This is a genomic window from Desulfoluna sp., from assembly GCF_030145185.1.
Lineage (GTDB): Bacteria > Desulfobacterota > Desulfobacteria > Desulfobacterales > Desulfolunaceae > Desulfoluna.
The window spans coordinates 1-81589 of record NZ_JAQYWB010000022.1 but is presented as its reverse complement, the minus strand read 5'-3'; the positions used below and the strand labels follow the sequence as shown (position 1 = coordinate 81589).

Here is an 81589-nt window from a genome sequence, read left to right as displayed (position 1 = left end):
GAGACCTTCCATAACCTGAAAAAAATTCTCAAAGGCAAGGGGCTCTCCACCGGTGTGGGCGATGAGGGGGGCTTTGCGCCCGACCTTGGCTCCAACGAAGAGGCGATCCAGCTGATCATAAAAGCCATTGAGATGGCGGGCTATGTGCCGGGTGAGGACATTGCTCTGGCCCTGGATGCGGCTGCCAGTGAGTTCTTTGAAGACGGAAAATACCTCCTCAAGAGCGAAGGCCGCAGCCTGACCGCCGATGAGATGATTGCGTATTACACCTCTCTGGTCGATTCCTACCCCGTGGTCTCCATCGAAGACGGCCTCGCCGAAGGCGACTGGGACGGCTGGATCCGTATGACCGAGCTCTTGGGTGACCGTGTTCAGCTGGTGGGCGATGACGTGTTTGTCACCAACCCCGCCATTCTGGAGAAAGGGATCATTGATTCCGCGGCCAACTCTATCCTGATTAAGCTCAACCAGATCGGCACCGTCACTGAGACTCTGGACGCCATCGAGATGGCTGCCCAGGCAGGTTTTACAACGGTTATTTCTCACCGCTCCGGTGAGACAGCCGATACCTTCATCGCTGATCTTGCCGTGGCTGTCAACGCCGGGCAGATCAAGACCGGTTCCATCTCTCGAAGTGACCGCGTCGCCAAGTACAACCAGCTGATGCGCATCGAGGAAGAGCTGGGTGCTGCCGCGCGTTATAACGGACGAATCTTCGGGTAGCCGGAAATAAAGGGTTAACAAGGCGATGCCTCCCTCGATATGGGGGGGGGCGATGCCACGGCGGGGTGCCGTTGTGGTTTGTCTTAAGTGGCCTTTTTTTCAGGTATCTGTTTTTTGAGTTGTCTTGTTTCACTTCCACGGCAGGCCTCCTGCCGTGGAAGCGACAGCCTTTCCAATACGAGGCGCTGGCGCCAGCCCTGCCCGTCATCCGGTGAATGCCAACAGACTTCGGCGGCGTAAGCTGAATCGTTACGTTTTTTCTTTTCATCCCCAAACCCCATGAGAGCGTGTGCCGTGATGCAGCCAGTGACACACAGACGAATTCTTCCTTTGATCCTCCTTTTTCTGCTGGTCTCAGCCGGTTCGGCCCAGGCCTACCTTCTTTCTTCTTCCCAGATCACCCGGCAGATGGTGAAAAAGCTGGGGAAGCCTGTCACGGCGACCCTCCAGCTGAAAGAACTATTTTTTCGCAGCGCGATCACCGACGAGGCCGAAGGGGAGAATCTGGTCTTTGATGAGAGGGTGACCCTTGCCGCCCCCGATCGGTTTCATTCGGTGGTGATGGCCGGGGAGAAGCGGGTGGAGCAGCTCTCCACCTTTGATACCTGGTTTCGCGTGGTGGACGGCCAACTGGATAAGGGGCAGGAGCGAGCAGCGGATCGGTATCGGGACCCCCTGCAGTTTCGCCAGAAGCGTTTGATCACCCAGCGTCTTGCCGATGCCGGTGTGGATCTTTCCGTGACCTCCTTGGACCGATATGCCGGTCGCATCGCCTGGGTCATGGGGGCTAAGCCCTCCGACCCTGAGGGACGGCCTCAGTTCTGGGTGGATAAGGAGAGTTTTCTGCCCATGCGCTGGATTCTCTTTGAGAAGGGGAGCCATCAGCGGGTGGAGATCTGGTACCATGACTGGTTTAAGAAGGGGAACGCCTTTTATCCGGAGCGTATTGAATTTTATGCCGAGGGCAGGCTTTTTCGAGAGATTCGTGTGAAGAGGGTTTCAGCGGGCAAGCCTCTGGACCTTAAACGCTTTAACCCGGCCGCCTATGCCCCCAAAAAGCCAGCCACGCCCGACAAGGCCTCCGTCCCTCCAGAGCTGACGGAAAAAGAGCGGCAGATGAATGAAATAGAGCGCATCCTCTCCAACGATCCTCTGGCCTTTTAACGGTACGTGATCCCTCTGCGTCGAGGCGACCCGCTGTTCGGGGTTGGTTTAAACTAAAGTTTGATATACTTTTTCGAGTTGTCCTGAAAATCTGGCGGGAAATCACGGGCTTGGGTTTTCAAGGCTTGCGTTACGAAAAGTGATTGGATAGGATCCGGTCAACGAAAACAAACCGGATGATATCCATGGCGGAACCCTTTTCCCATGTGATAAAAGAGATAAGCAGGTGTCATTCATGAACCCGTGGCTTATCTTTTTTTTTGATGCATCCGGCAAGGTAAGAACGATGTGCTTGGCCCGTCGGTCAGACGGACCGCGTTCCTATTCGTATAATCCATTTCCAACGCATCTCGTGCGACTTTAGAGGTATATTCATGGGCCATAACACCAAGTACATTTTTGTAACCGGAGGGGTGGTATCATCCCTGGGCAAGGGGCTTGCCTCCGCAGTGATCGGTGCCCTTTTAGAAGCCCGTGGCCTGAAGGTCACGATTCAGAAACTGGACCCTTATATCAACGTCGACCCGGGCACCATGAGCCCCTTTCAGCACGGCGAGGTGTTCGTGACCGATGATGGGGCCGAAACCGACCTTGACCTCGGTCATTACGAGCGTTTCACCACGGCCCGTTTGGGGCGGAACAACAACTTCACCACCGGTAAGATCTATAATTCCGTCATTACCAAAGAGAGACGCGGGGAGTACCTGGGCGGCACGGTGCAGGTGATTCCTCACATCACCGACGAGATCAAGCGCTGTATCCTGCTGGTGGGAGATGACGTGGACGTGGCGTTGATTGAGATCGGCGGAACCATCGGCGACATCGAAAGCCTTCCTTTTCTGGAGGCGATTCGCCAGATGCGGGCCGATCTGGGCAAAGAGAATGTCCTTTATGTTCACCTGACGCTGGTGCCTTACATCGCCGCCGCCGGTGAGCTCAAGACCAAGCCCACCCAGCAGAACGTTAAAGAACTCCGCAGCATCGGCATTCAGCCCAACATTCTTATCTGCCGTTCCGACCGCGAAATTCCCCAGGAACTTAAGCAGAAGATCTCCCTTTTCTGCAACGTGGACGAGGACGCCGTTATTACCGCCAGGGACGTGGACTGCATCTATGAGCTGCCCCAGGTCTACCATGAGGAGGGGCTCGACGAGAAAATCGTGAATCTTCTCCAGATCTGGACCCGGGCGCCTCGCCTTGAAAACTGGCAGGCCTTTGTTCACCGTTTCAAGAACCCCAAAAATCGCATCACCATTGCCATCGTGGGCAAGTATGTGGATCTGACCGAGTCTTATAAGAGTCTCAACGAGGCCCTCTATCACGCCGGGGTACCCAATGATTGCGGTGTGGACCTCGATTTTATCGACTCCGAAACCGTCAATGATGCCAACGCGGCCAAGCTCCTCGCCCATGCCGATGGGATTTTGATTCCCGGTGGGTTCGGTTCCCGGGGCACCGAAGGAAAGATCGCCGCGGCACGCTATGCACGGGAGAAAAAGGTGCCGTATTTCGGCATCTGCCTCGGCATGCAGATCGCCGTCATTGAATACGCTCGCCACGTGGCGGGCATGGAAGATGCCAACAGCGCCGAATTTAACGCCGGGACCCAATACCCCGTTATCTATCTGATGACAGAGTGGGTGAACGAGCGTACCGGTGAAATGGAAAAACGGGATACAGGCTCCGAAAAGGGCGGCACCCTGCGCCTCGGCGCCTACCCCTGCATTCTTAATGAAGGGACCCATGCCTGGGATGCCTACGGAAATGAAACCATCTCCGAACGCCATCGTCATCGCTATGAATTCAACAACGAGTTCAAGGAGGCCCTCACCGAAAAAGGCCTTATTCTCTCTGGCAATTCTCCCAACGGCGAGCTGGTCGAGATCGTGGAAGTCCCCGACCACCCCTGGTTCGTGGCCTGCCAGTTCCACCCCGAGTTCAAGTCCCGCCCCATGCAGCCCCATCCTCTCTTTGTGGCCTTTATCCGGGCGTCCCTGAAGAACACCAAAAAGTAAAAAGCGCCTCCCGTCCAGGGGATGATCCCCTGGACCCCAGATTTTGAATGCTCTCACCTTGAGAAACGAGGGGTGAGAGCATTCGAGGGTGTGCTTGCGTACCGTGTCCGCAGCTCCTATTCTATCTAAAATCAACACTTGATTTGGATTCTGCCCACCTACAGCTCATGCATTTTCGACGCACTGTGCGTTTCCTTGCACTTCACGCGAATGCGGACGCGATAAAGTCTGAGTGACGTCACCCGATGCGCATTCGCAAACCCGCTTTCAAGGTGGCGCCACCTTGCCGCCGGAGACCTGTGTTTGTACCGCCCTTCCGCCTTTGAAGGCTGGTTTTTTCTTTCGCCTTGAATTTTTACGGATTCGTCTTATGTTGAAATCATCGAAGACTGACGCGCGCAGCCGCTGTTCAGCCTGTTTTCTGATGATTCATTGCCCATCGAAAGGGAACCCCCATGACCGAACCTGTCGAAACCCGCCTTAAGGATTACAAGCGCCCTGATTTCAGTGTGGAGACCGTTGATCTTCACGTGGATATATTTGAAACCGAGACCTTGGTCTCCACCACCCTGACTGTTCACAAAAGCCCTGCGGCAGTCAAAGGGGCTCCCTTTGTTCTGGACGGCCGGGAGGTGACCCTTCTTTCCATTGAGATCGATGGCCGCGTGCTTTCCGAAGGGGAGTACACCCTTGAAGGGGAGGTGCTGACTGTACTGGCGGCCCCTGGCGCTTTTACGCTTAAGACCCGTGTAAAGATCCACCCCGAAGAAAATACCTCTCTGGAGGGGCTCTATTTTGCCGATGGCACCTTCCTGACCCAGTGCGAAGCCGAAGGATTTCGTCGCCTCACCTTTTTCCCGGATCGTCCCGATGTGATGAGCAGCTATCGCTGCACGGTGGCGGCGGATCGCGATAAATATCCCGTGCTGCTGGCCAACGGCAACCTCGTGGACGAGGGCGAATTGGACGGGGGCCGTCATTTTGCCACCTGGGAAGACCCCCATAAAAAACCGTGTTATCTCTTCGCCATGGTGGCAGGGGACCTGGCCTGCCTGGAAGACCGCTTTACCACCTTTACTGGCCGCGAGGTGGCCCTGAAATTTTACGTGGATCACCAGGATGCCGACAAATGCGATCACGCCATAGCCTCCTTGAAAAAATCCATGAAATGGGATGAAGAGACCTTTGGGCTCTCCTATGACCTCGACACCTACATGGTGGTGGCCACCCACAGCTTTAACGCGGGCGCCATGGAGAACAAGGGGCTGAACGTTTTTAACTCCAAGTACGTGCTGGCAAAACCCGAAACAGCCACGGACATGGATTTCCAGAACATCGAAGGGGTCATCGGCCACGAGTATTTTCACAACTGGACCGGCAACCGGGTCACCCTGTGCAACTGGTTCCAGCTTTCCCTGAAAGAGGGGCTTACGGTGTTTCGGGATCAGGAGTTCTCTTCGGACATGGGCTCTCGGGCCGTGAAGCGCATCTCCGACGTGCGTGTGCTGCGAGCGGCGCAGTTCCCAGAAGACGCTGGCCCCATGGCCCATCCCATTCGCCCTGAATCCTATATCGAGATGAACAACTTCTATACAGCCACCGTCTACAACAAGGGGGCTGAAGTGATCCGCATGATTCATACCTTCCTGGGACCCGAGGGTTTCCGCAAGGGCATGGACCTCTATGTGGCGCGTCATGACGGCAACGCCGTTGCCTGTGAGGATTTTGTGAAGGCCATGGAAGACGCCTCAGGGGTGGATCTTTCCCGGTTCCGTCTCTGGTACAGCCAGGCGGGAACGCCTGATGTGACGGTCGATCGTGCCTTTGACGCCGAGGCAAAACGCTATACCCTGACCTTGACCCAGAAGGTGCCGGACACTCCGGGACAGTCCAGCAAAAAAGCGATGCAGATCCCTGTGAAAATAGGGTTTCTCGGCAAAGATGGGGCACCCATTGCCCTGACCCTTGAGGGCGAAGCTTCCAGTGGGCCCATCGAGCGTGTCTTAAATTTTTCTGCTGATATGGAGAGTTTTACCTTTACCGGTGTGGATGAGGAACCGGTGCCCTCGCTTTTCCGTGGGTTCTCAGCGCCCATTAACAAGGGAGTGAATTACACCGAGGCGGAACTCATTTTTCTCATGGGTAACGATCCCGATCCCTTTAACCGGTGGGACGCCGCCCAACAGCTTTTCGCGGACACGATCCTCGATATGGTGGCCGGCCTGAAAGAGGGAACGCCCCTCACCCTGAGCGAGCCCCTTGTGGATGCCGTTAAAAAGACCCTCACCCATGAGACCCTGGATAAGGCCCTTATCGCCCAGGCCCTGACCCTGCCTTCGGAGACGGAGCTCGGGGATCGCATGGCGGCAATCGATGTGGACGGGATTCACGCCGCCCGTGAGTTTGTGATCCACACCCTGGCAGAGACATTGAAGGAGAGCTGGAAGGCGGTCTATGAGGCCTGCCATGAGGAGGGTGTCTATTGCCTGGATCCCGAATCCATGGCCACGCGCCGTCTGAAAAGCCTTTGCCTGACCTATCTGGCGCGGGTTGAAAGCCCCGCCTTTATTTTTGAGGCGTTTACCGCTGCCACCAACATGACCGACGGGCTGGCGGCCCTCACCGTCCTGGCCGGGATTGATGCGGCCGAGGGTGACCGGGCTGTGGATTCCTTTTACGCGTCATGGAAGGGCGACACCCTGGTGCTGGACAAGTGGTTCACCGCCCAGGCCACCTCCAACCGCCCCGGCGCCCTGGAACGGGTGATGGCCCTCACCGATCATCCCGCCTTTGATGTCAAAAACCCCAACAAGGTGCGTGCCCTCATCGGCGCTTTCTGCCAGGCCAACCCCTGGCACTTTCATCGCATGGACGGCAAAGGGTACGATCTCCTCGCCGACACCGTCATCGCCCTGAATACCATCAACCCCAGTATCGCCGCGCGCATGGCCTCTGGCTTTAATCGCTGGAAGCGCTATGACAAAACGCGCCAGGCCTTGATGAAAGCCCGGCTTGAACGCATAAAAACCACGGAAAATCTCGCCAACGGTGTGTATGAAATTGTCTCCAAGGCGTTGATGTAAAAAGCATGCCTCTGGGGTGCAGGGGATAAATCCCCTGCACCCCAGGTTCGCGAATGCTCTCGACCTTCGCTTGTAACGCCGGAGGCTTTTGCGTAGGCGGATTCCCCCGTCAATCACATTCCCTGGAGCGTCGCACTCCGGTGCGGCATGGGTCACGACGAACTAAAAAGCCGCACCGGAGTGCGGCGCTCCGTTTCGGTTCGTCTTTCTTGGTTTTTTAAAGGTCGCGGCCCAAACGATTACCAAGACCGAGAAGTTGAATAAAAATGGGTTCAACGACGGGAAACACCGCCAGGGTTTTGACAACGGAGTGGAGGCACCACACTTTGCTGGGTGCGCCGTGCTCCGCCGCGGCTTTTTTGGACGGGGCTTGGCCCCGGCCCAAACAACCTTCACAGCCAAAACTTGCCCCGCATCCGTTATCACTTCCCAACGAGCGGTTCTCTCCCACCGGTATCGCGTAAATGCCGCGGCGGAGCGCGGCGCGCCCGAAAAACAGCACCGTTGAAAAGTTGAAGAAAGATGGCCTAACAAACAGAAACACTGCCAGGGTTTTGACATTGGAATGGATTCACTGCGGCCCCCGACTGGGCGCGCCGTGCTCCGTCGCGGCTTTTTTGGACGGGGCTTGGCCCAGCCCGAACCACCTTAACAGCCAAAACCTGCCTCGCATCCGTTCTCACCCCTCTCCCGTCGCGCGAATGCGGACGCAAGGTGCCCAGGGTACCGCCAGCCGTAGAGCATTCGCAAACCTGCTTTCAAGGTGGCACACCTTGCCGCCGGAGGCACGTTTTTGCCCCGAACTTTAACCATAGAAGGCGCGTTTGCGTTTTGCGCGGAGACTCTGGCGCACCTGGCTGCTTGACGCATAAGGTTCAGGCAGCGTACCCTGTTTCTCGAATTTGGTAAGAAGATGTCGGCTTGAACGTTGTTTTGCGAGGGGTTGTCGGGTGATTAAACGAGTTCTTTTATTTGTTCTGTCGGGTGTCGTGACAGTGATGATAGGGTGCGGCGGGCTGGTCCATGACGGGACGGATTTCGGTCGGCTGGATGGCTTTTCTCTGGGGGTCGGGCATTTCAATGATTCTCATGCCTGTCTTGAAGAGAGTTCTGTGACGCTTGTCGTTGAAGGAACAAAAATCTATGCCCCGGTGGGCGGGTACGCACGTCTGGCTGAAAGGGCCCTGGAGATGCGTGCAGACCATGAAAATTTCCTTCTTTTAAATGCCGGGGATGTTTTTACGGGCACGCTTTTTTTTACCCGCTACAAAGGGGCCGCCGACCTGGACCTGATGGAGACGATGCAGGTGGACGCCATGGTTCCCGGGAATCATGAGTTTGATCAAGGTCCTGGCGTGCTGGCGGATTTCATTGATCAAGCCACCTTTCCCCTGATTGCGGCCAACCTGGACGTCTCGGGTGATGACCGCCTCGCCGGGAAGATCGCTCCATATATCATCAAAACCTTTCATGGTGTGCCTGTGGGGCTTTTCGGTCTGGCCTGTGAAGAGACACCCAGGGTCTCCAGTCCCGGAGAGACGGTTGAGTTCAATGCGTCCATCCCCTCCGCCCGCGCGGCGGTGGATGCATTGAAGGCTCAAGGCATCAAGGTGATCATTGCCCTGACCCATCAGGGGGTGGCGGCCGACTTGAAGCTGGCACAATCCGTCAACGATATCGATTTGATTGTCGGCGGGCATTCCCACACCCTCCTTGGCGATTATTCCGCCATTTCTCTCAACGCCTCCGGGCTTCCCTATCCTCTGATCGAACACTCTCCCGACGGCCATGAGGTCCTTATTGTCCAGGCCTGGTCAAAGGCCCGGGTTTTGGGTGAATTGACCCTGATGTTTGATGGCGAGGGTCGGGTGACCCATTACAACGGCACCTCGCAGGTGCTCTTGGGGCGCAGGATACTCCGGAAAAACGCGGAGGGCGAAAAAGTCCCGGTGGATCCATCGACACGTGATGCGATTGTTGACGTGGTGGCCGGGATACCTGGCCTTGTCTTTGTTTCCGAAGAGGGGCCGGTCGCGGCGCGTATCGGTGAACTGAGCCTGCCCATTGACGCGATGAGAGCGGAGGTTCTGGCCCAGGTACCGGAGACGCTCTGGCATACCCGGGTGCCGGGAAGTGTCCATGTCCAGGCGGGGGTTCTGGCCACAGGAAGCCTCATTGCGCCCCATGTGGCCGAGGCGATGCTTTACCAGGCGCAGGAGGCGAACATGGCGGATGTCTGCATCGCCATTCAGAACGCCGGTGGGGTGCGCACGGATCTGCTGAGGGGCGATCTCACCGTGGGGGATGCGTTTTCCCTCCTTCCCTTTGGAAACACGCTGGTGACGCTTTCTCTCACCGGGGACCAGATCCGCCGACTGCTCTTAGAGGCCGCGGGTCTCGCTGTTTCCAGTCCCACACCCGGAGCGTTCCCCTATACCGCGGGGCTTCGGTATGCCTGGGCTTTGAAGGACGAGACATGGGAGATCAATGAGATTGAGGTGTTTGACAAGGAGAGGTGGGTGACGCTGGTCCCGGAGTCTGTGTATCGTGTAATTACCAACTCCTACCTCGCAAAAGGGGGGGATGGCTACCCGGATTTTACCGGGATGGCCGGGTTTTACGACACTGGATTTGTGGATGTTGATGGGTTTATGGCTTACGCGAGGAAGATGGGGACCCTTTCGCCCCTGGACATGGAGAGGAATTAAGTCAGAGAATGCCTTTATTGACGCCTTTACGCCTATGGGCTAAGGTGCCCGTTATATCGTGATTAATATATCTTTCTCTTACTAAGTTTATGTCATGGAGACAATGCCTTGTGAACCCCATTGTGCTGGATCTGTTTTTTTCTTTGATGAAGGACGCCTGTGTGATTATCGTCCTCGCGTATCTCCTGCTTCGCTGCAAGTCATTTTCAGAAGTGATCCACCGAAACATCACCCTTGAAAATCAAATTTTCTTTATTCTTGTCTTTGGTATTTTCTCCATATACGGGACCTTGAACGGGATCCGCGTGATGGGGGCCCCTGCGAATATTCGAGATCTGGGGCCCATGATCGCAGGGCTTTTGGCGGGGCCTGTGGCGGGCATCGGGGCCGGGCTTATCGGCGGGATTCACCGGTACTTTGCAGGCGGCATCACGGCCACCTCCTGCGCTGTCGCTACGGTGCTTGCTGGAATCCTCGGAGGGGGCGTCCATAAACTGCTTAAAGGAAAACTCCCCGGGATTGTGAGCGCAAGCCTTCTCATGGCGGCCATGGAAGCGGTGCACATGGGCATCGTGCTTCTCCTGGCAAAACCGTCTTCCACGGCTTTTTCCATTGTGCAGCAGGTGGGGGTTCCCATGATCATCACCAACGCCGCCGGCATGGGCATTTTTATCTTTATCGTGATCAATCGGATTAACGAACAGACAAATGAGGCTGAGAAACGGGTCATGGAAGGGGAGCTGGCCGCGGCCCATGAAATTCAGATGAGTATTCTGCCCAAGATTTTTCCGGCCTTTCCCGAGCGCAAGGAGTTTGATCTTCACGCCATTCTGGAACCCGCACGGGAGGTGGGGGGAGATCTCTATGACTTTTATCCCCTGGATGAGAACCGTCTCTTTTTTGTCATCGGAGACGTATCCGGAAAAGGGGTGCCGGCGTCCCTGTTTATGGCCATCACCATGACTCTGTTCAAAGTGAACGCCGAAGGATGCGTGTCCCCTGCCGAGGTCATGACTCGGGTGAACAATCAACTCAGCCGGGACAACGAAGCCTCCATGTTTGTGACCACGGTGTGCGGGATCCTCGATGTGCCGACCGGGGAGCTGGCTTTGTCCAACGGCGGTCACAACCCACCGCTGATCCTGGGTGCTGAGGGGCTGCGGGTCATTGCCGGTACACCGTCCATGGTGGTGGGCGCCATGGAAGATATCCCCTATCCTCTGTTGACCGAGACTCTGAAGCCCGGCGAAGTCCTGGTCCTTTTCACCGACGGGGTGACCGAAGCCATGAATGGCGTGGATGAAGCCTACGGTGACGACCGGCTCGCTGACGAACTCCTCAAGGTGGTTCATCAGCCCGCCGCCGATATCACCCAGACCATTTTGGATGATATTCGACGTTTTACAGGCGATACGCCGCAATCCGACGACATCACCCTCCTGGCCCTGCGCTACAGCGGGAGTACCGGAGAGCAGCACTAACCCGGACTTTTCATGAAAAACCGCAACACAAAAGCATCTACAGTTTCATGACAACCTGTCCTCTTGTGAAATGTCCGGGCTAACCCGGACTTTTCATGAGAGCGTTTTGGTGAGCTTCAGGATATTTTCATCGTTTTTCCGGAAATACTCGACGCGATCCATGAACTGCTTCATGAAGAAAATCCCCAGCCCTCCGATGTCTCGATCCTCTAAGTCGGCCGCTGTGTCCGGGTCCCCTTGTGAGAGGGGATCAAAGGGAGGGCCGGAGTCCAGGATCTCGATGACGAAGCCTTTTTTTTTGTCAAGGGAGCAGCGGACCTCCATTTCCCCGGTGCCGTCCGGGCAGGCGTAGCTGACGATATTGACCAGGGCCTCTTCCAGGGCCAGTTCGATGTGGCCCTGGGCTTTGGCATCTGCGCCCTGGTCTTCAGCGCACCGGACCACCGTCTCCATCATGGCGGCCAGGTGAGCGTGGGTTGCCGGTCGCCTGATCCTCGCAAGAAACTGCATCAATCAACCCTCCGCAAGTGCCGCTTCCTCGGTGTCGAAAATCTTGAAAATAGAATAAAATCCGGAAATCTCGAATACCTCTTTCACGGCACCGTCCAACCCCGCAAGCACCAACTCTCCACCGGACGCTTTGAGCTTTTTAGCGATGAGGAGCACCACCCTTAATCCGGCGCTGCTGATATATTTGACGCCTTGAAGGTTCACGATCAGAGACTTGGGGGCCGGATCTACCGTTTTTTTCAGGTACGTTTCCAGCTCGGGGGCCGTGGAGGTGTCGACGCGTCCTTCGACAGAGACAATGAGGGCGCCTTTTTCATTTCGTGAGATAAGTTTCATGGTCGGTTCCTTGGTCTGAGATAAGGTTGTTTGTCGCGTGTTGCGGCAATAAGGGTTCTTCCCTATGCCGGGATGTAAAAGGAGATATATGTGTATCCGGAGATATCGACATGCCTTAACTCCTTGACGGTTCTTTGAAGGATGATGAGGCCGAGTTTTTTGAGGCCCTCCTGGCTGGCATCCAGATTTCGTGCCGGGCGAAGGACCTGGTCGACGTCTTCGAATTTTTCCCCGCTGATCACTTCCACAAACAGCTCGTCCTCTTCACGGATGATTCTGACGATTAGCTCTTCGGCCTCGTCTTTGAGGGAGATCATGTGCAGAAAAGTCTCTTCACAGGCGAGCTGAAGCCTCATGTATTCGGTGTCAGAAAGTTTGAGCTTTTTGACGCTTTTTTCAAGCTTTTTCATCAGCAGGGGGAAATTGTCCTCTTTGGGGGCCAAGGTGAAGATGATGCTGGACTTTGGAAGCAGGTAGATCAGGGTGCTGAGAAAAAAGGCGGTAAAGCCACCAACGGCTACGCCGTTTTGCAGGAGAGGGACCAGGCAGGAGGGAATAATATCGGGAAAAAAAGTGCCGGACTCGGCGAGAATACCGGCACAGAGGGAGAGTCCCAGGACCATCCCTTTTTGAAAGTTTAGCCCCGAGGCGATGACCAGAGAGATGCCGGAATAGAAGAGCATGGCGCTGATGACGACGAGCATGCCCCCTACCACGGGGCTTGGCATATCGAGAATGAATCCCCCGATCTTGGGAACAAAGGCGATGATTCCGAGGAGGCCCGCTCCGCAGATGCCGATGATCCGTGAGGAGACACCGGTCATCTCCATCAGGGGAATATTATCGCAATAGGTGGCATTGGGAGCGGTCCCGGAGAGCCCGGCCAGGATCTTGCCCAACCCGTCGCAGAAGAGCCCGCCTTGAATGCTTTCGTACTTGATTTTGTGAAAGTTCCTTTCCGACACCTGCTGTACAAGCATGATGTTGCCGGTTCCCTCCATGGCACTGACCAGGGAGGCAATGAGAAAGGACGCCGCCAGCGGGGCATGTTCCCATTTCAGGTCTGTGGTAAGCCCCGGCCATTCACCTCGTGGCAGCCCGAAGAGCGCTGCACTGTTGAAATGCGAGAGATCGAGGAGGTCGAAATGCCAGGCGGTAAGATAGCCAGCGGCAAGGCCGATGATGGGCGTCCAGAGCCGGATGCCGTTGTTGCCCAGCAAGAGCAGGAAGGTCAGGGTGAAGATGGTGATGCCCCCGGTGAGACAGGCATCCGTCGATCCATAGGAGGGCAGGGCGGGGTTGCCTCCCATCCATTGCGTGAGGCCGATGGGGACCAGTGCCACCGCCACAAGCATGACCACCACGCCACCGATGGCCGGGGTGACGATGTGCCGGAGATACCGAAGGAAATAGGAGTAGAGCAGGACCACAGGTGCCGAGAGGATTCCCATGGTGGCCATGAGAGGGAGCCCTCCCATATGGACGGCATCCAGAGAGCAGGCGAGAAAGGCACTGTACGAGCCCATAAAGAGCACAAATCCGGCGCCGATCCGTCCCACCCGGATCGTCTGAATCAGGGTGCAGATGGCCGCCACGATGATGGAGGCAAAGGTGGTATATTCGATTTGCTCAGGGGGGAGATTGCTTGTTTTTCCGATCATGTTGGGGATGAAGACGATGGCATCGAGGATCAGGGCCACATGGGTGATTCCCAGCAGGATAGACATCCAGAGTGGGGGTGTTTCGTTGACGTCATAGCGTATCTTGCCTGAATTTGTTGTCTCTTCCACTTACGAACTCCTGGGGCGTTGGAACCCTCATGGATGCGGCAGGACGAGCCCGCCGAGCATGTCTGCGTTGCTGTTTGCTTTTGATCAGCCGTTTATCTGGCCAGCCAATAAGATAAAGTAAAACTAAATTTTTTTATGATATAGGATTCATTTAGATGAATCAAACGATATGTAGCAAAGATTGGGCCACTGGGAAACGGCAGAGGTTATGAGGGATTTACAGCGCAAATTTTAAGTCGTATATCAATGGCTTGTCCGTGCCGATACATGGGTATCTGAAAGGCCCTGTAGAGGCCTCATTCCTTGAACGAAATGAAGTGGGTACCTTGGGCCGGTTACGGATACCCTTTTCCTCTTGATGGCCGTGAAGAGTCGACCGATCTGTGTTGTTTCCTATTGTATTTTTCGGTACGCGGACTCTGTTAAATGTTCCATGAGCAGCTCGGAGTTCTTCAAGGCTTCTTTTTCATTTCCGAAGGCGATGGCCTTCATGATGTCCCGGTGGATCAGGCTTCCCCTCATGTTGTCTTTTTCTATCTTGTTGGCGAACCAGAAACGACGGGAGAGGCTCTGCACCTGTTCAATGGTGTTGTGGAAGTAGGGGTTGCCGGTGGCATCGACAATGATGGTGTGGATGTTCTGAAGGCATTTGAGCATCCCCTCTTCATCGTGATGCTCGGCGCATACCACCATCTCTTCTCCCAGATGAAGCATCTCCTTTTTCTGGCTGGCCGTGCCGCGCATGATGGCATAGCGAAGGCAGATGGGTTCGATCTGTTTGCGAACCTCCAGAAGCTGGACCTGCTGTTCAGGGGTGATGCTTAAGAATTCGATCCCTTTTCTCGGGTGAATCCGAAGCATGTTTTCATGTTCAAGTTTTTGCAGCGCTTCGCGGACCGGGGTACGTCCCAGGTTTAACAGGGCGGCCAGCTTGTTCTCTGAATAGAGGGTGGAGGTATTGATTTCATTGAAGACAAGCATGCGCTCGATTTCAAGGCGCGCTGTTTCCGAAAGCGTTTTTGTCATGATGGTTGTGTGTCCCGGATCATGTTTATTGTTTTGGTTTCGCCTCTGCTGACCGGCTACCGTTCCTTTTCTGAGTTCTGATATCCAAAAATAAAAATCAATCTGTATATCATTTGTCGGCGAGTCCCGGTGCCAGAGGGCTGTATTCCAGGAAGATACCAGCCGCGGGTGGGAGCTCGTCCCGTGTCCGCTTAGTTTGAAGGTGCCCTGATATCGGGCGACACCCCTCTCTTTCCTGGTCCTCCCTCGCGGGCAGGGGGGCTTGCTTTGACGTCATGCTGTATTGATATATCAGAATGCAAGGGTACTTATATCAGCTGTGGGGAATCAGGGCTATTGAATAATCATGAGAGTCTGCAGGTGGATCTGGCTTTTAGACGAAATTCTTGGGTTTTAACAACGTTGCGATTATTTCTTAAGGCTATATTATCAGCTTGTTATATTGGATGCTCGCGGTTGTTCCATTTTTCTCATTTTATCCAGTGGTCTTGTTGTGGGAACTGTTTTTGGTTGTACCCACGGCTGATACATCAAGTTGTCGGGTTTTTCATTTCTTTGGGAAAAAATCGAGCTCAAGTAAGTTTGTATTTCAATTCTTATAACAAGGGGTATTGCATCCCTTGTTTCATCGTGTTGGATATTTATCTCTCTGTATAATAAATACAAAATAGATGTTGGGTGTTGATATATCTTTTAAAGCAAAGGCCTAAATTATAGCGGATTTTGAGGGTGATATTCACAGTGAAAAGATTTTTATTGCCATGCCCATTGCCAGATTGGAATAATTGATATACAAGTTTGAAGAAGATTCGGTGAGATTTTTCAATTAATTACACAAACAATATAAAATAAGCAGGTTATGAAATATACCACTGATAAATCATTTATGGAATTCTGGGAAGAGACGGCCTTAACCGATGAAGAGACGCCTCTTCTCCTGGACGTGGACGTTGTTGTGTGCGGCGGTGGACCTGCCGGTGTGGCCGCGGCAACCGTCTGTGCGAGACAGGGGCTGGATACCTTGCTCGTGGAGAAGAATGGATTTTGCGGGGGCGCTGCGGTGGCGGGGCTCTCCGGCACCATCTGCGGGATGTTCCAGGCACAGGACGAGATCGAGACGAAAGAACCGGAACAGATTGTTTTTGGATTTACCGGTGAATTCAAGGACCGCCTTACGGCCAAAAATGCCGTGACAGAGCCCCAAATCTACGGCAACACCCATGTGGTGACCTTCGATCCTTTTGCCTGGCGGGAAGTGGCCGATGATCTTCTTGAAGAGGCCGGGGTCCGGTGTCTTTACCACACCCTGGTCACCGCGGTGAAAAAAGAGGGAAATCGGTTCACCTCCGTACAGCTGGAGTCCACTGCGGGGCGGACCCATGTGAAGGCCCGGTCATTTATTGACTGCTCCGGTGATGCGGCCCTCATGACCAAGGCCGGGTGTTCCTACACCTTCGGTGATAACGGTGCCATTCAAAACCCTACCATGATGTTTCGTCTCTCCAATGTGTCGGAGCAGGGCTACTACGAAAGCTTTGGCCAAAACACCATCTGCTCTGCCGAGCTGACCCGGAAGCTGACCGAGGCCTTTGAAAAAGGGACCTACAATACCCCGCGCAATCACATCTGGGTTTTTCCGACGCCTCTGCGGTCTGTGTTTTTGATGAACTGCACTCAACTCGCCGGCCAGGGGGGGGAGATGCTCAACGTCATCAATCCCAGCGACCGAACCCACGCCGAAATCTCCGGTCGCCGGGCCGCCCGTGAGTATCACCGTTTCTTCAAGGACCATGTCAGCGGTTTTGAAGACTCCGAGCTTATTGATCTGCCTCCGGAAGTCGGGGTGCGGCAGACCCGCAGCATCAAAGGGGAGGTAACCCTCACCAACGACCATGTGGCCCAGTGCACCAAGGCGAAAGACGGCATTGTCCGTTCGTCATGGCCCATTGAACTGCATGCCGGTGAGGTCTCCAAGCTTCACTGGCTTATTGACGATTACTATGAAGTTCCCTATGGCACCCTGGTGCATCCTGCGCTGGAAAACGTCATTGCCGCCGGTCGCTGTTTAAGCGCTGAGCACGAAGCCCTGGCCTCGGCCCGTGTGACCGCTCAGTGTTTTGAATATGGCCACGCCGCAGCCGTGGCCACAGCAATACGGCATGAACAGGGTGTGGGTTACAAAGACGTGGATACGGACGAACTGCGCCGCCGCATGATTCAAAACGGCAGCGCTCTCTAATACGGTACCCGTAAAAAAACAACGGCGTTTTGACACTTACGGGTTCTTACGAAAGCTGACACCTTGCTGTCATCAGCAAAGAAAAGGAGTGGATGATGAAGAACTGCAGAATCAATCGTGTGGAGTTATACGCAGTCGCAGACCGTGAAGCACCTCCCATCCCCTGGGCGGATAATCAGGAGCCCCTGCTTTACACCAACAACATTGTACGCCTTATCACCGAAGATGGCACCGAAGGTGTCGGCGCCACCATCAGTTACACCGAAAACGATTTTGACCGGTGCATCATTGAGTCCATGCGGACGGTGGTGCCCGGGCTTATCGGCAAGAACCCGCTGATGACCGAGGAGCTTTATTCCTGGTTGATGTCCCGTTGCACCTGGGGTGGCCTGCCTGCCAAGTCTCCCATCGATATCGCCGCCTGGGACATTAAGGGCAAAAAAGCCGGGATGCCGCTTTATATGCTGCTCGGTGGTGCCCGGACAAAAATGCTCTCCTATGCCTCCACACCCATGTTTGACACCGTCGCAGAATACATGCCTTTTATTGACGAGTGCATCGCGCAGGGTTTCACGGCCATCAAGCTGCACTGCTACTGCATCTTCAAAAAAGATTTGGCCCTGGTTGAGGCTGTGCAGGCGCGTTACAAGGACACCGGGATCCGCTTCATGCTGGATACTGCGACGTTCTATTCTCCCGAAGAGGCCATGAAGATGGCCCGGCTCATGTCGAGCTATGACTGGGAGTGGCTGGAGGCCCCGGTCTCCGATTATGACTACAAAACCTACCAGCGACTCGTGGACAAAACCGATCTCGAAATTTCCAGTCACGGGAACTGCCTGCTCACCCTTCAGGAGGTGACCTACGCCCTGGGCAACGGTTTCTGGTCTGACGTGCGTCAGGATGCCACGGTCTGTGGCGGCATCACCCCCTTAAATAAGTGTTTTGCCATTGCTGAAGGCCACTCCAAACGCCTTGAGATCCAGAGCATGGGCTACACCATCACCCAGGCCGCCAACCTTCACGTGGCCCTGGCTCACCACAACTGCCACTACTTTGAACAGTTTTACCCTTACGAGAGCTTTGAGCTGGCGAGTAACACCATCATCCGTACCGATAAGGAGGGCTACGTGCACGCCCCTGACGGCAACGGGCTGGGTGTCGAGATGGACTGGGATGCCGTCAAGGAAGCCTCCATTGCCAGCTATGTGTTTGAATAAGTCCCTGTGTTCGTGAATAAAACCACTGGCAAAAGCGTCTCTCGACATCCTGCCGTGAGTTACCGCTCACAGGAATCGCAGGGTGCCCGAGAGGGCTTGCACGGTTTTTTTGCGATGCGATCAATACCAAGGAGTAGAGATGAAATTCAGTAAGTTTGAAGTAGACCTGAAGCTTACCCTTGTAAGTTTTTCCTGTGTGTTGCTGCTTGGGGTTCTGGCGGTCCTTTACCCGGAGTCCGTCAAGGGTACCATGGGCGCCATGCTCAATTTTACCGTGGTCAACCTGGGAACTGGTTTTCTGTGGTACACTGTTTTTGCGATGGTTGTCCTTTTGTTTCTCGCCCTTTCCAAATACGGCCGCATTCGCCTGGGCGGCGACAAACCGGCGTTTAACAAATTCCAGCTCTTTGCCATGGCGCTCTCCGCCGGCATGGGGGCGAGCACCATGTACTGGGCGTTCATCGAGAGTATCTATTACTATATGGATCCCCAGTTCGGCATCGTCGACAAGGCCATGTCCATGGAGTACGCGGCTGCGTACAACATGTTTCACTGGGGGGCTGCGGGATGGTTCACCTATCTGATTGTGGCCGTCCCCTTCAGTGTCGTCTTCTACATCAAGCGCAGCCAGAGGATGAGCCTCAGCGGGGTGCTGAACAGCATGTTCAACGATGCCCTGCCCGTGTGGTTTCAGAAGCTCGTCGACCTTCTTTTTATCATCACGACGCTGGCGGCCACCGCTTTGACCCTGGGACTTGGGATTCCGATGATCTCCGCCAACTTAAGCCAGCTTACCGGGATTCCCGATAACCTGTTCCTGGGCATCGGCGTCATCCTGGCTCTTTCCGTGGTCTTCTCCCTGAGCTCCTACATCGGCATTGAAAAAGGGATGGCCCGGCTGAGTAACGCCACCATTTATATCTGCGCCGGGCTCGTGTGCCTTGTGTTCATCGTGGGGCCCACCGCCCTGATTATGAACAACACCACCAACGCCATCGGGGTGATGCTCAGCAAATACATTCGGATGAGCACCAACACCGATCCCTTTGGATCCTCCCTCTTTCCCCAGTACTGGACCATTTTTTTCCTGGCGAACTGGATCTCCTACTCACCGGGTATCGGGGTGTTCATCACCAAGATCTCCAAGGGCCACAGGCTCCGTGACGTTATTTTGATTCTCGTCGGTGCGGGCACCCTGGGCACCTGCATCATCTTCGGGGTGTGCGGGACCTTCACCATGAACCTTCAGAACACTGGCGTCATCGACGCGGTGGGGCTGATTAAGTCCGGCCAGCCCACGGAGCTCGTCAAGGCGGCCTTTAGCCAGACACCGGTTCCGGGTTTGATGACCCTGATTTACCTCGTTACCATGGTCCTGTTCACCGTGACCACCCTTGACGGGACCTCCTATTCCCTTGCAGGGATCGCCACCAAACGCCTGGATAAAGACGCCAACGTCTCCCCCATGTTCCGTCTTTTCTGGTGTCTGCTGCTCACCGTGATTCCTATCGTTTTTCTCCTGATCCATGCCAACCTGAACATCCTCAAGTCGTTCCCAGTGTTGATCATTGTCCCCATGATGCCCCTTTTCGTGGTGCTGGCATGCAAAACGCTGGGGTACATCAAGGCGACCTTCGGTGATATGAATGCTGACGAGATCGAAAAACACTCCATTTATCTTTCTACCACCGACGATCTTTAGCCTTATCCCCCTCTAAAGGCTCCAGATCGATCGAAAAAGCCCCGCTGTCGAAAGACGGCGGGGCTTTTTTTTTAAAGAGGAAAGCGACAGCGGGACCTTCTGTCATCTCTCGCTTTCGTGCAGGAGGTACCCGCAGACAATCAGGGTTTGGGCCATGATAAAGCAGGGGTGAACGATGTGGGCCCCAAAAGAGGCCGTGGTCATGTAGGGGTCGGCCGTGTAAAGGCCGTTTTCGGCGATGTAGAAGAGGGTGCCGGTAAACATCAGCCAGGTGCCTCTGGACCGGATCTCTGAGAAAAGCCGGGCGAGGGCCAGGGTGCTGATGAGCCCCACAAGGGTCATGTAGAGAGAGATGGGAATCAGCATCCGATGCAGATCATCTTTCATGACGAGGACAAAAGAAGCGCAGCTCCAGATGACAGGTATTTGAAGAAAAACAAAGAGAACGTTGATCTGCCTTGTTTCCCGCAGGAAGACCCGGACATATCCGAAAAGCCCGACCACGGTGAAGAAAGAGCCAGAGAAAAAAAGCACCCGCGAGGTCTCTCCCCAGATCAGGCAGATGTTTCCCATCCATAATCCACAGAGAGCCCAGGCAATGGCCCCTCCCTTTTTTATATCCTTGACGGTGGCCAGGAAAAAACCGCAGAGCAAAGGCATCAGCAGGACTTTAGTGACGGCATAGGCATGCCCGGGGAGGTTGGTAAGCCCGATATGAATCAAGGCATTGAGGATATACAGCGTGAAAAGAAGCCGTCTCAGATCGATTTTAAATCGTGTGTGCTGAATAAAGGGGATCATAAAGGCTGTCTGCTCCGTTATCTCTCTGGTTTACGGGTCACACAGAATCAAGCGACATGGCTCATGCCTCGTTGCAGTTGGAGCCGTATCCATGACCTGCAGGGCTATGATTCCAGGGGGAGGCGACAAGGGGGCGTGGGGTGTGCTATTTGTACAACTTACAGATATTTATCATGACAGGTGCTGAGGCTGCAAGGGGCGTATGGGGGCGAAGTCAGTTCCATGAATTTGGGCACACCAGGCGGTACCTGCTGGCCCAAAAAAACAGTCATGAAAATTTTTTGGAGTCACTTGATCTGTGGTCCGCATTTGATACCTTGCCATCGTCTCGTGCTGCGTCAGATTTACCGGGATCAAATTTACAGCCAGGTATGGCCTCTTTTATGCCCTATGCCCCACCGGGTTAGCGGGGCTCTCGGCCATCCAGGTGCTTTCGAATTTTATCAAGGAGATCGCTGATGATGATGGGTTTTTGAAGGCATTCCGCAATACCGATTTTCTGCGAGTTTTCAAGGGTCATGAGTTCACTGTAGCCGGAGCCTAAAATCACGGGAAGCTCCGGCCGGAGGGCGAGCAGGTTCTGTGCGAGCTCGTTTCCGGTCATGCCGGGCATGGTCAAGTCTGTGAGGACCAGGTCAACGGCATCAGGGGCTTTTTTAAAGGCAGTCAGGGCGGTTAGTCCGTTGGCAAAGGTCCGAACCGTGTAGCCGTGTTGCGATAAAATTTCGGACAGGCTCTCTGTGATCTTTTTTTCATCATCGACCACAAAGAGTATTTCGTTGCCGCCGGTGACCTGCTTTTGGACTGGGGCTTCCGATGCACGGCGGGCCTCGCTTTTCTGGATGGGCAGGTAGACGTAAAAGGTGGTGCCTTTTCCGGGGAGGCTCTGGATATGGATATGGCCCCTGTTCTCTTTGACAATCCCCTGTACCACAGAGAGCCCGAGGCCTGTGCCTTTTCCTGGCTCCTTGGTGGTGAAATAGGGGTCAAATATTTTTTGCATGATCTTTGGTTCGATGCCGCTTCCGGTATCGCTCACCTCAAGCAGAATATAATCCCCGGGCGTTTGGGGGGATGCCGGTGTGATCGACTCGGCTTTTTCTATGTGGCAATCGGTCAAGGCAACACGCAAGGTTCCGCCGGTATTTTCCATGGCATGATACGCATTGGTGCACAGGTTCATGATGACCTGATGGATCTGTGTGGGGTCGGCTTTGATGGTGCTTTTCGAGGCGAGGTCACTTTTTATCTGGATGGTCGAGGGCAGGGTAGGCCTCAGCAGCTTGACGGTCTCTTTGGCAATCAGCAGCGGTTGCAGCAGTTGCTTTTCCGACTGAGATTTTCGGCTGAAGGTAAGGATCTGGGAGACGAGTTCTTTGGCTCGTTGGCTTCCCTGGGTGATTTGTTCCAGGGCCTTACGGATTTTATCGGGGTCGCCAATGTAGAGCTGCGCCAGCTCCGTGTAGCCGAAAATAACGCTGAGGATGTTGTTGAAGTCGTGGGCAATGCCCCCGGCAAGGGTCCCGATGGCTTCCATTTTCTGGGCCTGGTAAAGGCTGGTTTCGAGTTGCCGACGCTGGGTGATGTCTGTGCCGATGCTTAAGATCTCCTGAAAATGACCCCAGTCATCGGTGATCGCTCGGTTGCTCCATTGGATGTAGACTGGATGGCCGTCTTTGCAGATGTTTTCATTTTCAATGAGGGCGTAATGCCCCGGCATCTTGAAGAGTTCCTCGTGGGTGGTACTGAAATGGTGTGTCCGGGCTTCTTCGGGGGTAAGGATAGTCCCTAACACGTTGTGTCCATAGATCTCTTCCCGTGTGTACCCAAACAAATCCAGACCAAATTTGTTTAGAAAAAGGACGCGGCCGTATTTATCCATTCTTAAAATGATGCTGTTGGCGCTCTCTACCAGGTCTTTGTATTGTTTTTTTCGGGTATGCAGCTCCAGGGTCCGTTTTTTTACCGTCTTGTTGAGTGCTCTGTTGAGGATGACCAGCAGGGCGGATATTCCGACAATGGCAGCGATTGCGCTCAGGAGCCATGGGGGGATGATCTCTTTTTCATAGGCCGCATTCGCCCCCATCCAGTGAGAGAGCCGTTCGTGATAATAGGAGTTGTAGACCCGTTTCCATCGGTGCATGTAGCCGTCGATGACGGCAAGTTTGTCGGTGTGGAGCCCTTTTTTTGCCGCAAAGAAAAGAGAAAAAGGGGCAAATTGGATGGGGCTTGCAACCAATTTGAAATTCCGGGCGTTCCGGAGGCCGAAGTGCTGTGAGGTGACGCCGGCGGCAACCGTTCCCTGCTGAACCGCGCGAAAGACATCCTCATTGGTGGGCAAGGTGAGGATGTCGCAGGTGATCCCAATGGCCTCGGTTGTTTTGATGAAGTGTTTCCCATTGATGTCATGTTCCGGGACAGCGATGCGCATCCCGTCGAGGTCGGCAATGGTTTCGATGGGATTCCCCGGCTTAAGAAAAACCTGGCCCCACTCGTCAAACACCGACTCATGGCTGAAACTCATGACCCGGTTTCTTTCCGGGGAATAGCCGATGTGGGGGATGAGATCTATTTCTCCCCGCAGCAGCCGATTCAGCCCTTCCGTCCAGGTGCCGGGAACAAATGTAACCGTCCAGTGCTCTCTGACGGCGATTTTAGTGATCAGATCCGGGTAGAGGCCTTGGGCCTTCCCGGTTGAATCCGTAGAGCAGAAAGGGGGCCTCTCACTGATGCCGATACGGATAGCGCGGGAGTTTTCCGCTCCATGGAGAAGGAGAGGGGGAGCCAGGGAGAGGGTCGTAAGGATAAAAAGTATGCGAACGATGTATTTCATAGCCTGATTCTGTGTTGTTTAATGACCGGATCGGGTGATGGTCTGTCTGTAAGTTTAATGGGGCCTCTGTGCCTTTCGATCAATCATATTTCAAGCATTGATTTGGCATGGATGATAGAGCTACGGACCCTGATTTTTTCCATGAAACTTTTCTATATTAAGTCAAAATTCATGGCACTATAACTTGCTGATGTTAGAAGTCAAGTCGTTTGTTTACGGATCATGTAAGGATTCAGCCTGTGAGAGAGGGAAAGGCCCTGCCGGGGACCAATCTCATAAAAACCGCGTGTTACCTCTGGCTGCTGTGATACCGGAAGACCATGAAAATTCGGACACGAGGCAACTCGGCAGAGTCGGGTGAGGTGAATAAAACGTTTCGGTCGCCTCAAAAAGCCGGGAATGTCAAGGACAGGGGAAAGCTTCCGCTCTTTTGTTGCGTCTTTTCCGCAAAGGCGGGAATCCATGCTTTCTATGCGATGCCGCATGGCGTTGGACATCCGTCGGAATCGGTCGGCCTTTTTAAAACGGGTCGGTTTGTCCCATGGACCCGTCGGCCAGCTTATGATGGATCATGAGAAGGAGCGCGTAGGCGAGGTCCACGGAGAGAATCTGGCAGACAAGGGTGAGGAGGCTGTCGGTGATGGGCTGATTAAAATAGTTGGAGATGGGATCTCCGGTGAGGGCGCAGACACATCGCATCATAAAGACGAGGGCAAACAGCCCGAAGGTGATCCCTGCGTGGGTGGCATATTTGCGGTGAGCAGGGTCTGCCACAGCAAAGACAAGCCAGGACATGGCGGCAACCACAGGTGTCAGCATGCCAGAAAAGAGGACGATTCTGATTCGGATGTCCGGGTGGATCAAGGTGAAATAAGCATAGAGGGCGGTGAACAGGATCGTGTAGAGGTAGAAAGGGGGGCGGGGGATGCGGACCTTCAGGAATCGGGCCATTCCAAAAAAGAGAAAAAGGGTGCCGGAAAACATCAGCAGGTTCGCGAACACAACAGAGAGGATGGGGGGCAAGGTGCTCCGCAGGCAGGCCAGGGTCATGCCGATGGATTTCAGCAGGAAATCGGCCAGGAAGCCTTCAATCCCCCAGTTTTGCCTTCGGTTCTGGTACCAGGTAAAGCCGATCACGAGGCTGTAGAGATAGTTGATGAAAATGTAGGTGAAGATGGCGGTCTTCATATCAAAGGTGATCATGGGGCTCGATTTCCGAATGTTCCGATTCATGCAGATTGCCTGGCAGACAGCTTATGGGTGGGAACCCGTTTATTCCCTCCAAAGGGGGCTTGTCATGCCTCGATATGGGTCCCGTTTATACATGGACGGGGCATATCAATCAAGGGGCCTGGAGATGGGGGGGAATGCCCGCCGGAAAAAATCCCGGCGGGTGTTTGAAGGGGCTGGTTTAACATGCGCCACCCGAGGGTGTCTTTTTGGATGACGTGGCGTGCATCAATGGGGCGGTGTGAGTTCGCCTTACCGGTTTAAATCATCCCCAGAGAGTGAAGAAAGACGATGGCGATGGCGACGGGCGCCAGGTATTTGGCCGTGAAGAGAAAGGCTCCGACAAGGGGGACCGGAAGCGTTCCGTTGCAGGTTAGCTCGTCTTCTACCTTTCTCCGTTTCAGCATCCATCCGACAAAGATCACAGAGAGGGCTCCGGCGATGGGCATTTCAACGTTGGAGACGGCAAAGTCAGCCAGGTCGAAGAAATTTTTTCCGAAAAAGGTGAGCTGCGCCTCATATTTTCCCATGGAGAGTGAGCAGACCACCCCCACCAGCGAGATCAGGGTGGCTAAAATAAGGGTCGCCCGTTTTCTGGAGACGCCGAGGTCTTCGGAGGCGTAGGCCACACTCACCTCCAGCATGGAGATGGAGGAGGTCAGGGCTGCCACGGCCAGCAGCAGAAAGAAGAGGATGCAGAAGATATACCCCCCCGGCATCTGGGCGAAGATGTTGGGCAGGGTGACGAAGACGAGGCCCGGCCCCTGGCCCGGTTCCACCCCAAAGGCGAAGACGGCTGGAAAAATGGCCACCCCGGCAAGGAGGGCGATGACGGTATCGGCGATGCAGATCTGCACTGCGGTGACGGCCAGATCTTCCTTTTTATCGATATACGATCCGTAGGTGATCATGGTCCCGACGCCGAGGCTCAGGGTAAAGAAGGCATGACCCAGGGCATCGAGAACCCCGGCCGCCGAGAGCTTGGAAAAATCGGGTTTAAAAAGAAAGGCCAGACCGGCCTCGGCTCCGGGAAGGGTGAGGGATCGAAGGCAAAGCAGTAAAATGATCCCGATAAGGACCGGCATCATCACCTTTGAAAAGGTTTCGATGCCCTTTTTGACCCCGGCGTAGACCACGCCCGCGGTAATGGCCATAAAGAGCAGTTGGCACGCGATGGGGGCCACCGGGGATGTGATGAAATCGGTGAACATGCCCCCGATCTCTGCCGGTGTTTTGCCGGCGAAATCATTGCAGGCTGCCCGGGCCACGTACTCCAGGGACCATCCCGCCACCACCCCGTAGAAACTCAGCACGGTCGCGCTGCCGAACAGAGCGATAAAACCGCCAAAGAGCCAGGGGCTTCGTTCTCCGGCCAATGCCCGGAATGAGCTCACGACACTTCCCCCACCCCGTCGGCCGATAATGAAATCGGAGATCAGCACAGGCAGACCGATCAATGCGATGCAGCAGAGATAAACAATGATAAAGGCGGCACCGCCATTTTTGCCGGTAATGTAGGGGAATTTCCAGATATTGCCCAGTCCGATGGCGGAGCCTGCGGCAACCGTGATGATGGATAACCGACTGCTGAAAAGCGGCCTTCTGTGTCGTTCGCTGTTGTGTGCATCCATGATTTATTCCTGTTCATTCTGCGGAGGGGCGCATCGTTCATCTGTCGATGTAATAAAATGAATCTGTCCCCCTCGTAAATTCGAGTCGTGTATGTGGTTACGGGCCCAATCCATACGTTACCAGGAAGATACAATCAACAAGATTTCGTCGCGTTACTTATAGGGGAGCGCGGGGTCAGATGCCTTTTTTATATTGGCCGTTGGTGGAAGGCTGAATTTTCTGGTGGAGGGCAGCCGCTGCTTCGGGGGCTCCGGCCAGGAGTGCTTCAAAAAGCTGGATCACTTCGGTTTTGTCCGGCTGTATCCGAGTCTCGGTCTGGATCTCTCTTAAATCAACGCAAAAACTTGAAAACATGCCCGGCAGGTCGGCCACAATCTCCGTGTTCAAGAGAGGGTGCTGGGCGTAAAGGCAGTGATAGTTTCCCATTGTTTTGCTGGCCACAAGGGAGTGGCGGGTAGCATGGGAGAGGGTCGCCGACCTCTGGCATGTCCGAAGGCACTCCTCATCCATCATGCTTTTTTTACAGCCGATCACCTGATGCAGTAAACACTGCCGGCTTGTCATGAGAGAGATGGGGTGGCAGATGCTGAAGTACAGGTCAAACTGATCCGGCCTGATGATCTGTTTGAGCTGCTGAAGGTTGAGCTCGTTAGATAGAAAAGCGCCGGAGCAATGGAATTTTTCCTTTAAGCACAGGAGGCTGAAGGCGTTGGCGATATTCAGAGACGGCCCGGCAATCCAGGGGATCCCGTTTTGGGAGGCTTCATGGGCGATGCCGGTGTTGTCGGTGACCATACGCGTGGGGCGAATCGTCTGGAGCAATGCGACGGCCGCGGTGTAGTCCTCTCCGATCAACACAGAGGGAAACCAGGGCACCAGGGTTTTGTTTTCCAGAAAAAGAGCGATCAGGGAAGGGAGGTCCTGTTTCAAACAGCTGGGGAGCTTGAAAAAGAGATCGGCCGAAGAGTCCCGGCAAAGGGCCAGCTCATCCTGGGAGGAGAGGACCACCGAAAGCGTCGGGGGGATGGGGGATGGGCTCTTTTTCTCCAGGAGAGGAAGGTCGATGGGGGCCACTTTCTCTCTCTCGCCATTTAAGATGAACGCTATTTTTTTTCTCAGTATGGTGAGCTCTCTGAACGGGATAAAAAGGCCCGGCTGGAGATGCTCCAGGGAGATCGGGCTCAGGCCAAATTCTGAGGTGTCCAGGTCCTTGAAACGCTCTGAAAAGAGGGCCGGGTGAAGGGCGGGGAGGTCCTTCTTCTTAAGCTCTCGGGTCAGGAGAATCTCTGAATCGACGTGGAAGGTGGTCTCCGGTGTGGTGACCGTCACCGTCAAAGGCGCGCCAAGGCTCCCTGATACCTGGATCCGCAAAGGGCATTGTTCGATGTTTAAAGAGGCGATTTTATGTTTGGCGCGGGCGGTGAGGGCTGCCTTGTCCTCATAAAATTTAACCCGGTTCGTCTCCCTGGTTTCATCCGAAGAGGAGGAGACCGCCTCAGAAAGCTGCTTGATGGAATGGTCCCGGGGGTTGTCAATAAACATCTCTTTATGGATCTGTCCCGCTAAAAAGCCATTGGAAAAATCGCGGTTAAACACCTTATATAGGACGCTGTTGTCAGTGCTCAGCGGCTGCTTCTCATAGAATCGCTGGAGCTGCTTTCTCCAGCAATCGACCACCGTATAGACGTAATCAAATTTCTTGATGCGTCCCTCAATCTTCAGGGAATCCACTCCGGCCTCGGCGAGCGCTTCCAGATCCAGCCAGGCCGAATTGTCCTTGAGGTTCAAAGGGAAGTCTTTCCCTGCAGGCGTCTTTATATATTGATCCCTGCAAGGCTGACTGCATCTCCCGCGATTGCCCGATCTTCCCCCGATGACAGAGCTCAGATAGCAGAGCCCCGAAAAGGAGAGGCAGTACGAGCCGTGGACAAAGACCTCGGTTTCCATGCCGTCCTGATGGGCTGTGGCCGTCAAGTCTCTGATCTCATCGAGGTTCAGTTCTCTTGCGAGGTTGGCCCGGGTGGCGGCCAGCGCCTTTAAAAAATGGAGCTGGCCCTCGTTGTGGGTGTTGACCTGGGTGGAGGCGTGGACATCAAGGCTTGGGAAATAAGTAGATAATAGATAAAAAAGCCCCAGGTCCTGGACAATAACGGCATCGATCTTTGTGTTGACGAGTTTGTTCAGCAAACGAATCAGGGCCGGGATTTCGCTTTCCACGATCATGATATTAATCGTGAGAAACACCGCACAGTGGTTTTGGTGGGCCAGATGAACCATCCCGTTAAAATCATGAAAGTCGATATTGGTGGCCCGGTCTCTGGCATTGAATTTATTCAGCCCGCAGTAGATTGCATCCGCTCCAGCAGCAATGGCGGCTTTGATGGAATCGATGTCTCCACCGGGGGCCAGTAATTCAATTTTTTTTTTCATAGGATCGCTTGCAACTTTACTTGGAAAAGGGGTGACAAGAAAAAACGCCGTGATGAAACGGCGTTTTAGCATCGGGGCTGCCCGCTGTCAACGGCTGTGAGAAGGTGAAAACGTCGGTCAATGCGGGAGGCGGTGCCAGGCTGGAGGACAGGTGGGAAAGAACCTTCGGAACGTGGCCTCCGGCGGCAAGGTGGAGCCACCTTGAAAGCGGGTTTGCGAATGCGCTACGGGTGCGGGATATCGGGGTGAAAGGCGTCCGCATTCGCTTGAAGTGAAAGGAAACGCACAGTGCGTCGCAAGTGCATGAGGTGTCGACAGGCAGAAACCCATTCGCCCCTTGATTTTAAACGGAATAACTCCGGCGGAAAGGTGGCGAAGCCACTGAGCCAAAAGCCCTTGAAAGCAGGTCTCGGATGCTCCGGTGGATAAAGGCATCGATGCCATGATCCCTATCTTTACCGCTGGCCGTCAGGCGATATTTGGATCTCATTGAAGTTGAATCGTTGCTTTTAGCTTTTCTTCACGCCCTTCGTGCTCTCTTGAAACGGTGTAGCCGCTTTTATAAGGCTGTCAGGGTGTGATGGGTGCCTGCCGGAACTTTTGATAGTGGCTGGAGGCAGGTGGAATCTTCCCTTCAGGGGGTCTTTTTTACCAGAATGGTATCCACATAGGTGAGCAGAAGTTGACCTTTCTGGTTGTTCAAGGTGATGCGGTTGATAACAATCCCGCGATCTTGTTTTGATGCAGAAGGGCGGGTTTCAAGGCACTCTCGAGATGTAACCAGCCTATCTCCCGGGCGTCCAGGGGCAAGAAAACGAACCTCATCCCACCCCAGGCCGGAAAGGACAGCAACGCTTGGCTGCTGCTTTACAAGCAGGAGAACCGCAATACTCATGAGATGCGTTCCGGCGGCGATAAGGCCAGAGAAGATGGATTTCTCGGCAGCCTCAGGGGAAACATGAAAAAACTGAGGGTCCCACTTCTCGGCAAATCCAATGAGCTCTTCCTGGGTCAGAAGATGCTCTCCCACGACGACAGTCTCACCCACTGAAAAATCATCAAAGTATTTCATGCCTTCCGCCTCCCGATTCCTTTCTTACTGCATCAGGTACAATTTATACGTATCGAGAATATCTCCGGAGATGCTCTCAAGGGTGCCGCTGTTGATTTTGAACGTGAGGTCAGATTTGACCTTGGTCAGCCGTTCCAACTGAAAGTCTTTGTTACTGGCTTGGGCATATCCCCCTTCCAGCGGCTCAATGCGGGTATGAATTGCCAGCTTAAGAGCGCCACCAAACATTTGTAAATAATAAAGAGACGCATTATCCATCTTCGATGGCTTCAATCACCCTTTGAACCGATTCCTCATCAAAATCGCCGCAAAGCTTAATCATTTGTACGCACTTTTGACCCGTTCTTTTGCTGAGTCACAGGCTCGGTCTATGGTTTCAACCCCCACCACGGTGGCTTTGAAAAAAGGAGAGGAGGTCAATACGGTGTTGGCTTCAGGGGTACCCTTGAAAAAAGCGGTTTGGCCACAGATAACACAGATGGGTACGGATGGATCTGCGCTCAAAAATTAGGGAAAAGAGAATGCCTTGGCTATCCCATGGTGGTGCGGGGTTATCGAAGATGCCTGTTGTCAAAAGGCGACCCCTTTTTCAAAATGTCAAATGTGTAGGTGTGACCCCTTTTCCTTCGTTGGCCTTGCTTGTGAGGGTGAAAACTGTTGTAGTTAATGCAATATTGAGTTAGATTAAGGGCTCTTGAAGAGTTTTGGGCCGCGAGGCTCATTTGCCTATGGATGCTCGAAAAAACGATTACTTATCAGTTTAGCCTATCAGTTATTAATCCGGCACTTAATACACAAATCATACAGCATACGCATTTTGGGATGATGGACGTATTTTTTGACTCTTCCCCCCATCTTTTAGAGCCTTCTTAGATGCGATATTGCCTTCGTTTTTAATTGCTTTTTTGTTCTCGCTGGAGTTTTGCTGTGAACTCCCGCTTTCAAATCGCAGTTAAGATACTCATCTGGATTGAGTCCCGGAGAATATGAAGGAAGATAAAACACCTCAATTTCAGCTTCATGGTCCGCCAACCACGCTTTCACGATTCGGCTGTGGTGTCCCTTTAGATTATCAAGAATCAAAAAAATCTTTTTAGAAGCACCTTCAATAAGACGCGTCATGAATTGAAGCAGAGTTTGAGAATTCATTTTCCCATCGTAAACCATAAAACGGACTTTCCCTTGATTGGTTACAGTCGATATCAGGTTCACTCGTTCACATCTCGGATGCAATTTAATTGATGGTGTTTCCCCACATGGAGCGTAGCTACGACCATGATAGCCCGGATATTTCATGAGAAAACAATCAGGACTAAAGAATAATTTGTAATGACCGTTCTTTGCAGCGATTTTTTCAGTCGTTTCAAAAATGCAAAATGTAATCCACGGTATTCTGTCTGATTTTCTCACCCTTCGGGCGAGCCGGGTGCACTCATCTGCCGCGTTATCAGAGCCTTGAGGTAAACGACTACATCTTCAGCTCTGATGCCTTGCATATGAGCGCACCCAACTCGTGAAATATCCGGGTTAGCGTTCGTCGTTGGTTGTTTTTGGCGAACGCAGCTGACAGTATCTCAGCAACTGTTAGGACTCCAATTATTCTTTCATTTTCCGTTTTGTTCGGTGATTTTCGTGTGGTTTTACGCCAAAAAAAACCAATCGATTTGATCTTGTTCGCAATAGTTATACGACTTGCAGCCGATAACTATTGAATTGATTGGAAACCAACATGGAGTAATGGATATGCGGTCTGCCATTTTATTTCTCACGATAACCCTGTTTTGCTTCTCCGCCACTGTTTTTGCTGACACGTCGAAAAGTGAGGCTGTGCGGTACTATCCGGGAACTACCTCTTTGATCCCCATTGGTACTGAAGAGTATCTCAAGAATTACTCGTCTCTTGCAGGAATTGAGGGTGTCTATGTCATTTTGGATTATGTTGAAGGTAGTAGCAAAAAGAATGGTATTACCATGCGCGATGATCTTAAGTTTCAGATCAAGCAACGACTGAACGATGTTGGTTTGAAGTTGTTAACCAAGGAAGAAATGCAGACGACGCCGGGCCAACCTGAGATTGCAGTATATCCCGGTTACTCTGGAGGCACGATTGGATTAACGGGCCAAGCACTTGAAGAAGCTGAAATGTTGTCTGATGACGAACACTGCTGTCGTAACAATGTCTGGATGTCATTCATGCAGTCAGCGAGCATCCTGCGAAGACCGGATTCACAATTCAAGTTGGGGACCTGGGGTTCTGGAAGTGATTCAAATTGGTGTCAGAATCGTGGGGAATGGATGTATGACGCGATTTTGAAAATCATTGATAAGTTTGTAGAGGATTACAAAAAGGCCGAAGCAGAGAAGAAACCCATTAACGTTGCATCGCGAGACGAAGTGCCCAGCAACTGCGCGCAGGCGTGGTCTGTACACATGCAGGTATTTGACACAAACTCAACCAAACCGAATAGCGTGTTTCTGCCGATCCTGGACAGAATGATTGCGCAGGCAAAACGATGCTCTAATTACAGCTACCTGATAGAGACACATGCGGATGTGCGCGCTGATGATCAATACAACCAATTGTTGACAGAAGCCAGGGCAGCGTCGATCAAAGAGTATCTGATGTCGTGTGGTATTGCTTATAATCGATTAAAGAGCAAGGCTTATGGTGAGTCTAAACCGTTAACGACTGGTACTACCGAAGCTGATCACGCTGCCAACCGCCGAGTCGTGATAACACCGCTGCTCACAGGCACCGTTTCCCCCTCGGCAGAATAAAATAGCTGGGGACATCCATAATAAGTATTAGAAATGGAATCGGACCACGCCAATCCATTGCAGACTAAGGCTTTTTTAGTCTAAAAGAGCTGTTTTTGAGGCTTAGCCCGGATATTTCACGAGTTGGGTGCGCTCATATGCAAGGCATCAGAGCTGAAGATGTAGTGGTTTACCTCAAGGCTCTGATAACACGGCAGATGAGTGCACCCGGCTCGCCCGAAGGGTGAGAAAATCAAACAGAATAGCGTGGATTACATTTTGCATTTTTGGAACGACTAAAAATATTACCGCAAAGAACTGTCATTACGAATTATTCCTTAGCCCTGATTGTTTTCTCATGAAATATCCGGGTTAGAATGCCCTTTTCAGTACCAAAACGAGTGCTCTAAGGCAATTTCAAGGCAGTCCGAGTGCTATAAACCACAGCAAACCAGCAAACCAGGGGACAGGCACCATGCGCCTGACCTCTACATCAATCTGTGAGACACTCTCTCTCAATAAGTAACCTGCCTTTTTAAAAAGAAATTCATTCCAGAAAATTATCAATATATCCGTATATCCGTATTTCTGACATGACAAACCAGGGAGATGAAGCGTATGCCTCGTCTTCCCCGGATGGTCAGGACAGATCCCGGCCAGAAGACCGTTTACCCTGTGATCAGTCGGACGGCGCTTGATGGCCTCCCTTTTAAAGATGCGGAGAAAGACGAGGGGGGGCGTGTGATCCGTCGAATTTTCATAGAGCACAAAAGCCCCCGGCCATGATACGCCGGGGGCTTTTATATCAGCTTAGTCTTTTTTATGAAAATATCGGGGGGTGATCATGTTCTCAGGGGCGAGGATATCGTCCAGCTCCTCTTTTTTCATATACCCCTTGGCCAGGACGATGTCGTACACGGACGCGCCGGATGCAAGGGCCTCGTGGGCCACTTCCGTGGATTTTTCATAGCCGATATAGGGGTTCAAGGCCGTGACCAGGCCGATGCTGTTGCGGACATAGTTGAGACAGACATCCTCATTGGCGGTGATGCCTTCAATGCATCGGGTCGCCAGGGTTTGAAAGGCGTTGCGCAGGTAGTTAAGAGAGCTGAACAGGCTGTGAGCGATCACCGGTTCCATGACGTTGAGTTCCAGCTGACCGGCTTCACATGCCATGGTGACGGTTATGTCTGCACCCACCACATAAAAACAGGTCTGATTGACCACTTCGGGAATGACGGGATTGACCTTGCCCGGCATGATGGAAGAACCTGGGGCCATGGGAGGAAGATTGATCTCGTTGAACCCGCAACGGGGACCGGAAGACATCAGCCGTAGATCATTGCAGATTTTGGACACTTTGACAGCCACACGCTTGAGCACCCCGGATAGCTGGACATACGCCCCTGTATCCTGGGTCGCTTCCACCAGATTTTCTGCCTTGATCAGGTTAATGCCCAGAAGGTTGGAGAGTTTTTCCGTCACCAGATCCGCATACTCGGGGTGGGCGTTCAACCCCGTGCCGATGGCCGTGGCCCCCATATTGATCTCACGGACCAGGTCCGTGGTCTCCTGCAGGCGCATCATATCTTCGCCGATCATCACGGCGTAGACGGAAAATTCCTGCCCCAACGTCATGGGCACGGCGTCCTGGAGCTGAGTGCGCCCCATCTTGATGATGTCCTTGAACTCCTCTGCCTTTTTTTCAAAGGCCGTTTTCAGGTACGCCATGGCCTCGATAAGCTGGCGGATCAGGGCAATCAAGGTAATGCGCACGGCTGTGGGGTACACGTCATTGGTGGACTGGGACATGTTTACATCGATGTTCGGGTGCAGGGACTCATATTCACCGCAGCAGTGGCCCATGCTTTCCAGGCCGAGGTTGGCGATGACCTCGTTGGCGCACATATTGGTGGAGGTCCCGGCACCGCCCTGGATCACGTCCACCACAAATTGATCGTAGTGCTTGCCTTCCAGGATCTTTTCACAGGCCCGCGTGATGTGAGTTGCCTTTTCTTCGTCCAACAGCCCCAGCTCACAGTTGGCCTGGGCTGCGGCCATCTTGATGTATGCCAGGGAATCGATCAGCCGGGGATAATGACTGATGGGAATGTTGCTGATTTTGTAGTTTTCAGCAGCCCTCAGAGTCTGAATGCCGTAATAGCATTCACAGGGGACTTCTCTTTTACCGATACAATCATGTTCGATACGACAATTTTTCAACGGTACGTCCTTTATATTTTTAGGCTATAGCCCGGGGGACAGGCGCCATGCGCTTGACCTCTACAATAACATTACATCAATTTATGAGACACTCTTCCTTTATAAGTAACGATATAAAATATCCGGTTAAGGCTCACTCGGTGATTTGTCCCTTGGCCTGGCTCACGAAAAGAAAATCTCCCCCTTCATGTCCGGCCTTTCGGACATCTCCATACTCAGGGGTTTGATCCGCGTTTAGCATCACCGAGTGTCTAATCTGTGAAAAAGCCTCCGAGCCTTCCATCACAGCATCGTTTTTTTCAAGCATATCGATAAATGCCGCAGCAAAGACGGAATGCCCTTGACGGCCACTGTCTTCCACGGGCTCCAGCCCTCCGGAGGCCATCACGACACGGGCCTTTTTCTCACTCAGGCGCTGGATGTACCCTCGGGTTTTCCGGGTAAGATGAATGGCGCGGGTGAGTTTGCCGGAGTAGCAGCTGTCGGAGACGATGAGTACATGCTTGGCCTCATTGGCGCGTATGGCTGAGGTGATGGTGGCATTGGAGATCCAATTGGATTCATCGCCTGCTTTTGCATCTGCGGGCAGCCAGTAGCCTTCATCGGCTTGTTTGTCCAACCAGCCGTGTCCGGCATAATAAATCAGGAGATTGTCCTGGGGTGAGAGTGTTTTTCTTAAGTGGCTGAGGGACGCGATGATTTCGGCTCGTCCGGGGTTTGCAAGGAGCGTCACCTCAAACCCGTATTTTTCTTTGAGGATACCGGAGACAGCCCGGGCATCATTGACGGCGGTTTTAAGATGGGACAAGCCCGGGTAGGTATCGATGCCAATGACAAGGGCGTGATAGCTCCCGAAGTTCCCCGCAGGAATGGCGGCTTGTTTGATGATTTTTGATGGGGGAGAAAGAGAGTCCGTGGTCTTTTTCGGAGACGCTTCTTGGGTCAGAGCCAGGATTCGTTTGTCGGAGGTAATCTCCCCGGTGATGTTTTCAAAGACCGATTTATAACAGGAGCCAAGGTTGGCTTCCGCATCGCCGTTGTTGAAGAATCCATAAAAGGTTACGGAATAGGGCTGGCTCTCGCAGGCGTCATATTCTGCCACAAGATCACCCGTATGAGTATATACACCGCATCCCATGGAGACGGAGACCTCCCCCTTTTTTGGCTGTAAGGGCCAATAGAAGGGCATGGGGTAGACGGCGGGCCAGGCAGCCCACCAATTGTATTTGTGGGATTCCAGTGGCGTGATCTTTGATCGGACGATGAGGTATTTTTCGTTGGAAGGCTTTTCTAACTCAGAAAAATCCAGGACCTTTTTAAAATATCGAGATTGATTTATGTGTTTACTAAAAGCTGTTTTGATTTTTTTGGGGTCCGCATGTGGGTTGCCATTGATCTGAACCGAATCAACGTAAAGAATATAATCGCTCTTCGTGGGCAGGTGAGACTCCGGTGGAACAGAGGGGAGGGAGATAAGGTTCACCTTCGTGCAACCTGTCGTGAAAGCAACAGGGATGATGAACAGACAAAAAAGTAATCTCAGTAAGGCAGGCATCGTGATTCCTTAAATTCAATTATTTTAATAATTTTGCCTGCTGTATAACACACGGATTTATCGAGGTCAAAAGCACTGAAAAAGAGTCCGTCAGGAGCGAGTCAGGATTTAGCCCGGATATCTCATGAGGAACCGCAATGAATCGGAATATAAAGGCTTATTGCAATGTGTTGCGATGACAAACTCAGGCCTTCTCAAAATACAAAATGTCATTTTGGGTTTGCAGTTCGATTTTCTCACCCTTCGGACGATCTGATTGTACCCATTTTCTGCGTTACCAGAGCTTTGAGGTAAACCACTGCATTTGAAGCTCTGTCGCCTTGACTGTGCATGAACTATACTTGTGAAATATCCGGGCTATGCTCGTATCTCTCGGATGGTCAGGCCTGATGATTCTCTGCCATGGGGGAAACATGGGAACATGGGGACAGGCGCCATGCGCTCTGCCAGAGACGATGGCTGATTCTATATCGCCATGGCTTCCCGCCCAAGATAGTGCTCCCGGTATTTGAGAGCAAAAAAGATGGAGACGAAAAGGGTCAGGACTGCTGCTGCGGTGATGGAGGCCCAGATACCAGAGGTTCCCATGATGGGTGGCAGTACCACCACAAAACCTATGGTGAAGACAAAGGTGCGCAGAAATGAGATAAACGCCGATATTTTACCATTGTTCAACGCGGTGAAGAGTCCTGAACATCAAGATGTTGAAACCACTGACCAGAAAGGCCAGAGACATAATCGCCATCCCCTCGGTCGCGAGCTTTGTGACATCGGCGCGCCCAGCGGTAAAGAGGGTTATGATGGCGTCTCCAAAGCCAAGGATCGATAGATAGGTCATTAAAGATCCCACCAGGGTCACTTTCAGCGCGAGGCCCATGAGTTCCCTGAGCCTCTCTACATTCTTCGCCCCGAAGCTGACGCTCACAAGGGGAGAGACCCCCATGCTCAGCCCGATGTAGAGGGATGAAAAGAGAAAGTAGAGGTAGATGATGATGGACATGGCCGCCACCCGGACCTCTCCTGCGTAGACCAGAAGTATCCGGTTAAAGACAAGGGTCTTTACCCCTGAAGAGAACTCGGTGACTCATCTCTGATGAGCCGTTTAGCAGAGAATCCTTTAAAAAGGTCAGATCCATTACGGGCCGTGTAAATCTCAACACCTTTCCCCGGGTAAGAAAGTAGAGAACTCCCATGGATGAAGCCGCGCATATTCCCGCAGCCGAGGCTATACCCGCCCCCTCAACGCCCATGCCAAGCTTGACGATGAACAGATAATCCAGAGCCACATTGGTAAATCCTCCGGCAAGGGTCAGGTAAAATGCCCAGAGGGGCTCACCGTCCAGTCGGATAGAGTACTCCAGATAGACCTGAAGCAGCACGGCGGCAATGCCCACGATAAACGCCTTGAGATAGAGGGTGCAGTCGGACTCAAGAAGGTCCGTGGCCCCCAAGAGCCGAGCCAGACGATCCCAGCCCGTGGCCGCGCTTAGCCCGGATATTTCATGAGAAAACAATCAGGACTTAGGAATAATTCGTAATTACCGTTCTTTGCAGTAATATTTTCAGTTGTTTCAAAAATGCAAAATGTAATGCACGGTATTCTGTTTGATTTTCTCACCCTTCGGGCGAGCCGGGTGCACTCATCTGCTTCGTTATCAGAGCCTTGAGGTAAACCACTACATCTTCGGCTCTGATGCCTTGCATATGAGCGCACCCAACTCGTGAAATATCCGGGTTAGGAGAATGATCAACACGCCTGTCGTCACCAGAAAGTAAAACCCCAGGCTGAAGTGTTTCCGGGCTGCGTCTGTTTTTCCCTCGCCGATTTCGATGCCCATAATCGCGCTGGACCCTGCGGCCATCATGATTCCCACACCAAAACAGAGACTGAAGAGCGGCATGATGATGCTCACCACTGCCATGGCAAGGGTCCCTGCGTACCTTGAGATAAAAAGGGCATCCACCACCAAATAAAGAGAAATGGTAAGGATGGAGAGAACCGATGGGGTGATATAGGTGAGGAAACGGGTGATTCCCCAGGGACTGTGGAGCTGATTTTTCACAAAAAACCTCATAATTTACGGACCGGGCGGCCCAAAAGCGTTAATGACCCGAGCAGCAATAAGGTGTATAGTAGGTATAAGGTCAAGACAAAAGTAGCGCTGCCCCATGAACCCAAAGCAGGATTCACTCCATGAAAATTTCCTTCACCGTTGGAGAGATGGCCCGATTCCACAATATCTCTCGCCAGGCCCTTATCCACTACGATAAGATTGGCCTCTTCACCCCGCGTGAGACCGACCCCAGAACCGGCTACCGTCACTACAGCCTGGCGCAGAATGAAGAGCTTCACATGATCATCAGCCTTAAAACTCTTGGCATGAAACTCTCGGAGATCAAAGCCTACAAAGGCGTCTCGTCCATCGCTGAGCGTATCTCGATTTTTAAAGAAAAAGAGGCCCTGGCTGTCCGAAAAATGGGTGAAATGAAGCGGACGATGAACCGGCTTAAAATCATCGTCACCGCCATGGAAGCCTGCGACCATATCGTTCCATTCGGCATAGAGTTTAAAAAGGTGTTCCCAAAGCATCTCATCTCCATTCCCGTGTCTGCCCCCTATGGTCTTTTCGAGATGGAGCTGGCCATTAAAGAACTTTTAGAGCGAACCATGAACCTACCCATCGACGTGGCGGTGCACATGTTATTCTGGATAGATGACACCGGTGGAGAAACTCTTTTCTCCGCCGTGGCCATGGAAGTGAGTGGTCCCATAAAGGGGAGCATCCCTTTTGAGGGGGGCGAGTTTGCCTGTATCCACCACAAGGGCCACTACGAGACCATCCACACCTCCAGGCGAAAACTGGAAGCACATCTTGAAAGTCTGGGGCTCAAACGCAACGGAGAGACCATTGAGAAAACCCTTCTGGATGGCATGGCAGTGGCAAAAGAGTCCGATTATTTGGTGGAAGTGCTCATGCCATTTTGTTAGCCCGAAGGGTGAGAAAATCAAACAGAATACCGTGGATTACATTTTGCATTTTTTAAACGACTGAAAATATTACTGTAAAGAATTGTAATTACATATTATTTCTTGGTTCTGATCGTTTTTTCGTGAAATACCCTGGTTCGTGCAGTGAGGTGAGGTACATCGAACCCAGTCTTCAAAACGAGAAAACGAGAAACAAACGAGGGAACAGGCGCGATGCAATCGATCTTTACATCAACTTGTGGGCACTCTCTCCTTTCGGCAAGAGCCGCCGCATGATGCGAGGGTGTAAAAAACTGCGTGCCTGATTTTAGCGTTCACACCATGCCTCATAAATAAGGAAAAGATTCCCATGAGATTTTTTATTGTATGTATGATTTTTTTGTCTTGCTCAAATGCCGTTGCTGAGAACATTCAATTCACAGAAGACCAATGGATCGACTTATTGGTTCAAATTAAATGCATTGAAAAAACACATGAAGGAATTTCGCAAGAAGCACTGATACTCAAAGCATCAGAAAAAGCGAAAGAATTGAATATCAAAAATTTTTCATGGAAGCATTACCTGCAAGCCCATAAATACTATACGACGCGACCGAACTTTTTAGAAAAAAATATGCTGCCTATTGGGATACGTATTGGCGAATGTGTGAAACCCATTGTTGAAAGTCAAGTGGCTTCAAAAGGCTTCTATGGGGCACCGATTTACAAGGACAGTCAAATCGTCAACAAAGTCGATTTTTCATCACTTAGTGTGGCCACATTACAACTGATGTCGAAAGATGACGCTATATTGGTCTATGAGTATTACAAAAAAGCGGTTATGCCATTTAATCCGTCTGAATCAAAGGTTAATGGCGCTGCTCATATTCAATATACACAACAGGATAAAAACAGGGCCGTTATGGTTGATGACACGCCCTTTGGCACCGAAATAACCATTATGATAGAAAAATAACAGTGAATAAGGTGCAACCGGGGACAGGCGCCATGTGTTTGGCCTCGACATCAATTTGTGAGACACGTTCTACTCGGTGAGTAACCTTCCGGTTTGAATTTTGATTCATTTTAAATTTCATTGCACGTGTCCTTCGCCTGTTTTTTATGTCTCTGTTTTTTACCGAAAGTTCATTGGGTTATTGGCCTTTGTGGGGGAGGAAGCAGCCCCTTTCGGGGCTACCTGCGACTGGAAAAGTGATACTGCTATCGGGGAAAAAAGGGGGAGGGCGTCTGGCGGAGAGTGAGGCGGGATATCGAAAATATCAGGCGGCGTTGCGACTCTCCTTGCAGCAATTTCTGCTGTAGCAGATGAAGTTTGGATCTGTCGGGATGAATGTGGCGGGGTCCGGTGATTCCGTCAGCTCTGGTTCATCGGCATGAATCATGCCGGTCCCGCTGCACAGGGGGCAAAGGCCTCCTGAATGGACGATGCGTGTCACGCCGCCCCCCAGGGGGATCAGTTTGAAAGGGATTCGCGAATCCGCCATATATCCCACCAGCCACTTGACAAAGAGGTCATTTTTTAAATTGACTGAATCAAATGTTCCCTGGGCCAGCTGTGTCATCATCTTCACCTGAAACGATTGCATGACCATGGACTCTCTCTTTGTCATCACACGACTCCTCGGCTTCTCGCCTGAAATTTTTTTTTAAAAGGATAAATCCCCGAGGCCTCACGGTCTCGGGATTTCAATTAAGCCGTGGCGACTGCCGTGGCCCATGCATCAATGTCTTCTTCAGACTCGTCGGGATCACCATCAATCTTGAGGCCTTCGATCACAAGAGAGCCCCCGATATTCCGGACCTTCTCTTCGATAGCGTCCACGGCACCGCAGAAACAAGGGTAGGCGCTGTCTCCGCAACCAAAAACACCGATCTTTTTATTCCTGAGGGGTGCTTTCTCCATCTCCTCATAGTAATCAATGAAATCGTCCTGCAATTCAATCTCGTCCTCCCCCCAGGTGGAGCATCCGTAGAGTACCAGATCAAACTCGGCCTCATTGCCCGGGGTGACATCGCTGACATTTTGTACGGTCACCTCAAGTCCCTTGTCGTTCAGGATGCCTCCGATGCGTTCAGCTGTGTTTTCCGTATTTCCTGTGGTTGATCCGAAGATAATCAGTGCGCGTGCCATATGTCCTCCGTGTGGTCGTGATGGAAGTTGTTATCCGATGCGGAAGCCCTATCGGGTAGGAGTCTTGCTCTAAATTCTGAGAACATACATAGACCCAAAAGTTTTTCGGGTCAACTAAAATGTTAGGCAAGCCGAAATATATTCATCATCCCACCTTCACCCGGTTTATTTTGCGACTCTTTTTGAAAATCGGGGTCGGGTTGTTGATGCGCTCATTTTTTTAATAAGAACAATTTGAAAAACCGGTGGGTTCAAGGGATCGCATCCAGCTCTTTTGAAATTCGACCAGCTGGCCGGTGGCCAAGTGTGAAGAAATATACTCAAGATCACCACACGTAGGGCGTTTTTTGCATGCAGGATATAATGAGACGGCACCCGTGGGCTTGTCAATGGGTGGTTGTGATAGTTACTCGGAATCGTTACTTTTTGAAGATATCAAAGGTGGAGAGACGAGGATCTTTTCGGTCGAAATGAATCACCTTAATTTCTCCGTGCCAGTTGTAAAGCGAGTACCCTTTTTCCCCATAGGCATTTACCCCGCCCGTGAGGTTAAAGACCCGGGTGTATCCCAGGTTCAGCAGGGCGTTCACCGCCAGATTTGAACGTCCTCCTTCTCTGCATCTTCGCAGACGCTCTGTGCGGAATAGATTTGTCGAAACCGATTGTCAATGCCTTTGAGCTGCAATGGGCTGTTGAAAACAACTCAGGTGAGCTTCTATTCGTCAAACGAACTTTCACTCGTTCAGAAATAGATCTTATGCAATGCACCAAATGGCAACTGTCGGTCGACATCATTATAATCACCGCCTATCGGACCCGGGACTATGGGAATTTTTGGTAACCATGTAACTATTCAGCTTGCCTTCGCCAGGTCGTTCGAGGCAAATGACAGAAAGATTCAAATGCCAATACGTCACGTCTTTTCATCACCGCGTAGGGTGCGGCTCCCGCACCTTCTACCGTAGAGAGGACCATCGGCCTCGCAAGTTAACGATGACCACGAGTCTTATTTCAACATGCGGTGTTTCCGGTTTACGATACGCCTGACGGTGTGCACGGCGCACCCTACGCATCCACCCGGTACGTCATTATAAAAATGAGGACGATACGGATTTTCATACATGGCTTCCCGCCTGCGCGGGGAAGACGAAAAGCTTAGGGTGCTGTCAGGCCAGGGTCCTAAAAAAAAATGGATAGCTGAATAGTTACGTAACCATTCAGCTCATGCTAACGGATCAATCCCTCCGGTGGCACTGTCAGGACCCTATTTTTTTCTAAATTTATAAAGGCGAGTTTAACAAACGGGTTTTGAACATTGCCACACAATGAACCCTGCTTTCAAGGTGGCTCACCTTGCAGCCCGAGGCCCGCTTTTCCTATCGTCCATCGCTTATTTTTACCCGTGTGTGCATCTAACTGGCTGAACGTGCTTCTGTCCCCGCTCATCCGGGTCGGCCATGGCCATCCATCCCTGGGGGGTGTTGGTGAGGCGGAGGCGGGTTTTGACGGTTTGACCGTCCGGCCGTGTGAGTTGGCAGGGGCGGGTGGGTTTTAAAGAGAGCAGGGCGATGAGCTGGGAGCGGGTGAGCTCTTTGCCGAAGAGGGTTTTCCAGATGACGAAGTGACAGCCGCCCTTGGCGGATGGCCAGTTGGCGCAGCCGAAGCCGCGTTTGCCCTCGATGATGGTGCCGCCGCAGGCGGGGCAGGGGGGGAAGGGTTTCAGGGCGGCATCCGCTTTGGATTTCGGACGCGGTGTGGGCTTTTCTGGTTGGGGCGTTACGCTGGAGGTGCCGCTGTTTTCAAAAGAGCGATCGGTGGCGGGTTGGGCAGCGGCCCACGGTGCGGGGTCTTTCGGTGCGTGTTTTTTTTTGGGTTCATTTCCAAAGTCAAAGGCGGTTTCCCATGCGCCGTCTTTCTGGAAGAGGACGATGGAGGCAGAGAACCGTTTCTTCTTTTTTGAGACAAAACCGTTGTAGGGGCCGGATTTTTTTGTGCGGAGCAGGTGGCCGACCATGTTGGGGGTGAGGTTTTTTCCGGCCATTTTTTTCCAGAGGGTGAAGCCGCAGGTACACGCATAATTTTTGTAGGCCTCCACGACCTCGCCGCCGCAGGCCGGGCAGCGTCCCACCACCTCACCGTCTTTTTTGCGGGAGGCGGGGGCCTGGCCTTCCAGGGGCATGCTTTTCAGCTCGGCCATGGATTTTTCAACGAACTCTTTGATGGTGGCGAGGAAGTTCTCGTCGCTTCCTTCGCCCAATGCGATGCGGTTGAGGCTCATCTCCCAGCGGGCGGTCTCTTCCGGGGATGTGAGGACCCGGCTGACGGCGGTCTTCTGGAGCGTCTCCACCAGAAAACAGCCCTTGTCCGTGGCGGTGAGGGTTTTCCCCTCGCGCCGGGCGTAGTCACGCATGATGAGGATCTCAAGGATCTGGGCGCGGGTAGACTGGGTGCCGATGCCGATCTCCCCCCGGAAGAGCTCTTTCATGGCCTTTTCCGAGACGTAGCGTCCCGGGTTGGTCATCTCTTTTAAGATAAGCGCATCGTTAAAGGCCGGGGGCGGGGTGGTCTCTTTTTTCTCGGCGGCTACCCGCTTCTTGTGGGCCACATCGCCGGTGATTAAGGGGGGGATGTGGGCGTCCTCTTCTTTTTTTGCCTTGACCGGCCACGCCTCGCGCCAGCCGGAAGAGAGGATGATTTTTCCCGTGGTCTGAAAGGTCTCGTCTGAAAACCCGGTTACAATTCGTGTGTTTTCGTAGTGGCAGTAAGGGTGAAAGGCCGCGGCGAATCGCCGGAGTACCAATTCATAGATCTTTGCCTCGTCGGATGTGGCGTTGGAGGGTAGATTTTTCAAAGGGATCAGGGCATGGTGATCGGTGAGCTTGGCGTCGTTAAAAACCCGCTTGTTGGACAGAGCGATTCGTGTGGGATCGACCCCCTTAAACAGGGCCGGGGTGTGCTCGGAGAGTCGGGTTACCAGCTTTTTGATCATATCCAGGTTTTGTGTGCCCAATACACGGGAGTCGGTCCGGGGATAGGAGAGGCATTTTTTGTCTTGATAGAGGCCCTGGGCAACGTTTAAGGTTTTCTTCGCAGGAAAGCCGAAACGCTTGTTGGCCTCCTGCTGAAGATCGGTCAGGGAGAAGAGGAAGGGGGGGGGCTCTGATTTTTTTTCTTTTTGCGCCGAAAGCACGGTCCCCGGTTTTGTTTCTCCGGTCAGGCGCTCTACCAATGCCTGTGCCGCCTCAAGCTCAAAGAGGCGCGTCTCTTTGCCCTGGAACCAGGTGCCGATCCAGCCACCCTTTTCGTTTTCAAAGTGAATTTTTATGACCAGATAGGGCTCTGGCTTAAAGTTTTCCCGCTCGCGTCGTCGCTGTACCAGAAGGGCCAGCACCGCCGTTTGAACCCGCCCCACCGAATAAAGATCGCCCAGACGCACGGTGAGCGCCCGGGTTCCGTTCATTCCCACCATCCAGTCAGCGACCTGCCGGTAATACCCTGCCCGCCAGAGTCGGTCGTAGTCGGTGATGGGGCTCAGTTTTGCCAGGGTCCCCCGCACCACGGCCGGGGTTAGGGCCTGGCTGGTCCAGAATCGCATGATCCGCGTTTTGTCCGTGAACCCCGCCTGCAGCAGGATCGTTCGGGCGATGACCTCTCCTTCCCGCCCTGCGTCCGTGGCGATAATCACCCGCTCCAGTCCCGGCGTCTTGAGGAGTCTCTTGATCACGCCCAGCTGTTTTCCGCTCTTCTTGATGGGTTTGTATTTGAAGGGGTCTGGAAGGATGGGCAAGGCCTCCAGAGACCATTTTTTTAAGGACGGGCTGTAATCTTCGGGTGTAAACAGCTCCACCAGATGGCCCACGGCCCAGCAGATGAGGGTCCCGTTGCCCTCAAAATATCCGTCCCGGCGGGTTCGGACGCCCAGCGCTTTGGAGAAGTCGACAGCCACCGAGGGCTTTTCAGTGAGGATGAGAGTGGTCATGACTTTGTCATAACGTAAAACAGGGGAAGAAGAAATGTGAAAAGCATGTTATCGCCTAGGGTCTGTGACCGGTTTTTTAAGCGGCTCACACAGATACTCTAGGCCATTGACTTTTATCTCATAGACCAGCCCCAGCATCTCGCCCAGTTCTCCTTTGGGAAAGCCCTCCTGATGGAACCACACCACATAGGGCTCGGGCAGGTCCACCAGAAGCACGCCCCGGTGTTTGCCAAAGGGCATGGGGGTGCGGGCAATTTTGAGGAGCATCGTGGGGTCGAACAGCGGGGTTTTCATGGGGTCGAATTCCTTACATGTGATCGGTGAAAAAGTGTCTCAGGTATCCCTGTGGGGCGTGACACGCTCTATGAGGTGCATAGTTACAAAAAAAGACCCGGATTGGAAAGGGCTTTGCGCTTTTTTAAGAAAAATCGGTTGCCGGGTCTCATGCCTTGATTTAAAGAGATCGCGCTGATAGATTTTCTATTATCTATGAAGCGTGAGTGAGGTTTGGATGTTTATTTGCCGGCTTTTCCGGGTGTTTTCTGGCTTTTTTAGGAGAGGCCCCTGTATAGAACGGCCTGCCTGCCAGGGGGTTCCAATTTTAGGGGTTGAATCGTGAGTGACAAAGGTTATCGTGACCGATTTTTTTTCTGCTTTTTTGTCGGCCTTGCCGTCTGCGGACTTCTTTTCGCGTCCACTGCGTCTGCCGTGGAACCTCCCCACAAAAATATCCTGATCCTGCACTCTTTTCATAAGGGGCATGTGTGGAACGACAGCATCTCAAAAGGCATTGATACCGGACTTGCCCGCGCCGATTCAGCCTCCATGGCCCTGAATGTTTATTACGAATACATGGACGCCGAACGGTTTGATAACGCCAGGCAGGTGCGACGCCTGGCCGATTTTTTGACCGAGAAGTACCGTGGGGTTCGCTTTGACGTGATTATCGCCACCGACGATTCGGCCTTCCGTTTTCTTTTGGATGAAAAGAAAAAGATGTTTCCCGAAACCCCGGTGGTCTTCTGCGGGGTGAACTATTATGAAGAATTTGAGATGTTCGGTCACGACCGGTTTACCGGGGTACTGGAACGCATCGATATTATCCAGACCGTCCGTACAGCCCTACGGCTCCATCCCCAAACCCGAGAAATTCTCGTGGTGGTGGATCAGACCGACACCAGTATCGCCATCTTGAAAACCATTGTAAAATCTTTCAAGGAGATGAACGACCCCTCCCTTTTTCACTTCATCCCGGCCATGAGCATGCAGGAGCTGCAGGACGAGGTGAGTGAATTGCCCCCGAACACCGTGGTGCTTTATGTGAACTTTACGGTGGACCGCACCGGGCGGACGTTCTCCATGAAGGAGGGGCTGCAGGGGGTGGCCAGGGCGTCCAATGCGCCGATCTATACATTTTGGGATAACTATCTCGGCTTTGGCGCGGTGGGGGGGATGATGGCCAGCGGCAGTGCCCACGGGGAGAAGGCCGCGGAGATCGCCCTTCGATTTCTCTCCGGGAGCTCGGTGCAGGTCATTCCGGTGTTCAAGGAGAGTCTCAATCGCCATATGTTCGATTACAGGCAGATGGAACGATTCAGGATCAAAGAGACCTCCCTTCCGTCCGGGGCGGAGGTGATCAACGTCCCCTTCTCTTTTTACAGCACCTACAAACAACTGGTCTGGGGCATTTTTCTAAGCATTGCGGGCCTTGGGGGGATTATTTTGATCCTCGTGCTGAACACCTTCAAGCGGAAGAGGGTCGAAACCTCTCTGACCTACTACGCCAACCAGTTGCGTGTCTTAAATCAGATCGATCGGGCGGTATTGGACGGAAGTTTTTCCTCTGAGACGGTCCAGAGTGTCCTTCGCTACGTGCGAGATCTCTACGATTGTCGGTGGGCCTGTGTGGTCTCTTTTGATTTTGAAAAGGGGAGGGCCTCCGTGGTGGCGGTAGATACGCAATCAGGGCAAGGGGTGCCTGAGGGGACGGCCTTTCCCCTTGGGGAGTTCAATCCGGAAACCCTTGCCCTGGGGCGGCGGATGGCCGTGGCCGGCGACGAGGCGTTAAAGAACTCCTTGCTGTCAGGATTTTTTCTGTCCGAGGGGGGGCTGGATGGGTATGTCAGCGTTCCCTTGATGGCAAAGGATGAGCTGATCGGGGCGCTTAATCTCTCCCGGTTCTCTGACCCCTGTTTCACCATTGAGACCCTCGATATTGTCACGGAGGTGGCCACCTCCCTGGCCGTGGCGATTCAGAGCGTGAACCTGATGCAGGCCACTCTGCAGCATGGACAGGAACTGGAGCGGCTCTCGGCCAAGGTCTTTGAGATGCAGGAGACCACCTGCCGAAAGATCTCTTTTGAGCTGCATGACGAGATTGGCCAATCCCTGACCGCTGCGACTCTGAACCTGGCGGCCATGAAGAAGACGATCGCCGATGGCGGGGGGGGCAAACTCACCGAACTTCTGGCCGATACCCAGGAGATTGTGGACCGTCTGTATGAGCAGGCCCATGATCTCTCCATCAACCTCTGGCCCCCCATGTTGCGTGATTTTGGGCTGGGTCCCACCCTGCGCTGGTACCTGCGTCGTATCGGTGAGAAAGTGGACCTGTCCTTGCACCTCGACGCCCCGGATTTTCCTGAGCGACCCGCCGAGGAGATCGAAGCGGCCATTTACCGGCTGGCCCAGGAGGCGTTGAACAATATTTTGAAACATGCCCACGCTACACAGGTGACTCTTTCCCTGCGGCTTCGCTCCGATGGCATGATCGTTTTTAAGGTCGAAGATGACGGCGTGGGGTTTGAGCCGGAAGAGGCCCTCTGCGGTGGGCACATGAAGAACAAATTGGGGCTGCTTGGCATGAGGGAGCGTATCGCCTTTTTAGGAGGACGGTTCACGCTTTGGTCCAGTCCGGGCCAGGGCACCTCGATAGTAACGGTGATACCCTGGAAGAGAGAGGCATGATCATGACGATAATCAAGGTGCTTGTGGCTGAAGATCACACCATTGTCCGCAAAGGGCTCTGCGCACTTCTCGACGCGGAATCCGATATCGAGGTGGTGGGGGAAGCGGAGAACGGCCGGGAGGCCATCAAGATGGTGGAGCAGCTCGCCCCGGATGTGGTGATTATGGATATCACCATGCCCGAGTTGAACGGGATGGATGCCACGCGCCAGCTTAAAAAACGGTTCCCCGACCTGAAGATCCTGATTCTTTCCATGCACACCAGTGAGGAGTATATCTTTGAAACTCTGCGTGCCGGGGCCTCCGGTTATCTCGTCAAGAAGTCGGCCACAACGGACCTGATTCAAGCGATCCATGTGGCGTATAAGGGAGATTCCTACCTCAGCCCGGATATTTCGAATAAGGTGATCACCTATTACGTAAAGCAGAAAGAGGGCGGCACGGTCGAACCTGAGGGGCTGGACAAACTCTCGGATCGGGAGCGTGAGGTCCTCCAGCTCATCGCCGAAGGCCACGCAAACCGGGACATTGCCGAGCAGCTCTTTATCAGTCCCAAGACGGTCGAAGCCCATCGCGCCAATATTCAGCGAAAGCTGAAAGTCTCCGGGACCGCAGAATTGACCAAATACGCCATCATTAAGGGCCTTGTGGAGTTGGGCTTTTAGGCTTAGCGCCTGTCACCAGGCGCTGGCCCTTGGAATCCATGCCTTTCCGTTTTATGTGCGGTCCTGTGCGCCTTTGTCACCCTCCATGCCGGCATGTCTGCGATGACTTTGCCTGAATTCTTGACATCGACCCATTTAAAATATACCCAATAAAGCGAATGGAAAACAGGAAATCGATTCCTTTTTTTGGGGTTATCGATTGATTTTTCTGAACGGCGTTAATAACTCGTAACAGGTCTATGGGTGTGGGGTGATATGGGTGTTCTCAAATTTTCTGTGCCGGAGATCTTTTTCGGGCGCGAGAGCCTGAAATATTCCAGCATTTGTGCCAGGCGTCTGGGGGCGGAGAAGATTTTTTTCGTCACCGATCCGGGGCTGGAACAGAGCGGATGGATTGACGTTATTTTTGAGATTCTTGAAGAGAAAAATCTGGGGTGGGTGCACTACTCCAACGTCTCTTCGAATCCGCGGGACTGGCAGATTCAGGAGGGTGCCGACCTTTATCGGGAAGAGGGGTGTGATGTGGTGATCGCACTGGGGGGCGGCAGCCCCATGGATGCGGCCAAGGGAATCGCCCTGGTGGCCAGCAACGGCGGTCGCGTACAGGATTATGAGGGGGCAAATCGAATAAAACGCCCGTTGCCGCCCATGATTTTTATGCCCTCCACGGCGGGCAGCGGGTCGGACATCTCTCAGTTTGCCATCGTGACGGACGTGGAGCGGCATGTGAAAATGTCTATCATCAGCCGGACCCTTGTGCCCAACATCTCCATCATCGATCCCATTCTTCTCACCACCAAGCCTCGGGAACTGATCATCTCTTCGGCCATCGACGCATTTTCCCATGCGGTGGAGTCGTATCTCTCTCCCATCGCATTTCCCGTGACGGAGATTCACTCCCTCAAGGCCATGGAGCTGATCATGAAGTACCTTCCCCGGGCCCTGGAGACCGGTTCCCTTGATGACCTGGAGCAGCTCAGCATTGCCGGGACCTCTGCCGCCATGGCGTTCAGCAACGCAGGACTTGGGGTAGATCATGCCCTGGCCCACTCCCTGGGCGGAATGCTGGATGTGGTCCATGGCCTGATTCATCCTGTGCTGCTTCCCCATGTGATGCGCTACAACATGACGGTCTGCCAGGACAAGATTGCCGATATCGGGCGCATCGTTTTAGGTCGGTCTCTTGGGAGCGCAGAGGCCACTGCACAGGCGGGTATCGAAAAGTTAGAAGCGTATTTTGACTCCCTGAAGGTGACCACCCGCCTGAGGAGTATTGTGCCGGATCAGGTGAACCTCTCCCAGATCTGCGAGATGGCGATTCAGGACTCCTGTGTGCTGAGCAACCCGCGTGCCGTCACGGTAGGGGATATGGTGGGGATCTGTGAGGCGGCCTGGTGATGAAGAATAAAACCACGACACTGGAAGATATCATCGGCCTGGAGCACACCAAGCTGGGCTTTTTTGGAGAACTCAAGAACCGGAACGCCGAACTCAGGGACTCCAATCTGGAGTTGGGACGGCGACAGCGAGAGATTCAGGCCATTTTGGACGGAATCACCGATGTGATGGCCGTGGTCTCCTTTAATTTTACCCTTATCTCCGTGAACCACGTGTTTGGCGAGGTGTTTTCGCAGAAGGACCCCAGGGGAGATTTCTGCTATCGGGTGTTTCGGGAAAGGGAAACCCCCTGCCCCGACTGCCCCATGGTCATCGCCCGCGAGACGAATCAGGTGTGCCGGAAGCTGCATATCTATTCCCTGGGAGGAAAGAATCATCAGTTTGAGATTACGGCCTCCCCCATTCGCTGGTCCAACGGCAGGGGATATCGTTTTCTTCTCCTCATGCGGGATGTGACCCGGGAAAAGGAGTATCAGGCCCGGTGTTATCATGCGGAAAAAATGGCCACCATCGGGGTCCTGGCCGCCGGAGTTGCCCATGAAATAAACAACCCCCTGACGGCAGTTAACGGTTTTGCCAAGGGGCTCCAGCGGCGGCTTCCCCGCCTGGAAGCCTGCCTGAAGGAGGGACGTGCCTCAGCGGAGCTCATGGCAGACTTTCACGAGTATCTGGAGACGATCCTGAGTGAGGGGGAGCGGTGTCGGGACATTGTCCAGGAGCTGTTGACCTTCAGCCCGAGAAAGAAGGTGGTGTTTGCACCCGTGGACCTGCGGAAGCTGGTGCTGGAGGTGTTAAAGTTGCTGCGTTATCAGCTGAACCGGCGTACCTCCCGCCTGATCTGTCTGGAGTTGGATGAGGCGGTGCCTCCCATTATGGGGGTGGGCTCTGAACTCAAGCAGGTGCTTCTCAATTTGATTTTCAATTCTCTGGATGCGATCCGGGAAAAAGGGACCATCACCATTCGAACCTGCAGGACGGACTCATGGGTCGTGCTCTCCATTATGGATACGGGGTGTGGCATTCCCGCAGAGCATCTGGATAAGTTGTATGATCCTTTTTTTACGACTAAGCCTGTGGGGCAGGGCACGGGTATCGGTCTTTCCACCTGTTATAATATTATCCGCCAGCATCAGGGGAAGATTGAGGTGGACAGTGTGGAGAACCTGGGGGCGACCTTTCATGTGAAGCTCCCCTTACCGAGCATGGTAAAACACGAATGACTCAGACGGATTTTATTCATATGCTGGTGGTGGACGATGAAAAGTCCATCCGTCGATTGATTGAAAAAGAGATGGCCTCCCCGCGGCGGCTTATTAAAACCGCAGGAAGCGCTGCGGAGGCATTTGCCGCCATCCGAAGGCATGCCTTTGATGTGATCCTTCTCGACATTCGGTTGCCCGACGCCAATGGCCTTGAGCTGATGGCGCAGTTTCAGGAGAAGATGCCCGGGGTGCAGGTGATTTTGATCACCGGGTACGGGGAGGTGCATGATGCGGTGGACGCCATGAAAAACGGGGCCTGCGATTACATCACCAAGCCCTTTGACCTGGATGCTCTGGAGCAGGTGGTGGAAAAGGTCTTTCAGCGTGTCCGCGTGCAGCGGGAGGTGGTTTCGCGGCGGGCCGGGAAGGGGAAGAAAAAAAATACCTACCCACAGGACATTATCGGTCACTCCGCATCCATGGATCGGGTGCGTTTTCTGATCGGAAAGGTTGCCCCGGTCAAAGTGCCGGTTCTCATCACCGGAGAGAGCGGTACCGGAAAGAATGTGGTGGCGCGGGTGATTCATCGCCAGAGTGAGCGGTTCGATAAGCCCCTTATTACGAAAAACTGTGCGACCCTCCAGGGTGAGCTGGTGCGCAGCGAGCTGTTCGGGTATTGCAAGGGTGCTTTTACAGGGGCTGCGGAGTCTCGAGAGGGGCTGCTCGCCCTTGCCCATGGGGGCACCCTCTTTCTGGATGAGATCGGGGAACTCCCCATGGGGGTTCAGGCCACTCTGCTTCGGGTGATGGAGACTCAGACTTTCCGACGCGTGGGGGAAAAAGAGGAGAGAACCGTGGATGTGAGGTTTCTCTTTGCTACCAACCGAAACCTGCGTGAGGAAGTTGATGCCGGTCATTTTCGCGAGGACCTCTATCACCGCCTGAATGTATTCAATATCCAGCTGGAGCCCTTGAGGGAGCGAAAAGAGGAGATTCCTGTGCTCATGGAGTATTTCCTTGAGCAGCTTCGGGTGGACAATCAGCCCCCATGCCGGATATCCAAAAAAGTGATGCAGTGCCTCATGGCCCACGACTGGCCCGGTAATGTGCGTGAGCTGCACAACGTTATCGAGCGGGGAGTGATCCTGGCGGAGAATAACCTGATCACCGAGCAGGCGCTTCCCTATGAGATGCTCGAATCCGTAGAAGAGGAGGGGGCCGGTGACGAGTCCTTTCTCCCCCTCAAGGAGCTGGAGCGGAAGCATATGCTCAAGGTTCTGGACCATGTCAACGGCAACCGGTCCAAAGCCTCCGAACTCCTGGGGGTGAGTCGAAAGACCCTTTATCGGAAACTGCAGGAGACTTAACCAGGGGCTGATCCCGTGTAAAACGGTTAAGGTTGCAAGAAAAATATAAAAGTACAAAAAGCAATGCCTCCGGCTGCAAGGTGAGCCACCTTGAAAGCAGGTTTCCGCAGGGCTTTGCCCCTCGCGTGTCACGCCGGAGGCTTTTGCGTAGGCGGATTCCTCGGGTCAAATCCCAACGGAATTCTGGCGAGCCTATGTATGATTATTTATTTCCAGCCGCCTATCCCGCATATTTCACGAGTCGCCCGAAGGGTGAGAAAATCGAATAGAAAACCGAAAGTGACACTTTGTATTTTTGGAAAACCTGATTTCTTCGCCACAACGCTCTGTAATAAAGATGTATATCCTTTTGTGTTGCGGTTTCTCATGAAATGTCCGGGCTAAGGTGACCCTATTGAGAAGGGGCTGGCGGTTTGTGCGACGTTGAACGGTGCGGGAGCCGCACCCTACGGGCTGAAACGTTTTTGCGAAACTTTTTTCAAAAAGAGACCCGCCAGAGACATCGTTGACGCTGAATGGTCACAATACCTGTCTGTCAAACGTCTCAAAAGTTTGGCCCCCGGCAGGGCCGCCGGAGGCTTTTTCGTTTTGTAACTATACAGCTCCAAAAAAAGCCTCTGGCGGCAAGGTGTGCCACCTTGAAAGCAGGTTGCGGATGCGTTTTGCCCCTCGTTCCTCGGATCAAATCGCATCCGCTTTTTCGCTTAACCCGGATATTTCATGAGAAAACAATCAGGGCTAAGGAATAATCCGTAATTACAATTCTTTGCAGCAATGTTTTCAGTCGTTTCAAAAATGCAAAATGTAATCCACGGTATTCTGTCTGATTTTCTCATCCTTCGGGCGAGCAGGGTTAAAGCGCCGCGGTGTAGATTCCGATGACGTCCTCAAGGGTAGGCCGGCGTGGGTTGGTCAGGGCGCAGGCATCTTTCTGGGCGTTTCCCGCCATGATGGGGAGATCCTCTTTCTTGACGCCCAACTCGGTCAGGTTGGCGGGGATGTTGATGTCCCTGGAGAGGGTCTGGATCGCGGTCAGGGCCTTCTCAGCAGCTTCTCGTGTGGAGAGCCCCTCCACGTTTTCACCCATGGCCACGGCAATGTCCACGTAGCGGTCGAGTTTTGCGATGAGGTTGTAGCGAGAGACGTGGGGCAGCAGGATGGCGTTGCAGACTCCGTGGGGGAGGTTGTAAAAGCCCCCAAGCTGGTGAGCCATGGCATGGACATGACCAAGACTTGCATTGTTGAAAGCCATGCCGGCGAGGTATTCGGCGTAGGCCATTTTGTCCCGGGCCTCAATGTCTTCTCCGTTGGCCACGACCGGGCGGAGGTACTCGGAGACCAGCTCGATGGCCTTGAGCGCACAGGCGTCGGTGACCGGGGTGGCGATGGTGGAGACGTAAGCTTCCACCGCATGGGTCAGTGCGTCCATGCCGGTTGCCGCAGTGAGGAAGGAGGGCATGCCCACCATGAGGAGCGGGTCGTTGATGGCGATGGCCGGGGTGACGCGCCAGTCGACGATGGCCATTTTGACCTTTCGTGAGGTGTCGGTGATGATGCAGAACCGGGTCATCTCACTGCCTGTTCCTGCGGTGGTGTTGATGGCGATGAAGGGAGGCATGGCCTGGGTGGATTGGTCCACTCCCTCGTAATCGTGAATGGTTCCGCCGTTGGTTGAGACGATGCCGATGCCTTTTCCGCAGTCGTGGGGGCTGCCGCCGCCCAGGGTGATGATCATGTCACATTCGTTTTTCCTGTAGGCCGCCAGTCCGTCTTCCACATTTTTGTCTGTCGGGTTTGGGACGGTTTCATCAAAGACGATGGCATCCGTTCCCGTCTCTGCCTTGATCAGGTCGACAATCTGCTGGGTCAGTCCGGCAGCGGTGATTCCCTTGTCTGTCACCAGGAAAGGCTTTTTAGCGCCCAGTGTTTTGATCTGCTCACCTAACTGTCGATGTGCACCAATGCCCATAAGAGTGACGGTGGGAATAAAGAATCCGTATACTTCTTCTGACTGTGCCATGAGAGAAACTCCTTGGTTGTAAAATGTCGGTGTCGTTGACAGTTGAATTCAATTTTTTAAAATCACATCTTGCGTATGGTGTCATGAATTGCAAAAGAAGGGCCAGGTGGGGCAGTTTGTAGACGCCCTGGTCGCCTGAAGGGGAACTCTCTGATGGACAATATACCGAATTTTAGAGAAATTTGCTCTGACAAAAAAGATGTGTTTTTTTTGGCCGGGGCGTGTGTTGCGAAGGGGAGGGGGAAAACAGGCAAAACGAGGTGGGTCAAAGTGACTCGTTTTACCTGGACGCCTGGGGCAGTTTGATACAGGCCGAAAATGGCGGGCAAGCTTTCACGGTCAAATGGGGTTGGGATCCCTTTGTATGCCCTCGGCCACGATGGCCTCGATCTTCTCCAGAATTCGCCGGGCCTTGATTTTAGGCATCTGCGGGCTGACCTCTTGGGCCCAGAGTCCTTTGATCGTCGTCACCTCAGGAAGCGTCAGCCAGGTGTCGATGTCCTCTTTTTGGGCAAAGGCCACCTGACATCCCGCTTTTTTCTGGGCAGCGATCGTTTCATCGAGCATGGACTCATAAAGGACGGCGAACGCCTGTTTGGAGTTGGCCGATGCCGTCTGGATGATCTTTTGCACCTCTTCAGGCAGGCGATTCCAGGTGTCCATGTTGATGGTGATATGGAAAGGCACCGGGTTCCAGAATTCTTTAAAAACGAGGATGTGGGGGGCGACGGTATCGAGTTTGATGCGGTGGATGGCGTCGATATTGGTGTAGATGCCTTCCAGGGCGTTGGTTTTCAGGGCCATGTAGGTGTCGGCCCAGGGGAGAGAGACGGGGATGGCACCGGCGCCTTCCAGCACCTTGAGAAGCCATCGGCTTGAGGCACGAACCCTGCGATTTTTAAAATCGCCAAGGGAGGAGACAGGCTGAGTGAAGGCCCCTGCGATGGGCAGTACCGAATAAGTGTAGACGATTTTTTGATGGTATCTTTCAAATTCAGCGTTGAGCTGCGGGATCTCTTGGTAGAGGGTGTCATAGACCCACATGCGGTTGGCGTAGGTCGCAGGACCCTGCTGCATGAGAGTGATGGCGCCATTGATGACCAGGCGGCCGGGGTAGTAGTTGATGTTGACGTGCCCCATGTCCACGGTGCCGTCTTTCACCCCCTCAAGGATTTCCTTATCTTTTAAGAAGGACTGCTCCCAGAAGGTCAGGATGTGGATCTTCCCCTTGCCGAGTCGTTCGATTTCGTCCACAAAGGCTTTTTCGGCCATGCCCCGCAGGCCCACCGGGGCCGTGTTGGTGGCATAGGTCAAGGTGACGGCCTCTGCCCCAGCAGGGGGGCAAGGCCATCCGAAGGCCATGAAAAGTAAGAAGAGAAGCGCTCTCACGGCCTGTATGTTCCTCGGTTTTTTTTGGAAAAGAGACTCCATGATGCGGCTCCATGATGGTCGTAAACGTTTAGATTCCCACAGCCAGACGTTTACTATAATAGATCCGCATCTTCATCACACCTTTTTTCTCTCCACACATTTTCTATTCCACTTCAAAGCTAAATTAGCGGAAATGAACCGTGGGTGTCTATTAGGGAAACCCCTAAAACATCTGAGGAATCCCCCTATTCTACTGAAAATATGTATTTTTGATGAATTCCATCAGTTTTTGCTTGCATTAAAATTCAATTCGGATAAAGTTTTGTTCATTCATCACAAACATTCCATCCACACCGCATCCCATTTCCCACACGCCGTCTGGCGTTTTGATGCGACCCGGCCTTTTTATCTGATGCTGTCAGGTTTCTTTTGCATTTTCTGACGGGACGGGTGATCGGGTCCCTCTATTTTCTATTCCATCCCTTCAATCTGGTTGGTGCCTGTTCGGCCGGGGGCGTTCCCTGTCGTTTATGGCGATACCGTGGCAGCAAAACCGGGCCGGGTTCCGCACGTGGTTGACAGCGTTCGGGGGTGGGCCCATGGCGTCCAGTGGCGTTCGGCCTGCACCGCCGTAAGTTGTCTGGATATGAGAGAAATATCAATTTTTAGGAGATGAAGTCGTGAAATTGAAATTGTATCACAAGATTATTATCGGTTTGGTGGCAGGTTTTCTGGCAGGGCTTATTTTGGGCGATAAAGCCACCTACCTGAAACCCATTGGGGATATCTTCATCCGAGGGCTGCGACTCATCGTGGTTCCTTTGATTTTTTCCACCCTGGTTACTGGCGTTGCCAGCGCAGGGGATCCCAAGGAGATCGGATCCCTGGGGTTTAAAACCGTCACCTATTTTATTGTGACCACTTTTTTTGCGGTCGTCATCGGCCTGGTCGTGGCCAATGTGATTCAGCCCGGCGCCGGACTCGCCCTGGGCGAGGTCAGCAGCATCGCGCACCCCGCCAAGGTCTCTCCCATGCAGATGATCGTTAACATGGTCCCCTTAAACCCTGCGGCGGCCTTTGCCAAAGGCAACGTGCTTCAGATCATCGTCTTTGCGCTTCTTTTTGGCGGGGCGCTCTCCCTGGCCGGAGACAAGGGCAAGCCCGTGGCAGATTTCTTTGCTGCCATGGCTGAGGTCATGTTTAAATTGTCCGATATCGTGATCCGCATGGCACCCTACGGCGTGTTTGCCCTGATTGCCTGGACCACCGGTAAGTTCGGGATGGCCATCCTTTTGCCCATGGGGAAATTGATTGCTGCCACCTTTATCGCAAGCGCCATTCACGTCATTTTTGTTTATTCCGGGGCCGTTAAGCTGCTGGCACGGATCAGCCCTCTGGACTACTTTAAAAAGGTGATGGAACCCGCCCTGGTTGGCCTGAGTACCTGCAGCGCAGCCGCTGCCTTTCCCTTTACCATGAGGGCTCAAAAGCAGCTCGGCGTCTCTGAAAAAGTGTCCGGCTTTACACTGCCCATGGCCCTGACCATCAACATGGACGGCACTGCCCTCTATCAGTCCGTTGGCGCTATTTTTGTGGCCAACATCTACGGGGTGGACCTCTCCCTGGCACAGCAGTCCACCATTGTTCTGACGGCTGTTCTGGCCTCCATCGGTACGGCGAGTATCCCCGGTGGCGGTCTCATCATGCTGACCCTGGTTCTGGAGTCCGTCGGGCTTCCCCTGGAAGGCATCGCCATCGTGGCCGGTATTGACCGAATCCTTGATATGTTCCGTACCACCACCAACATCTTCGGGGACAACTCCGCTGGCCTGGTGGTCGCTGCCCTTGAAAATGAATTGGATCGAGGGATCGCCGCAACACCTTTAAGCGATATGGAGATTGAAGACGCCGCATAAGGCGCGGTCGTGTTAAGTCACATTCGGCAGATTTTTGAATAGAGAAAGGCCCTTCGGCGATGAACACCGAAGGGCCTTTTTTTTTGCGGCGTGTCTCTGCTCTATGCTATAGTGATGACAGACAAAAGACGATGACACCATATTTTGCCTTTTCTGCTCACGCCTCCCCTTGTTTTTTTCTTTTTTCCCCTTTTCCCCTCGCGCTTTTCATTCTGAGATCTCCATGGTGGCCCTTTACGTACCGATGAAACCGAAAATCGACGGGTTTGCGTTGCTCTCACTTTGGGCAGGGTCGCGCTGTCGATGTGAACGTCGGAGATGCCGAAAGGCGGTCCGAAAGGAGGTCATATGTTCAACAGCAAGGATATTTGCGATCGAATTCGGCGCTTTTACCCAGACTCCGGTGAGTGTGGCAAAGACCTGCGCATCACCTATGACAAGGATGAGCATGCCTGGGTGGTGGAAGCCTCCGGGTGGAAGCGGACCTTGAAAACCTACATCGAGGAAGCAGACGTGGACGCCTGTCTAACCCAGGGCAAATGTGTGGGCTTGAGCTTTCAGGTCGGGCAGCTTCGAGCCAACGCTGGCGGAGGGAAAGAATTTAAGTGAGGGGGCTCTGGGAAGGTGGCTGACCGATGGGAGGGACGGTTTGGGGGGTGTCCATCAGCAGGAGAGAGGGAGGCGTTAGCCCCTCCTGCCGACCTAACGCGGGCGTGATTCAAACGAATCACGCCCGCTTTGTTTCCATGGTTTTAAATGGATTGTGTGCGTATCTGGTTGAGAAAGAGCTGGGTGCGATCAAAGGTCGGGTGGGTGAAAAAGTCTTCGGGGGGGGCCTCTTCGATGATCTCTCCGGCGTCCATAAAGATGACGCGGTCCGCCACGGTGCGCGCAAAACCCATCTCGTGGGTGACGCAGATCATGGTCATGCCCTCTTCGGCCAGCTCGGTCATGACGTCCAGGACCTCTTTGATCATTTCGGGGTCCAGGGCGCTGGTGGGCTCGTCAAAGAGCATGATGCGCGGGTTCATGCATAAGGCCCTTGCGATGGCCGCACGCTGCTGCTGCCCGCCGGAGAGTTGGCCGGGAAATTTGTGGGCCTGGGAGTCGATGTGGACCCGGGCCAGAAATTCCATGGCCATTTTTTTTGCCTTTTCCTCCGGCAACTGGCGGACCCAGGTGGGGGCCAGGGTCAGGTTCTCCAGGATGGTGAGGTGGGGAAACAGGTTGAATCCCTGGAAGACCATGCCTACATTTTTACGGATGTCGTTGATATTTTTAAGATTCGTCGTCAGCTCGGTGCCTTCCACCACGATGGAGCCCTGCTGGTGCTCTTCCAGTCGGTTGATGCAGCGGATCAAGGTGGATTTACCGGAGCCCGAGGGACCGCAGATGACGATGCGCTCCCCCTTTTGAACCTTTAAGTTAATGTGTTTTAAGACATGGAAGTGGCCGTACCACTTGTTGAGATCCGTGATATCGATGACGATGTCTTGATTCATACAGTCTGCCCCTTTGCTACCAGGCGTTGTTTTTTTCAATGGAGCGTCCGTACCGGCTGATGGAGAAACAGATGATCCAGTAGACCAGGGCGCAGAAGACGTAGGCCTCGGCTTCGTAGCCGAGCCATTCAGGGTCCTGGGTGGAGGCTTTGATCATGCCGAGAAAATCGAGAAGGCCGACGATGATGACCAGGGAGGTGTCCTTGAACAGGGCCACGCAGCGTCCAATAATGGACGGGATGACGTGACGCAGGGCCTGGGGCAGGACGACCAGTCGTGTGGCCTGCCAGTGGGTGAGGCCGGTGGAGACGGCCGCTTCCATCTGGCCGGGGGGAATCGCTTGAAGACCGCCCCGGATCACCTCGGCGATGTAGGCGGAAGAGAAGAGGATGACCCCGATTTGAACCCGCAGGAGATTGTTGATGTTCACGCCCTTCGGAAGAAAGAGGGGGAGCATGACCGACGCCATGAAGAGGATGGTGATGAGGGGCACCCCCCGGATCAGTTCGATGATTCCGATGGAGAGGGCTTTGACGCTGGCCATCCTGGAGCGTCGGCCCAGGGCGAGGAGGATGCCCAGGGGAAGCGAGAAAAGAATGCCGACCACAGCCAGCCCCATACTGAGCATGAGCCCACCCCAGAGGGACTGATCCACGTGCGCGAGCCCCATGCCGCCATTGATGATCCAGAAGAGGGGCAGGGGCAGGGAAAACCAGAGGAAGGCCAGGGTGCGGGCACTGACCAGACGAAAAAGGGTAAGGATCACGACTGTGGCAAGAAGTCCGAAGGAGACCGCAGGGCGCCAGAGGTGGGGGCTCGGGTAGATTCCCACCATGAGAATCCGGAATTTTTCCACCACAAAGGCCCAGCAAGCCCCTTCACGCGTTGCGTCACAGGCCGCTCCTGACACCCAGGTCGCCTTGAACAGGGCCCAGGAGAGGAGCGCCGGGACCGTTTTGAGAAGAAAAAGAAGGGCCAGGATGGTGAGCAGAGAGTTGCCTTTTCCGTTGAAGAGATTCTGCCGAATCCACCCGATGGGCCCTGCGGTATCCAGGGGAGGCGCTTCGTTGGGCCGGGGGATAAATATGTTTATTTTTTGTGCTGCTGCAGGGTTCATAAGCGTCACTTCTCTTTAAAACGTAGCTGAAATTTTTTTGTGCGAAACCAGTGGGCCGATCGGGCCAACCCGTCCGTTCCCTTTGCCTTTATCTCCCAATCAACTGTACCCGGGCGTTGAGTCCGTTCATGGCCAGGGAGATGATCAGGTTGATAAAGAGATAGACAGCCATCCACATGACGATGATCTCAATGGCCTGATCGTTTTGCCCGATGATGGTGCCACCCACGGAGACCATATCCGGGTAGCCGATGGCCACGGCCAGGGAGCTGTTTTTGACGAGGCTGGCGTAGTCGTTGGTGGTGGCCGGGATGGTGACTCGAAGGGCCTGGGGCAGCACCACGCGACGCATGATGAGGCCGTTGGGAAGGCCCAGTGCCTGGGCCGCGTCCAGCTGGCCCCGGGGAACGGACTGGATGCCGCTTCGGACATTTTCAGCGATAAAGGCGGCGGTGTAGAGGACCAGCCCAATGAGCAGGGCGCAGAACTCAGGACGAATGACGGCTCCGCCTGCAAAGTTGAAGCCTTGCAGTACCGGCATGTTCAGCTCGGCGGGCATGCCGAGGAGAAGCGAGGTGAGAAGGGGGAGCCCCAAAGCCAGGGCCAGGCCGATGCGAATCGACGGAAGGGCGCGGCCGGTTTTTCTTCTTAAATCTACGGCTTTTCGGTGGAGGATCACGGCGGCGATGAGGCCGAGGACAAAGGCCACAGGGATCATGAAAAAGCCGGTTTCGGGGATCAGCCTGGGAAAGTAGATCCCACGGTTGTTGAGGAAGAGCCCCGTTCCCCAGTGGAGGCTTTGACGCGGGGCGGGCAGGGCCGCAAGGACCACTCCGTAGGTGAAAAAAAGGATCAAGAGGAGGGGGATGTTGCGTAGCACCTCCACGTAGATTTCCGCAAGCTTCGCCACCAGCCAGTTGCTGGAGACCCGGGCCACGCCAACCATCACACCGATGAGGGTGGCCAGCACGATGCTGATGGCAGACACGTAAAGGGTGTTGACGACCCCGATGAAGAAGGCGTAGCCGTAGGAGTCCGCCGGGGTGTACGGCAGCAGGGCGTCGCTGATGGGCATGCCGGCTTCATAGGCCAGAAAACCGAATCCGGAGGCGATGTTCCGGGCCGAAAGGTTGGCCTGGGTGTTGACAAAAAGAAGGTGGCAGAACCAGAGGATCCCTCCCATGACAAGAAATTGCATGAGAATCGTCCGGCCCTGTTCTTTCGTCAGGAAGAGCCGTGGTTTTTTCATTTGGGGGGCAACTTTAAAATAAGGGGTGACGGATGGTTTCGGGTGAAAAGGGTCCTTTTTCACCTGAAGCAATAAGCAGGCCTCCGGTCAATGAACACCGGAGGCCTGATAAGGACGCCTGGCGGATCCGTTACATCATGGATCCGTTTGGGGTGCTCTCTTTTCTATGATTCTCAGCGGATGGGGAGGGCGTACTGCAGCCCTCCTCTGACCCAGAGGTTGTTCACGCCTCTGGGAATGTTCAAGGGGGTTTCGGGCCCGAAGTGGCGGTTGTAAATCTCTCCGTAGTTGCCCACGGCTTTGATGGCACGAACCAGCCACTCTTTGTCGAGACCGAGATAGCTCCCGGTGTCGCCGGAGGTGCCCAGCATGCGTTGGATGACGGGGTTCTCCGCGGATGCCTTCATTTTATCCACGTTGGCGGCGGTGATGCCGTTCTCTTCAGCAGCCACGAGGCCGTTGATGACCCAGGTGACGATGTCTTTCCACTGGTTGTCGCCATGACGGACCAGAGGGGCCAGGGGCTCCTTGGAGATCACTTCAGGCAGGATGGAGTGGCTCTTGGGATCTTTGAGCGTGGAGCGCAGGGAGGCCAGCTGGCTGATGTCGGTGGTAAAGCAGTCGCAGCGACCGGCGGCATAGGCGTTCAGGGCCTCTTTTTTGCCGTCGAAGACCACGGCTTCTACCTTAATACTGTTGGCGCGGGCGAAGTCCGCAAGGTTGAGCTCGGTGGTGGTCCCTGCGGTGACGCAGACGGAGGCGCCGTTGAGTTCACGGGCAGACCTGACGCCGAGTTTGTTGGGAATCAGGAACCCCTGACCATCGTAGAAGACCACATGGGTGAAATCGACGCCCTGTTTGGCATCGCGCTTCAGGGTCCAGGTGGTGGTGCGGCTGGTGAGATCCACCTGTCCGGAGGAGACGGCCACGATTTTCTGTTTGGACGCCAGGGGAACAAATTTGACTTTGGAGCTGTCGCCAAGAACGGCGGCGGCCACGGCGCGAGCCATGTCCACGTCGAAACCGACCCAGGTGCCGGTAGAGTCTGGAATTGAGAAGCCGGGAACCCCTTCGCTGATGCCGCAGGTCAGGATGCCTTTGGCTTTGACGTCTGCGAGGGTGCCCGCAAAGGATGAGGCTGCGGCAAGTAAAATAAGGAACATTGCCGAAAAGAGAAGTGCTGCTTTTTTCATAATACCATCCCCAATAGGTGAATAAATGGTTCAAACGTGACTCAAATAGTAAATAGGGGAACGATCTTTTAAATTCAATCTAAAAGGAGTGGCTGAGTCATTATGTTGCCTGATAAGTAAAAAATACCCTGCCATTGTTCCCTGTGAAGGGCTCGATCCTTGCGATTGGAATAGGGGGTTGTAAGTCGTGATGTCGTTTATAAAAGTGAGTTAAAGCCAGTGCGCTGACTTAAGGTCACTAAGCGAATGCCGTGTACGGAATGTGAATCATTTTCAGGTTCACGAAATGGCAAAAATAGGGTAAAGAAACGTGGAGCATCGAGATGAACATGCGAAAAGGAACAGCGGGTCATTTGCCGCTGTCTTCAGCTGACAGTCTGCGGTGCGTTTCATGCCCCCTTTGACGGGGCACGATGGTTTTCAGGAATTCATAACCCATCCGCCAGGGATGCCTCACTTTGGTGAGGAAAAGAAGAATGCAGGTGTGCAATGGTTGACAACGAGAAGTCTCCGTATGGCTGGAGTGAAGGAACAGATGTTTCTCTTTATAACAAGATCAAACAAGACCTCAAGACAGCTATGAAAACAAAGGACAGCGCTGCCCGGGATACTTTTCGGCTGATTATGGGGGAGTACCCCAAGCTGACGGTGGCCATGACCCTTGAAAGTGGTAAAAAGACCACGCGGGTGAAGACACCGGATGAGATCACCGATGAAGACCTTCAGAACATTATTCGCGGTCTCGCCAAATCGGAAAAAGTGGTGCTGGATATTAAGGGGGAGACAACCTCCGACTACGTTGAGCTGCTTCAGAGCTATCTGCCCCAAATGGCAAGCAAAGAAGAGATCAAAGCGTGGATTGACGCACAGATTGATTTTTCATCTGTGAAGAGTCCCATGCAGGCCATGGGCCAGGTGATGAAGCATTTTGGCAAATTGGCCGATGGCAATCTGGTCAAGGAGATTCTAAAGGAGATGGGGTAGATGAGAGAAAAAATCGCAGAGGTCATGCAGCGGATCATCCTCCTGGAAAAGGACTTGGATCTTCAGAAGCATATCCTGCAGTCCATTCCCTCCGGTGAAGAGGAGCAGAGCCGGGAAGTTCTGGCAACCATCGCCGACATAAAAAAGAAGATTGAAGCCTGTCACGGGGAGATCAAAGCCCTGGACCCGGAAGAGTTTGCTCGGATGGCCCGGTTTGAAGATGCGGCTGCCTCATTTAAGGCGGCGGCTGAAGGACGGGAATTTGTCACCGTCATCGATCTCAATACCCATCCGGAGTGTCGCATAGAAACCTCCGAAGGACGAGCGCTTGATTGCCTTGTCAAGGCCCAGGATACCACCGGGCAATGGCTGATTATGACCGTGGACGGCGAGGTGATGAGCTTTGACGCGGATCAGGTGGTAGAAAACGAAGGATAGGTCCTGCCCTTGCTCTGGTATGACCCGGAACGTGAGCAATCACCCTTTGTTTTGAAGGGGGCAGACCTCGCCCCCATAAGCATGCTTTCTGTTTTTTTTGTGTGCCCTTAAGGGGGCAAGGCCTAATAATGGGGCGGTTTATCGTCAGCAGGGGCTCGTTCCATGTGAGTGTCGACGAGCTGCTCCATTTTGTCGAGAAGGTAATCCACCGCCTTTCTCAGTCCGTCAATTTCCTTTTGTTGCTCAATGATCACCTCATTGAGATCGTCGACGGTGTGTTCCTGGAAGGCAAGCTTGGTCTCAATGTCCATCAACCGGTCGTCACTCATGATATCCCCTCTATTGTTGTTTTTACTGCAAACCATAAGGTGTGCATTCCGCCCCGCTTGAGTCGTGCCTTGACGTGGACTTCCTCCACAGCCAGGCCGCAGTGGCTTAATCGTTTGGTAAACATCGGATCCGCGTGGGCCGACCAGACGCCCAGGATGCCTCCGGGCCGCAGGTTCTGCTTTGCTGAGAGGATGCCTGTTTTGCTGTAAAGGCTGTCATTTCCGCTTCGGGTCAGGCCGTCGGGGCCATTGTCCACATCCAGGAGAATGGCATCCCAGGGAGCCTCCTTTTTGATGGCTTCACCGACATCGCCCACGAAGACGGAGGTCCGTTCATCCTTTAAAGGATGTCCAGCCAGGTGGCCGTAATGGTGACGGTTCCATTCCACCACCTCGGGGACCAGCTCCGCCACCGTGACGGCGGCGTTCTCTCCCGCATGGTCGAGGGTGGCCCGCAAGGTAAATCCCATGCCAAGGCCTCCCACGAGGATCCGGCAATCGCTTCGCCCGGCCAGGCGTTTTAACGCCTCTACGGCCAACACCTCTTCGGACCCGTGGGCGCGACTGTTCATCAACTCGTAGCCGTCGGTCCGAATAGAAAATTCGTCATTTCGTTTTGTCAGCCGAAGGGTTCCGCCACCCGGTACCTTGGCTTCTCCCAGAAATTCCCAGGGAATCATCGTGATTGTCCTTTGTATATGCATGGCCACGTTGTGGCGTGACTGACCTAAAAATAATAATGAAAAAAAGCAGCCTCCGATGGCAAGGAGAACCCCTTGCACGCTTCGTGCGACGGCCTTTTCGTTTTCAGAGTATCACAGGGGCCAAGGTTGGAAAACAACCGGGGTCAAAGGCCCTTGGTTTCTTTTCTGGATTGTCTGAATAAAGATCTTCTTTTACAGCGCGCCAGATCAAATGACAAATGAAATCATGGGCCGCCCCCTGTTTGCCTTCTCTCCCTCCTGAAATTTTTTCCGGCCAGATATATTTTTTAAAATGTACCCTGTACATTCACCTTGACAACAGCGGTGTTTCGCCACTAGTGTTTATACGTATCTCGCTTGTACGCAACCCTCTCTGTTTGTTCAATTCCGAGAAATAACTCAACACACAGCCGCCGTCGGCATGCCTTTTTCCGATTTTTAACCCTTACAGGTAACGCACTTATTTTTTGTTTTGTGCTCTCTGTGGGGCACCCGGGTCGGATCCGTGCAGGCCATGCGAGGCGCCATGAAAGGAGACGAGTATGGATGAGATTCGCTTTGATGATCAGGTGGTGGTGATTACTGGCGCCGGTTCCGGCATTGGGAGGGCGTATGCCCATGCCTTTGCCGCCCGGGGAGCGCAGGTGGTGGTCAACGATCTGGGGGGACGCCGTGACGGGACGGGGGATGCCCATGGGGCCGCAGACAAGGTGGTGGAAGAGCTCGCCGCGTATGGGGGGCAGGCAGTGGCGAGTTACGACTCTGTGGCCACCCTTCAAGGGGGGGAGTCCATCATTGCAACGGCCGAGGCCCATTTCGGCCGGGTGGATGTACTGGTAAACAATGCGGGGGTGTTGCGGGACAAGAGCCTCTTGAAAATGGTGGAAGAGGATTGGGATACGGTGGTAAATGTCCATTTGAAGGGGGCCTTCTGCGTCAGCAGAGCCGCCTTTGCTCTCATGAAAAAGAGCGGTTACGGTCGGATCATCAACACCACCTCCGGCTCCGGCCTCTACGGGAACTTTGGCCAGGCCGCTTACATGGCAGCCAAGATGGGCGTGGTTGGCTTGATGCACAGCCTGGCCTCCGAAGGGGCGAAGTACAACGTCACCTGCAACACCATCGCGCCGGTGGCCGCCTCCAGGATGACCGATGACGTGATGCCCCCTGAACTCCTGGAAAAATTCAAACCCGAGTTCATCGCTCCCCTGGTCCTTTTTCTCGCCTCCAGAGAAAATCAGGAGACCGGGATGATCTTCAACTGCGCTGCCGGCTGGTTCAGTCGGTCCGCCATCTGCTGCGCCCCTGGTCTTTGTATCGGTGACACAAAACGGACCATCCCCCCCGAAGAGATCCGCGAGCACTGGGAGGCCATTACCTCCCTGGCGGATGCCGCTCCCTTGAATTCAGTGATCGACTCGTTTGGATTCATGGAGCCCCTGATTCGTTAAAAAATGATTTGAAAAATCACATTGGCGAAGCCTTCTTTTTCTTCGGTTTTATAGCCTACTTCCACGCCAAACTCTACGGGGAGGATGGCCATGAGGGTGGATTGGGCGGTGAGGGTGGTGCCGATGGAGAGGCGGGCACGGTCTGACCAGTCGTTGGCGTCAAAGCTTTTCTGCCAGCCGGCGCCGACATCTGCGAAGAGGGAGGCTTTCAGGCGGGAGACGTGGCAGAGGATGAGGCCTGTACCCCAGTCAGGGAAGGCGATGGGGACATGGTATTCCAGGGAGGCGAGGAGGTTTTTATCGAGGTTCATGCCCCCTTCGGTGTCCTCTTTGTCGTAGCCCCTGGGAAGGCTCAGGTCTTTGCTGTAGGAGAGGTCGCCTTCCTGGGCCTGGTGGGTGAGGGTGAGTTTAAAGCCGTCGTGATCGGCCGGGCCGGGGAGATAGTGTGTGAGGGAGAGGACGCCGTTGTGGGAGAGGAGTTCGCCGCCGGCTTTATCGATGCTTTTTTCAAAGGAGCCAAAGAGGGACTGGCCCCAGGTGGGCAGTACATCGCGCCTGGGGGCATCGGGGGTGCGGGTGAGGGTGGCTTCCGTGAACCAGGCGAAAGATTGGTCTCTGTTCGGATCCAGGGTGACGTTTTTGATGCCATCGAATTTTCGGATTTTGCTTCCGGCGGTACCTCGAAGGCTGATATGGCTCGGCAGACTTTGTAGGATCACGGGAAGGGAGAGGGCCAGCTCCAGGCTTCGTTCGCGTTGCCATCGTTCGAGACCGGCCACCTGGGTGCCCTCTTCGGCGCTGTCGTAGATTCGGGTGCTGATCTCGGGGGCAAAGGAACGGTGGGTCAGGGTGAGGTCAAATCCGGGGCGGTTGGATTCCAGGCCGTAGAAGATGGAACCGAGGTAGCTGTTCAGGCCCACTGGATCCTGTCCCATGAGAAAGACACCCAGGGCGCTGCCCTCTTCATCGCTTGTGAAATAGGGGATGTGGAGAAAGGGTTTGTACGCCTCAACCCAGGGGATGCCGTGGCTCTCGGCGGTGATGGGCGGTGCCACCCGGTCCAGCTTGGCGGTGGGCATTTTTTTGTTTTTTGGCAAGGGGACGATTGGGCCTGTTTCGGGAGTGAAGGGCAGGGTGCAGAGCTCTTTGACCCCCTGGTTCAGGCGGGTGAAGGAGAGGGTGGTACCGTTGGGGGAGACGCGGGGTTCAAAGGCACCGTAACGCACCGAGGTGAGTTGTCTGAGCGCCTTCTCCTGTCGATTATAGGCGAAAATATTCCAGATGCCGCTGCGATCGGAGGCAAAAAGGACATACCGTCCGTCCGGTGAGAAGGCGGGGTCGCTGTCTTCGGCGACGTCGGAGCCGAAGAGTGGGGTCAGGGTTCCTGATTTGGGTGAGAGGGTCACGATGTCGGCGTGTGGGCCGATTTTGACCACGGCGGCGATGGTGGTCCCGTCCGGTGACCAGATCGGGGTTTCGCAATACGCCCCAGGCTGAGAAAAGAGCGGGGAGATATTTTTTCCATTGGCATCAAGAAGCACCAGGTCTGACCACATCCCGTTTCGGCGTGCCGCCACAAAGGAGTGGCCGTCCGGGGAAGGGGCCGCCGAAAAGATGTGGGCGCCTCGGGTGAGGCGTTCGTATTTGCGGGTCTTCCTGTCAAAGAGGGCGAGGTCCGTGGTGTCGAGTTCACCGGCACCCAGGGGCCGGGGAAAGGGAACGCTCAGCACGACGTGATTCTGGTTTCCTGTCAGGCGAAGGGGCGCGGTTGTCAAGAGGGTGCCGGGAAAGGTTTCTTTTACCTTGGTGCCCGTGGCAGGATCGAGTTCCACGAGGGCGTTTTTTTCTCCGTACCCCCTTCGCAGGGCCAGGAGGGTGCCTTCCTCTGTCCAGGCATGGGATTCGAAGCTCTCCAAGGCCTTCGAGGCGATCACCTTCCCCTCGGGAAGGCCCGCAGACAGGGCCAGGGTGTCGGAGAGTGCCGCCTGGCTCTGGAAATCCTCCAGGAATCCTTTGTAAAAGTCCTCCGGGGATTGCCCCGTCACGTGGACGAGGGCCTCACGGATGCCCCCCACGGGGTGTTCTCCCTGGGTTCGGGTCATGCGAGCTGCCGCTGTGGGTCCGAAGCTGCGGTTGAGATAGTCGATCATGTGATAGCCGGCAAGGTAGATCCGTCCTGACGGCGGCGCGTACGTCGGATGGGCTCCGGCTGCGGACAGGCTCCAGAGGCCGTCGTTTTGTGCAAAGGAGTTCAGGGTCCCTTTGAAAAGGGGGGAGCGTCCCCTTCCCCCGTCGGTGAAAAGGGTTTCCGTGGTCGTGGTCAGTCCTTCCACGACCCATCCTGGGGAGAGGAGGTTGGACACGGCCGCCGCGTCTCCGAGAAAATTTGTGATTTTTCCGTACCAGCCAAGTTTGGTTGTGAGGTGCACAAAGTGGGTGAACTCATGGGTGAAGAGTTGATCCACCGTGTCGGATCCCGGTCCGAACTCCCGCAGGGTATAATAAGGGGTTTCATACAGGGAGATGCGGTTGGGAAGGGGGGCATAAAAGCCGTTGAACAGGTCGGTCCCGGGGTTGATCACCACCGGGCAGTGCCGGGGTTTTACCCCGAGATACCCGGTGACGTCTTTATAGACCTCTTCGGAGAGGTTGTAGACCCTCTGGGCAAAAGCTTCATGGCCTTCCGGGTAATAGATGGTGAAGGCCTCGTTAGAGAGGGTCTGCCATCTCCAGGAGGTGTCGTACCGGGCGTGGCTTGCGCTGGGTTGGAAGAGGGTGGCAGCGAAACAGATCAGGGCGGCGGTGATCGTTCTCTTCATGAACGCTCCAGGTTGAATGAGGTGAAATGAGAGGCCGTGTCAAGGCCCGCATTGTAAACTGTTATGTGCATGGCTGCAATGATTTCAGTTGGATATCCCGTGCCATTGGGCTCGGCCATTATACAGGGACTGAATTGACAGCCCGCCATGGGAACGGTATAGTTGGGATATAGATTGACGCAGTGTCCTGCCTCTTCTCCGGTTGCTTCGGTACCGGGTTTGCTCCTCGTTGTTCCCTCCCCACTCGATGGCTCTTCATGGATTCGCTCTCAAAACCCCCGAACTGATTTCATCAGGAACGCTGGCTTTCTTAATCCGTTTGGATGTGCAGCTTCCGGCAAAGACATCCCTTATTTGAGTCGCAGAGAAAGGGGGGTGCTTTTTCTGGCGTGATAGCGCTCCGACGAAGGAGGTAGCATGGAAGATATGTATACGTTGAGAGATGAAAAAAAGGTGGTGGTCCTGAGGGGAAAGCGTTCGGGTGATCAACGGCGTGTGATCGGTCCGGGTGCGATGTTACGGAAGTACGGCCGAAAAATAATGACAAACCGCAGGAACCTTAACGAGAGGCGGCACACGACCGCGGTCTCGTTTGAAGACCGGATGTATGAACGGATCAGCAGTTTGACCAACGGCATCGCCCTTCTGGCCATCGGGATCTTTTTTCTTCTCACCGGGCTTACCTTCCTTCCCGTGGTGGGGATCATCGTCGGTGGCTACATCATCATCAAGAGTTTTTTTGTCATGGCCGAGGTGCTGCATAAAGTCGAGTAGGAGGCATTGGGGTCGGGTGTTTCTGGCCCCAATGATGATTTGTGCGGTGGGTTAATAAGTGAAACGACGCGACTCAGACCGTGAGCCTTCCGATGACGAATCTCTCGGTTGAATCGGACCCCTCTTGTTCACAGAACCCCTTTTTGAACCTGTCGCAAACCTTTCCAACGCATCCTGCGGAATCAAAGAACCTATTCGATTCGATGGCTGTGCTGCGGCCTCGGTGCGTGTGCCAGGCACGTTCTGTCCTGCCATCCTTCTAAATGAATCTCCTTGAAAACCAGGGGGGAATCGACTACACCTTCCCTTCAATGTGCCGTCTTGCCCCCGGCGGCTGTTTTTTCCCCTTTCTGTTCTTAATAGGTTTTTTTTACGATGCGTTATGATGTGAAGTCGAACATATTTAAGCTGTATGTGATCAAGATATCCAAGTGGTTGATGTTGACCGTGCCGGTGGTGTTTTTGTTTTACCGGGAGAACGGGTTGGGCACTCAGGATCTATTCCTTTTAAAGGCGGCCTATTCTTTTGCTGTGGTGGTGATGGAGATTCCCTCGGGGTATTTCGGGGATATCTGGGGACGAAAGCTCTCGCTGGTGATCGGCAGCGTTCTGGGGGCTGTTGGCTTTGGGATGTACTCCGTCTCGACGGGGTTCTGGGGTTTTCTGGTCTGTGAGATGGTTCTGGGGGTGGGGCAGAGTTTTATTTCCGGTTCGGATTCGGCGCTATTGTACGATACCCTTCAGGAGAACGGGCAGGGGGAAACCTATCTCAAAGCGGAGGGGCGCCTTGTCTCCATCGGCAACTATGCCGAAGCCATCGCCGCGCCCATTGGGGTGGGGCTGGCTGTGTTCAGTCTGCGCACCCCTTTTTATTTTCAGACAGCGGTGGCCCTGTCGGCGATTCCCGCCGCCCTGCTTCTCCGGGAACCGAGGCGGCGAAAGATAACCAACAAGGGTAATTTTACACAGATTTTTCAAATTATTCGGTACGCATTGACCCGCAATATGGCTTTAAAATGGAGTATTCTTTACTCCTCTGTCATTGGAACAGCCACCTTGACCATGGCCTGGCTGATTCAACCCTATTTTGTTTATTTATCTGTTCCCCTGGCCCTTTACGGTCTCTTTTTGCCCGCCTTGAATCTTACCACCGGGTTTGTGTCCATGCATGCCTGGAAGGTGGAGGCTCAGCTGGGGCGGGATCGCATCGTCTTTTATGTGGCTGTGGCCGTCGGGTCTCTCTATCTGTGTCTCAGTGTGTTTAACACGCTCTGGGCCGTGGGATTTCTTTTTCTTTTTTATGTTGTGAGAGGGGTGGCAAACCCGGTGCTGAGAACTTACATCAACGCATCGACTCCTTCGGAGATCCGGGCCACGGTGCTCTCCATCCGGAGCCTGATTATCCGGCTCTCTTTTGTGGTGATCGGGCCTTTTCTGGGGTGGTATGCCGATTGGGCGGGCATGCCAACCACCTTATTTGTGGGCGGGGTGGTTTTTCTCGGGATGGGCCTCTGGATGGGGGTAAAATTTATGGGACAGGGCAAAGGAGCGGAAGCTCCCCCCTTTCTGCCCGATGGCGCAGGGCTTTCCTCTCTCAGGGGGAGGGGATAAAATCATGGCCGTGTGACCTTGGTCATACCGTTTTGGCGGGAAATGAGATATAAAAATATATTTTGTCTGTTTTATAATCTACTCATGAAGAAAGGTCCCCTCCATGGAATCACAGAAATTGACAGGTATTTTCATCCGACTCCTGGCCCTTTTCTATGCAATCAAAGCTTTCTTCGCCATTCCCGGCGCCATAGGCAGTTACTTCATGTCCAGGGATGCCTTAAGGATGCTGCCCGGGGATGAGGCGTTTGCCATCGCCGCAAGGATGAGCACCTTTGCGCAGCTCAACACCTTCCTTCCTTTTGTCATGCTTCTCCTTTCCGGGGTTCTTATTGCCAAATCAGAGTCTCTGGCCCGTCTGTTCAACCCGGTGCCCTTTGAATTGCCGGCGGCTCCGCAGCTGACTCCTGCCTCGCTTGTAAAGGGCGCATTGTGCCTGACAGGGATCGTGTTCATCGGGTTTTCCTTTCATTATATTGTGGCCTTTGTGTCCACCTGTGTGGCCTATGGGTCCAAGGTGGCCTTTATGGATACTCCGGCCAAGATTCGTCTCTGGTCGGGGTGTGTGACGGGGGGGATTTATCTTGCTTCCGGCGTGGGCTTGCTTCGGTATGCGGGCGTGATTTCGCTTCGGTGTTTTCCCGTGGATGCTTGAGTTTGAGTGTCTGGTGTCGTGGCCCCCGGAAGGGGGGGACGGTCTTCAGATGTTTTACCTCATGATGTGAACGCCTTTGCCTGGACGCCGCATCATGGAAAAGAGGATATGAATGAGAAATCGACGTGTTCTGTTTGCCGGTGCTTTTTTCCTGGTCTTGACCTTTTGTGCAACGCTGGCCGCTTCTGCGACCGATGAGGTGGCGACCTTTCCCGAGGGGTATACGCAGGACCGATATCTGAAGGACAAAGAGAAAGCTGAAGACGGCGATGCGCGTGCTCAGTTTATCATGGGGTATCTTCATCACAGACAGGTGGTGCCCTTTGTAACGCCGGACATCCCCACCGCGTTTTCCTGGTATCAGAAGTCGGCCCTTCAGGGCCATATTCAGGCCTCTCAGATTCTGGGGGCCATGTATCAGAAGGGGGAGGGGGCCGATGTCGACCTTCAAGCCGCTAAACGATATTTTCAATACGCGGCCGATCGCGGCATGCCGGAGGCTGCCTGCGCCCTGGGGTTGTTGTATACCGAAGGGCAAGGGGTGCCTCGAGACGATGAGCTGGCGGTCTTCTGGCTTAAAAGGGCCGACAAACAAAATTTTTCTCCCGCGGCCATGACCTTAGGGGTCATGTGTGCCGGAGGACGGGGCGTGGCGAAGGACATGACGGTGGCTTTTGCCTGGTTTGTGCGTTCGGCCGAGTTGGGCAATGCCGAGGGGATGTATCAGGTGGCGGGGATGTATCGAACCGGCAATGGAGTTGCCCAGGATATCGGGATCTCCATACGCTGGCTGGAGGAGGCCCTGAAGGTGACCTCCCGGATTTCAATGCGTGCCATCAATGATCTGGCGTGGACGCTTGCCACCTGTCCCGATGAACGTTATCGAGACTCCAAACGGGCCATGGAACTTGGAGGGTTGCTGTTGGACGCCCTCAGCCAGAGAACTCCGAGTCATCTGGATACCGTGGCGGCCGTTTACGCCGTTAATGGCCTTTTTAAGCAGGCCATAGATATTCAGGAGGAGGCCATTCAGGCCCTGGCGGTCAGCGGTGAGGCAAACCTTGAGGCGCCGCTGCGCGAAAGATTAGAGCTTTATAAACAGGGAAAGATCTGGATAGATCCCTGAGACATAACGATCCCCACCTTTTTTTCTGCACGATGTCCAGCCCCTCGTCAGCCATCGTTATCTGCCCACTTATCCTGTTATCGGAACGGGTGGGACCCTGGTTGTTCGGGGGCTCGGAGTCAGACCGCGTCAATCCCATTAAACAGACGATGATTCACATGCCGAGGAGGGTGCCATGCATTCCGCCACGCCGGCACAGGCTTTCTGCGCCCCAGCGATGAGTTCTTCTGCGTTCCCTCCCGGTCCGGGTGTCAACAGGCCGGTGCCTGCCTGCAGGGTGATGTTGAACCGAAAGGCGTTGTAGATAAAATCTTTTTGGGTCATGGCCTTTTTGAATCGTTCGGTAATCCGGGGAATCTCTGAGGCGGTGATGCCGCTGAGCAGAACCGCAAAGGTGGTGGGGCCGAAACGGGCGGCCAGATCATCGGTACGGGTCATGTCGTCGAGCAGGCTTCCCAGGCTGCCCAGGACCATGTCGCCCGCCTCTGGACCGTACGTGGTGATCACCTCTTCCATGTTGTCTATCTGGAGCAGGAGAAGGGCGAGGGCTTGCCCCATGCGCTGTGCGCGGTTTACTTCGCGTCGAAGAAGGTTGTCAAAACAGTGCCGGGTGTAGAGTCCGGTGCAGGGGTCTTTGAGGGACGCTTCGTCGGCCCGATCCATGGCCGACAGGGTCGATCCAGAGACCACGGTATCCAGGGCGCGGTGAAGGAGGGCACGGATAAGGTCCGGGGAGACCTGGTCGCGCTTCAGTACTTCCAGCGCTCCCTGGCGGATGAGCCGGGAGGTGTTGAGCTCGTCGGTCGTCTCGGCGATGATGACAAAAAGAGGGCTTTTTGTGGCCGTTGTGAGGCTTTGGATAAACGACTCCGTGGGCTCATCGGCTCGAGCACAGGAGATGAACAGAAGGTCACGGGCTCTTATCTCAAGGGCTTTTTGGGCCTCATCGGTCGTGTGGGCCCAGGCGATGTCCAGACGATCCAGTGTGTTTAGAGCCTGCGTCAGGGAGGACCCGTCTTGACCGTCTTTGCCCACCACAAGAATTCGGATGGTTTGATCCAGATTGATGATGGAGGCATCGCCTGGGTAATTCCGGGTGTCATCCACGTGCAGGGTTTGTATTTTATGAATAATCTCGGCGATACGTCGGCCTGATTCGTCGATTCGGTCCATATAAAGAGGGATCTTTTCCGGGGATGCCTCGTGGATCTTCATCAACTGCATATTGCCTTGAAGGGCCATCAGGGGCTGGCTCAGTTCATGGGCCATGGCACCGGCCATTTGTATGAGGACTTTCAGGCGTTCTTCCTGCAGCCTCTTTTTTTGATGCACTTGAATTTGGGCGTTGGCTTTTTTAAGGGTGGTCACCATCTCCGTGAGCTCTTGGGTGGTGGCTACCAGAGACTGCTGGTATTGATGCAGTTCCAGAAATACCTTTGTTTTTCGGACGAGGGTTTCCGGGTCCAGGGGCTTGGACAGATAGTCCACGGCACCCGCGTCGTACCCTTTGAAGATGTGCTGGGTATCGGTATTGATGGCGGTGACGAAGATAATGGGGATGCGGCAGGTGTCCGGGTTTCCGCGAATAAGCTCGGCGGTTTCAAATCCGTCCATCTCCGGCATCTGCACGTCCATGAGGATCAGCGCCACCGGGTGGTCCAGAAGAAGGCTCAAGGCCTCGTGGCCCGATGTGGCCGTCAGGATAGATACCTGGGGACCGGCCAGGATGTGTTTCAGGGCGAGCAGGTTCTCTTCCCGGTCATCCACCAGCAGAATCAGTTGGGGTGTATGTGTTATCATGGTTTTAGTACTCCAGGGTGATCCGTGGGACGTGTCCACGGATTGCCCTCTATGTATTGAGCCAGACCCGAAGCATTTCGATCAGCTTGTCGGGGTCTACGGGTTTCGGAATATAATCACTGGCACCGGCCTCTATGCAGGCGGCGCGGTCCTCGGGCATGGCTTTGGCTGTCAGGGCGATAATGGGAAGCCCCGTGAATGCATCACGGGCGCGGATGGAGTGCATGGCTTCATGCCCGTCCATCTCCGGCATCATGATATCCATCAAGACGAGATCGATGTCGGGGATCTCCTCCAGGCGCGAAAGTCCCTCCACGCCGGTGCGGCCCACCACCACCTTCAGCCCTTTTTCATGGAGCAGACGTTTCAAGGCAAAGACGTTGCGCATGTCATCATCTACAATAAGAATTTTTCGTCCGATGAGGCGTGTCTCGTGGGTTAAATCGACGGGGTCTCCTGTTGCGTCATGGCGGGGTGTCCCTGAGAAGGGTGCGGGGGCCATGGCCATGGGCTGGGGTGCAGGAGCCGGTGAGTTCGTTGATAAGGCGTGTTCATTTTGAGTGGCCGGGGCGTCGTTTCCGGGAAGCAGGAGGGTGAAACAGCTGCCGACGCCGTATTCGCTCGACACGTGAAGAGAGCCGCCAAGAAGTCCGGCCAGCTCTCGAGAGATGGTGAGGCCCAGGCCGGTGCCATAATAGGGCTTGCTCTCTGTGCCGTCCACCTGGCGGAAGGCCTCGAAAATATGGTCCTGTTTATCCAGAGGGACGCCGATACCGGTATCTGTGACGCGGAAGGCCAGGGCGGATGTCGCGGTGAGTGTCGCATTCCTTGGAAAGTCGTCTGATTTCAGGTAGTCAATCCGAAGACTGACCGAACCGGATTCGGTAAATTTTAAGGCATTGGCCAGAAGATTTTTGAGAATCTGCTCCAGGCGCTGGCGGTCCGTTTTCAGGTGGCTCGGGACCTCCGTTCCCAGGTTCAGGGAGAGGGAAAGGCCTTTTTCCTTGGCCTGGGGTGAAAACATCCGGCGGAGGCTCTCCACCAGTGCGGGAAGGGGGGTGCTGGCAAGGGTCACCTTCATGCCGCCGGCTTCGATTTTAGAAAGATCCAGGATCTCATTGATCAGGGAGAGGAGCTGGGAACCTGAAGCATGGATGGTGCCGGCAAACTCTACCTGGTCACAGGAGAGGGTCTTTTCTCGGTTTTCCTCCAGAATGTGTGAGAGGAGAAGGATGCTGTTGAGCGGCGTTCGGAGTTCATGGGAGATGGTGGCCAGAAATTGGGATTTATAGGTGCTGGAGATTTCGAGGTCTTTTGCCTTTTGTCGGATCAGTTGGCCCGCATTTTCCAGCCCGAGGTTCTTTTTTTTAATGCTCTCTTTCTGCGCTTCCAGTTTTTGGGTCTGCTCTTCGAGCTCCTGGTTAATGAGCTGGAGCGTCTTTTGTTGAGACGTCAACTCCTCGGCCTGTTTCTGGGTTTGGTGAAGCAGTCCTTCTGTTTTGTCCCGGGTCAGGGTGGAGCCCACCGCCGCTGCGACCTGGTGATTGATGAGGTCCAGAAATTTGAGGTCCTGCTTTGAAAAAGGACCCAGGGTTGCCAACTCCAGAACACAGAGTGTTTTCTCGCTTTGGAGGCAGGGTTGAATGACCACCTCACCGGCGAAGCCGTCGATGAGACCGGAGTGAATGGGCAGATAGCTGGCGGGCACGTCGGTGACACGTCGGCGGGTACCGGAGAGAGCCGTTTCTCCCACCAGGCCTTCTCCGATGGCGATGGGGAGGTGTTCGGTGGCGTCGGCAAAGCTGCCGATGCAGGAGAGATGATCTTCGGCAACGAGGTAAATCCGTCCAGCCTGGGCGTCCAGGTAATCGGCTATAAAGTGGATGGTTTTCCTGCCAAGTTCTTTTAAGGAGAGCTCTCCCTGGATGCTGCTGTGAAATTCGCTCTGGCCAATGTTCAGCCAGTTCTGGCGTTGGATTTTCTGCCGGGACCTTGAGAGCTCCTCGTTGATGCTGTGGAGGTGATCCCTTTGCTTTTTTAACTCTTTCTGCTGCTTTTGAAGCTCTGTACGAACCCTTTCATGTTTTTTTATTTCACGGGTCAGCTCTGCCTCATTGGCTTCCAGGTGTTCTTTACTGACGGTGGTTTCGGCGAGGCGTTCTGTCATGTGGTTGAAATCCTGCATCAGCTCGCCGATGTCCCCGGACACCTTGTCGTTGAGGTGGATCGAAAAGTCGCCTTTTCGTATCTGCCGGGTCGCGTATTTCAGTTGGTTGACGGCACGGGAAAAATAGGCGCTTGCCCAGGAGGCCAGAATGAAGATGACGGGCATTCCCAGCAGCATATAGATGAGGATGGACCGTTTGAAGGTGTGCAGGAGATTCTGGGCGTGCTTGGTGAGGTAAAGGGATGTGCTTTCGGATGTTTCTTGGGCTTTAAGGAAGACAGGGCTCTGAGCATCCATGGTGATGACGGTGGTTACAGCCAGGGGGATATTGTCAGAGGAGGGCCTTTTGACAGGGGCAATGAAGGTGTATTTCCGACGCTCATTGCCGGAGGTGTCCAGCAGAGAGAAATAACCACAGGCGAATTTACCCCCGAGGCTTGAAGAGACAATGGCAAGAAAATCGTTGGATGTTTTAGCAATGTTTGTCATCGGGGTGTTTTCCAGAGAGACCCTGGGGTGAAGCAGGAGGGTCCCTTCCCGGGTGTCGATCAGTGTGGTGTAGCCGTTTTCTTCAATGGACTGCAGGGCGATGCTTCGAAAGCGACCATTTTTCTGAAGGTCTGCAAAGGTCAGGGTGGGGTGACTTTCAAGATAGAGGTCAATCTGGAGGGCCACGTCGATTGATTTCTGACGGATAGCCTTTTCTATGATGTGGGTCAGGGTCTGTTCATTTTGTTTTTGGAGATCACTGAGACCGAGTTGAATCGCCCTGCGGGTTTGCGAGGGGAGGTCCCAGGTGATGAAGGTGATGGCGACCCCGAAGATGGCGATGGGAAGGATACCGGCGAGGAGGGTGATGGCCATCAGCCGGGAACTGTATTTTTTAGGGAGCAATTGTTTCATGGGCCGCCTTCCGATAACGGTGAATGAAGCATGAGGGATCTGCTATCGGGGTTAATGATACAGGGTGTCCACCATTTTTTTGATTGATGGCGTTTGGGCCGGTCCGGCTCGACTCTTGTAGAAGAATCGACAGATCTCTGGGAGAACTGGAGTGAAAAGTAGAAAAAAAGCGGCCGGGCCTGTGTGAAGGTCAGGGGATGCCTGGATAATATGACGGGGGGTGTCACCATGCGATGGAGGGGAAGCCCTTAATGAAGGGCTCCCCCGGTGACGTGGGAATAGGGAAGGGTGGGTTACCCTGCGCTGTTTAAGGCTTCCGTCATTTTTTCAGCGATTTTTTCAGCGGAGAGGCCAAAAAGCTGGTCGATGGGGATCAACTCCAGGTAGGTGTCGTCCCAGGTGAAGCCGTTTTCCTGCATGATGTTGCGAATTCGCTCGTGTTTACCGCCCAGCGCCTTGGATTTGGCGTGGAGGGGGATGCGTCCCTTTTTGAAGGTGATATTAAGGGAAAGAATGAACTCGATGACATTGGCCTTTTTGGAGAGCACGGGGATGATGAGGGTGTTCTTATCGTCTTTGTTTCCCTTGCCGACAAAGACGTTGCCTTCCCGGACGATGATGCTCTTGGTGCCTTTAAGGCGAGGATCGTTCTCCACGCGGGAGGTGGTGTGGGTAAAGATGCCGTCCTTATTGACCAGGGAGATAGTGGTCTCGGAAGTGGCTTCCCCCAAAAGGTTAAGACCGTCGATGCGGTAGAGAAGCCCCCCTTCGATGCCGGAGAGCACCCCTTGAAAGTTTTTGAGGACCAGGACGTTGGTGCTGGTGACCTGTGGCAGCGTGATCCCCCGCTGTCTTAACTCATCGAAGAGAATCCCTTCGAAGGCCTCAGTGATGCGGCTGGTCCCCACGGTAACGGTTTTGGCCTGATGTTTGATGGCGTCAACAGGACGGGCCATGGCGTTAATGGCGCTCGAAAAACAGGCAAAGAGTTTGTCCAGCATGTTCGACGGGGTGCCCTTGCAGTCAAAATCCAGTTCAAAGTCGGCGGAGGGCAGTTTGCCGGCCAGGTATTTCAACAGCAGGGTGATGTCTGATGCGGTGTTGAATCCCAGGATGGGGGGAAGCTTGCCGTCCCGCCGGCTGATACGAAAATTTCGATAGATTTCAATAATCGTTTCCCGGAATTTTTTTTCAAGGATAATTTCATACAGGTTCATCCCCTTGGTCTCAAATTCGGTGATGACCTTTTGAATCCCTTTGCGGTGCTCGAACATGACGCGGGAGCCCTCGTTGATGGCCAGGGCGGCGAAGTACCCCCAGAGATGACCGACCAGGGTGTTGACCACCGGGGCCAGGTGTTCGGGGACTGCGGGGACGCGAAAAATACTGGCTGCCGTGCCGTTGAAGCGCTCTTCCCCTTCATTGGTGATGACGATGGGGATGGCTTTATGAGCGTGGAAGATGGCGGTGTCCTTGATGATATCACCCAGGACGCTCTCGCGGGTTCCGGCGGCGCAGACGATGATCAGCGGTTCAGAGGAGAGGTCGATGTGTTTTTTGTCTTCCACGAAGTCGCTGGAGATCGTCTTATAGCAGAGTTCGCTGAGTTTGATGCGAATTTCATCGGAGGAGGCTTTGTTGGCTCCGCTTCCCACGGTTGCCCAGTAGGTTCGGGACACGGCATGGGTATCGGCCGATGCCTTGATGGCCTCGGTCATGGTGAGGATTTTTCGCATCTTGGACGGCAGAGCCAGGAGTTCGCGAATGGACTCTGAGACGAAGTCGGCGTCGCGTTTTTTTGTCTCTGCGGCCAGGTGCAGGCCGATGAGAGCCCCGGCCACGATCTGCGAGTAGAAGGCTTTGGTCGAAGCGACGCTCATCTCGATGTCCCGGCCGCTGCTGGTGTAGACGACGCCGTCGGCTTTAAAGGTGAGATCGGAATCGCGGCGGTTGACGATGGCCAGGGTGGCCGCTCCCCGGTCCTTGACCATATCCACGGCCAGGTTGGTGTCGGTGGTGGTGCCGGACTGGCTGATGGCGATAACCAGGGCATCGGCCATGGTGTCGCCGTCGCCGTCTCCCATCATAAAGCCGGAGAGTTCCGAGGCCTTCAAGGGGCATATTTGGATGGCGGGGTCGCCTAAGTAGTGGGTAAAGAGATGGCCGATGGCCTGGGCGGCGATGCCTGCCGTTCCTTGCCCCACGAGGTAGATGCGCTTGATGGTGCCTTCC

Annotated in this window: 60 protein-coding genes and 1 pseudogene; 26 read left to right on the top strand and 35 right to left on the bottom strand. The window is 53.9% G+C overall.

Annotated elements, in window-relative coordinates:
- The 6 genes and pseudogenes from eno to Q1Q75_RS09215 form a co-directional block, all read left to right on the top strand.
- Positions 1 to 723, top strand: a pseudogene (gene eno / locus Q1Q75_RS09240) (phosphopyruvate hydratase); the annotation flags it as partial.
- 297 nt (positions 724 to 1020) lie between these two features.
- On the top strand, positions 1021 to 1887 hold the full coding sequence (locus tag Q1Q75_RS09235; RefSeq protein ID WP_300669666.1) for a hypothetical protein: 867 nt from the start codon (positions 1021 to 1023) through the stop codon (positions 1885 to 1887).
- A 374-nt stretch (positions 1888 to 2261) separates the two neighbouring features.
- Entirely contained in the window at positions 2262 to 3902 is a 1641-nt protein-coding gene (locus Q1Q75_RS09230; RefSeq protein WP_300669665.1) for a CTP synthase, read from the top strand.
- Positions 3903 to 4357: 455 nt separating this feature from the next.
- The gene (gene pepN / locus Q1Q75_RS09225) at positions 4358 to 6985 is read left to right on the top strand and encodes an aminopeptidase N (RefSeq protein WP_300669663.1); all 2628 of its coding nucleotides are present in this window, start codon (positions 4358 to 4360) and stop codon (positions 6983 to 6985) included.
- A gap of 950 nt (positions 6986 to 7935) precedes the next feature.
- Positions 7936 to 9693, top strand: coding sequence for a bifunctional UDP-sugar hydrolase/5'-nucleotidase (locus tag Q1Q75_RS09220; RefSeq protein WP_300669662.1), 1758 nt, complete (start codon positions 7936 to 7938; stop codon positions 9691 to 9693).
- A 110-nt stretch (positions 9694 to 9803) separates the two neighbouring features.
- Positions 9804 to 11174, top strand: a complete 1371-nt coding sequence (locus Q1Q75_RS09215; RefSeq protein WP_300669661.1) for a SpoIIE family protein phosphatase — start codon at positions 9804 to 9806, stop codon at positions 11172 to 11174.
- A gap of 93 nt (positions 11175 to 11267) precedes the next feature.
- On the opposite strand, the gene Q1Q75_RS09210 is transcribed toward Q1Q75_RS09215, so the two are convergent.
- The 4 genes from Q1Q75_RS09210 to Q1Q75_RS09195 form a co-directional block, all read right to left on the bottom strand.
- On the bottom strand, positions 11268 to 11684 hold the full coding sequence (locus Q1Q75_RS09210) for an ATP-binding protein (RefSeq protein ID WP_300669660.1): 417 nt from the start codon (positions 11682 to 11684) through the stop codon (positions 11268 to 11270).
- A 3-nt stretch (positions 11685 to 11687) separates the two neighbouring features.
- Positions 11688 to 12020, bottom strand: a complete 333-nt coding sequence (locus Q1Q75_RS09205; RefSeq protein WP_300669658.1) for an STAS domain-containing protein — start codon at positions 12018 to 12020, stop codon at positions 11688 to 11690.
- A 62-nt stretch (positions 12021 to 12082) separates the two neighbouring features.
- On the bottom strand, positions 12083 to 13810 hold the full coding sequence (locus Q1Q75_RS09200; RefSeq protein WP_300669656.1) for a solute carrier family 23 protein: 1728 nt from the start codon (positions 13808 to 13810) through the stop codon (positions 12083 to 12085).
- A 393-nt stretch (positions 13811 to 14203) separates the two neighbouring features.
- Complete coding sequence (locus Q1Q75_RS09195) at positions 14204 to 14836, bottom strand: GntR family transcriptional regulator (protein WP_300669653.1); 633 nt, start codon at positions 14834 to 14836, stop codon at positions 14204 to 14206.
- 859 nt (positions 14837 to 15695) lie between these two features.
- Here Q1Q75_RS09195 and Q1Q75_RS09190 point away from each other — a divergent pair.
- The 3 genes from Q1Q75_RS09190 to Q1Q75_RS09180 all read left to right on the top strand — a co-directional run bounded on the left by Q1Q75_RS09190 (position 15696) and on the right by Q1Q75_RS09180 (position 19997).
- Positions 15696 to 17075, top strand: coding sequence for an FAD-dependent oxidoreductase (locus Q1Q75_RS09190; RefSeq protein ID WP_300669651.1), 1380 nt, complete (start codon positions 15696 to 15698; stop codon positions 17073 to 17075).
- 95 nt (positions 17076 to 17170) lie between these two features.
- On the top strand, positions 17171 to 18295 hold the full coding sequence (locus tag Q1Q75_RS09185) for a mandelate racemase/muconate lactonizing enzyme family protein (RefSeq protein WP_300669649.1): 1125 nt from the start codon (positions 17171 to 17173) through the stop codon (positions 18293 to 18295).
- 139 nt (positions 18296 to 18434) lie between these two features.
- Positions 18435 to 19997 (top strand): BCCT family transporter, encoded by a 1563-nt coding sequence (locus Q1Q75_RS09180; protein ID WP_300669647.1) that lies wholly within the window; start codon positions 18435 to 18437, stop codon positions 19995 to 19997.
- Between the two features lie 102 nt (positions 19998 to 20099).
- On the opposite strand, the gene Q1Q75_RS09175 is transcribed toward Q1Q75_RS09180, so the two are convergent.
- From Q1Q75_RS09175 to Q1Q75_RS09140, 8 genes are all read right to left on the bottom strand, one after another.
- On the bottom strand, positions 20100 to 20798 hold the full coding sequence (locus Q1Q75_RS09175; protein ID WP_300669645.1) for a lysoplasmalogenase family protein: 699 nt from the start codon (positions 20796 to 20798) through the stop codon (positions 20100 to 20102).
- A 403-nt stretch (positions 20799 to 21201) separates the two neighbouring features.
- Complete coding sequence (locus Q1Q75_RS09170; protein ID WP_300669643.1) at positions 21202 to 23631, bottom strand: ATP-binding protein; 2430 nt, start codon at positions 23629 to 23631, stop codon at positions 21202 to 21204.
- A 519-nt stretch (positions 23632 to 24150) separates the two neighbouring features.
- Positions 24151 to 24864, bottom strand: coding sequence for a hypothetical protein (locus Q1Q75_RS09165; protein WP_300669641.1), 714 nt, complete (start codon positions 24862 to 24864; stop codon positions 24151 to 24153).
- Between the two features lie 257 nt (positions 24865 to 25121).
- Positions 25122 to 26492, bottom strand: a complete 1371-nt coding sequence (locus Q1Q75_RS09160) for a sodium-dependent transporter (protein WP_300669639.1) — start codon at positions 26490 to 26492, stop codon at positions 25122 to 25124.
- A gap of 175 nt (positions 26493 to 26667) precedes the next feature.
- A complete protein-coding gene (locus Q1Q75_RS09155) occupies positions 26668 to 28923 on the bottom strand; it encodes a peptidase U32 family protein (protein ID WP_300669637.1) in 2256 nt (751 codons plus the stop codon).
- Positions 28924 to 29557: 634 nt separating this feature from the next.
- Entirely contained in the window at positions 29558 to 29995 is a 438-nt protein-coding gene (locus Q1Q75_RS09150; RefSeq protein ID WP_300669635.1) for a MaoC/PaaZ C-terminal domain-containing protein, read from the bottom strand.
- A gap of 24 nt (positions 29996 to 30019) precedes the next feature.
- Positions 30020 to 30253, bottom strand: a complete 234-nt coding sequence (locus tag Q1Q75_RS09145) for a hypothetical protein (protein WP_300669633.1) — start codon at positions 30251 to 30253, stop codon at positions 30020 to 30022.
- A gap of 600 nt (positions 30254 to 30853) precedes the next feature.
- Complete coding sequence (locus Q1Q75_RS09140; RefSeq protein WP_300669670.1) at positions 30854 to 31291, bottom strand: IS630 family transposase; 438 nt, start codon at positions 31289 to 31291, stop codon at positions 30854 to 30856.
- A gap of 447 nt (positions 31292 to 31738) precedes the next feature.
- Between Q1Q75_RS09140 and Q1Q75_RS09135 the strand changes: the two genes are divergently transcribed.
- Entirely contained in the window at positions 31739 to 32773 is a 1035-nt protein-coding gene (locus Q1Q75_RS09135) for an OmpA family protein (RefSeq protein ID WP_300669631.1), read from the top strand.
- Positions 32774 to 33562: 789 nt separating this feature from the next.
- On the opposite strand, the gene aspA is transcribed toward Q1Q75_RS09135, so the two are convergent.
- The 6 genes from aspA to Q1Q75_RS09105 form a co-directional block, all read right to left on the bottom strand.
- The gene (gene aspA, locus Q1Q75_RS09130) at positions 33563 to 34975 is read right to left on the bottom strand and encodes an aspartate ammonia-lyase (RefSeq protein WP_300669629.1); all 1413 of its coding nucleotides are present in this window, start codon (positions 34973 to 34975) and stop codon (positions 33563 to 33565) included.
- Positions 34976 to 35108: 133 nt separating this feature from the next.
- The gene (locus Q1Q75_RS09125) at positions 35109 to 36458 is read right to left on the bottom strand and encodes a caspase family protein (RefSeq protein WP_300669627.1); all 1350 of its coding nucleotides are present in this window, start codon (positions 36456 to 36458) and stop codon (positions 35109 to 35111) included.
- A gap of 537 nt (positions 36459 to 36995) precedes the next feature.
- On the bottom strand, positions 36996 to 37205 hold the full coding sequence (locus tag Q1Q75_RS09120; protein WP_300669625.1) for a hypothetical protein: 210 nt from the start codon (positions 37203 to 37205) through the stop codon (positions 36996 to 36998).
- Positions 37192 to 37563: an MATE family efflux transporter gene (locus tag Q1Q75_RS09115; RefSeq protein WP_300669668.1), complete on the bottom strand. Its 372-nt coding sequence runs from the start codon at positions 37561 to 37563 to the stop codon at positions 37192 to 37194. Before Q1Q75_RS09115 ends, Q1Q75_RS09120 begins: the two co-directional genes overlap by 14 nt.
- A 10-nt stretch (positions 37564 to 37573) precedes the next feature.
- Complete coding sequence (locus Q1Q75_RS09110) at positions 37574 to 38044, bottom strand: hypothetical protein (protein WP_300669624.1); 471 nt, start codon at positions 38042 to 38044, stop codon at positions 37574 to 37576.
- A 162-nt stretch (positions 38045 to 38206) separates the two neighbouring features.
- Positions 38207 to 38593 (bottom strand): MATE family efflux transporter, encoded by a 387-nt coding sequence (locus Q1Q75_RS09105; RefSeq protein ID WP_300669622.1) that lies wholly within the window; start codon positions 38591 to 38593, stop codon positions 38207 to 38209.
- A gap of 131 nt (positions 38594 to 38724) precedes the next feature.
- On the opposite strand from Q1Q75_RS09105, the gene Q1Q75_RS09100 reads away from it, so the two are divergent.
- Together Q1Q75_RS09100 and Q1Q75_RS09095 are read left to right on the top strand one after the other, a co-directional pair.
- A complete protein-coding gene (locus Q1Q75_RS09100) occupies positions 38725 to 39519 on the top strand; it encodes a MerR family transcriptional regulator (RefSeq protein WP_300669619.1) in 795 nt (264 codons plus the stop codon).
- 349 nt (positions 39520 to 39868) lie between these two features.
- Positions 39869 to 40474, top strand: a complete 606-nt coding sequence (locus tag Q1Q75_RS09095; RefSeq protein WP_300669617.1) for a hypothetical protein — start codon at positions 39869 to 39871, stop codon at positions 40472 to 40474.
- Positions 40475 to 40778: 304 nt separating this feature from the next.
- On the opposite strand, the gene Q1Q75_RS09090 is transcribed toward Q1Q75_RS09095, so the two are convergent.
- The 5 genes from Q1Q75_RS09090 to Q1Q75_RS09070 all read right to left on the bottom strand — a co-directional run bounded on the left by Q1Q75_RS09090 (position 40779) and on the right by Q1Q75_RS09070 (position 45923).
- Entirely contained in the window at positions 40779 to 41129 is a 351-nt protein-coding gene (locus tag Q1Q75_RS09090; protein WP_300669614.1) for a hypothetical protein, read from the bottom strand.
- An 80-nt stretch (positions 41130 to 41209) separates the two neighbouring features.
- A complete protein-coding gene (locus Q1Q75_RS09085; protein WP_300669611.1) occupies positions 41210 to 41650 on the bottom strand; it encodes a flavodoxin in 441 nt (146 codons plus the stop codon).
- 419 nt (positions 41651 to 42069) lie between these two features.
- Positions 42070 to 42240 carry a hypothetical protein gene (locus Q1Q75_RS09080; protein WP_300669608.1) on the bottom strand — a complete coding sequence of 57 codons (171 nt, stop codon included), beginning with the start codon at positions 42238 to 42240 and terminating at the stop codon, positions 42070 to 42072.
- Between the two features lie 806 nt (positions 42241 to 43046).
- On the bottom strand, positions 43047 to 45629 hold the full coding sequence (gene topB / locus Q1Q75_RS09075; protein WP_300669605.1) for a DNA topoisomerase III: 2583 nt from the start codon (positions 45627 to 45629) through the stop codon (positions 43047 to 43049).
- A gap of 48 nt (positions 45630 to 45677) precedes the next feature.
- Positions 45678 to 45923 carry a DUF3820 family protein gene (locus Q1Q75_RS09070; RefSeq protein ID WP_300669603.1) on the bottom strand — a complete coding sequence of 82 codons (246 nt, stop codon included), beginning with the start codon at positions 45921 to 45923 and terminating at the stop codon, positions 45678 to 45680.
- Between the two features lie 321 nt (positions 45924 to 46244).
- On the opposite strand from Q1Q75_RS09070, the gene Q1Q75_RS09065 reads away from it, so the two are divergent.
- The 5 genes from Q1Q75_RS09065 to Q1Q75_RS09045 all read left to right on the top strand — a co-directional run bounded on the left by Q1Q75_RS09065 (position 46245) and on the right by Q1Q75_RS09045 (position 53228).
- On the top strand, positions 46245 to 48596 hold the full coding sequence (locus Q1Q75_RS09065) for an ABC transporter substrate binding protein (RefSeq protein ID WP_300669600.1): 2352 nt from the start codon (positions 46245 to 46247) through the stop codon (positions 48594 to 48596).
- Positions 48593 to 49261 carry a response regulator transcription factor gene (locus Q1Q75_RS09060; RefSeq protein WP_300669598.1) on the top strand — a complete coding sequence of 223 codons (669 nt, stop codon included), beginning with the start codon at positions 48593 to 48595 and terminating at the stop codon, positions 49259 to 49261. The genes Q1Q75_RS09065 and Q1Q75_RS09060 overlap by 4 nt, the downstream gene beginning before the upstream one ends.
- A 255-nt stretch (positions 49262 to 49516) precedes the next feature.
- On the top strand, positions 49517 to 50659 hold the full coding sequence (locus Q1Q75_RS09055; protein ID WP_300669595.1) for an iron-containing alcohol dehydrogenase: 1143 nt from the start codon (positions 49517 to 49519) through the stop codon (positions 50657 to 50659).
- Positions 50659 to 51879, top strand: coding sequence for an ATP-binding protein (locus tag Q1Q75_RS09050; RefSeq protein ID WP_300669592.1), 1221 nt, complete (start codon positions 50659 to 50661; stop codon positions 51877 to 51879). The genes Q1Q75_RS09055 and Q1Q75_RS09050 overlap by 1 nt, the downstream gene beginning before the upstream one ends.
- Positions 51876 to 53228: a sigma-54 dependent transcriptional regulator gene (locus Q1Q75_RS09045; protein WP_300669589.1), complete on the top strand. Its 1353-nt coding sequence runs from the start codon at positions 51876 to 51878 to the stop codon at positions 53226 to 53228. Before Q1Q75_RS09050 ends, Q1Q75_RS09045 begins: the two co-directional genes overlap by 4 nt.
- 853 nt (positions 53229 to 54081) lie before the next feature.
- On the opposite strand, the gene Q1Q75_RS09040 is transcribed toward Q1Q75_RS09045, so the two are convergent.
- Together Q1Q75_RS09040 and dctP are read right to left on the bottom strand one after the other, a co-directional pair.
- Positions 54082 to 55248, bottom strand: a complete 1167-nt coding sequence (locus tag Q1Q75_RS09040) for an iron-containing alcohol dehydrogenase (protein ID WP_300669587.1) — start codon at positions 55246 to 55248, stop codon at positions 54082 to 54084.
- Positions 55249 to 55587: 339 nt separating this feature from the next.
- The gene (dctP, locus tag Q1Q75_RS09035) at positions 55588 to 56679 is read right to left on the bottom strand and encodes a TRAP transporter substrate-binding protein (RefSeq protein ID WP_300669585.1); all 1092 of its coding nucleotides are present in this window, start codon (positions 56677 to 56679) and stop codon (positions 55588 to 55590) included.
- Between the two features lie 620 nt (positions 56680 to 57299).
- On the opposite strand from dctP, the gene Q1Q75_RS09030 reads away from it, so the two are divergent.
- Both Q1Q75_RS09030 and Q1Q75_RS09025 read left to right on the top strand, forming a co-directional pair.
- Complete coding sequence (locus Q1Q75_RS09030; RefSeq protein ID WP_300669583.1) at positions 57300 to 58535, top strand: dicarboxylate/amino acid:cation symporter; 1236 nt, start codon at positions 57300 to 57302, stop codon at positions 58533 to 58535.
- 348 nt (positions 58536 to 58883) lie between these two features.
- Positions 58884 to 59144, top strand: coding sequence for a hypothetical protein (locus Q1Q75_RS09025; protein WP_300669581.1), 261 nt, complete (start codon positions 58884 to 58886; stop codon positions 59142 to 59144).
- 143 nt (positions 59145 to 59287) lie between these two features.
- On the opposite strand, the gene Q1Q75_RS09020 is transcribed toward Q1Q75_RS09025, so the two are convergent.
- From Q1Q75_RS09020 to Q1Q75_RS09005, 4 genes are all read right to left on the bottom strand, one after another.
- Positions 59288 to 60037: an amino acid ABC transporter ATP-binding protein gene (locus Q1Q75_RS09020; RefSeq protein ID WP_300669578.1), complete on the bottom strand. Its 750-nt coding sequence runs from the start codon at positions 60035 to 60037 to the stop codon at positions 59288 to 59290.
- 16 nt (positions 60038 to 60053) lie between these two features.
- A complete protein-coding gene (locus Q1Q75_RS09015) occupies positions 60054 to 61154 on the bottom strand; it encodes an amino acid ABC transporter permease (RefSeq protein WP_300669576.1) in 1101 nt (366 codons plus the stop codon).
- Between the two features lie 88 nt (positions 61155 to 61242).
- On the bottom strand, positions 61243 to 62352 hold the full coding sequence (locus tag Q1Q75_RS09010) for an ABC transporter permease subunit (protein ID WP_300669573.1): 1110 nt from the start codon (positions 62350 to 62352) through the stop codon (positions 61243 to 61245).
- Positions 62353 to 62576: 224 nt separating this feature from the next.
- Positions 62577 to 63596 (bottom strand): amino acid ABC transporter substrate-binding protein, encoded by a 1020-nt coding sequence (locus tag Q1Q75_RS09005; protein WP_300669570.1) that lies wholly within the window; start codon positions 63594 to 63596, stop codon positions 62577 to 62579.
- Positions 63597 to 64085: 489 nt separating this feature from the next.
- Between Q1Q75_RS09005 and Q1Q75_RS09000 the strand changes: the two genes are divergently transcribed.
- Both Q1Q75_RS09000 and Q1Q75_RS08995 read left to right on the top strand, forming a co-directional pair.
- The gene (locus tag Q1Q75_RS09000; RefSeq protein ID WP_300669567.1) at positions 64086 to 64580 is read left to right on the top strand and encodes a GatB/YqeY domain-containing protein; all 495 of its coding nucleotides are present in this window, start codon (positions 64086 to 64088) and stop codon (positions 64578 to 64580) included.
- Entirely contained in the window at positions 64581 to 65018 is a 438-nt protein-coding gene (locus Q1Q75_RS08995) for a hypothetical protein (RefSeq protein ID WP_300669564.1), read from the top strand.
- A gap of 122 nt (positions 65019 to 65140) precedes the next feature.
- Here the strand turns inward: Q1Q75_RS08995 and Q1Q75_RS08990 are convergent, their stop codons facing one another.
- Together Q1Q75_RS08990 and Q1Q75_RS08985 are read right to left on the bottom strand one after the other, a co-directional pair.
- A complete protein-coding gene (locus Q1Q75_RS08990; protein ID WP_300669561.1) occupies positions 65141 to 65347 on the bottom strand; it encodes a SlyX family protein in 207 nt (68 codons plus the stop codon).
- Positions 65344 to 66027 carry a hypothetical protein gene (locus Q1Q75_RS08985; RefSeq protein ID WP_300669559.1) on the bottom strand — a complete coding sequence of 228 codons (684 nt, stop codon included), beginning with the start codon at positions 66025 to 66027 and terminating at the stop codon, positions 65344 to 65346. The genes Q1Q75_RS08990 and Q1Q75_RS08985 overlap by 4 nt, the downstream gene beginning before the upstream one ends.
- Before the next feature lie 566 nt (positions 66028 to 66593).
- Here Q1Q75_RS08985 and Q1Q75_RS08980 point away from each other — a divergent pair.
- On the top strand, positions 66594 to 67502 hold the full coding sequence (locus tag Q1Q75_RS08980; protein ID WP_300669556.1) for an SDR family oxidoreductase: 909 nt from the start codon (positions 66594 to 66596) through the stop codon (positions 67500 to 67502).
- Here Q1Q75_RS08980 and Q1Q75_RS08975 read toward each other — a convergent pair.
- Positions 67499 to 70321: a hypothetical protein gene (locus Q1Q75_RS08975; protein ID WP_300669553.1), complete on the bottom strand. Its 2823-nt coding sequence runs from the start codon at positions 70319 to 70321 to the stop codon at positions 67499 to 67501. The two genes, Q1Q75_RS08980 and Q1Q75_RS08975, sit on opposite strands and share 4 nt — an antisense overlap.
- A 417-nt stretch (positions 70322 to 70738) precedes the next feature.
- Between Q1Q75_RS08975 and Q1Q75_RS08970 the strand changes: the two genes are divergently transcribed.
- From Q1Q75_RS08970 to Q1Q75_RS08955, 4 genes are all read left to right on the top strand, one after another.
- Positions 70739 to 71095: a hypothetical protein gene (locus Q1Q75_RS08970; protein ID WP_300669551.1), complete on the top strand. Its 357-nt coding sequence runs from the start codon at positions 70739 to 70741 to the stop codon at positions 71093 to 71095.
- A gap of 387 nt (positions 71096 to 71482) precedes the next feature.
- Entirely contained in the window at positions 71483 to 72706 is a 1224-nt protein-coding gene (locus Q1Q75_RS08965; RefSeq protein WP_300669548.1) for an MFS transporter, read from the top strand.
- A 103-nt stretch (positions 72707 to 72809) separates the two neighbouring features.
- Entirely contained in the window at positions 72810 to 73361 is a 552-nt protein-coding gene (locus Q1Q75_RS08960) for a hypothetical protein (RefSeq protein ID WP_300669545.1), read from the top strand.
- A 112-nt stretch (positions 73362 to 73473) separates the two neighbouring features.
- On the top strand, positions 73474 to 74487 hold the full coding sequence (locus Q1Q75_RS08955) for a tetratricopeptide repeat protein (protein ID WP_300669543.1): 1014 nt from the start codon (positions 73474 to 73476) through the stop codon (positions 74485 to 74487).
- Positions 74488 to 74625: 138 nt separating this feature from the next.
- Here Q1Q75_RS08955 and Q1Q75_RS08950 read toward each other — a convergent pair whose 3' ends face one another.
- From Q1Q75_RS08950 to Q1Q75_RS08940, 3 genes are all read right to left on the bottom strand, one after another.
- Positions 74626 to 76287 (bottom strand): response regulator, encoded by a 1662-nt coding sequence (locus Q1Q75_RS08950; protein ID WP_300669540.1) that lies wholly within the window; start codon positions 76285 to 76287, stop codon positions 74626 to 74628.
- 49 nt (positions 76288 to 76336) lie between these two features.
- Positions 76337 to 79357 (bottom strand): response regulator, encoded by a 3021-nt coding sequence (locus Q1Q75_RS08945; RefSeq protein ID WP_300669538.1) that lies wholly within the window; start codon positions 79355 to 79357, stop codon positions 76337 to 76339.
- A gap of 293 nt (positions 79358 to 79650) precedes the next feature.
- Positions 79651 to 81589 (bottom strand): SIS domain-containing protein (locus Q1Q75_RS08940; RefSeq protein WP_300669536.1); only part of this gene is annotated, 1939 nt, incomplete at its 5' end.

What these genes read in the sequence shown, in the direction of transcription:
- Q1Q75_RS09155 (WP_300669637.1), bottom strand. Translation starts at nt 28,923, where the DNA reads ATGAAAAAAAAAATTGAATTACTGGCCCCCGGTGGAGACATCGATTCC.
- Q1Q75_RS09085 (WP_300669611.1), bottom strand. Translation starts at nt 41,650, where the DNA reads ATGGCACGCGCACTGATTATCTTCGGATCAACCACAGGAAATACGGAA.
- Q1Q75_RS09205 (WP_300669658.1), bottom strand. Translation starts at nt 12,020, where the DNA reads ATGAAACTTATCTCACGAAATGAAAAAGGCGCCCTCATTGTCTCTGTC.
- Q1Q75_RS09230 (WP_300669665.1), top strand. Translation starts at nt 2,262, where the DNA reads ATGGGCCATAACACCAAGTACATTTTTGTAACCGGAGGGGTGGTATCA.
- Q1Q75_RS09180 (WP_300669647.1), top strand. Translation starts at nt 18,435, where the DNA reads ATGAAATTCAGTAAGTTTGAAGTAGACCTGAAGCTTACCCTTGTAAGT.
- Q1Q75_RS09015 (WP_300669576.1), bottom strand. Translation starts at nt 61,154, where the DNA reads ATGAACCCTGCAGCAGCACAAAAAATAAACATATTTATCCCCCGGCCC.
- Q1Q75_RS09150 (WP_300669635.1), bottom strand. Translation starts at nt 29,995, where the DNA reads ATGAAATACTTTGATGATTTTTCAGTGGGTGAGACTGTCGTCGTGGGA.
- Q1Q75_RS08960 (WP_300669545.1), top strand. Translation starts at nt 72,810, where the DNA reads ATGGAATCACAGAAATTGACAGGTATTTTCATCCGACTCCTGGCCCTT.
- dctP (WP_300669585.1), bottom strand. Translation starts at nt 56,679, where the DNA reads ATGGAGTCTCTTTTCCAAAAAAAACCGAGGAACATACAGGCCGTGAGA.
- Q1Q75_RS09175 (WP_300669645.1), bottom strand. Translation starts at nt 20,798, where the DNA reads ATGATCCCCTTTATTCAGCACACACGATTTAAAATCGATCTGAGACGG.
- Q1Q75_RS09060 (WP_300669598.1), top strand. Translation starts at nt 48,593, where the DNA reads ATGATCATGACGATAATCAAGGTGCTTGTGGCTGAAGATCACACCATT.
- Q1Q75_RS09095 (WP_300669617.1), top strand. Translation starts at nt 39,869, where the DNA reads ATGAGATTTTTTATTGTATGTATGATTTTTTTGTCTTGCTCAAATGCC.
- Q1Q75_RS08945 (WP_300669538.1), bottom strand. Translation starts at nt 79,357, where the DNA reads ATGAAACAATTGCTCCCTAAAAAATACAGTTCCCGGCTGATGGCCATC.
- Q1Q75_RS09170 (WP_300669643.1), bottom strand. Translation starts at nt 23,631, where the DNA reads ATGAAATACATCGTTCGCATACTTTTTATCCTTACGACCCTCTCCCTG.
- pepN (WP_300669663.1), top strand. Translation starts at nt 4,358, where the DNA reads ATGACCGAACCTGTCGAAACCCGCCTTAAGGATTACAAGCGCCCTGAT.
- Q1Q75_RS09160 (WP_300669639.1), bottom strand. Translation starts at nt 26,492, where the DNA reads ATGGATGCACACAACAGCGAACGACACAGAAGGCCGCTTTTCAGCAGT.
- Q1Q75_RS09005 (WP_300669570.1), bottom strand. Translation starts at nt 63,596, where the DNA reads ATGAAAAAAGCAGCACTTCTCTTTTCGGCAATGTTCCTTATTTTACTT.
- Q1Q75_RS09190 (WP_300669651.1), top strand. Translation starts at nt 15,696, where the DNA reads ATGAAATATACCACTGATAAATCATTTATGGAATTCTGGGAAGAGACG.
- Q1Q75_RS08985 (WP_300669559.1), bottom strand. Translation starts at nt 66,027, where the DNA reads ATGATTCCCTGGGAATTTCTGGGAGAAGCCAAGGTACCGGGTGGCGGA.
- Q1Q75_RS09100 (WP_300669619.1), top strand. Translation starts at nt 38,725, where the DNA reads ATGAAAATTTCCTTCACCGTTGGAGAGATGGCCCGATTCCACAATATC.
- Q1Q75_RS09145 (WP_300669633.1), bottom strand. Translation starts at nt 30,253, where the DNA reads ATGGATAATGCGTCTCTTTATTATTTACAAATGTTTGGTGGCGCTCTT.
- Q1Q75_RS09020 (WP_300669578.1), bottom strand. Translation starts at nt 60,037, where the DNA reads ATGAATCAAGACATCGTCATCGATATCACGGATCTCAACAAGTGGTAC.
- Q1Q75_RS09235 (WP_300669666.1), top strand. Translation starts at nt 1,021, where the DNA reads ATGCAGCCAGTGACACACAGACGAATTCTTCCTTTGATCCTCCTTTTT.
- Q1Q75_RS09045 (WP_300669589.1), top strand. Translation starts at nt 51,876, where the DNA reads ATGACTCAGACGGATTTTATTCATATGCTGGTGGTGGACGATGAAAAG.
- Q1Q75_RS08955 (WP_300669543.1), top strand. Translation starts at nt 73,474, where the DNA reads ATGAGAAATCGACGTGTTCTGTTTGCCGGTGCTTTTTTCCTGGTCTTG.
- Q1Q75_RS09135 (WP_300669631.1), top strand. Translation starts at nt 31,739, where the DNA reads ATGCGGTCTGCCATTTTATTTCTCACGATAACCCTGTTTTGCTTCTCC.
- Q1Q75_RS09000 (WP_300669567.1), top strand. Translation starts at nt 64,086, where the DNA reads ATGGTTGACAACGAGAAGTCTCCGTATGGCTGGAGTGAAGGAACAGAT.
- Q1Q75_RS08970 (WP_300669551.1), top strand. Translation starts at nt 70,739, where the DNA reads ATGGAAGATATGTATACGTTGAGAGATGAAAAAAAGGTGGTGGTCCTG.
- Q1Q75_RS08980 (WP_300669556.1), top strand. Translation starts at nt 66,594, where the DNA reads ATGGATGAGATTCGCTTTGATGATCAGGTGGTGGTGATTACTGGCGCC.
- Q1Q75_RS09070 (WP_300669603.1), bottom strand. Translation starts at nt 45,923, where the DNA reads ATGAAAACCCCGCTGTTCGACCCCACGATGCTCCTCAAAATTGCCCGC.
- Q1Q75_RS09090 (WP_300669614.1), bottom strand. Translation starts at nt 41,129, where the DNA reads ATGACAAAGAGAGAGTCCATGGTCATGCAATCGTTTCAGGTGAAGATG.
- Q1Q75_RS09185 (WP_300669649.1), top strand. Translation starts at nt 17,171, where the DNA reads ATGAAGAACTGCAGAATCAATCGTGTGGAGTTATACGCAGTCGCAGAC.
- Q1Q75_RS09140 (WP_300669670.1), bottom strand. Translation starts at nt 31,291, where the DNA reads ATGAAATATCCGGGCTATCATGGTCGTAGCTACGCTCCATGTGGGGAA.
- Q1Q75_RS09025 (WP_300669581.1), top strand. Translation starts at nt 58,884, where the DNA reads ATGTTCAACAGCAAGGATATTTGCGATCGAATTCGGCGCTTTTACCCA.
- Q1Q75_RS09040 (WP_300669587.1), bottom strand. Translation starts at nt 55,248, where the DNA reads ATGGCACAGTCAGAAGAAGTATACGGATTCTTTATTCCCACCGTCACT.
- Q1Q75_RS08995 (WP_300669564.1), top strand. Translation starts at nt 64,581, where the DNA reads ATGAGAGAAAAAATCGCAGAGGTCATGCAGCGGATCATCCTCCTGGAA.
- Q1Q75_RS09050 (WP_300669592.1), top strand. Translation starts at nt 50,659, where the DNA reads ATGAAGAATAAAACCACGACACTGGAAGATATCATCGGCCTGGAGCAC.
- Q1Q75_RS09165 (WP_300669641.1), bottom strand. Translation starts at nt 24,864, where the DNA reads ATGAATCGGAACATTCGGAAATCGAGCCCCATGATCACCTTTGATATG.
- Q1Q75_RS09055 (WP_300669595.1), top strand. Translation starts at nt 49,517, where the DNA reads ATGGGTGTTCTCAAATTTTCTGTGCCGGAGATCTTTTTCGGGCGCGAG.
- Q1Q75_RS09010 (WP_300669573.1), bottom strand. Translation starts at nt 62,352, where the DNA reads ATGCAATTTCTTGTCATGGGAGGGATCCTCTGGTTCTGCCACCTTCTT.
- topB (WP_300669605.1), bottom strand. Translation starts at nt 45,629, where the DNA reads ATGACCACTCTCATCCTCACTGAAAAGCCCTCGGTGGCTGTCGACTTC.
- Q1Q75_RS09195 (WP_300669653.1), bottom strand. Translation starts at nt 14,836, where the DNA reads ATGACAAAAACGCTTTCGGAAACAGCGCGCCTTGAAATCGAGCGCATG.
- Q1Q75_RS08950 (WP_300669540.1), bottom strand. Translation starts at nt 76,287, where the DNA reads ATGATAACACATACACCCCAACTGATTCTGCTGGTGGATGACCGGGAA.
- Q1Q75_RS08975 (WP_300669553.1), bottom strand. Translation starts at nt 70,321, where the DNA reads ATGAAGAGAACGATCACCGCCGCCCTGATCTGTTTCGCTGCCACCCTC.
- Q1Q75_RS08990 (WP_300669561.1), bottom strand. Translation starts at nt 65,347, where the DNA reads ATGAGTGACGACCGGTTGATGGACATTGAGACCAAGCTTGCCTTCCAG.
- Q1Q75_RS09210 (WP_300669660.1), bottom strand. Translation starts at nt 11,684, where the DNA reads ATGCAGTTTCTTGCGAGGATCAGGCGACCGGCAACCCACGCTCACCTG.